The organism is Falsiruegeria mediterranea M17 (assembly GCF_900302455.1).
Taxonomy (GTDB): Bacteria; Pseudomonadota; Alphaproteobacteria; order Rhodobacterales; family Rhodobacteraceae; genus Falsiruegeria; species Falsiruegeria mediterranea.
In genome coordinates this window covers 171,722-285,274 of record NZ_ONZG01000007.1, presented here as the reverse complement: position 1 = coordinate 285,274, position 113,553 = coordinate 171,722, and the positions used below count along the sequence as shown (strand labels likewise).

The 113,553-nt window shown below is 59.0% G+C and carries 107 protein-coding genes and 1 tRNA gene (2 of these 108 only partly in view); 63 read left to right on the top strand and 45 right to left on the bottom strand.

All coding sequences use genetic code 11. From position 1 onward, the window contains the following. The 3 genes from TRM7615_RS15275 to TRM7615_RS15265 all read left to right on the top strand — a co-directional run. Positions 1–1,098, top strand: partial view of a LysM peptidoglycan-binding domain-containing protein gene (locus TRM7615_RS15275; RefSeq protein WP_235824104.1) — the 3' portion only. It extends 639 nt beyond the left edge of the window; only the last 1,098 of its 1,737 coding nucleotides appear in the window; the start codon falls outside the window, past its left edge; its stop codon occupies positions 1,096–1,098. A gap of 59 nt (positions 1,099–1,157) precedes the next feature. After that, complete coding sequence (locus TRM7615_RS15270) at positions 1,158–2,981, top strand: ABCB family ABC transporter ATP-binding protein/permease (protein WP_108789030.1); 1,824 nt, start codon at positions 1,158–1,160, stop codon at positions 2,979–2,981. A 70-nt stretch (positions 2,982–3,051) separates the two neighbouring features. After that, on the top strand, positions 3,052–4,608 hold the full coding sequence (locus TRM7615_RS15265) for a phospholipase D family protein (RefSeq protein WP_235824103.1): 1,557 nt from the start codon (positions 3,052–3,054) through the stop codon (positions 4,606–4,608). 100 nt (positions 4,609–4,708) lie between these two features. Here the strand turns inward: TRM7615_RS15265 and TRM7615_RS15260 are convergent, their stop codons facing one another. Beyond that, positions 4,709–8,485, bottom strand: a complete 3,777-nt coding sequence (locus tag TRM7615_RS15260) for an efflux RND transporter permease subunit (RefSeq protein ID WP_108789028.1) — start codon at positions 8,483–8,485, stop codon at positions 4,709–4,711. After that, positions 8,482–9,729 (bottom strand): efflux RND transporter periplasmic adaptor subunit, encoded by a 1,248-nt coding sequence (locus TRM7615_RS15255; RefSeq protein WP_108789026.1) that lies wholly within the window; start codon positions 9,727–9,729, stop codon positions 8,482–8,484. The genes TRM7615_RS15260 and TRM7615_RS15255 overlap by 4 nt, the downstream gene beginning before the upstream one ends. A 225-nt stretch (positions 9,730–9,954) precedes the next feature. On the opposite strand from TRM7615_RS15255, the gene TRM7615_RS15250 reads away from it, so the two are divergent. From TRM7615_RS15250 to TRM7615_RS15230, 5 genes are all read left to right on the top strand, one after another. Then, positions 9,955–10,626, top strand: a complete 672-nt coding sequence (locus TRM7615_RS15250; RefSeq protein ID WP_108789123.1) for a tetratricopeptide repeat protein — start codon at positions 9,955–9,957, stop codon at positions 10,624–10,626. Positions 10,627–10,685: 59 nt separating this feature from the next. Further along, on the top strand, positions 10,686–12,008 hold the full coding sequence (locus TRM7615_RS15245; RefSeq protein WP_108789024.1) for a PQQ-like beta-propeller repeat protein: 1,323 nt from the start codon (positions 10,686–10,688) through the stop codon (positions 12,006–12,008). 52 nt (positions 12,009–12,060) lie between these two features. Then, positions 12,061–13,524, top strand: a complete 1,464-nt coding sequence (gene der / locus TRM7615_RS15240) for a ribosome biogenesis GTPase Der (RefSeq protein WP_108789022.1) — start codon at positions 12,061–12,063, stop codon at positions 13,522–13,524. A 339-nt stretch (positions 13,525–13,863) separates the two neighbouring features. Continuing rightward, positions 13,864–14,856, top strand: coding sequence for a fatty acid desaturase (locus TRM7615_RS15235; protein WP_108789020.1), 993 nt, complete (start codon positions 13,864–13,866; stop codon positions 14,854–14,856). Positions 14,857–14,947: 91 nt separating this feature from the next. Beyond that, a complete protein-coding gene (locus TRM7615_RS15230) occupies positions 14,948–15,598 on the top strand; it encodes a helix-hairpin-helix domain-containing protein (RefSeq protein WP_108789018.1) in 651 nt (216 codons plus the stop codon). 37 nt (positions 15,599–15,635) lie between these two features. Here the strand turns inward: TRM7615_RS15230 and serS are convergent, their stop codons facing one another. The 3 genes from serS to TRM7615_RS15215 form a co-directional block, all read right to left on the bottom strand. Next, positions 15,636–16,928: a serine--tRNA ligase gene (gene serS / locus TRM7615_RS15225; protein WP_108789016.1), complete on the bottom strand. Its 1,293-nt coding sequence runs from the start codon at positions 16,926–16,928 to the stop codon at positions 15,636–15,638. A 207-nt stretch (positions 16,929–17,135) separates the two neighbouring features. After that, positions 17,136–17,876, bottom strand: coding sequence for an FkbM family methyltransferase (locus TRM7615_RS15220; protein WP_108789014.1), 741 nt, complete (start codon positions 17,874–17,876; stop codon positions 17,136–17,138). Between the two features lie 283 nt (positions 17,877–18,159). Further along, on the bottom strand, positions 18,160–19,815 hold the full coding sequence (locus TRM7615_RS15215; RefSeq protein ID WP_235824102.1) for a mechanosensitive ion channel domain-containing protein: 1,656 nt from the start codon (positions 19,813–19,815) through the stop codon (positions 18,160–18,162). 207 nt (positions 19,816–20,022) lie between these two features. Between TRM7615_RS15215 and yajC the strand changes: the two genes are divergently transcribed. The 10 genes from yajC (at position 20,023) to TRM7615_RS15165 (ending at position 26,937) form a co-directional block, all read left to right on the top strand. Then, on the top strand, positions 20,023–20,307 hold the full coding sequence (gene yajC / locus TRM7615_RS15210; protein WP_085796411.1) for a preprotein translocase subunit YajC: 285 nt from the start codon (positions 20,023–20,025) through the stop codon (positions 20,305–20,307). 33 nt (positions 20,308–20,340) lie between these two features. After that, positions 20,341–22,002, top strand: coding sequence for a protein translocase subunit SecD (gene secD / locus TRM7615_RS15205; RefSeq protein ID WP_108789010.1), 1,662 nt, complete (start codon positions 20,341–20,343; stop codon positions 22,000–22,002). Between the two features lies 1 nt (position 22,003). Then, entirely contained in the window at positions 22,004–22,972 is a 969-nt protein-coding gene (gene secF / locus TRM7615_RS15200) for a protein translocase subunit SecF (RefSeq protein ID WP_108789008.1), read from the top strand. Beyond that, a complete protein-coding gene (locus TRM7615_RS15195) occupies positions 22,972–23,736 on the top strand; it encodes a TSUP family transporter (protein WP_108789006.1) in 765 nt (254 codons plus the stop codon). The genes secF and TRM7615_RS15195 overlap by 1 nt, the downstream gene beginning before the upstream one ends. Beyond that, positions 23,736–24,089, top strand: coding sequence for an Mth938-like domain-containing protein (locus TRM7615_RS15190; protein ID WP_108789004.1), 354 nt, complete (start codon positions 23,736–23,738; stop codon positions 24,087–24,089). Before TRM7615_RS15195 ends, TRM7615_RS15190 begins: the two co-directional genes overlap by 1 nt. Before the next feature lie 63 nt (positions 24,090–24,152). Then, positions 24,153–24,767 (top strand): heme ABC exporter ATP-binding protein CcmA, encoded by a 615-nt coding sequence (gene ccmA, locus TRM7615_RS15185; protein ID WP_108789002.1) that lies wholly within the window; start codon positions 24,153–24,155, stop codon positions 24,765–24,767. Further along, positions 24,764–25,420 (top strand): heme exporter protein CcmB, encoded by a 657-nt coding sequence (ccmB, locus tag TRM7615_RS15180; protein ID WP_108789000.1) that lies wholly within the window; start codon positions 24,764–24,766, stop codon positions 25,418–25,420. The genes ccmA and ccmB overlap by 4 nt, the downstream gene beginning before the upstream one ends. 56 nt (positions 25,421–25,476) lie before the next feature. Next, complete coding sequence (locus TRM7615_RS15175; protein ID WP_108788998.1) at positions 25,477–26,250, top strand: heme ABC transporter permease; 774 nt, start codon at positions 25,477–25,479, stop codon at positions 26,248–26,250. After that, the gene (ccmD, locus tag TRM7615_RS15170) at positions 26,247–26,405 is read left to right on the top strand and encodes a heme exporter protein CcmD (protein ID WP_181893146.1); all 159 of its coding nucleotides are present in this window, start codon (positions 26,247–26,249) and stop codon (positions 26,403–26,405) included. Before TRM7615_RS15175 ends, ccmD begins: the two co-directional genes overlap by 4 nt. Continuing rightward, positions 26,398–26,937: a DsbE family thiol:disulfide interchange protein gene (locus TRM7615_RS15165; RefSeq protein WP_085795926.1), complete on the top strand. Its 540-nt coding sequence runs from the start codon at positions 26,398–26,400 to the stop codon at positions 26,935–26,937. The genes ccmD and TRM7615_RS15165 overlap by 8 nt, the downstream gene beginning before the upstream one ends. A gap of 93 nt (positions 26,938–27,030) precedes the next feature. Here TRM7615_RS15165 and TRM7615_RS15160 read toward each other — a convergent pair whose 3' ends face one another. The 3 genes from TRM7615_RS15160 to acnA all read right to left on the bottom strand — a co-directional run bounded on the left by TRM7615_RS15160 (position 27,031) and on the right by acnA (position 32,269). Continuing rightward, on the bottom strand, positions 27,031–28,515 hold the full coding sequence (locus tag TRM7615_RS15160; RefSeq protein ID WP_108788994.1) for a BCCT family transporter: 1,485 nt from the start codon (positions 28,513–28,515) through the stop codon (positions 27,031–27,033). Between the two features lie 198 nt (positions 28,516–28,713). Continuing rightward, complete coding sequence (locus TRM7615_RS15155; protein WP_235824110.1) at positions 28,714–29,373, bottom strand: SGNH/GDSL hydrolase family protein; 660 nt, start codon at positions 29,371–29,373, stop codon at positions 28,714–28,716. Between the two features lie 208 nt (positions 29,374–29,581). Then, positions 29,582–32,269 carry an aconitate hydratase AcnA gene (gene acnA / locus TRM7615_RS15150; protein ID WP_108788990.1) on the bottom strand — a complete coding sequence of 896 codons (2,688 nt, stop codon included), beginning with the start codon at positions 32,267–32,269 and terminating at the stop codon, positions 29,582–29,584. A 234-nt stretch (positions 32,270–32,503) separates the two neighbouring features. Here acnA and TRM7615_RS15145 point away from each other — a divergent pair, with 234 nt between their 5' ends. Then, positions 32,504–33,205 carry a DUF1223 domain-containing protein gene (locus TRM7615_RS15145; protein WP_108788988.1) on the top strand — a complete coding sequence of 234 codons (702 nt, stop codon included), beginning with the start codon at positions 32,504–32,506 and terminating at the stop codon, positions 33,203–33,205. On the opposite strand, the gene TRM7615_RS15140 is transcribed toward TRM7615_RS15145, so the two are convergent. The 6 genes from TRM7615_RS15140 to purB all read right to left on the bottom strand — a co-directional run bounded on the left by TRM7615_RS15140 (position 33,202) and on the right by purB (position 38,727). Continuing rightward, entirely contained in the window at positions 33,202–34,116 is a 915-nt protein-coding gene (locus TRM7615_RS15140) for a lysophospholipid acyltransferase family protein (RefSeq protein ID WP_108788986.1), read from the bottom strand. The genes TRM7615_RS15145 and TRM7615_RS15140 overlap by 4 nt on opposite strands. 9 nt (positions 34,117–34,125) lie before the next feature. Further along, on the bottom strand, positions 34,126–34,989 hold the full coding sequence (locus tag TRM7615_RS15135) for a DMT family transporter (protein ID WP_165821446.1): 864 nt from the start codon (positions 34,987–34,989) through the stop codon (positions 34,126–34,128). 310 nt (positions 34,990–35,299) lie between these two features. Further along, positions 35,300–36,412, bottom strand: a complete 1,113-nt coding sequence (locus tag TRM7615_RS15130) for a flagellar motor switch protein FliG (protein ID WP_235824101.1) — start codon at positions 36,410–36,412, stop codon at positions 35,300–35,302. A gap of 68 nt (positions 36,413–36,480) precedes the next feature. Beyond that, entirely contained in the window at positions 36,481–37,029 is a 549-nt protein-coding gene (locus TRM7615_RS15125) for a tetratricopeptide repeat protein (protein WP_181893147.1), read from the bottom strand. A gap of 101 nt (positions 37,030–37,130) precedes the next feature. Continuing rightward, on the bottom strand, positions 37,131–37,289 hold the full coding sequence (locus tag TRM7615_RS25575) for a hypothetical protein (protein ID WP_165821445.1): 159 nt from the start codon (positions 37,287–37,289) through the stop codon (positions 37,131–37,133). Between the two features lie 133 nt (positions 37,290–37,422). Continuing rightward, a complete protein-coding gene (gene purB, locus TRM7615_RS15120) occupies positions 37,423–38,727 on the bottom strand; it encodes an adenylosuccinate lyase (RefSeq protein WP_108788980.1) in 1,305 nt (434 codons plus the stop codon). Positions 38,728–38,814: 87 nt separating this feature from the next. On the opposite strand from purB, the gene TRM7615_RS15115 reads away from it, so the two are divergent. Next, a complete protein-coding gene (locus TRM7615_RS15115) occupies positions 38,815–39,147 on the top strand; it encodes a hypothetical protein (protein ID WP_108788978.1) in 333 nt (110 codons plus the stop codon). 161 nt (positions 39,148–39,308) lie between these two features. Here the strand turns inward: TRM7615_RS15115 and TRM7615_RS15110 are convergent, their stop codons facing one another. From TRM7615_RS15110 to aptA, 7 genes are all read right to left on the bottom strand, one after another. Then, positions 39,309–39,719, bottom strand: a complete 411-nt coding sequence (locus tag TRM7615_RS15110; protein ID WP_108788976.1) for a universal stress protein — start codon at positions 39,717–39,719, stop codon at positions 39,309–39,311. 85 nt (positions 39,720–39,804) lie between these two features. After that, positions 39,805–41,097, bottom strand: a complete 1,293-nt coding sequence (locus tag TRM7615_RS15105) for a TRAP transporter large permease (protein WP_108788974.1) — start codon at positions 41,095–41,097, stop codon at positions 39,805–39,807. Then, positions 41,094–41,708 carry a TRAP transporter small permease subunit gene (locus TRM7615_RS15100; protein WP_108788972.1) on the bottom strand — a complete coding sequence of 205 codons (615 nt, stop codon included), beginning with the start codon at positions 41,706–41,708 and terminating at the stop codon, positions 41,094–41,096. The genes TRM7615_RS15105 and TRM7615_RS15100 overlap by 4 nt, the downstream gene beginning before the upstream one ends. Before the next feature lie 64 nt (positions 41,709–41,772). Further along, positions 41,773–42,780, bottom strand: a complete 1,008-nt coding sequence (dctP, locus tag TRM7615_RS15095; RefSeq protein WP_108788970.1) for a TRAP transporter substrate-binding protein DctP — start codon at positions 42,778–42,780, stop codon at positions 41,773–41,775. Between the two features lie 67 nt (positions 42,781–42,847). Next, a complete protein-coding gene (gene ald / locus TRM7615_RS15090) occupies positions 42,848–43,963 on the bottom strand; it encodes an alanine dehydrogenase (RefSeq protein WP_108788968.1) in 1,116 nt (371 codons plus the stop codon). Between the two features lie 25 nt (positions 43,964–43,988). Beyond that, on the bottom strand, positions 43,989–45,500 hold the full coding sequence (locus TRM7615_RS15085) for a CoA-acylating methylmalonate-semialdehyde dehydrogenase (RefSeq protein ID WP_108788966.1): 1,512 nt from the start codon (positions 45,498–45,500) through the stop codon (positions 43,989–43,991). A 32-nt stretch (positions 45,501–45,532) separates the two neighbouring features. Beyond that, complete coding sequence (gene aptA, locus TRM7615_RS15080; protein ID WP_108789119.1) at positions 45,533–46,828, bottom strand: omega-aminotransferase AptA; 1,296 nt, start codon at positions 46,826–46,828, stop codon at positions 45,533–45,535. A 171-nt stretch (positions 46,829–46,999) separates the two neighbouring features. Between aptA and TRM7615_RS15075 the strand changes: the two genes are divergently transcribed. The 4 genes from TRM7615_RS15075 (at position 47,000) to TRM7615_RS15065 (ending at position 49,200) form a co-directional block, all read left to right on the top strand. Continuing rightward, positions 47,000–47,566, top strand: a complete 567-nt coding sequence (locus TRM7615_RS15075; RefSeq protein WP_108788964.1) for a cupin domain-containing protein — start codon at positions 47,000–47,002, stop codon at positions 47,564–47,566. Between the two features lie 174 nt (positions 47,567–47,740). Further along, complete coding sequence (locus tag TRM7615_RS15070) at positions 47,741–48,307, top strand: hypothetical protein (RefSeq protein ID WP_108788962.1); 567 nt, start codon at positions 47,741–47,743, stop codon at positions 48,305–48,307. An 11-nt stretch (positions 48,308–48,318) separates the two neighbouring features. Continuing rightward, complete coding sequence (locus tag TRM7615_RS25345; protein ID WP_125133695.1) at positions 48,319–48,594, top strand: hypothetical protein; 276 nt, start codon at positions 48,319–48,321, stop codon at positions 48,592–48,594. A gap of 18 nt (positions 48,595–48,612) precedes the next feature. After that, entirely contained in the window at positions 48,613–49,200 is a 588-nt protein-coding gene (locus TRM7615_RS15065; protein ID WP_108788960.1) for a DUF502 domain-containing protein, read from the top strand. An 8-nt stretch (positions 49,201–49,208) separates the two neighbouring features. Here the strand turns inward: TRM7615_RS15065 and TRM7615_RS15060 are convergent, their stop codons facing one another. Continuing rightward, the gene (locus TRM7615_RS15060; RefSeq protein ID WP_108788958.1) at positions 49,209–50,438 is read right to left on the bottom strand and encodes a bifunctional alpha/beta hydrolase/OsmC family protein; all 1,230 of its coding nucleotides are present in this window, start codon (positions 50,436–50,438) and stop codon (positions 49,209–49,211) included. A 283-nt stretch (positions 50,439–50,721) separates the two neighbouring features. Between TRM7615_RS15060 and TRM7615_RS15055 the strand changes: the two genes are divergently transcribed. Next, on the top strand, positions 50,722–51,591 hold the full coding sequence (locus TRM7615_RS15055) for a phosphotransferase (RefSeq protein ID WP_108788956.1): 870 nt from the start codon (positions 50,722–50,724) through the stop codon (positions 51,589–51,591). Next, positions 51,582–52,586 (top strand): Hint domain-containing protein, encoded by a 1,005-nt coding sequence (locus TRM7615_RS15050; protein ID WP_108788954.1) that lies wholly within the window; start codon positions 51,582–51,584, stop codon positions 52,584–52,586. Before TRM7615_RS15055 ends, TRM7615_RS15050 begins: the two co-directional genes overlap by 10 nt. A gap of 4 nt (positions 52,587–52,590) precedes the next feature. On the opposite strand, the gene dddP is transcribed toward TRM7615_RS15050, so the two are convergent. Further along, complete coding sequence (dddP, locus tag TRM7615_RS15045) at positions 52,591–53,931, bottom strand: dimethylsulfonioproprionate lyase DddP (RefSeq protein WP_108788952.1); 1,341 nt, start codon at positions 53,929–53,931, stop codon at positions 52,591–52,593. Between the two features lie 114 nt (positions 53,932–54,045). Between dddP and TRM7615_RS15040 the strand changes: the two genes are divergently transcribed. Continuing rightward, positions 54,046–54,795, top strand: coding sequence for a heme-dependent oxidative N-demethylase family protein (locus tag TRM7615_RS15040; RefSeq protein WP_108788950.1), 750 nt, complete (start codon positions 54,046–54,048; stop codon positions 54,793–54,795). A 31-nt stretch (positions 54,796–54,826) separates the two neighbouring features. On the opposite strand, the gene TRM7615_RS15035 is transcribed toward TRM7615_RS15040, so the two are convergent. The 5 genes from TRM7615_RS15035 to TRM7615_RS15015 all read right to left on the bottom strand — a co-directional run bounded on the left by TRM7615_RS15035 (position 54,827) and on the right by TRM7615_RS15015 (position 59,742). Then, complete coding sequence (locus TRM7615_RS15035; RefSeq protein WP_108788948.1) at positions 54,827–55,738, bottom strand: hypothetical protein; 912 nt, start codon at positions 55,736–55,738, stop codon at positions 54,827–54,829. Positions 55,739–55,948: 210 nt separating this feature from the next. Beyond that, positions 55,949–56,749, bottom strand: a complete 801-nt coding sequence (locus tag TRM7615_RS15030; RefSeq protein ID WP_108788946.1) for a lytic murein transglycosylase — start codon at positions 56,747–56,749, stop codon at positions 55,949–55,951. Between the two features lie 57 nt (positions 56,750–56,806). Continuing rightward, on the bottom strand, positions 56,807–57,646 hold the full coding sequence (locus TRM7615_RS15025) for an amino acid ABC transporter substrate-binding protein (protein WP_108788944.1): 840 nt from the start codon (positions 57,644–57,646) through the stop codon (positions 56,807–56,809). A gap of 307 nt (positions 57,647–57,953) precedes the next feature. Beyond that, the gene (gene glnA / locus TRM7615_RS15020) at positions 57,954–59,360 is read right to left on the bottom strand and encodes a type I glutamate--ammonia ligase (protein ID WP_108788942.1); all 1,407 of its coding nucleotides are present in this window, start codon (positions 59,358–59,360) and stop codon (positions 57,954–57,956) included. A gap of 43 nt (positions 59,361–59,403) precedes the next feature. Next, on the bottom strand, positions 59,404–59,742 hold the full coding sequence (locus TRM7615_RS15015) for a P-II family nitrogen regulator (RefSeq protein ID WP_108789117.1): 339 nt from the start codon (positions 59,740–59,742) through the stop codon (positions 59,404–59,406). A gap of 168 nt (positions 59,743–59,910) precedes the next feature. Between TRM7615_RS15015 and TRM7615_RS15010 the strand changes: the two genes are divergently transcribed. Then, positions 59,911–61,584 (top strand): NAD(P)H-hydrate dehydratase, encoded by a 1,674-nt coding sequence (locus TRM7615_RS15010; RefSeq protein WP_108788940.1) that lies wholly within the window; start codon positions 59,911–59,913, stop codon positions 61,582–61,584. On the opposite strand, the gene TRM7615_RS15005 is transcribed toward TRM7615_RS15010, so the two are convergent. Next, positions 61,581–62,090 (bottom strand): Hint domain-containing protein, encoded by a 510-nt coding sequence (locus TRM7615_RS15005; protein ID WP_108788938.1) that lies wholly within the window; start codon positions 62,088–62,090, stop codon positions 61,581–61,583. The genes TRM7615_RS15010 and TRM7615_RS15005 overlap by 4 nt on opposite strands. 234 nt (positions 62,091–62,324) lie before the next feature. Here TRM7615_RS15005 and TRM7615_RS15000 point away from each other — a divergent pair. Continuing rightward, a tRNA-Leu gene (locus tag TRM7615_RS15000) sits at positions 62,325–62,409 on the top strand. Between the two features lie 76 nt (positions 62,410–62,485). On the opposite strand, the gene TRM7615_RS14995 is transcribed toward TRM7615_RS15000, so the two are convergent. Then, a complete protein-coding gene (locus tag TRM7615_RS14995) occupies positions 62,486–62,743 on the bottom strand; it encodes a site-specific integrase (RefSeq protein ID WP_235824100.1) in 258 nt (85 codons plus the stop codon). 399 nt (positions 62,744–63,142) lie between these two features. On the opposite strand from TRM7615_RS14995, the gene TRM7615_RS14990 reads away from it, so the two are divergent. From TRM7615_RS14990 to tig, 5 genes are all read left to right on the top strand, one after another. Beyond that, complete coding sequence (locus TRM7615_RS14990; RefSeq protein WP_108788936.1) at positions 63,143–65,428, top strand: calcium-binding protein; 2,286 nt, start codon at positions 63,143–63,145, stop codon at positions 65,426–65,428. Positions 65,429–66,359: 931 nt separating this feature from the next. Next, positions 66,360–73,418: a beta strand repeat-containing protein gene (locus TRM7615_RS14985; RefSeq protein WP_108788934.1), complete on the top strand. Its 7,059-nt coding sequence runs from the start codon at positions 66,360–66,362 to the stop codon at positions 73,416–73,418. 989 nt (positions 73,419–74,407) lie between these two features. After that, complete coding sequence (locus TRM7615_RS14980; RefSeq protein ID WP_108788932.1) at positions 74,408–75,511, top strand: porin; 1,104 nt, start codon at positions 74,408–74,410, stop codon at positions 75,509–75,511. Positions 75,512–75,943: 432 nt separating this feature from the next. Then, on the top strand, positions 75,944–77,065 hold the full coding sequence (locus tag TRM7615_RS14975) for a porin (protein WP_108788930.1): 1,122 nt from the start codon (positions 75,944–75,946) through the stop codon (positions 77,063–77,065). 188 nt (positions 77,066–77,253) lie between these two features. After that, positions 77,254–78,579 carry a trigger factor gene (gene tig, locus TRM7615_RS14970; RefSeq protein WP_108788928.1) on the top strand — a complete coding sequence of 442 codons (1,326 nt, stop codon included), beginning with the start codon at positions 77,254–77,256 and terminating at the stop codon, positions 78,577–78,579. A 101-nt stretch (positions 78,580–78,680) separates the two neighbouring features. On the opposite strand, the gene TRM7615_RS14965 is transcribed toward tig, so the two are convergent. The 3 genes from TRM7615_RS14965 to TRM7615_RS14955 all read right to left on the bottom strand — a co-directional run bounded on the left by TRM7615_RS14965 (position 78,681) and on the right by TRM7615_RS14955 (position 80,808). After that, entirely contained in the window at positions 78,681–79,562 is an 882-nt protein-coding gene (locus TRM7615_RS14965) for an acyl-homoserine-lactone synthase (RefSeq protein WP_108788926.1), read from the bottom strand. A 97-nt stretch (positions 79,563–79,659) separates the two neighbouring features. Beyond that, on the bottom strand, positions 79,660–80,361 hold the full coding sequence (locus tag TRM7615_RS14960; protein WP_108788924.1) for a LuxR family transcriptional regulator: 702 nt from the start codon (positions 80,359–80,361) through the stop codon (positions 79,660–79,662). Positions 80,362–80,397: 36 nt separating this feature from the next. Further along, positions 80,398–80,808 carry a helix-turn-helix domain-containing protein gene (locus TRM7615_RS14955; protein ID WP_108788922.1) on the bottom strand — a complete coding sequence of 137 codons (411 nt, stop codon included), beginning with the start codon at positions 80,806–80,808 and terminating at the stop codon, positions 80,398–80,400. Between the two features lie 365 nt (positions 80,809–81,173). Here TRM7615_RS14955 and aqpZ point away from each other — a divergent pair, with 365 nt between their 5' ends. After that, positions 81,174–81,863: an aquaporin Z gene (gene aqpZ, locus TRM7615_RS14950; protein ID WP_108789115.1), complete on the top strand. Its 690-nt coding sequence runs from the start codon at positions 81,174–81,176 to the stop codon at positions 81,861–81,863. A 50-nt stretch (positions 81,864–81,913) separates the two neighbouring features. Here the strand turns inward: aqpZ and TRM7615_RS14945 are convergent, their stop codons facing one another. The 9 genes from TRM7615_RS14945 to TRM7615_RS14905 form a co-directional block, all read right to left on the bottom strand. Continuing rightward, the gene (locus tag TRM7615_RS14945) at positions 81,914–82,393 is read right to left on the bottom strand and encodes a lytic transglycosylase domain-containing protein (RefSeq protein ID WP_108788920.1); all 480 of its coding nucleotides are present in this window, start codon (positions 82,391–82,393) and stop codon (positions 81,914–81,916) included. A gap of 96 nt (positions 82,394–82,489) precedes the next feature. Next, complete coding sequence (locus TRM7615_RS14940; protein WP_235824099.1) at positions 82,490–83,041, bottom strand: CIA30 family protein; 552 nt, start codon at positions 83,039–83,041, stop codon at positions 82,490–82,492. Between the two features lie 8 nt (positions 83,042–83,049). Further along, on the bottom strand, positions 83,050–83,532 hold the full coding sequence (locus TRM7615_RS14935; RefSeq protein ID WP_108788916.1) for a TspO/MBR family protein: 483 nt from the start codon (positions 83,530–83,532) through the stop codon (positions 83,050–83,052). Positions 83,533–83,547: 15 nt separating this feature from the next. Beyond that, a complete protein-coding gene (locus TRM7615_RS14930) occupies positions 83,548–84,066 on the bottom strand; it encodes an aggregation factor core (RefSeq protein ID WP_108788914.1) in 519 nt (172 codons plus the stop codon). Between the two features lie 147 nt (positions 84,067–84,213). Further along, entirely contained in the window at positions 84,214–84,834 is a 621-nt protein-coding gene (gene rplI / locus TRM7615_RS14925; RefSeq protein WP_108788912.1) for a 50S ribosomal protein L9, read from the bottom strand. Positions 84,835–84,846: 12 nt separating this feature from the next. Further along, on the bottom strand, positions 84,847–85,074 hold the full coding sequence (rpsR, locus tag TRM7615_RS14920) for a 30S ribosomal protein S18 (protein ID WP_005852865.1): 228 nt from the start codon (positions 85,072–85,074) through the stop codon (positions 84,847–84,849). Positions 85,075–85,102: 28 nt separating this feature from the next. Beyond that, positions 85,103–85,456 (bottom strand): 30S ribosomal protein S6, encoded by a 354-nt coding sequence (gene rpsF / locus TRM7615_RS14915; protein WP_108788910.1) that lies wholly within the window; start codon positions 85,454–85,456, stop codon positions 85,103–85,105. A 218-nt stretch (positions 85,457–85,674) separates the two neighbouring features. Continuing rightward, the gene (locus tag TRM7615_RS25940) at positions 85,675–85,893 is read right to left on the bottom strand and encodes a GDCCVxC domain-containing (seleno)protein (protein WP_108789112.1); all 219 of its coding nucleotides are present in this window, start codon (positions 85,891–85,893) and stop codon (positions 85,675–85,677) included. Between the two features lie 4 nt (positions 85,894–85,897). After that, positions 85,898–86,221, bottom strand: coding sequence for a hypothetical protein (locus TRM7615_RS14905; protein WP_108788908.1), 324 nt, complete (start codon positions 86,219–86,221; stop codon positions 85,898–85,900). A gap of 89 nt (positions 86,222–86,310) precedes the next feature. Here TRM7615_RS14905 and TRM7615_RS14900 point away from each other — a divergent pair, with 89 nt between their 5' ends. The 3 genes from TRM7615_RS14900 (at position 86,311) to TRM7615_RS14890 (ending at position 88,174) form a co-directional block, all read left to right on the top strand. After that, entirely contained in the window at positions 86,311–86,700 is a 390-nt protein-coding gene (locus TRM7615_RS14900; protein ID WP_108788906.1) for a MerR family transcriptional regulator, read from the top strand. Between the two features lie 233 nt (positions 86,701–86,933). Next, positions 86,934–87,452 (top strand): hypothetical protein, encoded by a 519-nt coding sequence (locus tag TRM7615_RS14895; protein ID WP_108788904.1) that lies wholly within the window; start codon positions 86,934–86,936, stop codon positions 87,450–87,452. Between the two features lie 149 nt (positions 87,453–87,601). Continuing rightward, positions 87,602–88,174 carry a YceI family protein gene (locus TRM7615_RS14890; protein WP_108788902.1) on the top strand — a complete coding sequence of 191 codons (573 nt, stop codon included), beginning with the start codon at positions 87,602–87,604 and terminating at the stop codon, positions 88,172–88,174. Positions 88,175–88,244: 70 nt separating this feature from the next. On the opposite strand, the gene TRM7615_RS14885 is transcribed toward TRM7615_RS14890, so the two are convergent. Next, positions 88,245–89,468: a cytochrome b/b6 domain-containing protein gene (locus TRM7615_RS14885; RefSeq protein ID WP_108788900.1), complete on the bottom strand. Its 1,224-nt coding sequence runs from the start codon at positions 89,466–89,468 to the stop codon at positions 88,245–88,247. A gap of 185 nt (positions 89,469–89,653) precedes the next feature. On the opposite strand from TRM7615_RS14885, the gene fabD reads away from it, so the two are divergent. The 25 genes from fabD to cysE all read left to right on the top strand — a co-directional run bounded on the left by fabD (position 89,654) and on the right by cysE (position 111,301). Then, positions 89,654–90,592: an ACP S-malonyltransferase gene (gene fabD, locus TRM7615_RS14880; protein WP_108788898.1), complete on the top strand. Its 939-nt coding sequence runs from the start codon at positions 89,654–89,656 to the stop codon at positions 90,590–90,592. 64 nt (positions 90,593–90,656) lie between these two features. Continuing rightward, a complete protein-coding gene (fabG, locus tag TRM7615_RS14875; protein WP_108788896.1) occupies positions 90,657–91,394 on the top strand; it encodes a 3-oxoacyl-[acyl-carrier-protein] reductase in 738 nt (245 codons plus the stop codon). 212 nt (positions 91,395–91,606) lie between these two features. Continuing rightward, positions 91,607–91,840, top strand: a complete 234-nt coding sequence (locus TRM7615_RS14870) for an acyl carrier protein (RefSeq protein ID WP_108788894.1) — start codon at positions 91,607–91,609, stop codon at positions 91,838–91,840. 140 nt (positions 91,841–91,980) lie between these two features. Beyond that, a complete protein-coding gene (locus TRM7615_RS14865; protein ID WP_108788892.1) occupies positions 91,981–92,520 on the top strand; it encodes a GNAT family N-acetyltransferase in 540 nt (179 codons plus the stop codon). Positions 92,521–92,646: 126 nt separating this feature from the next. Further along, positions 92,647–93,390, top strand: coding sequence for a 1-(5-phosphoribosyl)-5-[(5-phosphoribosylamino)methylideneamino]imidazole-4-carboxamide isomerase (locus TRM7615_RS14860; protein WP_108788890.1), 744 nt, complete (start codon positions 92,647–92,649; stop codon positions 93,388–93,390). Positions 93,391–93,552: 162 nt separating this feature from the next. Beyond that, positions 93,553–94,818 (top strand): beta-ketoacyl-ACP synthase II, encoded by a 1,266-nt coding sequence (gene fabF / locus TRM7615_RS14855; protein ID WP_108788888.1) that lies wholly within the window; start codon positions 93,553–93,555, stop codon positions 94,816–94,818. Then, positions 94,818–95,972 carry an endolytic transglycosylase MltG gene (mltG, locus tag TRM7615_RS14850; protein WP_108788886.1) on the top strand — a complete coding sequence of 385 codons (1,155 nt, stop codon included), beginning with the start codon at positions 94,818–94,820 and terminating at the stop codon, positions 95,970–95,972. Before fabF ends, mltG begins: the two co-directional genes overlap by 1 nt. Before the next feature lie 226 nt (positions 95,973–96,198). Continuing rightward, positions 96,199–96,543 (top strand): hypothetical protein, encoded by a 345-nt coding sequence (locus TRM7615_RS14845; RefSeq protein ID WP_108789110.1) that lies wholly within the window; start codon positions 96,199–96,201, stop codon positions 96,541–96,543. After that, entirely contained in the window at positions 96,452–97,822 is a 1,371-nt protein-coding gene (locus TRM7615_RS14840) for a DNA-packaging protein (protein WP_108788884.1), read from the top strand. Before TRM7615_RS14845 ends, TRM7615_RS14840 begins: the two co-directional genes overlap by 92 nt. 240 nt (positions 97,823–98,062) lie before the next feature. Beyond that, positions 98,063–99,247 carry a phage portal protein gene (locus TRM7615_RS14835; RefSeq protein WP_108788883.1) on the top strand — a complete coding sequence of 395 codons (1,185 nt, stop codon included), beginning with the start codon at positions 98,063–98,065 and terminating at the stop codon, positions 99,245–99,247. Continuing rightward, positions 99,240–99,461: a GTA head formation protein, RCAP_rcc01685 family gene (locus tag TRM7615_RS14830; protein ID WP_108788881.1), complete on the top strand. Its 222-nt coding sequence runs from the start codon at positions 99,240–99,242 to the stop codon at positions 99,459–99,461. Before TRM7615_RS14835 ends, TRM7615_RS14830 begins: the two co-directional genes overlap by 8 nt. Before the next feature lie 28 nt (positions 99,462–99,489). Next, a complete protein-coding gene (locus TRM7615_RS14825; protein ID WP_108789108.1) occupies positions 99,490–100,047 on the top strand; it encodes an HK97 family phage prohead protease in 558 nt (185 codons plus the stop codon). A gap of 36 nt (positions 100,048–100,083) precedes the next feature. Further along, on the top strand, positions 100,084–101,262 hold the full coding sequence (locus TRM7615_RS14820) for a phage major capsid protein (protein ID WP_108788879.1): 1,179 nt from the start codon (positions 100,084–100,086) through the stop codon (positions 101,260–101,262). Positions 101,263–101,432: 170 nt separating this feature from the next. After that, positions 101,433–102,032, top strand: coding sequence for a head-tail connector protein (locus TRM7615_RS14815; protein ID WP_108788877.1), 600 nt, complete (start codon positions 101,433–101,435; stop codon positions 102,030–102,032). Continuing rightward, a complete protein-coding gene (locus TRM7615_RS14810; RefSeq protein ID WP_108788874.1) occupies positions 102,029–102,367 on the top strand; it encodes a phage head closure protein in 339 nt (112 codons plus the stop codon). The genes TRM7615_RS14815 and TRM7615_RS14810 overlap by 4 nt, the downstream gene beginning before the upstream one ends. Continuing rightward, entirely contained in the window at positions 102,364–102,777 is a 414-nt protein-coding gene (locus TRM7615_RS14805) for a DUF3168 domain-containing protein (protein WP_108788872.1), read from the top strand. Before TRM7615_RS14810 ends, TRM7615_RS14805 begins: the two co-directional genes overlap by 4 nt. 24 nt (positions 102,778–102,801) lie before the next feature. After that, positions 102,802–103,215, top strand: coding sequence for a phage major tail protein, TP901-1 family (locus TRM7615_RS14800; RefSeq protein WP_108788870.1), 414 nt, complete (start codon positions 102,802–102,804; stop codon positions 103,213–103,215). A gap of 4 nt (positions 103,216–103,219) precedes the next feature. After that, positions 103,220–103,540: a gene transfer agent family protein gene (locus tag TRM7615_RS14795; RefSeq protein WP_108788868.1), complete on the top strand. Its 321-nt coding sequence runs from the start codon at positions 103,220–103,222 to the stop codon at positions 103,538–103,540. After that, positions 103,537–103,758: a rcc01693 family protein gene (locus tag TRM7615_RS14790; RefSeq protein ID WP_108788866.1), complete on the top strand. Its 222-nt coding sequence runs from the start codon at positions 103,537–103,539 to the stop codon at positions 103,756–103,758. Before TRM7615_RS14795 ends, TRM7615_RS14790 begins: the two co-directional genes overlap by 4 nt. Further along, complete coding sequence (locus tag TRM7615_RS14785; protein WP_108788864.1) at positions 103,745–104,407, top strand: RcGTA-type gene transfer agent tail tape measure protein; 663 nt, start codon at positions 103,745–103,747, stop codon at positions 104,405–104,407. The genes TRM7615_RS14790 and TRM7615_RS14785 overlap by 14 nt, the downstream gene beginning before the upstream one ends. Before the next feature lie 15 nt (positions 104,408–104,422). Beyond that, positions 104,423–105,055, top strand: a complete 633-nt coding sequence (locus TRM7615_RS14780) for a DUF2460 domain-containing protein (protein WP_108788862.1) — start codon at positions 104,423–104,425, stop codon at positions 105,053–105,055. Positions 105,056–105,063: 8 nt separating this feature from the next. Further along, on the top strand, positions 105,064–105,942 hold the full coding sequence (locus tag TRM7615_RS14775) for a phage/gene transfer agent baseplate hub protein (RefSeq protein WP_108788860.1): 879 nt from the start codon (positions 105,064–105,066) through the stop codon (positions 105,940–105,942). Then, complete coding sequence (locus tag TRM7615_RS14770; protein WP_108788858.1) at positions 105,939–106,382, top strand: NlpC/P60 family protein; 444 nt, start codon at positions 105,939–105,941, stop codon at positions 106,380–106,382. Before TRM7615_RS14775 ends, TRM7615_RS14770 begins: the two co-directional genes overlap by 4 nt. After that, entirely contained in the window at positions 106,382–110,314 is a 3,933-nt protein-coding gene (locus TRM7615_RS14765) for a baseplate multidomain protein megatron (protein ID WP_108788856.1), read from the top strand. Before TRM7615_RS14770 ends, TRM7615_RS14765 begins: the two co-directional genes overlap by 1 nt. A 174-nt stretch (positions 110,315–110,488) precedes the next feature. After that, positions 110,489–111,301: a serine O-acetyltransferase gene (cysE, locus tag TRM7615_RS14760; protein ID WP_108788854.1), complete on the top strand. Its 813-nt coding sequence runs from the start codon at positions 110,489–110,491 to the stop codon at positions 111,299–111,301. Between the two features lie 394 nt (positions 111,302–111,695). On the opposite strand, the gene TRM7615_RS14755 is transcribed toward cysE, so the two are convergent. After that, positions 111,696–113,003: a pyruvate dehydrogenase complex dihydrolipoamide acetyltransferase gene (locus tag TRM7615_RS14755; protein ID WP_108788852.1), complete on the bottom strand. Its 1,308-nt coding sequence runs from the start codon at positions 113,001–113,003 to the stop codon at positions 111,696–111,698. A gap of 266 nt (positions 113,004–113,269) precedes the next feature. After that, on the bottom strand, positions 113,270–113,553 hold the end of the coding sequence (locus TRM7615_RS14745) for a pyruvate dehydrogenase complex E1 component subunit beta (RefSeq protein WP_108788848.1). The gene runs 1,099 nt beyond the window's last position; only the last 284 of its 1,383 coding nucleotides appear in the window; the start codon falls outside the window, past its right edge — the gene reads right to left on this strand; its stop codon occupies positions 113,270–113,272.

Sequence of the window (113,553 nt, the reverse complement as noted above, 5' to 3'; positions counted from 1 at the left end):
CCGCGTGGCCTGAGCCTCATCGCCGAATTGGACGGTCAGACCGCACAGTCCGACGATTACCTGTTGGCGGCTTTGCCGAAGCCGCAACCGGTGCAAGTGGCCGAAGCCGTGGTCGAGCCAGAGGAAGAGGCCCCTGCATCCGAGGCACCGCAGGCTGACCCTCAGCCCGAGGCTGAAACAACATCGCAAGAGCCTCAGCCGACACCGACCAAGGACACGGTCGAACCCGAAGCCCCGCAAGTGGCGGAAACTGAGGCGCCCGCCGATCCGGCACCTGTTGCCGAAGAGGTGGAGACAACGGTTGCCGACGCGCAAGAGACTGCGCCTGAACCGGTTCAGGTGACAGAGGCCGAACCGGCGGCTGTCCCTGAGCCCGTGCAACAGACAGAACAGGTGGCCAGCACAGAGGCGCCGACCGAGGAGGCGGCGGAAGAAGCTGTTGCACAGGCCGCACCCGATGCGCCTGCAAAAGCGCCGGACACTACGGAAACTGCGGCGAATGAAAAGACCCCCGAGCCTGAAGAGCCAGTCCAGGAAGAGCCGCGTGCGGTGGCCATCCTGAAGTCGGACGAAAAGGGTGTGGAACTGGTTCAGGCCCCAACGCCTTCTGAACCAGATGTCGAAACGCAGGTCGCTTTGGATACGATCGGCTATTCCGATGCAGGTGACGTGCAACTGACGGGCCGAGCCACTCAAGGCGCGCTTGTACGGGTCTATCTGAACAATTTGGCGGTCTCGGACGTTGTCACCGACACCGAGGGCCGTTGGCGCGGAGAGCTGGATGACGTGACCCCCGGTATTTATACGCTGCGCGTCGATGAGCTGGGGCCTGGTGATGTGGTGCTCAGCCGCTTGGAAACCCCGTTCAAACGCGAGGCTCCCGAGGTATTGCAACCCAAAGAGCCGGAACCCGGGATTGCCCCGGAAACGCCCGCGATCCGGGCCGTCACGGTGCAAAAGGGCGACACCCTGTGGGCCATCTCGCGCGAGCGCTATGGTGACGGTGTGCTCTATGTCAAAGTGTTCGAGGCCAACCGGCGCGCCATTCGCAACCCGGATCTGATTTATCCCGGACAGGTGTTCAATATCCCGGAATAGCGTTGCATTCCGGCCCCATAGAACCATCATGTCAGGCGTGAACAAAACAAAGGCAGGCCATGCGACGCAGCGCGCCCACCCATTCTGACGACACCGTATCGGACACCGAGCGCCGCTCGGGCTGGCGCACGCTACGCAAGGTGGCACCGTATCTCTGGCCTGACGGAGAAGCCTGGGTAAAGCGCCGGGTCGTCTTTGCGATGGTGATGCTGATTTTCGCAAAGATCATCGCCGTTTACACGCCGATCCTCTACAAAGGCGCGGTCGACGGTCTGGCTGGTGAAGGTGTGCCGCCTTTGGCCTTGGGGGCTGTTGGACTGACCGTTGCCTATGGCGTGGCGCGGATGATGACGGTGGGCTTTCAGCAGCTGCGCGATGCGATTTTCGCCCCCGTGGGCCAGCGCGCGCTCAGGGCTTTGGCCTTGGAAACCTTCCGCCACATTCACCGCTTGTCGATGCGCTATCACATCACGCGCAAGACCGGGGGCCTCAGCCGCATCATCGAGCGGGGGGTCAAGGGCGTCGAGTTTCTGCTGCGGTTCATGCTCTTTTCCATCGGGCCACTGATCCTGGAATTGATGATGATCGCCGTGGTTCTGCTGTGGTTGTTTGACGTCTGGTATCTGGTGATCGTTGCCGTCACCATTGCGTTCTACATCTGGTTCACCTTTGCCGTCACCGAATGGCGGGTAAAGCTGCGGCGCGAGATGAATGATCAGGACACCGATGCCAACCAAAAGGCGATCGACAGCCTGCTGAATTTTGAAACGGTCAAATACTTTGGCGCCGAAGAGCGCGAGGCGCTGCGGTATGACGCTTCGATGCGGGCCTATGCGCGGGCCGCGCTCAAGACGTCGTATTCGCTGGCGTTCCTGAACTTTGGCCAGTCGCTGCTGATCACCGCCGGTCTGGTGGGCGTCATGGTGTTGGCTGCGGTTGGCGTGCAAAACGGCAGCCTGACGGTGGGCGATTTCGTCATGGTCAACGCCTATATGATCCAGATTACAGTGCCGTTGAATTTCCTGGGCACCGTCTATCGCGAAATTCGGCAGTCGCTGGTGGATATGGGCGAGATGTTCGACCTGCTCGAACAACCGTCCGAGGTGTCCAACAAAACCAATGCCAAGGCCCTGCAGGTCAACGGCGGAGAGATCACGCTGGATAACGTGCAGTTTGGCTATGACGCAGACCGCGAGATCCTGAAGGGTGTGTCGTTGACCGTGCCTGCGGGCAAGACCGTGGCGGTTGTGGGCTCTACCGGGTCTGGCAAGTCCACCATCGGGCGGCTGTTGTTCCGGTTCTATGACGTGACCGGCGGCGCGCTGAAGATCGACGGGCAGGATGTGCGCGACGTGACACTTTCCAGCCTGCATGACGCCATCGGCGTGGTGCCGCAGGACACGGTGCTGTTCAATGACACGATCCGCTACAACATCGCCTATGGCCGGGAAAATGCCACGCAGGACGAGGTCGAAGAGGCCGCGCGCGCGGCGCAGATCCACGACTTCATCGAAGGTTTGCCCGAAGGGTACGACACCAAGGTGGGCGAGCGGGGGCTCAAGCTGTCGGGCGGCGAAAAACAGCGGGTAGGCATTGCGCGCACCTTGCTCAAGAACCCGCCGATCCTGCTGTTGGACGAGGCGACCAGTGCGCTTGACACCGAGACTGAACAAGAGATCAAAGAGGCGCTTGCGCGCGCAGGTAAGGGGCGTTCGGTGATCACCATCGCTCACCGCCTGAGCACCATCGCCGAGGCCGATCTGATCGTGGTTTTGGACCAGGGCAAGATCGCTGAACAGGGCACCCATGACGCGCTGCTGACGGCCAGGGGCCGCTATGCGCAGTTGTGGAACCGGCAACAGGCCGACGCTGACGTGGCCTGAGGCCTGTTGCGCGGTAGGGGTCCGCACGGCTAGGCTGGTTCGGATTGCACCGTGCAGCCCGGAGGCCTGAATGCTGAAAACCCTGCGATTTCTGATCATTGCGGCGCTCTGCTACGTCGTTGCCAGCTTTGGCTTTCAATGGCTGTTCCCGGTGCCCCATGATCCGGATCGTGCGAATTCAACCGCTTTGCCTGCCAGTGAACAGACGACTCTGGGCGCGGTTGTGCTGCCGTTGATGGGACAACATCCGGGCACTTCGGGCGTGGCGGGGTTGCAGGATGGGGCCGCTGCTTTTGCCGCGCGGCTCTTGTTGATCGATGCCGCCGAGCAGAGCCTCGATGTGCGGTATTACATCTGGCAAAAGGACATCACCGGTCTGCTGCTGCTGGACGCGGTTCAGCGCGCGGCAGAGCGCGGCGTGCGGGTGCGATTGCTGCTGGATGACAATGGGACGCCCGATCTGGACCCCGAACTGGCCGAGATGGACGCGCATGACAACATCGAGGTGCGCCTGTTCAACCCCTTCATGCTACGCAGCCCGCGCATGGTGTCATACCTGCTGGATTTCGGTCGCATCAACCGCCGGATGCACAACAAAAGCTTGACCGTGGACGGGGTGGCAACCGTGGTCGGTGGGCGCAATGTCGGGGACATCTATTTTTCGCGCAGCGAAGGGGTGAACTATTTCGACATGGATGTCGTGGCCATTGGGGATGCGGCGGCGGATGTGTCGGAAGACTTCGATCTATACTGGACCAGCCCTTCGGCGGTTCCGGTTGGCGATGTGCTGACGCCCAGACCTGCGGGGGGCGGTATCCTTGAGGCCTCGGTCGCGCAGATCAAGGCGCGGCCCGGCGGCGCAACCTATGCCGATAGCGTGCGCGCCTCACATCTGATGGAGGAGTTGCTGGACGATGCGCGCGGCTTTGACTGGGTGCCGATGCAGATGGTCAGCGACAGCCCGGTCAAGGGGCAGGGGGCGGCGCAGGATGACGACCTGATGATGACGCGGCTGATCAAGCTGCTGCCAAAACCGCAAGTCGAGGTGAGCGTGATCTCGGCCTATTTTGTGCCCGGCAACCGGTTTACCGAGGTGCTGACCACCTGGGCGGGCGAAGGGATCCGCGTGCGCACGCTGACCAACGCGCAAGAGGCCACCGATGTGCTGCCGGTGCATTCGGGCTATGTGCCCTATCGCGACCGGCTGATTGACGGTGGGGTCGAGGTCTATGAGCTGAAATCAGATCAGGTCAAACCGGACCTGCTGGAGCAATTCGGGCTGGTCGGTTCATCGAACACCAGCCTGCACGCCAAGACGTTCGAAATCGACGGCAGGCTCATCTTTGTGGGCTCGTTCAACTTTGACCCCCGTTCGGCACGTTTGAACACCGAAATGGGGTTCCTGATCGACAGCGCCGACCTGGCCAGCGCAATGGCCCGCGGTCTCGACCGCCAACTGCCGGAGCGGGCATATCTGGTCGAGAGGGGCGCCAGTGGGGACCTGCACTGGATCGAGACGGACCGCGAGGGGGGCGAGCGCATCTATCCCCGGGAACCAAAAACCACCGCGCTGAGCCGCGCGGTGGTTTGGATCATGGGGCTGTTGCCCATTCAGTGGATGCTTTGAGCGTTTCGATAACAACCAAGCGATAAGAGGATCGCAAGTGTCCTGACAGGGCGAAGCGCGGCAAGGTATTTGCGATACCTCTTTTGTCGAAACGCTTTGATTATTCGGCGGCCTGCAAAGGCCCCCCAATCTTGGGCAGATCCTCTTCGGCCTCGGGCTTGGGCTTTGAGACCGGGGCATCTTCCCAGATGATCTCGGTTGCTTGCAGCTTTTTCGCCGACTTGTTCAGGCGCATGTCGCGGGCGATCCGGCTGGACCGGCCACGGGTGGCGCGGGCCAGCATGCGACCGATCCAGACCGCATAGGTCGTGAACCAGACCCGCAATGCCAGGAACGAGGGCGTCACGATCAGTGTCAGCACCGTTGCGATGCCCAGACCAAAGACCACCGCTGTTGCCAGCTGCTTCCACCACAATGCCGTGGGGCTGTCGATGGAATAGCCGCCACCGATGAAGTCCAGGCTGAGGCCGAACATCATCGGCGTCAGACCGGCCATCGTGGTGATGGTTGTCAGCAGAACCGGACGGATACGCGCCTCGGCGGTGCGAATGATCGCCTCGATCCGGGGCATATAGCGGCTGTATTCCTGATAGGTGTCGATCAGAACGATGTTGTTGTTCACCACGATCCCCGCCAAAGCCACGATACCGGTGCCGGTCATGATGATCGAGAACGGCTGTTGCATGACCATCATCCCGATCAGAACGCCGGTCGTGGACAGGATCACCGCCAGCAGAACCAGGACCGAGTTGTAGAAACTGTTGAACTGCGCCAACAGGATCACGAACATCAACCCGAGCGCGGCAAGGAAGGCGCTGGACAGGAATGCCTGGCTTTCGGCCTGTTCTTCCTGATCCCCGGTCCATTCCCATTCCAGACCCGCGGGCAGGGGGTTGGCCTCCAGCCACTCGGTCAGCACGCCGATGCGTTCGTTGGGGTTGATCGGCACAAACTGCGCGCCGTCGACGATGGCGGTCGTCAGCGTGTCGATATCTGCGTCGTCCAAGAACGTCACCACATCAAACTCTGCCCCTGCGGCATTGGTGACAGCGGGGCCTTGAGCTGATGCGCCTTCGGGTACTGCGCGCAGGACCGCAAGGCGAGTTTTACTGTCATCGCCAGCGGCCAATTCAAGGCTAACCAACCCAGGTTCCACATCCGATTTGACGTCAAAGTACCGTTTCTGATCGACGCGTTTGATTTCCGACAGTTTCGCCACCGGTTTGCGGGTGATGAAGTTTGCCAGCGGTACCAGCCCGTCCGGCGTGCGCACCCGCAGGGTGTCGAGCGTCGACAGAACCCGGTCGCTGTCGGGCAGGCGGACGCGGATCTCGATCTCTTCGTCGCTGTCGTTGGGGCGCATTTCACCCAGCAGGATGCCGCGTGTCACCAGCTGCACCATCGCGCCCACGGTGGCCACATCGGCGCCATAGCGACCGGCCTTGGCCACGTCGACCGAGATTTCCCAGTCGATGCCGGGCAGAGGCAGGGTGTCTTCGATCTTGATCAGACCGGGGACCGTATCGAAATGCGCGCGCGCCTCGGCGGTGCTTGCCACCAGTTGCTCCCAATCATCACCCTTGATGCGCAGGTGAATGGGCTTGGCTGATCCGGGGCCTTGCTCCAATGCCTCGATCTCGGCCACGATGCCGGGCAGTTTCGCCAGCTCGACGTTGATCTCGTCAATCACCGTGTTGCCGTCATAGTCGGTCGCGGTCACTTCGCGGGACAGTAGCCCGTAGAACCAGGTCTCGGTTTCGGTGGGGCGGTTTTCCCACGGAATCATCTCGAACTGAACCTGACCAACCGTATCGGCAGGCGATTGGCCGCCCCCTGGGCCGCCGGTGTCCAGACCACCTTCGCCCGCGAAGGAGAACACGTTGATGACCGCCGGATGCTCGGCGATGATGTCCTCGACCTGACGGACCATCTCGTCTTTCTCGGTCAGGGACAGGTTGCCCCGTGCACGGACATAGGTCGTGGCCTGTTCAGGTTCGTTTTCGACAAAGAACTCGACCCCGCGCGAATTGGCCGGGAAGAGGATTGCCACCACGTAGAAGACCGCGCCAAACACAACCGCGATAGACACAATCGGCATGATTGGGTTGCCAACGAGGAATTTTACCACATGGCCGAACGGGGTATGTCCGGTCTGGGTGCGAACTTCACGCGCTTCGAACGTTACCTTGGCCGCGCTCAGTGTGATCGACGCCGCAAAGGCCGACAGAACAAAGAACAGGGCACCCGCAATCGATCCTCCGGGCAGCAGATAGTCCGGGTTCAGCATCTGCATCGCGCCCAGGAACATCCCGTAAAGGGCAGGGGGAACAAGCACTGCGCGTACAATCCAAGGGGTGCGTGACCGCAGCCAGTTCGACGCAGTGGTAAAGGTCCGGCTGATGCGACCCGAGACACCGCCCACAACAGGCAGATAGACCAATGCAACCACCAGCGACGCCGACAGAACAAAGATCAGGGTCACGGGCAGCATGCCCATGAACTCACCCGGAACGCCTGGCCAGAACAGCATCGGAAGAAAGGCACAGAGTGTCGTCGCCGTGGACGAGATGACCGGCCAGAACATGCGCTTGGCGGCCTCGACGTAAGCATGCATCGGGCCGATGCCGTCCTTGATGCGTTTGTCAGCGTATTCCACCACAACGATGGCGCCATCGACCAGCATCCCCACGGCGAGGATCAGACCAAACATCACGATGTTTGAAATGCTGACACCCATGAGTGCGAGAAAGGCAAAACAGAGCAGGAAAGAGGTCGGGATGGCAAAACCGACGAGCAGCGCGGCACGGCTGCCAAGGCTGGCCAGAACCACGATCATCACCAGTGCCACAGCCGTCAGAACCGAGCCCTCAAGCTGGCTCACCATCGAGCCGACAACGCGGCTCTGGTCGTTCGAGGTGTCAACACGGATCGCGGTTTTCAGCTCTTCGGGCCATTCCGAGCGGGATTGTGCCAGAACCACTTTGACCTGCTCGACCGTGTCGATCAGGTTATACCCCTTGCGCTTGACCACCTGCAGGGCGACGGTGGATTCCCCATCGAACCGCGCGGTGCCTGCGCGATCCTCAAACGTGTAATTGATCTGCGCCAGCTCACCCAAGGTTACGACACGGTCGCCGTTGACCTTGACGGGCAGGTCATAGACATCCTCGGCCGTCTTGAACGACGACGGGATCTTGACCGAAAACGTGCCCTGATCGCTTTCGACTTCACCAGCGGCGATCAGCTGGTTGTTGTTGTTCACCACATTGATCAGCTCGGCAGCAGTGACATTGTACGCCTCAAGCCGCAGGGGATCGATGACCACTTCGAGCATCTCGTCACGGTTGCCTGCAATCCCGGCCTCGAGAACGGAATCCAATGTTTCAATGTCATCCTGAAGGTCCTTGGCGATGCGCGCCATGGTCCGTTCCGGGACATCGCCGGTCAGGCTGATGATGACGATCGGGAATTCCGAGAAGTTGATCTCGGTGATCGAGTATTGTTCGGCGCCATCGGGAAAGTTTGCCTGCGCGGTGTTCATCGCGTCGCGCACATCGGCAATGGTCGCGGATTTGTCCCAGCCGAATTCGAACTCCAGCAGCACACCGGCATAGTTTTCAGCCGCCGTGGCGGTCATCTTGTCCAGGCCGTCGATGTCCACCATCTCGGTTTCCATCGGCTTGATCAGCAGGTTTTCACTGTCCTCTGCCGAAATGCCCGGAAACTGGGTCGAGATGAAGAGCATCGGGATATCGATGTCCGGCTCGCCTTCTTTGGGCAGGTTCACATAGGAATAGCCTCCGATCACCAGCGAGATGATGATGAAGGCGATGACCATCCGCGCCCGGGACGCGGCCCAGTCGACGATGCCGGTCATTGCGCGGCCTCCTCATAGGTGGGCGCAACACGGACGCCTTGGGTCACGAACTCCTGGCCCACGACGATCACGTCAGCCCGTTCGGCCAAACCGCTTACCCATACACCATCGGACTGGTCCTTGATCAGGCCGACTGGGTGGAATTGAACGATGTTGTCTGCGCCTACGACGCGGACGCCCAGTTGGCCATCATTGTTCAACGTCAGCGACGATTGCGGCAGCAGATGTGCCAACGTGCCGTCCGAGGCGATGCCGATGGTGGCGGTCTGGCCATCACGGATCAACAATTCGTCGTTTGGAACGGTGATCTCGACCTCGAATGTGCGGGTGGTGGGGTCGGCGGAGCGGCTGAGGAAGGTCACGCGACCCCGGACCTCAAGCCCGGTGGCCAGACGGGCGCCGGCAGGCGATCCCACGGTCACACGGTTCACTTCGGTTTCGGGAACAAAACCCACCAGTTTGATGGGGTTCAACTGGATCACGGTCGCGCACAGGGTACCGGGCTGCATCAGGCTGCCGATCTCGGCTGTGTCGCTTTCCAGCAGGCCACGGAAGGGGGCAGTGATGGACAGACGTGCGATCTCGCGCTCGGCGGCGGCCACGGCGGCGGTGGCGGCCTCGATACCCGCTTTGGTTGCCTCAAGCCCGGATTTCGCGCTTTCGATCCCGGCTTCGGCCGAGCTGACGGCGGCTTCGGTCGCAACGCGGCGGGTTTCCGAGGCGTAGCCACCTTCGGACAGTTTCTGCGCCGCGTTGTTGTTGATTTCTGCTTCCAGCAGGCGGGCTTTGGCCTCTTCCAGGCGAGCTTCGGCCTCTGGGACACGGCTTTCCGCTTCAAGCTTGCGGGCGTTCATTTCGGCCAGCACGGCGTCACGGGTGCCGGTGTCCAACTGACAGAGCAAATCGCCTGCCTCGACAAAGGCCCCTTTGCGTTTGGGTTCGGAAACCACGACGGCGGATGTCTCGGCGCGCACCTCGACCTGGCGGATGGCGCGGGTCTGGCCACGCAGGACCACGGCGCTGTCGATCTGACGGGCTACAGATTTCAGCGCGACCACGCCAACGGCGCTTTCGGTGGCCTGTGCAACCGCTTCGACGGTCTCGTCCGGCATATCCGACGCTGTGGCCTCTTGCGCCTGGGCCGCGTTGCCTTTTGCGAATGCGAGCAGCTTCTCACGCTCGAACACCGCCAGATAAAGCCCGGCCGTAACCAGAATTGCAGTGATGAAAGGGATCAATCGCATATCGCGCTTTCCTAGTTTTACTTGGTTCTGTCCTTCGCGCCTCAGTCGACACTTGGAGACCACATGGGGTCTCGAATTTGTATTGTCTACACTAAACCGAACAGTTCAGATCACTTTTTTTAACTTTGGCACACTTGAGGCAGGCAAATGACGCATTTCCAACACTTGGCTTGATGCAAACGGCACGGTATGAGGGGCATCAACAACATGCACCAGGGGGCAGGGATGAGCGATACCGACAGTTTCATTGACGAGGTAACCGAAGAGGTTCGCCGCGACCGCATGTATCTGTTGCTGCGCCGCTATGGCTGGATCGCCGCTGTGGTTGTCATCGGCGTGGTTGGTGGTGCTGCGTACAACGAAATCCGCAAATCGCAGGCCACGGCCAGCGCGCAGGAGTTGGGCGACGACATCATTGCGGCATTGGCCGTCAATGACGCTGCGGACCGCGCCACCAATCTGGCCGCGATCGAAGCGGGGTCCCCAAGCGGGCAGGCCGTGGTTGAGATGTTGGCGTCTGCCGCGCAGGCCAACTCGGATCAGGTTGCTGCTGCAGTCGATGGGTTGAACAAGGTCGCCACCAATAGGGATCTGCCCGAAATCTACCGCCACATCGCCACGTTCAAGGCGCTGACCCTGCAAACCGACACTTTGCCCGTGGCCGACCGGCGCCAGCAGTTCAGCGCCTTGGCCGCTCCGGGTGCCCCATTGCGTTTGCTGGCTGAAGAACAGCTTGCCTTGATTGACGTGTCCGAGGGCGATGCGCAGGCGGGCATTGACCGTTTGCAGGCGATCTTGCAGGACTCCGAAGCAACCACAGACTTGCAACAGCGTGCAAGCCAGTTGATTGTGGCCTTGGGCGCAACACCCGAGCTCCTGCCGGGACAGCAAGGCTGAGCCGGGCCGCTTCAGAGCCCGGGAACAACAGGAATTGAACAGGACAACAGGCCAGAGCGATGATTGCAAAGTTTTCCGTTTCCCGTGCCGGGGCCGCGTTTTTGGGCGGGTCATTGCTGCTTTTGTCGGCCTGTGCCGAGCCTGAGCTTATTCTGCCTGGCGAGCGCGAGGATATTCGCGGTGCCGATGAAACCGTCGCGGTCGAGAACCAGTCCACCCCCATCAGCCTGCCGAAACAGGTCAGCAATGCCAGCTGGGCACAGAACTATGGCACACCGGCCTTTCGCATCAACAATGCCGCGATGCGAGCCACGCCTCAGCTGATCTGGTCTACGCCGATCGGGGATGGGGATGAACGGCGCCGCCGGATCACCGCCGATCCTGTTGTCGCGGGGGGGCTGATCTATACGTTGGATTCCGGTGCCACCGTGACCGGTGTTGCGCCCAACGGGGGCGTGGTCTGGTCGACAGATCTGGTGCCTGACGGTGACGACGCCGGGCAAGCCACCGGTGGTGGTATGGCCTATGACGGAGGCATTCTCTATGTCTCCTCCGGGTTTGGCCGCCTGACGGCTCTGGACGCCAAAACGGGCGCCGTGCGCTGGCGTCAAAAGTTGAGTGCCACCGGCAGCGGGACACCGACGATCCGCGACGGGTTGTTGTATCTGGTGGCGGGCGATGAAACCGCTTGGGCCATCAATACCAAAGACGGCCGCATTGCCTGGCAGCTGAGTGGAACGCCGAGCGTCGGCAATGTTCTGGGTGCGCCCGCTCCGGCACTGACGTCGGATCTGGTCATCTTTGCCTTCGGGTCGGGCGACCTCATCGCCTCGTTCCGCAAGGGCGGCATTCGACGCTGGTTCGCCTCGGTCACCGGCGAGCGCAAGGGCCGCGCTGCTTCACGCATCGGCGATGTGACCGGTAGCCCGGTCATCTCGGGCAGTACCATCTACGCGGGCAACCATTCGGGTCGCACGGTGGCCTTTTCCGCCGAAACAGGTGAACGCAAGTGGACCGCGACCGAAGGCGCAGTTGGCCCGGTCTGGCCAGTGGGCGATAGCGTGTTCCTGGTCAGCGACCGAAGCCAGCTGATGCGCCTGAGCGCGTCGGACGGTTCCGTGATCTGGGCACGTGATCTGCCCGGATTCGTCAAGGACAAGCCTCGCAAGCGCGGCGCGGTCTTTGCTCATTATGGTCCGATCCTGGCCGGAGGGCGCATTGTTTTGGCCTCGAACGATGGCTATTTGCGCCTGTATAACCCCACTGATGGCGCCCTGTTGGGGCAGGTTGAGGTCCCTGGTGGCGCCACCACAGGGCCCGTGGTGGCCGGCAATACGCTTTACGTTGTCGGTGCCAAAGGGCAATTGCACGCTTTCCGTTGACGATCAGATGCGCTAAAGGGCGCATCTTGAGTCCTTTGCAAAGTTTGAAACCATGTCGATGACCCTCGCCATCGTGGGGCGCCCCAATGTGGGCAAATCCACTCTGTTCAACCGCCTTGTGGGCAAACGCCTGGCCCTGGTCGACGACCAGCCGGGGGTGACGCGTGACCTGCGCGAAGGCGAAGCACGCCTGGGCGATCTGCGCTTTACCGTGATCGACACCGCCGGTCTGGAGGACGCAAACGACGACAGCCTGCAGGGTCGTATGCGGCGCCTGACCGAACGCGCGGTGGACATGGCGGACGTGTGCCTGTTCATGATCGACGCCCGGGTTGGCGTGACGCCGACCGACGAGATTTTTGCCGATATCCTGCGCAAACGCGCCGATCATGTGATCTTGGCCGCGAACAAGGGCGAAGGCTCTGCTGCCGATGCGGGCGTGCTCGAGGCGTTTGCCCTGGGTCTGGGTGAACCCATTCGCCTTTCGGCCGAGCACGGCGAGGGGATGAACGACCTCTACACCCATTTGATGCCGCTGGCGGACAAGATGGCCAAACAGGCTGAGGAACACGCGCCTGTTACCGACATCGAATTGTCAGACGATGATGACGAAGACGACCTCAAGGCGCCCGCCATCACCGCCGACAAACCGTTGCAGGTCGCGGTTGTGGGTCGTCCCAACGCGGGCAAGTCGACGCTGATCAACAAGATCCTGGGTGACGACCGCCTGCTGACGGGCCCCGAGGCCGGGATCACCCGCGATGCCATCTCGCTGCGCACCGAATGGTCTGGTACGCCGATGCGGATCTTTGACACCGCAGGCATGCGCAAAAAGGCCAAGGTCCAGGAAAAGCTTGAAAAGCTGTCCGTATCGGACGGGCTGCGCGCGGTGAAATTCGCCGAAGTTGTTGTGGTGCTGTTGGATGCGGAAATTCCTTTTGAACAGCAAGATCTACGGATCGCCGATCTGGCGGAACGCGAAGGGCGTGCGGTTGTTGTGGCGGTCAACAAATGGGACGTCGAAGAGAACAAGCAAGAAAAACTGCGCGATCTGAAGGAGGCGTTCAACCGGCTGCTGCCGCAGCTGCGTGGGGCGCCGCTGATTACGGTTTCGGCCAAAACAGGACGAGGTCTGGAACGTCTGCATGATGCGATCTTGCGCGCCCATGATGTGTGGAACCGTCGGGTGCCGACAGCAGCGTTGAACCGCTGGTTGATTGGCATGCTTGAGCAACACCCCCCGCCAGCCCCACAAGGCAAGCGGATCAAACTGCGCTACATGACGCAGGCCAAGACGCGTCCACCGCATTTCGTGGTGATGTGCTCGCATCCCGACAAGACACCAGACAGCTACTCGCGCTATCTGGTGAACGGACTGCGCGAAGATTTCGACATGCCGGGCACGCCGATTCGCCTGGTGTTGCGCGGGCAGGGGGACAAGAACCCCTACAAGGGCAAGCGCAAGAAACAGCCCAGCAAGCTGAGCAAACACCTCAAGGGACGTCCCAGTTCCTGAACCAGGGCGCTGCGTCATCTGCGCGGCCTATCGGCCTTGCGTCCTGCGGACGGCACGAAGAGGGGGAAGGCCAGGCTCAGGCGGGCAAAGCCCACCTGAGCCTGGCCCAACGGGAGGAGACGTCCCGCAAGGGGCGTCGACGACGGGCGGGAGCACCCCCGGATTGCGTGCATTCGTCAGCAAGATTTCACCCAAGTTGCCATCAATACGGGTGACGCGCGAAAGAAATCCCGCTAAGCATGTTGTTAACGCACAAGTTTTTACCCAATCGCGCGGGTTGGGGCATGTTGTAGACTTATCAAGTTGAAATGAACCGGGCCATCCAGGGAGAGGAAGGGCATGGATCTAAGGGAACACACGCGGGCCTATTGCAAGAAAGACAACCGCTTGGCGGGGCTCAGCTATTTTGGCACCTTCGCGATCTATTTCTTGTCGCTGTATCTTGCCGTTGCGCATATGAGCTTATGGTATGTGATGCTGCCTGCGGGCATCGTGCACGCTTTTTCGGCCGTGCGCCTTTACGTGCTGCAACACGATTGCGGCCACCATTCTCTGTTCGAAACCCGCCATCAGAATGAATTGGCAGGCCATGGCCTGTCGCCTTTCACCTTTGCCCCGTTCGAGGTGATGAAGCAGAATCACAACCTTCACCACGGCGGCATCGGCAACCTGGAACACCGCGAAACCGGCGAGATCCACACCATGACCCTGCGCGAATGGACCGAGGCTGGTTTCTGGCAGCGTCTGGTCTATCGCCTTTACCGCAACCCCTTTGTTCTCGTGCCCTTGGGCTCCGCCTTTACTTACTTTATCCGGTATCGCTGGCCCAAAAATACCATGCGCTTCGGCGTGATGGGCGTCTTGCTCCACAATCTCTCGATCCTGGTCTATCTCGGGATCCTTTACGCCCTTGCAGGCACCACCGGCGTTCTGGTCTGGCTGGCATTTTCTTTCCTGGGCGGCATGATCGGCGTCTTTCTCGTCTACCTGCAGCACAATTTCGAAGACACCTATTGGGACCGCCGCCCCGACCTCGATCCACAGGTCGCAGCGCTGCAAGGATCTTCTGCGCTGGATTTCGGTTGGTTTTTCGACCTGATTGTGGCTTGCATCACGTTGCACGACATCCACCACTTCAACGCGCGCATCCCCTCGTATCGCCTGCGGGCCTGCCACTACAGCCTGCCGCCCGAGTTTGCGCCTCGCCGCATCAAGTTCCCCGAGGCGGTGGCCGCGCTCAATCTCAAGCTCTGGGACGAGGACAACAAGCGCCTCGTTCCTTTCCCAAAGGAAAAAGCGGCAGATCGAGATGAAAGGGCACTTGCACAGTAACAGGCCCCAGGTTTCACGCCATTTGCAATTTGTATATCCCGTGTATATACATTTTGTGATTGATTGACGATAACAACAGAAAGGACCTGCAATGACATCTATTTCCTCTTTGCGAGGTGTTGGTAAAGCACTGGAACTAGCGTTGACGGCGGCCGGTTTCAAAACGGTTGAAGATATCGCTGGCGCGACTGAGGAACAGTTGAGGCAGGTCCCGCGCGTCGGTGCCGCACGGGCCAAGACGCTTTTGGCTGCGGCCAAATCAGGGGCGACCGGTGGGACGCCACCTGCGGCAAAGCGCGTCCGCAAACCTGCGACCCGCAAACCCGCGGCCCGCAAGCCTGCAGCCCCTGCCACCGCTGCGCGCAAGGCTCCCGCCAAGGCGACCAAACCGGCAGTCTCATCCGACGACACCAAGGCTGCAGCGGCGAAGGCCAAGGCGCAAGCCGCTGAAAAGGCGCGCAAAGAGGCAGAGAAAGCGCGCAAGGACGAAAAGGCTCGCAAGGAAGCGGAAAAGGCCAAGAAGAAAGCCAAAACCAAGGCCAAGGCGGAAAAAGCTGCCAAGAAGATCGAAGAGCTTGAGGCCAAGATCCAGAAGGCCAAGGAAAAGGCGAAATCGAACGCTTGGGCCAAAAAGGACAAAAAGGCCAAGTCCAAAGACAAAGACAAAGACAAAGACAAATCCAAGGGCAAGCCAAAGGACAAAAAGTCCAAGAAGAAGGACAAGAAAAAGGCGAAGAAGTAACCTTCCTCGCCTTATCTGTTTTGTTTTTGGTGTGCGGTCAGCCCAGGGTGCCGTCCAGCTGCAATGTGGTTTTGCCGCCCGTATAGGGCACCAGAACCTCTGGCAGGGTCACGGTACCGTCTTCGTTCTGACCGTTCTCCAGCACCGCGATCAGGCAGCGCCCCACGGCCAGTCCCGAGCCGTTCAGCGTGTGCACAAACTGTGGCTTGCCGCCATCGGCAGGTTTGAACCGCGCGTTCATGCGGCGAGCCTGGAAGTCACCGGTGGTCGAAACCGACGAGATCTCGCGATAGGTGTCCTGACCGGGCAACCAGGCCTCGATGTCGAACGTGCGGCGCGCACCAAAGCCCATGTCGCCGGTGCAGAGCACCACGGTGCGATAGGGGATGCCCAGCTGTTCCAACAAATCCTCGGCGCAGCGCAGCATGCGCTTTTGCTCGTCGTCCGAATTGTCGGGGTGGGTCACCGACACCATCTCGACCTTTTCGAACTGGTGCTGACGCAGCATACCGGATGTGTCCTTGCCGGCACTTCCCGCTTCCGAGCGAAAACAGGCGGTGTGTGCAGTCATGCGGCGGGGCAGCTCGCCCTCGTCCAGAATGTCGCCCGCAACCGAATAGGTCAGCGTGACCTCGGATGTGGGGATCAGCCACCAGCCATTGGTGGTCTGATAGCTGTCATCGCCGAACTTGGGCAGTTTATCCGTGCCATACATCGCCTCGTCACGCACCAGAACCGGGGTCTGCGTCTCGGTCAGCCCGTTCTTGTCGACGTGCGTGTCCAACATAAACTGTGCCAAGGCACGGTGAATGCGCGCGACGCCCTTGGTCAGGTTAACAAATCGGCTGCCGGATGTCTTGACGGCGGTTTCAAAGTCCATCGCAGCTGCCACAGCGGGGATCTCGAAATGCTCTTTCGGCGCAAAGGCAAACGCACGCGGGGTGCCCCAGCGGTTCACCTCGACATTGTCGTCCTCATCTGCGCCCTGCGGCACGTCGTCTGCGGGCAGGTTGGCGATGCGGGCCAGTTGATCGGTTAGCTTGGCGTCAAGTTCTTTAGCCTCGGTCTGCATCGCGGCCACTTCGGCCTTTTTGGCCGAAACTTCGGCGCGCAGCCGCTCAAACTCGGCCTCGTCACCCTTGGCCTTTGCCGCACCAATGGCCTTGGCGGCCTTGTTCTGCTCGGCCTGAGCGGTCTCGGCGGCCAGTATCTTGGCCCGGCGCGCCTCGTCGAGTTCCAGGAGCGACGACGACATCGCATCATCCCCACGGCGAGCCAGAGCGGCATCAAAAGCGGCGGGATTTTCGCGAATAGCGCGGATGTCGTGCATGGGTCTGTTTCCCTTGAGAAGTAATGTGAGTCGATATCAGCCTTATGCCTGATGTGCAGGGCAGGGGGTAGAGGGCAGCGTTCTTATTGTTTGCACTAGGAAATGAACCTTGGTCGAAGGTGGGATGAAACCTGTTGAGACTGTCCAGACAACGGAATGCTTCAGGAGTGATGCTGCTGATGTCCGGTTCTCTACTGGATTGCAGGATTAACCTGCTTCCGATTTGGCGATCGCGATATAGTTGGTAGTTGTAAAGACCTCGTCACGTTCAGAATATCGTTTGATTTCCAGTGAACCGAACGGTGTTATGCGGTGCAAGCTAAACTCGCGCTCCGTGAAGAAGGACCAGAAATCCTTGAAATAGGTTCGGGAGTCTATGTTCGTTCCACCAAATTCGAACTGCACTGCGCGGGTGTTTCTCAGGGCTTTTTCAGCTCCCTTCAATGCCGAAAGTTCCATGCCTTCGATATCCAGCTTCAGGATGTCAATTGCCCGCCCGCCCATTTCGTTGGTCCAAAAATCGTCAAATCGTATGGTGCGGACCATTTCTGTCTGATCAAAAGAAATGTTCAAGTAGTCCAGATCCCGTTGCAGCAAGCTCCCAAGTCCTGAGCCGGGCGCATTCGAATAGAGGTTGGCTTCGCCTTCGCAATCGCTGACGGCGAACGGTATGATGTGCACTCGGGTGTCACCTTCAAAGCGCGCTTTCAATTTTTCGACGTTGAATTGTGACGGTTCAAAGGAGTAGACGGTTGCGTCTGGAAATTGACGTAGAAGTGCAGAGGTGTAGAGCCCGACATTGGCGCCGATATCAACACAGGTGCCAACCCTATCCTTGCCCAGAAGTTTTCGAATGCAATTCACCTCGGTCGAGATGGATTTGGTTCCATGACCTTTGCCAAGACCGCGTAAAACCTGCTTTTCCAAAGCTCTGAGAAATGCATGCATATGTTGTTCCTAATCAGTTGGTTCGTCGTACCAGCAGCGCGACCTTAGAAGCATTGATTGGTGCACCCAGTTTTAAATCTGATCATTTATGATGATCAACCGAGGGTATCATAGTCGAAAGGGTACTGTGATTGGAACACATCGTTCAGGCAGTGCATCCTATCGGTGGCTGGCCAGGGATGTAGAGGACAATCCGGCGGCATGAGCCGGTATCTGGCGAGCGTCGCAGGCACATCGGCTGGAACAATGATCTTTTCAAACCGGGCAGCATCTAGGTCGTTGTTCAGGTGTCGTCCATATGGGCCAGTTGGCCGTCCCAGGCTTTGGGGGGGATTTTGGCTTCGGGCGGGTCGGCAATGTAGCTGGGCGTCATGATCTGGACGTCGTTTTCGGTGAACACGGCCATGATGTTGCGGTGCAGGTCGGATTTGATGCGGGGGATCGAGGCGCCTCGGGTGGTGTAGGCGTTGATCTGATAGTTGATCGCGTAATCGGCCAACGCGGTCCACAACACAAACGGGACAGGACGCGCCTTGAGGTCCTTGGTGCGGTGCGCAGCCTCGATCAGCATCGCCTCGACCTTTTCGGGCGGTTCCTCATACCCGATGCCGACGGTGGTGTGCAGCAACAGCCCCGAGCCGTCGATCTTTTTGGAGTAGTTGATCACCTCGGAGTTCATCAGCTGCGCGTTGGGGATCGAGATGAGCTCATTCTTGATCGACTTGATGTGCGTCTCCATCAGCTTGATCTGCACCACGTCGCCGATGTGTTCCCCCACCTGGATACGATCGCCCATGGACGTCGAGCGGCGGTAGATCACGAAGAGCCCCGCCAGGACATTGCCCACGACCGAATTCGATCCCAACGACAGCATCGCCCCGATCAGGATGGTCAGCCCCTGGAACGCCGCCGAATCCGAGCCCGGGATGTAAGGAAAAGAGAAGACAAGCGCGATCAGGATGATGATGGTGCGGGCGATGTTGAAGGTCGGGTTGATCCAGTGTTTTTCAAAATCACGCAGCCGGAAAGTTTCGGCTTCGACCGCGTCAAAGAACACGCGCATCCCCTTGATGACATATTGGGTCAGCAGACCAATTATGAGGAGAGTGATCAGGTTGGGCAGGTAGGCGACAAAGCCCAGAATGATGTTGAGCACGGGTTCCGTGACATAAGTCAACAGGATCTGCGCCACATAGCGGGTCTCGGCAAAGGCGAGCAGGATGAACGACAAGTAGTAGTAGGCGCCCAGGAAAAAGAGCACCAAGAGGATGAAATTTACCCCGAACCGGATCAATGCGGCGATGGCGTCCGCCTGCACCTGGGCGTTGGTCGCGGTTTCGACTTCGGCAAAGTTGCGGCGTACGATGGCATTGATGCCCAGCTTGAACCGGCGACGCAGCCAGATGATCAGGACAGAGAATACGGCAAAGCCAATGGTCCACATACCGGCTTCGATCGCGCCGGTGACACGGGCCTCGTCCGTGCGTTCGCTGCGATAGGCCAGAACTGCGTCCCGAATGGCGTCTCCTTGCAGCGCGGCAAGCACGGAAATGTCCATCTGATCCAGTTCGGCATCCGCCTGGGTCACAAGGCTGATCTCTGTCCCGTCGGCCAGGATCTTGATGCCCAGATCGGTATCTTCGTAAGTGATTTCGACTGTCTTGCTTTTTGAACCGGCTGCGATTTCGATGATACGGTCCTGAACGTGCGTCACGCGTTCGATGGCGGGCAGGGCGCTGGAGCCGCGCAACACGAACAGCTCATGCCCATCCACGATAACGGGGGCCTGAAACGTGTCATCCTGCGCATCCTGGTCGATCGGCAGGGAAACGGCCGGGTCTTCGGTTTGGGCAAGGGTTGGTAGGGTAAGCAACGCCAGGCTACACATCAGGAGCAACGTCCTAAGGCCTGTTCTAACCACGCCGATAATCGATGTCATGATGCTTTCCCCATGCCTTGACTATATCCGCGAGAGCGGGCCTGCCTAGGACTTATCTGCAACGGTGCGTGACAAAGAGCGGCGCGCGGGCAACCGGGATGAGATGCGCGGCGTCAGGTTCTCTTGCAAACCCCCCAGCCAACGCATAGGTTCCGGCCAAATTTGCGAGGGGAGCAACCCCTTGCCCCTGACACAAAGGAATATCCCATGGACGCTGGTGCACTCGGTCAGTTTCTGCCGCTCATCCTGATCTTTGCCATCATGTACTTCTTGCTGATCCGCCCGCAGCAGAAGAAGGTCAAGGAACATCAGGCGATGGTCGACGCTGTGCGTCGTGGCGATCAGGTGATCACCCAAGGCGGCCTGATCGGCAAGGTTGTTAAGGTCAAGGACGACGGCGAGATCGAGGTTGAGCTGGCCGAGAACGTCAAGGTGCGCGTGGTCAAGGCCACCATTGCTCAGGTTCTGAACAAGACCGAACCGGCAAAGTAACCGCGACCTCTAACACATTCAAAAGGCAGGGTAATGCTGCAAATTGATACCTGGAAGCGGGTTCTGATCTGGCTGGTCTGTGTGACCGGCTTGCTCATGGCCCTGCCGAATGCGTTCTACACACGCGTCGAGCAAAGCAACGACGCAATTGCCGAGATCGAGCTGAAGGGCGAGACGCCTGAACGGCTGATCCTGGCCGAACAATGGCCCGCTTGGATGCCGTCCTCTCTGGTGAACCTTGGCCTGGATCTGCGCGGCGGTGCGCATCTGCTGGCCGAGGTCAAGGTCGAGGATGTCTATGCCAGCCGGATGGAGGCCATGTGGCCGGAAATCCGCGATGCGCTGCGTCCCGAACGGGCCACCGTCGGCACCATTCGCTTGCAACAGTCGCCTGCGGATGAGATTCGCGTTCGTATCTCGCAACCCGAGGGCATGTCTCGCGCGGTCGAGGTTGTGCGCGGACTGGCCCGCCCGATCCAGACACTGACCGGTGCCGGTTCCACCGATATCGAGGTCAGCGGGCAGGGTGATATCCTGACGGTGCGTCTGTCTGATGCAGAAAAACTGGCAAGCGATGACCGGACCGTGCGTCAGGCACTGGAGATCATCCGTCGCCGGATCGACGAGGTCGGCACCCGTGAACCCACGATCCAACGACAGGGTGCAGACCGCATTCTGATCCAAGTACCGGGCATAGGCAGCGCGTCCGAGCTGAAAGCTATCATTGGTACGACCGCTCAGCTGACGTTCAACCCGGTTGTGTCGCGTGGCACTGATGCCAATGCCGTTGCAGGTGTTGGAAACGAACTCATCCCGTCGATTGATGAAACCGGCGTTTTCTATGTCATCGAAGCGGCTCCGGTCGTCACCGGCGAAGAGCTGGTCGATGCGCAGCCCAGCTTTGACCAGAACGGCCGCCCCGCAGTCAGCTTCCGGTTCAACACCTCCGGTGCGCGCAAGTTCGGCGACTATACTCGTGACAACATCGGTTCGCCCTTTGCCATCGTTCTGGACAACGAGGTGATCAGCGCCCCGGTGATCCAGAGCCACATCCCGGGCGGTTCGGGCATCATCACCGGAAACTTCACCGTCGAGGAAAGCACCAATTTGGCCGTGCTGCTGCGCGCGGGTGCTCTGCCAGCAGGGCTCGAATTCCTGGAAGAGCGTACCATCGGCCCCGAGTTGGGGCAGGACAGCATCGACGCCGGTAAGGTTGCAACCATCGTGGCCTTTGTTGCCGTACTAGTATTCATGGCGCTCAGCTATGGTCTATTCGGGCTATTCGCAAACGTGGCCCTGATCATCAACGTCGGCCTGATCTTTGGACTGTTGTCCACAATCGGTGCCACACTGACCCTTCCGGGCATTGCGGGCATCGTCCTGACGGTTGGTATGGCGGTAGACGCCAACGTGCTGATCTTTGAGCGTATCCGTGAAGAGTTGAAAACGGCCAAGGGTCCGGCGCGTGCCATCGAGCTGGGCTATGAAAAGGCGCTGTCGGCCATTCTGGACGCCAACATCACCACCTTCATCACCGCTGTAATCCTGTTTGCCATGGGCTCGGGCCCTGTGCGCGGCTTTGCCATCACTCTTGGGCTGGGTATTCTAACCTCGGTCTTTACCGCCATCTTCGTGACGCGCCTGATGATTGTCATCTGGTTCGAACGCCGCCGCCCAAAGACGATCGAGGTTTGATATGCGACTGAAACTTGTCCCCCAAAATACCTCGTTCGACTTCTTCAGCCGCTGGAAACTGTGGCTGGGCCTTTCAGCGCTGATGATCATCGTTGGTATGGCATCCTTTGCCTATCAGGGTCTGAACTTTGGCATCGACTTTCGTGGAGGCACGACCGTCCGAACCGAGAGCCCTCAGCCCGTTGACGTTGCGGCCTATCGCGCCGCTATGGACCCCCTGGGCTTGGGCGACGTGTCGATCACCGAAGTCTTTGATCCGACCTTTGGGGACGACGAAAACGTCGCCATGATCCGCATTCAGGCCCAAGAGGGCGCTGAATCTGTCACGGCTCAGGTGGTCAACGATGTGCAAGCCGCCCTTCAGGGGCACGACCCCGAGATCAAGTTCATCTCGGTTGAATCCGTGGGCCCCAAAGTCTCGGGTGAGCTGGTGCAGACGGCGGTTTTGGCCGTGGTGTTGGCCATCGGCGCGGTGCTTGTCTACATCTGGCTGCGGTTCGAATGGCAATTTGCGCTTGGTGCTGTGGCCGCGCTGGTCCACGACGTGGCGCTGACCATCGGCATCTTCTCGGAACTTCAGATCAAGTTCGACCTGGCGATCATCGCGGCGCTTCTGACTATCGTGGGCTATTCGCTGAACGATACCGTGGTTGTGTTCGACCGCGTTCGCGAGAACCTGCGCAAGTACAAGAAGAAAGACCTCAAGGACGTTCTCAACATCTCGATCAACGAGACGCTGAGCCGGACGGTCATGACCTCGGTCACGACCCTGTTGGCGCTGATCTCGCTCTACGTGTTGGGTGGGGACGTGATCCGCGGGTTCGTCTTTGCGATGATCTGGGGTGTGATTGTGGGCACCTATTCGTCGGTCTTTGTGGCCTCGGCGATCCTGCTCTACCTGGGGGTCAAGCGCGACTGGTCCAAGCCGTCGAACACAGCTGGCAACCAATACGCCGACATTGATGCCTGATGCCTGAAACCCTTCTGGCGGCACTTGAGACGCCGGGTCTCTGGTGGCTGGCGGCGGCCTCTTTTGTGGCCGCCGTTGTGCGTGGATTTTCCGGCTTTGGCACGGCCCTGGTGTTCCTTCCGGCCGCAGCCCAAGTGCTGCCGCCGGTTTGGGCCGTGATCGTGCTGACGGTGATGGACGCCTTCGGCCCGCTGCCGATCCTTCCACGCGCCTGGCGCGCTTGCCACCGCAATGACCTGCGTCGCCTGCTCATTGGTACCGTGATTACCGTGCCCATCGGTGTACTTATCCTGCGCCACACCGATCCGGACATCTATCGTTATGGCATTTCGACCCTGGCACTTTTGATGCTGGCCATCCTGCTGTCGGGGTTCCGTTATTCAGGCGATGTCTCGCGCCCGATGGTTTACGGAATCGGCGGCGGTGCCGGCTTCATGGGCGGCGTCGCGGGCCTGCCCGGACCGGTGGTGATCCTGTTCTACATGGCCAGCCGTCACGGCCCCGAGGTGATCCGCGCCAACACGCTGCTCTACCTCTGGGCTTTTGACATCCTTTTCTTCACCGCCCTGATCCTGCAGGGGGGCTTTGTCGGCATTGCCGCGTGGATCGGCCTGTTCATGGTTGTGCCAACTTTCATTGGCAATCTCATAGGAACTGCTATTTTCAATCCAGACCGCGAACGGCTTTATCGCACTGCGGCCTATATCATCATCGCGGCCTCGGCGATCTCGGGGCTGCCATTCTGGAACACCGGAGCGCATTGATGCAGTTGAACGAAATCTCATTCGCGGGTTCGGTTCCCGTGGACGGCTATGGCCCCGGTTTCTTTCGCATCGGGGGTGAGGTGATTGAGGGCGCGGTTCTGACAGGTGCAACGGGCACGACAACATGGGGCGGCTATGAAGACGCGCAGGCCCTGTTGGCGTTGGCCGGTGAGGTCGACGTGCTCTTTGTCGGCACCGGGGCCGAAATCGCCCATATTCCCGGCGTTCTCCGACAGAGCCTTGAAGCTGCGGGTCTGGGCGTCGAGGTGATGAACTCTCCCGCCGCCTGCCGCACCTATAACGTGCTCCTGTCCGAGGGGCGCCGCATTGCACTGGCGGCTCTTCCTGTCTGAGCGCCCACCTTTGCGGCAACAACGCCCCTTTTGCGTGATGCATCAATCGGCTAAGCGGGTTTCATGACACTGACCGTCTCAGACCTGACCATTGCCCGCGGTGGCGTGCCCGTGCTCGAAGGGCTGAACCTGACGCTTGCGCCAGGGCAGGCGCTGGTGATCCGTGGCCCCAACGGGATTGGCAAAACCACGCTTTTGCGCACCATTGCGGGGTTGCAACCTGCGGTCAGCGGCTCCGTTCAGGGTGCCGAAGAGACCATCGCTTATGCTGGACATTCCGACGGGTTGAAACCCACGCTGACAGTGACCGAGAACCTGACTTTCTGGGCCTCGGTTTTTGGCTTGGGCTCCATCCAACCCGCTTTGGACGCCTTTGATCTGAATGAGCTTGCCGCGCGTCACGCCGGCAACCTGTCGGCGGGACAAAAGCGTCGCCTGGGCCTTGCGCGCTTGTTGGTGACAGGGCGCCCGATCTGGGTCTTGGATGAACCGACCGTATCGCTCGATACTCGCGCGGTGCAGATGTTTGCCGATGCGGTGCGTGCGCATCTGGGTCAGGGCGGGTCGGCGATGATCGCCACCCACATCGACCTGGGGCTCGAGGCGCAAGTGCTGGATGTGGGGCCGTTTCGCGCCAAGCTGCCTGCGCTCGATGACTTTGACGGGGGCTTTCTGTGATTGCGCTGCTGACACGCGATCTGCGCCTTGCCTTACGTGCCGGGGGTGGTTTTGGTCTGGGCCTCGCGTTCTTTCTGATCCTGACAGTGTTGGTGCCGTTCTCGGTCGGCCCGCAATCGGCCCTGCTGGCCGTGATCGCCCCGGGCGTCTTGTGGCTGGGGGCTTTGCTGGCCTGCCTGTTGTCCCTGGATCGCCTGCTGGCATTGGATTGGGAGGACGGGACGCTTGATTTGTTGGCCACCGCGCCCTTGCCGCTGGAATCCGTCGTGACCATCAAGGCGCTGGCCCATTGGCTGACCACGGGCCTGCCGCTGGTGCTGGTTGCGCCCGTCCTGGGTATCCTGTTGAACCTACCCACGCCGGGCTATGTCTGGCTGGTGGTGTCGCTGCTGGTGGGCACGCCTGCGCTGTCGGTCATCGGCACTTTTGGTGCGGCGCTGACCGTTGGCCTCAAACGCGGCGGCTTGCTGCTGTCGCTGTTGGTTCTGCCGATGTATGTGCCCACGCTGATCTTTGGGGCCGAGGTCGCGCGACGTGGGGCCGAGGGGATGGCGACATCAACGCCGCTGTTGCTGCTGGCCGGGATCACGGCGGCGGTCATCGCGCTTCTACCCTTTGCCAGTGCTGCTGTGCTGCGCGTCAATCTGCGCTAGCACGAAAGCAGGGATGTGAATTGAGGCCGCATGAAATCCGGGCTAGATACCAAGACATGACACAGACGTCCAAGCTCAATTCCCTGTGGGAATACGCCAACCCGAAGAAGTTCCTTTCCACGACCGAGCGGTTTCTGCCCGGCCTGTGGATCGTCACGGCCCTTTGCCTGGCAGTTGGGCTGATCTGGGGGTTCTTTTTCACGGGCGATGACTACAAACAGGGCTCAACCGTCAAGATCATCTATCTGCATGTGCCTGCTGCCCTGATGGCAATCAATGCCTGGCTGATGATGCTTGTAACCTCGCTGATCTGGGTGGTGCGCCGCCACCATGTGAGCGCGTTGGCAGCACGCGCCGCGGCACCGGTGGGCGCAGTATTTACCCTGATCGCGCTGGTAACTGGGGCGATCTGGGGTCAACCGATGTGGGGCACCTGGTGGGAATGGGACCCGCGACTGACGTCGTTCCTGATCCTGTTCCTGTTCTATCTTGGCTACATTGCCTTGTGGGAGGCCATCGAAGACCCCGACACCGCCGCTGATCTGACGTCGGTCTTGTGTCTGGTGGGGTCGGTGTTTGCGATCCTCAGCCGCTATGCCGTGAACTTCTGGAACCAGGGGCTGCATCAAGGGGCGTCCGTGTTCCGTGCTGGTGCCGTGACCGGGACCGACACGGCCGAGAAGGTGAGCAACATCTATTTCTATCCACTGCTGATCTGCATGATCGGCTTTGTTCTGCTCTTTGTTGCGCTGGTGTTCTACCGCACGGGGACCGAGATCCGGGCCCGCCGCATCAAGGCCCTGCAAGCCCGCGAAAGGATGAGCGCATGATGCCCGATCTGGGAAAATACGCTGACACCGTTCTGTCGGCGTATGCGGCCTCTCTGGTGCTGCTGGTGGCCTTGGTGGTGATGTCCGTCCTGCGCGGCCGCAAGGTGCGGGCCGAGATGGAAGAGATCGAAAAAAGGGTGCGCCGGGATGGCTAAGTTTTCGCCTTTGATGATTGCCCCGCCGATGATTTTTGCCGGCTTCGTCCTGCTGGCTGCCGTCGGCATGTTCCGCGAAGATCCTGACAGCCTGCCATCCGCGCGCGAGGGGCAACCGGCCCCACCCGTGGTGATGACCGAGTTTCCGGGCAAGACCGGGTTTGACGACGCCACGCTGCGCGATGGTCAGGTCAAACTGGTCAACTACTGGGCCAGCTGGTGCGCACCCTGCCGGGCCGAACACCCAAGCCTTGAGGCATTGTCAGAACAGGGCATTCCGGTCTACGGCGTAAACTACAAGGACAGCCAAAACAACGCCTCGGCCTTTCTGGAAGAACTGGGTGATCCCTACGCCGGGATTGGTCGCGACGAACAGGGGCGCATGGCGCTGGATTGGGGCGTCTACGGCGTGCCCGAGACCTATGTGATCGCGGGTGACGGCACCATCGTGTTGCGTTTTGCCGGGCCGATCACACAGCGGGTGATCGACAGTACGATCCGCCCGGCGCTTGAAAAAGCGGCTGGCAACTAGCTATTTCCGCACAAGAATCCAGACCATCGCGCCGATAAAGGCAAAGGTGGTCAGGTTCATGAGCGTGTCTGTCAGATCTCCGATCAGCATCGCTTACACCTCCTCGTCCCGCAGGCCGCGGAACAGACAGACCAGCAGCAGGACCGAAATAAAGACAAACGGCAGGGCCCCGACCGAGATCAATATCTTCACTGAATTGACCGAGCCGGACAGGATCATCGCCACACTCAGCAGTCCCAGCAGCACGCCCCAGATCAGGCGGATACGCGGGGCCGGGTTCGCGTCGCCCCCCGATGAGAAGGTCCCCAGCACAAAGGCCGCGCTAACCACGCTGGTGACGATGAACAAAAAGGCTGCCAGAACCGTGGCCAGCGTTGTTACGCGGGTCAAGGGCAGGCGATCCAACAGGCCAAAGGTCACACGCTCGACATTTGTTTCAGTCATCGACAGCAACTCTCCGGCGCCGTTCAATGCCTCGTAAAGGCCGATGCCGCCAAAGGCGCTGAACCAGAAGATCGAAAACAGCGTCGGAGCAAAGAGCACGCCCAGAACGAATTCGCGAATTGTGCGGCCACGCGAAATGCGGGCGACAAAGACGCCGACGAACGGCCCCCAGGCGATCCACCAGACCATATAGGTCAGGGTCCAGTCGCTGAACCATTGGCTTACCGAGTCACCATAAAAGGTGAAGGTTTGGAACCCGCGTGGAATGACGTGTGAGACATAATCGCCAAAGCTCTGCACCACGGTGTTCAGGAGATATTCGGTCGGGCCTAGGATGATGGTGTAGAGCACCAGTGCGATTGCGATCAGCATGGCGGTGTTTGATAGCTTGGCCATGCCCTGACCCAGGTCGATCATCAGGGCAGGGATATAGGCGGCAACCATCGCCACCAGAACGCCCCCGATGAGGTAAGAGGTGACCGGCCAATCGGTGAGGACGGACACGCCATCAGCCACCTGAAACACGCCCATGGCCATCGACCCGCCAACCCCGATGGCAATGGCGATGATCGCAGAAAAATCGGAAAACCACCCCACGACTTTGGCCCATTTTTCGCCGGGAAACAGGGACATCAGCGGCGCGCCGACCATCATGCCGGTACCGCGCCGAAAGCTGAAATAGGCAATGGTCAACGCGGTCGAACCATAAATGGCCCAGGCGTGCAAACCCCAGTGGAAATTGGTCGCGAGCATGGCTTGGCGCGCGGCCTCGGGCGAGCCTTCGAACTCGTCGATGAAGTGGTAATGGGTCAGCGGTTCGGCCACGGCCCAGAACAACAGACCCACACCCATTCCAGCCGAAAACAGCATGGCGATCCATGAGGCGGTTGAAAACTCGGGTCGGTCGTCATCCTTGCCCAGTCGGATGTTGCCGTATCTGGAAAACGCCAGATACAGGCAACTGATCAACATGCCGCTGGCCGCAAGCATCACGAACCAGCCGCGGCTGTGAAAGGTCTGATGGACAACGCCGCTGGCCCATTCGACCAGTCCAGCGATGTCCACGATGCCCCATATGCCGACGGTGGCAATGACGATCAGCGAACACAACAGCAGTGCATTTGGTTTGCCCATTGGCAGGCTCCGGTCCCAGGGTGATGCAGTGCAGACTGCCGAAGCGATTGGCAAAGGTCCAGAAAATATGAAAAAAACCTCGGCACTCGGCACTCGGCGCGGCGCATGCCATGGGGTTTGCAACACCCTCATGTCGACGGTTTGGGGTGCCTGCCCGCGTTGTCTGTGTTGTTGACGCAATCTGCAGCAAAACACCTGTCAGCTTGCTCTTTCGATTACTCTGGCAATCTCTGTGCCTATCAACGCTGATCCTTTGGCCGAAGGGTGGGTTCTGTCTGTGTCAAACAGGTCCCTCACAGGTGGGTCAAACACATCTTCGGCATCGAGAAAATAGAGACCCGTGTTTGACCGGGCCAAGACTTCGATGCGTCGTTCGATCTCGACCAAGCCGGGACGGCACCCCGTGAATGAAGTTGTTTCCGGAGCTTTGTAATAGCCCAGCCACAAGACGCGCGCGCCCTGCGCCTGAGCCTTGGATACCAAGTCGGGAATGGCGCCGGACTGGCTGTCTGTCGAGATCAGTTGATCGATCACTTGGCCACAGCGGGTGCATCCGCACGTGAACCCCAAATCATTTGCTGCACCATTGGCGATGACCCAGTTCCATCGTCCCGGCGGCATCTGGCCGGGGATGCTCAAACCGACGATGCGAGCCAGATCAGTAGCTCCGATCTGGGCGCCAAAAGCGGCTCGGTTTACGACGTCACGGCCAAGTTCTGATGCCAAAGCGCTTCCAACGTCGCGGCCCTCGGTGCGGTTCCAGGCCAGCACCGAATCCCCAATGATAAGAATATCGCCGCGCTGCGAGGTTTGTTGCGCGCAAGATCCCAAAATCCAAACCAACAAAACTGCCACCACAAACCGCAAGACCAGTGCTCCTCAGTGCTTCGGTGCGTATTCACTCAGGATGTAAGGTGGGATTGCTTGTCGTCCAATTTGGTGAAGAGGGGAAGCTTGCACCGCATATGCGCTTTGCGAGCAAACCCCCGTTCTGTCCAGCCCGCCTTTCAAAGCTTGCAGCGCGGGCTGGGAACTGAGGCCGAGGCCGATTCTAGGCGCAATCCAATCAGGCCTTGGCAAGGTTGCGCAGCACAAAGTGCAGCACGCCGCCGTGTTCGATGTATTCGATCTCGGGCGCAGTATCGATCCGGCATTTCAGCATGATCTCCTTCACCGTGCCGTCCGCCATGGTGATCGAGCAGGGCACCTCTTGCAGCGGCTCGACGCTGTCCAGGCCGGTGATCGTGACGGTCTCTTCTCCGGTCAGACCCAGCGATTTGCGGGTGTCCCCACCGGTGAATTCCAGCGGGATGACCCCCATGCCAACCAGGTTCGATCGGTGGATGCGCTCAAAGCTTTCGGCGATCACGGCCTTGACGCCCAACAGCGCAGTGCCTTTGGCCGCCCAGTCCCGCGACGAGCCTGCACCATATTGCTCACCACCAAAGACCACCAGTGGCGTGCCATTGGCCTGATGCGCCATCGAGGCATCATAGACGCTGGTCTGTTCGCCGTCTGGCCCCGTGGTATAGCCGCCCTCGACCCCATCCAGCATCTCGTTCTTGATGCGGATGTTGGCGAAAGTGCCGCGCATCATGATCTCGTGGTTGCCCCGGCGCGAACCGTAAGAGTTGAATTCGCGCGGCTGAACCTGGCGCTCAATCAGATACTGACCGGCAGGTGACGAGGCGGCAAACGATCCGGCGGGCGAGATGTGGTCGGTGGTGATCATATCGCCCAACATCAACAGCACCTTGGCCCCTTTGATGTTCTCGATGGTGCCCGGCTCTGGCCCCATGCCCTGGAAATAGGGCGGGTTCTGGATGTAGGTCGAATTCGCAGGCCAGTCATAGGTCTCTTGCTGCGGCACGTCGACCCCGCGCCATTTCTCGTCCCCTTTGAAGACGTCGGCATATTTTGACTGGAACGCGTCACGCGTGACGGTCTTTTGTACCAGATCGGCGATCTCTTCAGTCGAGGGCCAGAGGTCTTTCAAATAGACGTCATTGCCGTTCTTGTCCTGCGCGATCACGTCCGAAGACAGGTCAATGTCCATGGTCCCGGCCAGTGCATAGGCCACCACCAGCGGCGGTGAGGCAAGGTAGTTTGCGCGCACGTCCGGGCTGATCCGCCCCTCAAAGTTGCGGTTGCCCGACAGGACGGATGTGGCCACCAGATCGCCCTCGGCGATGGCGTCGCTGATCTCTTTCTGAATCGGACCCGAGTTGCCGATGCAAGTTGTGCAGCCATAGCCAACCAGGTTGAACCCGATGGCGTCCAGATCATCCTGCAACCCGGCCGCCTCAAGGTAGGCGCTGACGACCTGAGACCCGGGCGCGAGCGAGGTCTTGACCCACGGCTTACGGTTCAGGCCCAGTTCGGCGGCCTTGCGGGCCACCAATCCGGCGCCGATCATGACGTAGGGGTTCGAGGTGTTGGTGCAGGACGTGATCGAGGCGATGACGACCTTGCCGCTTTCCATGGTGTAATCTTCGCCCGCAACGGCGACCTCTTTGCCCATGGGGCGTTTGAAGGTCTCTTCCATCTCACGAAGGAAGGCGGTTTTGCCGTCGCTCAGTGCCACATAATCCTGCGGGCGCTTGGGGCCGGAGATCGCGGGGACGATGGTGCCCATGTCCAGATGCAGGGTATCGGTGTAGATCGGCGCATAGTCCGCATCGCGCCACAGCCCGTTGGCCTTGGCATAGGCTTCGACCAATGCGATCCGGTCCTCATCACGGCCGGTGTTGGTCAGATAGCGGATGGTTTCGCCGTCGATCGGGAAAAAGCCACAGGTGGCGCCATATTCGGGGGCCATGTTGGCGATGGTGGCGCGATCCGCCAGCGGCAGGCGGTCCAGACCGTCGCCATAGAATTCGACAAATTTGCCCACGACACCTTTTTCGCGCAGCATTTCGACCACCTTGAGCACAAGGTCGGTGCCGGTGGTGCCTTCGACCATGGCGCCGGTCAGTTCGAACCCGATCACTTCGGGGATCAGCATCGAAATCGGCTGACCCAGCATCGCGGCCTCCGCCTCGATCCCGCCAACGCCCCAGCCCAGAACGGCCACGCCGTTGACCATGGTGGTGTGGCTGTCGGTGCCCACAAGGGTATCCGGGTAGGCAACGTCGACCCCGTTCTGGTCCGTGTCGGTCCAAATGGTTTGTGCCAGATATTCCAGGTTCACCTGATGGCAGATGCCGGTGCCGGGTGGGACCACGCGAAAGTTGTCAAACGCGTTCTGACCCCATTTGAGGAAGGTGTAGCGCTCCATGTTGCGTTCATACTCGCGGTCCACGTTCATCTGGAACGCGCGCGGATTTCCGAACTCATCAATCATGACTGAATGGTCGATGACCAGATCCACTGGCACCTGCGGGTTGATTTTCGATGCCGAGCCCTTGAGGCCAACAATGCCGTCGCGCATCGCCGCGAGGTCAACAACGGCCGGAACCCCGGTGAAATCCTGCATCAACACACGGGCAGGCCGGTAGGCAATCTCGCGCGGGTTCTGGCCACCGTTTGCGCCCCATTCGGCAAAAGCCTTGATGTCATCGACCGAGACAGAGAAATCGCCATCTTCGAACCGCAGCATGTTTTCCAACACGACCTTGAGCGCAGCGGGCAGTTTGGAAAAATCGCCGAGCCCAGCCTCGGTCGCGGCGGGGATCGAGAAATACGAGATGGTCTTGCCGTTGACGCTCAACTCGCGGCGTGTTCTGGCGGTGTCCTGTCCAACGGTGATGGGCATAAGATGGCTTCCCTCTAATGAGATGTGAGAATGAGGTTTTGCTGTTGGTTTTGTGCATGACCCGGTCCCCTGTTTCAAGGGGAATGGCCGCGCGTCAAGCGTCATGTATGCAATTGTATACATTTTTCAACGTCCGCGTTTCGGATAATTCACCAGCCTCTCAAGAAACCTTGATTGGCGTTTGAAAGCGCTGCGGCTTAGACCTGACTTAACCCAAGCAGGATAGTGCCCGCCATGAAACGCGCCCTTTTTTCAGTCGCTCTGACCGTGTTGTCGGCCAGCGTAACCATCGCCGAAGACAGCAATCCGGTCGTAGTCGAGCTGTATACGTCACAGGGGTGCTCATCCTGCCCGCCGGCTGATGCCTTGATGCAAAAACTGGCCGAGCGGGATGACGTGCTGGGGCTGGCGCTGCACGTGGATTATTGGGACTACATCGGGTGGAAGGACGAATACGCCAAACCGTCCCACACCACGCGCCAGCAGGGCTATGCGCATGCGGGCGGGCGCACGATGATCTACACGCCGCAGATGGTGATCAACGGCAACGAAAGCGTGGTTGGCGCGCGTGGCATGGAGCTGATGGAGCTGATCGCCCAGCACCGTGACCGCACGCCCCTTGCGACGGTCGAAACCACCAAATCCGGGGGTGAGGTCGAGGTCAGCATTGTGGCCTCGGAAAAACTGCCCAAGGGCAGCTATGGCGTGCAAGTGGTCCGCTATGCCCCGATGCGCCATGCCAGCATCAAGCGAGGAGAGCTGGCAGGTCATGATCTGGACTATGCCAATGTGGTCGACAGCTTGAACCTGTTGGGTCGCTGGGATGGGGCAGAGGACGCGAAGTTCACCGTGCACCTGGCGGACGGATTGAAAACCGCCGTGCTGGTGCAGGTGCCCGGCTATGGTCCGATCGTGGCAGCGGCCAAACTGGATTAACCGTTGGCCGATCCCAGACCGTTCCACATCTTCCAGCGGCGGTGAATCCAGAACCACTGATCCATGTGTTTGCGGACTATCACCTCTAGATCGTCGTTCATCTGTTGGGTCATGGTTATCGGATCGGTGTGCTCCAGCGGCTCGTGCAGCACGATCTCGAAGTCCAGGCCATTGGGCTCTCGCACTGCATAGCAGGGGATGGTTACAGCCTTGTATTTGATCGCCAATTCCGCGTTCAGTACGGATGTCACCGCTGGCTGACCAAAGAACTGCAGCTCTTCACCGCCATGGGCGTGCAGGTCGGACACGATCGCAATGATGCCGCCTTTTTTGAGCGAGCGCACCATTTCCATCATGCCGCGGCGGCCCTGTTCGAACATCGGCTCGCCGGTTTTGTGAAAGGCGTCGACGTAGATCTCGTTGAAATAGGGGTTTGCCATGCGGCGATAGAGACAGCCGATGGGCTTTTGAAACTGATGCTGCAGGGCCACGCGGGCAGCCAGATAGTGGCCGAAATGCGCGGTGATGAACATCACCGGGCGACCTTCGGCACAGGCCTGTTCAAAGGCTTCGATACCAGGGCCTGAGACCTTGGCGTTTTTCTGGCGCTCGGTGAAATCCTCGGGTGAAAAATGCTCCATCAAAGCGCGTCCCGCCGTATTGGGCACCGCTTTGGTCAGCCGCTTCGCCTCGGTCTCGGGCAGGTCTGGGCGCGCCAGTTTCAGGTTCCTGCGCACGCGTTTGCGGAAGCCCACAAGCGGCGAAATGGCGCTGACAATCGACCCCATGGCCGCGATCCGCGTGTCATACGGCAGCTTGCGCATGCCGCCGATAAAGGCGCGTAGAAAGAAAAAGGACGCACGGTATTTCGCCCGTTCAAACCGGGAGAGTTCTGACTTTTCAACGGGCATGACTGCGCCTCACGACGTTTTTGTTTCGCGATGCCACACATATAGGCCCGCCCCGGCGATCACAAGCGCGCCGCAGATGGTCCAGATGTCTGGAAGTTCGCCAAAGAACACCGCGCCCCAGACAGCGGCAAAGCCCAGACCGCAATAGGCGTATGGCGCCAGCATCGAAGCCTGGCCCATCGTAAACGCCCGGATCAGCAGCATTTGAGCGATGGTACCAAAACCCGCGACCATGGCGATCAGGCCCCAACTGATGGCATCCGGCATCTGCGCGTAGGGCGGCGCGACCAGGCTCATGATCACGGTGCCAACCAGACCGGTATAAAACAGCGAGGTCCAGACATCTTCGTCAGGGCCGACCTTGCGGGTGAGCAGCGCATACCCCGTGTAGCAGCAGGCCGCCGCCAGCGGGTAGAGCGAGGCCAGCGAAAAGACGCTGCTGCCAGGGCGGATGATGATCAACGCGCCGCACATCGCCACGACGATGCCAACGATCCGGCGCGGGCCAAGAGGTTCGTGCAGGAACAGGGCCGCACCCAAGGTGATCAGAACCGGGTTGACCGACATCAATGCCGTGGCATCGGTCAGGGGGATGAGGGACAGAGCCAGAAAGAAGAAGCCCGTAGCACCCATCAACAACAGAGAGCGCAGGAACTGCAGGACAGGGTATTTCGTGCGAACGACCCGATGCAGGCGCGGCAGAACCAGAACAAAGACAAGCAGCATTTGCCCGCCGTACCGTGCCCAAAGGCTGGGGATGACGCCAAAACGTGGGGTCAGAGCTTTGACCGAAGCGTCCATTAGCGTAAAGAACAGGATTGCGCTGACCATGAGCATGATGGCTTTGCCTTGGGTGTCTGGCCCGTCAGTCATGTGCTGGAACAGTTCAATGAAATCATCCTGGGGCCTGCGGCTTTGCATCGCTCGAAAATTGTGAGCATGCGAACGTCATAGGCGGGCCCCGTGGTGCTGTCCATGCGGGAAATTCAAGGTGGTCCCACCGCCGTTGCGTCCCTCGTCGTTCGGGACAGCGGTGAAGTGCGCCGCTCCAGAGCACGTGGGTTCCGGATGGGGGCGTGACGCGCAGCAGCGGGCATGGTCAGGGTACCCGCATGCGGCAACGGCGCGCGGACACACCGGCTCGTTGCATTTCCTGAGCATTCGAAGTCACGGTGAGCGAGGCTTACTCGTCCTCTTCTTCTTCGACAACCAGGGTTATGGTGCCTTCATCCTCGAGCCCCCGGATTGCGTTGACAACAGCGTTCATCGCCCTCTCGCCCTCGGCGCGCTTTATGGTGCCGCGTTCCTGTACTTCTTCGCGCAGGTTGTCGGCCATGCGGGCAGACATGTTGCCCAATAAAAACTCGACAACGGGGGCGTTCTTTTCGTCTGTGGCGGCGGCCAGGGCGATCACAAATTCGTCCTGATCCACGGCGCGCACCACTGCGGGCACGTCGCGTTCCGTCACCCGTTCGGGGATGTGGGCAAAGGTAAAGATCATCTTGCGGACGGAGGTGGCAAAGGCCTCATCCTCGGCATCAAGCGAGGTCAGCATGTCGTCGCGTGTGTTCGCGGCGGATTGGTTCAGGATGGCGCCGACCCGTTTTTCCGGGTCATCGTCAAAGGCCGAGATCGGGCGCTGATCCATCTGTGCAACAAGAGAAAAACCAATTCTATCAACAGCTTCGGGTGTGACTTTCCCGGTTTTTGATACCGCATAGGTGATCTGGCGCGCCATCGGTCCAGGCAGTTGCCCCAGCATTTCGGCGGCTTTTGGGGTGTCCAGTTTCGACAGTAGAACGGCGGCAACTTCGGTGCTTTCAGCCTCGGCCAGTTCCGCCAGTTCCGCGGCGGGCAGCGCCTTGAGCCTGACCCAAGGGTCGCCGGATTGTTTGACACCGGCCTGCTTGCGCAGCTTGGCAGCTGTGCGCGCCCCGATCTTGCCATCCAGCACATTCAACGCTCCGGCCAGGTCATGGGGCATCGACAGGCCGATCCCTTCGAGCGCTTCGACAAATTCATGCGCTACGGCACCCAAGGTTACACGGTCGACCAGACCAATCTCACCCATCTGTTCTGTCAACTTGGTTTGCAGCTCTTCCGGCAACTCTTCCAACGGGATGTCTGCGCCATCGTTCAGCAAAAGCCGCACAACTATCGCCGCTTTTGCCCGCCCGCTGAGATGCCGGGCAACGCGCACCTCCTCGACCGAGGGGGCCGTATTCACTGCGATCACGCTGTCGGTCATCGGCGTTGCCAATGGGGCCAATTGCATCAATGCTTTGTCGTCTTGCATCTGCCTGCCTGTGGGTCCGTCATCATCAAGGTGACGCTAGCCCACAGGCGGTAAAGAAAGACTGAAAATCAGTAGCTGTATGTGGTTCCTGTACGAATGGCTTCGCGCAGCGATGCTTCGGCCCAGGATCCTTCGCCACCGCGCGCCTTGATTTCTCGCCACTGTTCAATGGCCAGGTCAAGTTTGCCTTGCTCGACAAAGCCTTGGCCCATGTAGCTGCGCGCAAGGATGTTGTCGGGGTTGGTGCTGATGGCCTTGTCGTAATAGGCATTTGCCAATTCGATCTGGCCCAGTTTGCGGTGGGTAAAGCCCCAATAGGTCAACACGCGGTCGTCGTTTTGATCAGCCATTGCCGACAACACGCCCTGTGCGTCGTCATACCGCCCCGCATAGGCCAATTCGCGCACCGCACCATAAAGCGTATCGGTATCCAGCGACGACTTTTTGGGTTTCACACAACGTTTCTTTTTCTCGTCCCAGACGCGCACCCCTTTGCAGGTCTTGGTGGTCTCAGACGGCTCTGGCGGGTTGGTCCAAGTGGTGCCTCCGTCGCCATTGCCGCCAGCGGCAAAGGCATATCCGGGCAGGGCGATGGTCAAGGCAAGAAGAACACGCATTACAGTCACTCCGATTGATCACTTGAGCAGAGTTTAGTGCAAAAAAAGACGGACGCCCCTCAAATCGGAGCGCCCGCAATAAAAAACCTGTGAGATGTGTGTCAGCTGTTGACGATTTTGACGCAGCTTTGGCTGTTTGCATCCCAAGTGGTGCCTGTCGCACAGGATTGCGCCTGATGTTCGCGGCCCGAGCAGCCCATCGCCGCAGCAATGGAGGGCAGCAACAGCGCCGCGGTCAGCACAAGAGTTCCGACTTTCATGATCCGTCCTCCCATTTTGTGGCCACAGAATACGCCGAGACGGGTCATTTCCAAAGGGAAAGTTCCTGTTGAGCGTACAAACGAAAAAGACCGGCACAGGGGCCGGTCTTTGAGTTGCATGAGCTTGGGGCGTTTAGTCTTTGAAAACACGCTTGAAAATCGTGTCGACATGTTTGGTGTGATACCCCATGTCGAACTTTTCGTTGATGCCATCTTCGCCCAGGGCGACCACGACCTCGGCGTCGGCTAGCAGCTGTTCGCGGAAATCGACGCGGTGTTCCCAGACCTTCAGCGCGTTGCGCTGTACCATGGAATAGGCGTCCTCGCGGCTGACACCGGCTTGGGTCAGGGCCAGCAGCACGCGCTGCGACATCACCAGGCCAGGGAACTTGTTCATGTTGTCCAGCATGTTGTCGGGGAAGATCAGCATCTTTTCGACCACACCGGCCAGACGGTGCAGGGCAAAGTCCAGCGTGATGGTGGCGTCGGGACCAATCGCGCGCTCGACTGAGCTGTGCGAGATGTCGCGCTCGTGCCAGAGCGCCACGTTTTCCATCGCCGGAACAACGGCCATGCGCACCAGACGAGCGAGGCCGGTCAGGTTTTCGGTCAGAACCGGGTTCTTCTTATGCGGCATCGCGGACGAGCCTTTCTGGCCCATCGAGAAGAACTCGGCGCCTTCCAGCACTTCGGTGCGCTGCATGTGGCGGATTTCCACAGCGATGTTTTCGATCGACGAGGCGATGACGCCGAGGGTGGCAAAGAACATCGCGTGGCGGTCGCGCGGGATCACCTGGGTCGAGATCGGCTCGGGGCTCAGACCCAGCTTCTCGCAGACGTGTTCCTCGACTGCCGGGTCTATGTTGGCAAATGTTCCAACGGCGCCAGAAATGGCACCAGTGGCGATTTCCTCACGTGCCGCGATCAGGCGTGCCTTGTTGCGGTCCATCTCGGCGTAGAAACGCGCGAATGTCAGGCCCATGGTGGTGGGCTCGGCGTGGATGCCGTGGCTGCGGCCCACGCGGACGGTGTCCTTGTGCTCATGCGCACGGGTCTTCAGCGCGGCCAGCACCCGGTCCACCCCTTCGAGCAGAATGTCGGCGGCGCGCACGAGTTGTACGTTCAGGCAGGTGTCCAGCACGTCCGAGCTGGTCATGCCCTGGTGTACAAAACGGGCCTCTTCGGAGCCCACGTGTTCGGCCAGGTGCGTCAGAAACGCGATGACGTCGTGTTTGGTGACGGCTTCGATTTCGTCAATACGGGCGACGTCAAACTCGACGTCCTTGGCTTTCCACACCGCTTCGGCGTTCTCTTTCGGGATCACGCCCAGATCGGCCATGGCATCACAGGCGTGGGCCTCGATCTCGTACCAGATGCGGAATTTGGTCTGGGGCGACCAGATAGCGACCATGTCAGGGCGGGAATAGCGGGGAATCATTGGCAGCGGCACCTTATTGTGATTGGCACGGGGGATCGCGCGCGTCTTAAACTCGCGGCGACGAATGAACAAGGCAGGAGCGGGTACATGAGACGGTTTGCCCTGATTTTGGTGGCTTTGGCGGCTGCAGCGGCGGCAAATGCCGGCGAAAAGCCCGAAGACACGCGCGTGCTGGATGCGCTGATGGGCAAGAAACTCGATTACGGCGAGGGCGTCTGGCAGGATTTTCGCCCGTCAATGAAGACGCTTTATCACTCAGGGCGACCCAGCTGGGGATACTGGGCTGTGCGTGATGGCCAATATTGTTCCCAATGGCCACCGTCCAGCCTTTGGGCCTGCTATGACATCGAGCTGACCGAGAACGGTGTTCGGTTCGTGGGGGAGAAGGGTGACACCTCGACAGGCGTTTACGTTGACTAAGGTCTGACCGATTGGCTGTGTGGTTGCAAACAGCGTGGCCATGACCGTCACAGACTTAACTTCTGTTTGGCCTCCACAAATCAAGTGACGGGGAAACGCCCGGTGTGGCGACCAAAAGGAAGGTCCAACTCTGCTTGGTCAGCCCAAGGGTTTTGCTGCCATCACACCCGTAGCACATGAACCGAACAGAGCGCGTGGCGCACAACAAGTGCAGCGGTCGAACCCAAAAAGAACTCCTTCATACCGGGCTTGTGCGACGCGATGACGATGCAGTCGATCGCTTGCGTGTTGGCGTATTCCGTGATTGCGCGGCCCGCCGATTGGCTTTCCAGAATGACCGCACTGACGCCCGTTTCGGACTGGAGCCTATCGGCCAGGCCGGCCTCGGCCTTTTGATAGGATTTTTCGACCACGTTCTGCTCCATGTAATACATGATCTGCTTGTTGGGTGGTTCGTGAATATGGGCTGCGGTGATCTTGCCACCTTTGGACAAAAGTGCGCGTGCCGCGGACAGGGCCTGTTCGCTGATGCCATGTTCCAAAGAAAGCGCTACAAGTACGTTGTTATACATGTTGATTTTCTCGCGTTCTGATCTTGTGGTTGCCACGCACCCCCGGAAAGGGGATGCGCTCTTGTTAGGGCAAGTGGGCAGTTCTTCATTTGCCGAGCAGAAGATCCGGCAGAAACAGCGCCAACTCGGGCACAAATGTCGTCAGCATCAGTGTGGGCAACCAGGCGAAGACGATGAAGATCAGCGTCGGCCACAACATGCGCGACACCGGTTCATCACAGACCTGAGCACCCAGGTAGAGAAGCGGCGCGGTCGGCGGAGTGATGTTCGCCATGCCCAGGTTCACCCCGATCACGGCTGCGAAATGGATCGGGTCCATCCCGGTGCTTTGGGCGATGGGCAACAGGATCGGCGTCGCCAGAAGCAGTCCCGAAATATCATCCATTAACATCCCGATCAGGATCATCACGATGTTGATCATCAGCAAGATCACGATCGGGTTGTCCGAAACCGAATAAACCAGATTCTTGGCCAATTGCGGCGCGCCCTGAGAGATCAGATTGTCTGACACGATCAGCACCATGAAGATCATGACCATGACCACACCGACCGTCACGCCAGAGTTCTGGATCGTTTGCGCCAGGGTTTTCCAGGTCAGGCCCCGGTAGAAGTAGATCGCGATCGGGATCGAATAGACCACTGCAATTCCGGCAGCTTCGGTCGGGGTCATAATGCCCCCATAGATCCCGCCCAAGATGATGAGCGGCATCATCAATGCAGGTCCTGCCAGACGCGCTTGAACACCAAAGGTCGGGAGAAACGGTTTGGGTCGATCCGTCAGGTTGATGTCATCGTATTTGCGCAGCAGAAACTGGTTCACCACAATCAGCAGCGTAATCAGAATAAGTGCCGGAATGACGGTTGAAAGGAAGCACTTCAACACGTGCTGTTGTGCAACCCATCCGTACAGGATGTGCGACGAGCTTGGTGGGATCAGCAGGCCCAGTGGGCTTGCGGCGACGATCAGGGCGGCGGATTGCCCGCCCGGATAATTGGCGCGTTTCAGGTGCGGCATCATGATGCCACCGATGCAGGTCAGCGTTGCGTTGGCGCTCCCTGAAATCGAGCCGAAAACCCCGCATGCAATGACGCCAGCGGCGCTTAAACCACCTTTGATGTGCCCGACAAACATTTCTGCCAGCGCCACCAACGGAGCGGCGATTTTACCCTTTTCCATAATTGCGCCCGCAATCATGAACAGCGGAATTGCCAACAGGACCAAGGTTCGAATGCCAGTTGAACCGGTTGGAAGATACCCCGTGATGGATTGGTCGCCGACCATCGCAATGAAGATCAAAACGGCACCGAATGCGACGAAGACGCTCACACCCAGCAAGAGCATCAGGCAGACAATAAAGAGACTTCCCGCGATAATCACTTGGATGCTCCCTTCATGGTCTCTGAGCGCAGCGGCAAACCCAGGCCTTTGCGGATGTGGACGTACAGATAGGCGGCCGTGAACATGGCCATGAAACCGAACGCGCACATGATCGCGATGCGCCACGACACAAACGGAATGCGCAGAACCGGGGTCGCCCTGAGCCGGGGGAAGGAAAAATCGTCCAGCAGCGAGACGTAGCACGCATAGACAAGAAAGAGGATCACGAGCAGTTCGACCAAAAGAACCACAAAGCCGCGCCACCAGATCAGGCGGGGGTCCTGGATGACAATCCCCAGGATATCGGCATTGATATGAAGGTTCCGGGCAGAGGCCAGCACCGCGCCCGCGAAAAAGCCGACGATGCTGAAGCCCAAAAGCCACTCTTCATAGGCAAACAGATCGCCACCAAATCCATATCTGATGACCACAACCGCACCAAATGTGAATGCCATCAAGAACCCACAGAACATGGCGATCTGGCGCATGACAAAGGCGACGCCCTTGAGTGGATAGCCAAAGAGCGGCGGCAATTCATCCGTGATCTTCGGTCGTATCTTTGGGGTTTCATCTTCGATAGTCGGCGCATGCCCAGCTTCAGAATACGTCATCTTTCTCCCTCCCTTTCGTTTGGCGAAACGAAAAGGGCCGGTTCCGAACCGGCCCATTCCAAATTCACTGGCTCTTGGCGGCCAGAAGGCGGTCGATAACGTCCTGCCCGACTTTCTTGGCCATTTCGGGCCAAACGGTTTCCTGAACATGCTTGGCCATGGCTGCCTGCTCTTCATCCGACAGGCTCAGGATCGTGTAGCCCTTGTCGAGCAACTTCTGGCCAAAGACGTCGTCATTCTCGCGGTTGTAAGCAAAGAAATCTTCAGAGGCCTTGGTCAGTGCGGCCTGCAACGCGTCACGCTGTTCGTCGTTCAGTTTGTCCAATGTCCGCTGGGACGCGTAGAATGTCGTCAATTCGGAAATGGAGTTGTACTCGACGAAATGCGTGCCAACATCAGATTGCGCGAAGATCGAGTAGGTCGCCGTCTTGGTGCAGCAGATGGCTCCATCAACGATACCTGACTGCAGGGCCGGGAAGATGTCACCCCAAGCCATGGTCGTTGCCTGATAACCCAGCGTTTCAACCATGGATTTCACCACGCTTGAGGACCAGACACGAATGTTCATGCCTTTGTCGTCAAAGGTGTTCCAGTTCTCGGGTTCTTGCGAGGCGACTATGCCGATGAACCCTTCAGGGTTCTGCGCCATCACGCGAACACCGTATTCGTCGGTGATTTCCTGAAGGATAGTGTTGAATTCGGACTCTATGTTGAGAAGGGTGTTTTCCATGTCGTCCCAACCGCTCAGCAGGAACGGCATCGACAGGAATTCAAGGCGCGGATCGGTGTCTGCATAGATGAAGGCCGACGCAAGATCGATGTTGCCACGGGCCACGTCTTCGAACAGGGCCTCACCGGATCCCAACTGGTTGGCCGGGAACACTTCGATCTTGAGGCCCACATCTGCTGCTGCGACATCGGCTGCGACCTGCTGCATCATCTTGGTGCCCTGGTGGTCGATCGGGAACACACCTGCAAACCGCAGTTTCATGTCATCCGCGATCGCGGCCGTCGACATGAGCGCACCGATGGCGCCACACAGTATTCCTTTGGCAATCGTCTTGGTACTCATCGAGATTTTCCTCCTTGTTGACGAGTAACGCCCGCCTCGCAAATGCTTGGGCGGGCGTTGATTTGCTTCAGTCCAGCAAATCTTCCGGGGCCTGAAACTCGTATCCGAGATCATCGGCCACAGCCTTGTAGGTCACCTTGCCAAAGGCCACGTTCAGGCCATTCATCAGGTGACGGTTATCCGCAAGCGCCTGTTTCCAGCCGTTGTTCGCAATAGCCAGGGCATGGGGCAGGGTGACGTTGTTCAAGGCGTAGGTCGAAGTCCGCGCCACGGCGCCCGGCATATTGGCAACGCAATAATGAACGACCTCATCGACCGCGTAGGTGGGGTCGGCGTGGGTCGTCGCCTTGGACGTTTCAAAGCACCCGCCCTGATCGATCGCAACATCGACAACCACCGCGCCGGGCTTCATCCTTGCGATCAGATCACGGTTGACCAGTTTGGGCGCGGCAGCACCCGGGATCAGAACCGCACCAACAACCAGATCTGCGTTGATGACTTCTTCTTCCAGTGCAGCCTTGGTTGAATAGACAACCTTGGCCGACGCCTCGAAATGGTTTTCCAGCTTTTCCAGAACAGCGGGGCTGCGGTCCAGAATGGTCACGTCCGCGTGCAGGCCAACCGCCATCTGAGCGGCGTTGAAGCCCACGACGCCGCCGCCGATGACCACAACCTTGCCGGGCTTTACACCGGGCACACCGCCCAGCAATACGCCCAGACCACCCTTGGCCTTTTCCAACGCGCTTGCGCCGGCCTGGATCGACATGCGACCGGCAACCTGGCTCATCGGTTTGAGAAGGGGCAGGCCGCCGTTGTCGTCCGTTACCGTCTCATACGCGATGCAAACCGCGCCCGATCCGACCAGATCCCTGGTCTGTTCCGGATCAGAGGCCAGATGCAGATAGGTGTAAAGGATCTGACCCTCGCGCAGCATGGCGCGCTCAACGGCCTGAGGTTCCTTGACCTTCACGATCATCTCGGCGTTGGCAAAGATTTCTGGCGCGGTGGCGGCAATTTCCGCGCCAGCAGCACGATAGGCATCGTCATCGGCACCAATGCCGATACCGGCATTGGTGCCGATGACGACGCTGTGCCCGTGCGACACCAGTTCCGCGACGCTTTCAGGGGTCAGGCCGACCCGGTATTCGTGGTTCTTGATTTCCTTGGGAACACCAATGAACATGTTCTTCACTCCTTGGCTCGGATGATCATTTTGCGGTTGGCATGACGAACTCGGCACCGTCCGAGATGCTTTCGGGCCAGCGCTGCATGATGGATTTCTGCTTGGTGTAGAAACGAACGCCTTCTTCGCCATAGGCGTGCATGTCGCCGAAAAGGCTCTTCTTCCAGCCGCCAAAGCCATGCCAGGCCATGGGTACAGGGATCGGAACGTTGACGCCGACCATGCCGACCTGAACCTGCTTGCCGAATTCACGTGCGACGTTGCCGTCGCGGGTGAACAGCGACACACCGTTGCCGAATTCATGATCGTTGATCAGTTGCAGACCCTCGGCAAAGCTCGCCACGCGGACACAGGCCAGCACCGGGCCAAAGATCTCTTCGCGATAGATCTTCATGTCCGGGGTGACGTTGTCGAACAGGGTGCCGCCCAGGAAATAGCCGCCTTCGTGACCTTCGACGGTGTAGTCGCGGCCATCGACCAGCAGGTCGGCGCCCTCTTCGATGCCGCTGTCGATGTAGCCTTTGATCCGGTCCCGCGCGGCGGCAGTGACGATCGGGCCCATTTCAGCGTCGAGCTCAAGCCCGTTCTTGATTTTCAGCGTCTCGGCGCGTTCTTTCAGAACAGGCATCAGCTTGTCGGCGGCATCGCCCACCAAGAGCGCCACCGAGATTGCCATGCAGCGTTCGCCAGCCGATCCATAGGCGGCCCCGATCAGCGCGTCGGCTGTCTTGTTCATATCGGCGTCGGGCATCACCAGCATGTGGTTCTTGGCGCCGCCCAGGGCCTGAACCCGTTTACCGTGCCGCGCGCCGATCTCGTAGATGTAATTGGCGATGGGGGTCGAGCCGACAAAGGACACAGCCTTGACGTCGTCGTTTTCCAACAACTCATCCACGGCGACCTTGTCGCCTTGCACCACGTTGAAAACCCCGTCAGGGAACCCCGCCTGTTTCATCAGATCCGCATAGAGCAGCGAGGCCGAAGGGTCGGTCGGCGAGGGTTTCAGGATAAAGGTATTGCCTGCGGCGATGGCGATCGGGAACATCCACATCGGCACCATGACCGGGAAGTTGAAGGGAGTGATCCCAGCCACGACACCCAGAGCTTGACGCGTCGTCCAGTCGTCCATGCAGGTGGACACCTGTTCCGTGTAATCGCCTTTGAGGAGTTGCGGGATGCCGCAGGCAAACTCGATGATATCTATGCCGCGCTCGACCTCGCCCTGGGCGTCGGTGAACACCTTGCCATGTTCGACGGTGATGGCGCGGGCCAGATCATCCTTGTGCTGACGCACCAGCGCCAGGAAATTGTTCATCAGCCGCGCCCGGCGGATCGGTGGTGTGTTCGACCACTTGGGGAACGCCGCCTTGGCCGCAGCGACAGCCGCGTCCACGGTTTCGACCGTAGCGAGCGACACATTGCCGGTGTGCTCGCCGGTTGCGGGGTTATGGACGGCTTGGGTGACTTCGCCGTCTGGAGCTGTGATTTGGCCACAGATGTAGTGGCCGATCGAAACGATCGGGGCAGCATCTTTCATGATTGCAGTCCTTTGGATTTAGGAGAGAGGGGTCAGGGAAGCTCGGCCAGAACTTCTCCAAGTGTCTGAACAAGCTTAATTATTTCGGGCTCCGAGATGATCAGCGGCGGGGACAGTGCGATGATGTCGCCGGTCACTCGGATCATGATGCCCGCGTCCCAGGCGCGTTTCATCGCCTCATAGGCGCGTGCGCCGGGGGCGCCTTCACGCGGGGCTAGCTCAATGGCGCCGACCAGTCCGAGGTTGCGGATGTCGATGACATTGGGCAGGCCTTTGAGGCTATGGAGCTGATCCTCCCACGGTTGCGACAGCAGGGCGGCGCGGCGGAACAGGTCGTTCTGCTCATAGCTTTCCAGCGCCGCCAAGGCAGCCGCGCAGGACACCGGGTTGGCCGAATAGGTGTAGCCGTGGAATAGCTCGATCGGCGCGTCGGCGTTCTCCATGGCCGAGTTGTAGATGTCGTCAGACACGATCACCGCGCCCATGGGGATAACGCCGTTGGTCAGGCCCTTGGCGGTGGTGATGATGTCGGGTTTGACGCCGAAATACTCTGCCGCCGTCGCAGCACCCAGTCGTCCGAATGCGGTGATGACCTCGTCAAAGATCAGCAGGATGCCATGGTGGTCACAGATCTCGCGCAGGCGCTGCAGATAGCCATTGGGCGGCAGCAGCACGCCGGTGGATCCGGCCATAGGCTCGACGATGACGGCTGCAATGGTCGAGGCATCATGCAACGCGACGATGCGTTCCAGATCGTCCGCCAGTTCAGCGCCATGAGCGGGGCAACCGCGTGAAAAGGCGTTCCTGTCCAGGTCATGGGTATGGCGCATGTGATCGACGCCGGTAAGAAGCGTGCCGAAGTGCATGCGGTTCTTGACGATGCCCCCGACCGAAATGCCACCAAACCCGGTGCCGTGATAGCCGCGTTCCCGCCCGATCAAACGGGTGCGGGCACTGTCGCCGCGCATCCGGTGATAGTGCAGCGCGATTTTCAGCGCGGTGTCGACAGATTCCGAGCCTGAGTTGGTGAAGAATGCGTGGCTCATCCCCTCGGGCATCATCGCGGTCAGCTTGCCCGACAGCTCAAATGCCTGGGGGTGGGCGAACTGGAAGTTTGGAGCATAGTCCAGTTCGTGTACCTGTTTCTGTACCGCTTCAACGATCAGCGGATCACGGTGCCCTGCATTGACACACCACAGCCCGGCTGTCCCGTCCATGATCTGGCGACCATCCGAGCTGGTGTAATACATCCACTCGGCCGAGTGGATCATCCGGGGCTCGCGAAGGAAATCACGGTTGGCCGTGAAGGGCATCCAGAACGATGACATTGTGTTGGGTTTATCGAGCACGGCGATACCTCGTGATGGATATTTTCATTTGATGCCGGATACTTGCAGCAAAGGTTTGGCGCGCACAGTCGGTTTTGTGGAAATCTGTAAGTCATTGAAATACAGTCCCGCCGTGCCTAAAGTGCTTTCGATCAGAAGCAGGAAATCACAATGGGCCAATCTCAGACAACCGACTTGGAAACGGCACGGCGGTTGCGTTTGATTCGTACGTCAAAGGGGATTAGCCAACGCGATATGGCCAAGCGTGCAGGCGTTGGCAGCGGGACGATTTCCCAGATTGAAAGCGGTTCAACGCAACCCTCTGTCGCCTTGCTAAAAAAGATCCTGGCCGGCGTTGATGTTAATCTGGGGTTCTTCTTCAGCTTCGAACTGAAAAATGAGGACAGCTTTTATTTTCCGCGTAGCAGCATGAGGGATCTTGGGTCTTCAGGCGTCTCTTATTTGCTGGTTGCGGGTGAACGCAGGAACAGAAAGCTGCAGATGCTGATCGAAGAGTACGATGTGGGTGCAGACTCAGGCCGGTCTGCCCTGTCCCATGAAGGCGAAGAATGTGCGGTGGTGATCGAAGGTCGCCTTGAAGGGACCGTGGATGGGCAGTCCCGTGTCCTCAGCCCGGGCGACGCCTATTACTTTTCAAGCATGTTGCCGCACCGTTTCCGAAACGTCGGCGATATCCCCTGCAAAGTGATCAGCGCCTGCACACCGTCATCTTTTTGAGCAGCGCGGACTTTTGTCCGGACATGCATGATCTGAGCCAAAGGCTCGCTTGAGCCCGCCAATGGTCAGTCCCACTTGGTGGCCAAACGACCCCACGACCAGGTTACTTTCATTGTTTACATTTCGTGACCCGAACCCGACACTCGTTTTGATTGAACAGTGGGAGATTGTTTCATGCCCAAAGGAATTTTTGGCCGGTTGCGAGCTACGGGCCTGGTCCTTGCCACCGCCTTGTCCGCGACAGTGGCCAAGGCCGATATGCCGGTCACTTATGTCGAGGACAACCGCGCCCTGTTTCATGTCAACGCACCGGATTTCTGGCAGGTGCGCGCAGGGGGGCCGCGTGCCATCACGCCACCGGGTTCGGATGAGGCGCGTTTGATCAACCGGGTGATTGGGTTTGAACCCGTGTCGGAAAAGGGGGTCTGGGTGGGGTTCATGTCCCCCAATGGCGTTTCGACCTTTGAAGGCGCGGTCGAGTATTTGCGCAATATCGGCCAGTCGATCGTAGAAGATCCGATCCTGGACAACAGCAAACCAACCCGTATTGGCGGTCTGGCTGCCCAAAAATACGCCGGTCACGGGCGCAGGGGCGGAAAGTCCGTCAATTTCACGGCGGTTCTGATCGACCTTCCTGGCAATCGCGTGGCGATTTCTCTGGCCATCTCCGAAGCGGGAGCCAATGCCGAGCTGATCGGCGACGTCAATGCGATCTACGATTCATTTCGTGCGGCACGGTGAGGGAGAAGAAAATGACGATAAGAAAACTCTTCCTTGGAACGGCACTGACAGTGTCCGGGTTTCTGCTGGCTGCGTGCGATCCCAATGCGACCTCCGTGGGTGGCTCGGTCTACTACGACAGCATGATGTGGAACGACTACTACTACGGTCACCCGCGGCCGCCACGGCCCGAGCGTCCCAAACCCGAGCATCCGATTGCGCGCCCACCGGTGGCCCGTCCGCCTGTCGCGCGCCCACCGATCCACCGCCCGCCCGTGGCGCGGCCATTACCGGCGCGGCCCCGCTGATCCACGATTGAGGAACGCATGAAATCCACCCTGATGCGCCGTTTCGTTGCTGGCCTGTTGATTGCGTTCCCCATCGTGATCCTGGGGATCGCGCTCTACACGCTGTTCGAGGTCATCCAGATCATCGGTGACCCTCTGTTTGGTCTCATTGGGACCGGAACACCGATCGATTCCATAATCGAACATGTTTTGGCTGCCATCGCGGCCTTCTTCATCGTGTATCTGCTGGGCTATGCGGCTGAATTGCAATCTGTCCAAGACCGTGTCAGTCGCCTGGATCGGCTGTTGGTTCTGCTGGTGCCCGGCTACACAATGATCAAAGGGTTCATTGGTGGGGTGGTTGCCGAAGACAGCCTGACAGAGGGGTTTCGCCCGGTCTTGGTCGACACCGTGGACAGCACCCGGATCGGGTTCGAGATTGAGCGCTCTGACTCAGGCAAGGTCGTGGTTTTTCTGCCAAACGCCCCTGCCGCCAGCACGGGTATCGTTGCCGCATATGACATTGATCGCGTGACCCGGTTGGATGTCCCTCCGCACCAAGTCATGGAAATGCTCAGTTTCTATGGGGCGGGCCTCACCAACCTGGACAAACTGCAAATCAGGTAAGCGCGTGCTCAAGAGGGTTCTTTGACCCGATCCAGGATCGTTTCGACCTCGCTGCTTGCCTCAAGCGTGCGGTGCACCGGGCATTTGTCGGCGATCTCCAGCAACCGGGCCTGCTGATCTGCGCTCAAAGGTCCCTTCAGGTGAATGAGGCGGGTGAACCGATCGATTTTGCCCGCCGCAGCGGTGTCGGCGTCTTGGGCGTGCACCTTGTTGTGGCTGACGTCTACACTTACGCTGTCCAGTGGCCAGCCTTTGCGGCGGGCGTACATGCGGATGGTCATGGATGTACAGGCCCCCAGACCGGCCGAGACGAACCCGTACGGTGTCATGCCCTGATTGGTGCCGCCGTACGACAGCGGCTCGTCCGCCACCGTGTGGTGATCAGGGCCGGATTGTACGTCCTGGCGAAAACCGTTCGGGTCTGCCTCGGACACGCGAACGATGCCTTCGGGGGCACCGGGGGGCGGGGCAGGTGGCGTCAGATCAACATAGCGCGCCGCCCAGGCTGAAATGACATCGGCGGCATATTCGGCATCTGCGGCCCGCGTGATCAGGTGGTCGGCATCGTCAAGTGTGACAAAGCTTTTGGGGTGTTTGGCGGCCAGAAAGATCTCGGCCGCGTTGTCGATGCTGACGGTGTCATCAAGCGGGGCGTGCAGCACCAACAGGGCGGCATGCAACTCTGCAATGGCTGGTTTCAGCTCGGCGCCTGAAATGTCATGCACAAAGTCGCGCCCAATGCGGAACGGGCGACCGGCCAGGCACACCTCGGCCGATCCCTGCTCTTCGATCTCGGGCAGGGCGGCATCGAAATGATGCGAGACGTGGCCCGGATCTGAAGGTGCGCCCAGTGTGACCACACCTTTGATCGAAGGGATGCCCGCACGGGCCCGCAGTACCGCAGCCCCACCCAGGGAATGCCCGATGAGCAAGGCAGGCGCCATCCGGCGCGACGCCAGATATTGCGCCGCTGCAATCAGATCCTGCACGTTCGAGGTAAAGGTGGTGTTGGCAAATTCACCTTCGGAATGCCCCAGGCCGGTAAAGTCGAACCGCAACACTGCGATCCCCATGGCCGACAGGCGCGCAGCTATGCGGCGGGCGGCGGGAATGTCCTTGGAGCAGGTGAAGCAATGGGCAAACAGCGCCGTCGCCAGGACGGGCCCATCCGGCAGATCAAGCCGGGCGGCCAGTTGATTGCCATCGTGACCGGGAAAGTTGATACGTTCAGTTGGCATGTCAGGCTCTTTGTTTCATGCGGAAGGGTTGGCCACAAGATGGGCCAGCGTAGCCCCCCGCGACAAGGTCTGTGACAGCCCGGTCACGGCATGGTGAGGGAAGCGGAGCCACAGTTTCCTCACAATTGATCGCAAACAATCCGCAATCTGCTCAAATTCTCCTCAAACTGTTCTGACTATATCAAGTCTCAATCGAATACCTGAAATGTAGCAAATATCGACATGTAACCGACTGTGCGGCTTGGGGGCTGCGTGCTTGTCCTGACAAGCGGAGGTGCCAGCCATGCTGGACCTAGCGAATGAACATGTAATTGTGGCGCCTCCCTGGCGTGATCGGGTGAATTTGGGTCTAAAGGGGAAAACGGAATTGATTGCGCGGGCGATTGCCCGTGATACGGATGCGCGCGAGATGACCGTCTCGCTGATCAAACAGTCTGCCCGATCCGTCTGTGCACAGGTGGACGTTGGCGAACGAAGCGCGTTTCTCAAGCTGTTTGACGGAGCCGAGCAGGCGGATCAATTGGCCTACAAGCGCGAAAAGATCAGCTTGTTGACCTTGCGGGACAGTGCGTTGGTGCCGCGCCTGCTGGCGTTCAGCGATCCGGGGCAATTCATCATCACCGAATGGATCGGCAAGGGGCAGGTGCGGGATCGCCTGGAGCGGCTGAGCGCCGAAGACACGGGCGACAAGCTGGGCCGTTGGTTGGCGCGCTATGACGCCGTCAGCCCAGCGGAATCGGCCTGTGGTAACTGGTATTCCTATCTGAACCGTTTTGGTGCCGAGATCGATTTGCAGGCCGTTGAGACTGCGCAAGATCTGTTGTTGGAAATTCCGCTGTGCGGCCGTTCACTGGCACGCAACGATGCGGCGCTTGGCAATTTCATGCTGACCCACAAGGGCGACATCATCGCTTGTGATTTTGAGGCGGCAACCATGCGCCCGCGGGGCTGGGATTACCTGCAGCTTTATCGTGCGCTGATCTTGCGTTTTGCCGACCGCGCGGCTGATGCGGTTGAGGCCTTTGCCGACGGTTACGCCGCCGAGCACAAAGGTGCGTTGATCGCAGATGAGCTGAACGTTGTGGCGCGCATTCTGTTCTGTGCCGAGGCGGTGGCAGGTCGCAAGGATCGTGAGGCATTAGCATGGCTGTAGAGGTTCTGACGATTTCCCTGACCGAGGACCAGGAAAAGGTCAAAGGCGACGACTACATCACTGGGGATCGTGACGACAATCAGATCGTGACGGTTTTGGATGGCGGTGATCTGGACGATGACGATCCATATGTGTTCGAGTTCTGGGGCAAGGACACTCCGACGGAACCCGGAGCCGGGCCGGGTGGGGATGACCAATTTTCATTTGACCTTTCCGGGTTCGATGATGATTTCGATATAGAGATCAAGAGCTTTGACGAAGGCGATTGTTTCATCTTCACCAACTTTGACAGCTACAGTGTGGTCGGCAACGTCTGGACGTTCGACTATACCGGCTCTGATGGGCAACCACATACGGTTTCGATAGACGCGGAATCCACCAATGGCACCGGTGTGGCCTGTATTGTGGTCTGCTTTGCCAAGGGCACCAAGATCCGTGTGCCAGCGGGGCAAATGGCGATCGAGGATTTGCAGGTCGGCGACATGGTCCATTGCGGCGACGGAATGCAGCGGCCCATCCGCTGGATCGGCAGCCGTGCCATTGATCAGCAGACCTTGGACTTGCACCCCGAATTGCGCCCGGTGCAGATCAAGACGGGCGCGTTGGAACCGGGCTATCCCGCCCGTGATCTGTATCTGTCACCCCAGCATCGCGTGTTGTTGCGCGACTGGCGGGCCGAGCTGTTGTTTGGTGAGGATGAGGTGTTGGCAACCGCATCGTCTTTGATCAATGACAGCACCATCCGGCCGGATATGGAGTGTACGCAGGTTGAGTATTTTCATCTGCTGCTGGACGGACATCAGACCGTCTTTGCCAACGGGATCGAGTGTGAGACACTGATGCCGGCAGAAATGGCACAGAACGCCTTGCCTGCCGAAGCCCGGACCGAGATTTGTGCGATCTTCCCCGAACTGGCCACTGACCTTGGATCGTTTGGTCCGCTTTATCGCATGGCCCTGAAACCCACGGAAATCAGGGCCATGATGGCGCTTTGATCGCTTACTGGCCCATCAGAACCGGATCAAAGGGGTATTTGGTCAGGTTTTCATAGCCGTCTTCGGTGATGAGAACCTGATCCTCAAGCTTGATCGAGAAGGCGCCGCCAACGGCCCCCACACAGGCCTCGACGCACAGGACCATGCCGGGTTCCAGCGGGTAGTCATAGGCGCCTTCGACGGCCGCGTCGGGGTAGGCGACTAACGGCCATTCATCGCACAGACCCACGCCATGCATCAGGCAGCCATATTTCTGTGCCTGGAACTGGTCGTCCAGAACATGCGCATTTGCCGTGAGTTCAGGGATCATCACACCGGGTTTGAGCATTTCCATGTTGGTCATGATGTGCTCATGAGCGTGCTGCATTGCATAGACCATTTCGGCGGGCGGTTTTTCGTCGCCGATCCACCAGCTGCGCGAAATGTCGATGCAAATGCCGTAGGAACCAACAAGGTCTGTGTCGAACGATATGATCTCGTTCTGTTGCGTGATGCGGGGGCCGCATTCCTGGAACCACGGGTTGGTGCGCTGACCGGACGCCAGCAAGCGGGTTTCGATCCATTCGCCGCCGCGGCGAATGTTTTCGGCGTGCAACACAGCCCAAATGTCATCTTCGCTGGTCTTGCCGTCGCCCACATTGGCACGGGCAAAGTCTTCCATCGCGCGCACCGATGTCTCGCAGGCGTGGTTGGCGCAGCGCATGGCCAAGATCTCGTCCGGGCCTTTGACGGCGCGGGCCTTTTCGGTGAGCTCTTCGCCCTCCATGATCTCGAACCCTTGCGCCTCTAAAGCGCGCAGGCCGTGCAGCATGATCTTGTCCACGGCCAGCCGCATGTTGCCACCGCCGTGTTCCTGAATCAGTTCGCGCACTTCGTTCGACAGTTTGTCGGCGGCGACATCGACCTTGTCGCCACGGTCGAAATAAAACAGATCCGCGCCTGAGCGTTGTTCCCGAACAAGCGGGTTGAAGGTGCTCAGGAACGGCGACTGCTTGTAGTCCCAGATCACCATGTAACCATCGGCACAGAGCAGCAACGCGCGGAACGGGTTGTGCGTGTTCCACAGCTGCATGTTGGTGCTGTCGGTGGCATAGCGGATGTTGAGCGGGTCAAACAGCAGCACGCCGCCATAGCCCCGGTCGACCACATGCTGGGTCAGCCGCTTCCAGCGGTGTTCGCGCATCCGCTCGAGGTTGGGCAGGATCAGCCCGGCGGCCTCCCATTCACCAAAGGCCAATTGCGTCGGGCCAATCTCGACCCGGTCGTTGTCGTTGGGGGTTCCATCGCCCAGGGTCGTGCCCTTGTTGGGGTCGATCTTGCGTCGGTCTCGGTAATGCTGGTTCACTGACTGGCTCCCTGTCTCTTGGCGATCACTGTGCCATTCGGGGTGACGCCGTGTCCTATCGGAAAGCGACCGACACATGTGTCGTTTTTTGTCAGCAGGTGCTAGGGCAAAGGCATGAGAGAGATCCTGCAGACATCGATTCCTTACGATTTTCAAACCGCCAAACCCTTGCCGGGGATTGCACCCATCGGCCAGGAGGGGTGGTTGCATCAGGATGAGGCCTTTGCCGGGCAGATGGCTTGTCGCGATGAGCTTCTGACCCAAAAGCGGGGCAGGGTGCTTGCATTGGATGCCCAGGCGGTACCTGCCGCCCAAGAGTTGTTGGACGAGGTGCTGGCTCAAACCTATCCAGGGCAGGTGAGTCAGGTCGATCGCCCTGATGGCGTGACCGTACACATCGACCGCGATGATCCCTTGGGCACTTTGGGGCGTATCGTTCAGGAAGACTTTTGTATTTTGCAAAAAATCGGCGACGAACATGTCATGACTGGCGCCGTTTTGTGTTTTCCGGCTAGCTGGACCCTATCCGAGAAATTCATGCGTCCGTTGATCGGCATTCACGACACCGTCGATTCATACGACGCGGGTATCGCCAAACGAGTGCAGCGTCTGTTCGATGGCGTCAAGTCCGGCCGCCCGATGTGGCGGTTCAACGCGCTGTGGTATGTGGATCCCGATCTGCATCAGCCGCGGAGCATACACGACCGGCGGAACAAACCCGATCCGGCCAAAGCTGATTACTTTCGATCCGAGCGTCAGTGCATCCTGCGATTGCCGCAAAGCAACGCGGTGGTGTTTTCAATCCACACCTACATTCTGGCAAGGAGGGACGTGCCAAACGACGAAAACTCCGCGACCCCTTAGGGTGCGGAGTTTTGCAATTCCAGGGCTCTGGTCACATCGGCAAGATCGACATAACGCTTGCCATGGCGCCGGAGCTTTGCAGGAACACCAGTGCTCCGGTCAACGACAGCACCTGTGTGTTCAGGCGGAAGTCTTCGCCGCGGGCCAGATTGACCGCCGCCAGGGACAACGCCACCGGAGCCGAGACAAAAGCCAGCGTGCCGGTCATCGCCCAGCTGGTCAGACGGCGGATGTCGCTCTGTGCTCGTTCTTCGGGCGACATGCCGTCCAGCTCGTCTGGATGCGGGTCGCTGCGGAAAGCCAGGGCCAGGGCCTCTTCGTCCGTCAATTCGATCAAGCCGAATTCACCACCGTGGGGCGTTTGACCTGCAATCGTGTCGTAGCGCATTGCCAGATCAGGCGCCGTTTCATCGATTGGTGCAAAACGATCTCCGTTTTCATAGATGATTTCCTGACGTCCGCGAACGCGCCGGGGCGAGACATTTGCGAAGGCCCCCAAGAACTGCTCGATTGTAAGCGAGACGTTGGGGTCCAGCCATTCGATGTGCTCGGATGCATAAAGGTCAACCATGCGATAGAGCATGACGACCAGCATCAACTCGGTGACATCGCGGTCATCGTGCTGCTCGGACACGGGGGTGAGCGCGATCACCAAACGGTTGTGCACGCGTTGGCGGGTTTCTTTTTTGCCGCGGTTCAACCCGGCGGCATCGTCCAGACGCGCGGTATGATCGACGCACACGGGGTTTGGATCGAGCGACAGTTTTACGTGAAACTGGCTGGTGACGATCCGGGCCTCGTGCGGGCCAGAAAGAGTTTGACGTTCGACTGAGTGGCCGTAGTCCTCGAGCGTCGCCGTAACAATGCGACTGAACCGGTCCAAAGAGCCGTCTTGGTTACCCAGGAATACTAGTCCACCGTGATACTTGCCTGTCTGTGTCACAGTGAGAATCCTCCGTTGTGTGTGTTCTCGAGATCAAATCTACTCACCGATCAGGGAGAAATTTTGTCCCAAACAGACAGATCACGGGGCAATCTTGGATTTTGTCAAAGATTGATGACAGATCGGAAACCAGTGTTTTTATGGAAAATTCGTTGAAATTTGACGGAATTGAGGCGACCATAGGGCGAACGCTAGGCTGCGATGCGACCTCTAGTTGTCTATCCGGGCTCCCATGATCGCAATCGCCTTTTGGTACACAGTGGCAGCATTCCATTGCTTTATCACAGCAAAATTGGGCTCACCGGGCTGATACCCTTTGCCGGGCTTCCATCCCTTCTGACGCAGGAAGTTCGCCGTAGAGGCGAGTGCATCCGTCAGGTTGTAGAAATCGACCCTGCCATCTCCGGTTGCATCGACCCCATAGGTCAGAGCGTTGCCCGGCAGAAATTGCGTGTGCCCCAACTCGCCATGTTTGGCGCCTTTGGTTGCGCCCGTGATCGCTCCCTGGTCCACCAGCTTGAGCGCGCCGATGGCGTGCGGGACGAAGAAATCCGACCTGCGGCAGTCATAGGCCAGCGTGGTGATGGCCGAGACAACCTGACTGTCGCCCATGAAATTGCCAAATCCGGTTTCCATCCCGTGAATGGCAATCAGAACGCCGGCCGGGACACCGTACTGCCGTTCCAGCGTTGCGTAGAATTGTGCATTGCGGGCTTTGCGTTTGCGTCCCTGAGCCACGATCGTATCTGCACCGCGGATCTGCATGAACTTGTCCAACGAATAGCGAAAGCTCTTTTGATTGCGGTCGGCAGCGATGGTGCGTGTCGCATAGCGGGCTTGGCTTAGCGCCTGCAAGCCGCGCTTGCGCACGCCTGCCTTGCGCGCCTCTTTGGCAAAGTCTTTTTTCCAGGCCTCAAACCCTGAGCCCGTATTGCCGCAGGGCGCGGCCAGCAAGGGCTGCCCCAGAAATCCAAGGGCGACGAGGGCGGGGATCAAAATGGATCGTGGCATGGTGTAACTCTCAATTCTTCAGATAGGTGCGCCAGGGGGTGACCCCTGGCAGCGAAATCAAGGCAGCGTTGGCGCCACCATGTGCAAGGCATCCAGGGCAAAGCCGGGCTCGACCCCGGGCAGGGCGGTTTGGAAAATGTCCGCCATTGCGCCGGTGCCGTAAAGATCGGACAGGACGGAGTCGACCAGCAGGCGGAAATCCGCATCCCCGCGCGCCATGGCAAGCCCGTGTTTCTCGACGGTCATGATCTCGCCCGAGATCTTGAAGTCATTGCCCATTCCGGCAGCGATAAAGTTCACCAGCAAGATGGATTGATCCGCGAAATAAGCCGAAATCTCGCCGTTCTTCAGCGCGGTGATTCCAGCAGGATGCGTGTCAAAGCGGACCATCTGCGCCTCGACCCCGGCAGCGCTGAACGAATTTTTCACCGCCGTTTCGGTTGTGGTGGCGCTGCGCATGCCAATTTTTTTGCCTGCCAGCTGCCGCAGATCACCGCTTGCATCACGGGGCAGCAAAACGTCGGTGCCGTCGATGTAGGTTGGGATCGAAAAATCCACCTGCTCACGGCGGCTGAGCGTGATGGTGGCCGCACCACACAGCAGATCGATCTCACCACTGGCAACCTTGTCGAACCTGTTCTTGGAATCGACCGGGATGAAGGTGGCATTCATCTCATCCAGCTCCAGCTTGTCGGCGATGGCCTGGGCGATCTGATCACAGATGATTGGCGAATAGCCAGCAGGCTTGTCGTTGTTGTCCAGATAAGACAGCGGGGCGGCATCGGTGCGGAACCCGATGTTGAATTGTTTGGTTTCTTTGATGCGGTCCAACGTCTGGGCCGAGGCTGCCCCGGCGACCAATGTGGCGGTCGCCAAAGCGAGGGAAAACAGGCGCATGAAAAACTTCCTTTGCGTTCAAACTCATCCAAGCGTAGCGGGATAGACCGGGAACACAAAGGAGAATGTGAGGTACGGCCATGTCAATTCACGACGGGTTCACTTCGCCTCAAGGGGCGCCAACCTACGCCTCCTTTGCTCAACAGGAACCAGGGGCGCCCGGCAGGCGCGGGCGCAGCCCGCGCCTGCCGGGCCCAACGGGAGGAGGTGTCCCGCAAGGGGCATCGACGACGGGCGGGAGCATCTCGGAGATCAAAGAAAAAGGGCGCCCCAAAAGGCGCCCTTGATCGTGGTGATCCGGTAAGGATCAGCAGCTGTAGTACATGCCGTATTCAACGGGGTGCGGCGTGTGCTCGTAGGTTTCGACCTCTTCCATCTTCAGCTCGATGTAGCCTTCAATCTGGTCCTTGGTGAACACGTCGCCCTGCAGCAGGAAGTCGTGATCGGATGCCAGGGCTTCCAGTGCTTCACGCAAGCTGCCGCAGACGGTCGGGATGCCGGCCAGCTCTTCGGCGGGCAGGTCGTACAGGTTCTTGTCCATGGCTTCGCCCGGATCGATCTTGTTCTTGATCCCGTCCAGACCGGCCATCAGCAGAGCGGCAAACGCCAGATAGGGGTTTGCGGCCGGATCGGGGAAGCGGGCTTCGACGCGCTTGGCTTTGGGCGATTCAGTCCACGGAATACGCACACAACCCGAACGGTTGCGGGCCGAGTAGGCGCGCAGAACGGGGGCTTCGAAACCGGGGATCAGACGCTTGTAGCTGTTGGTCGACGGGTTGGTGAAGGCGTTCAGCGTTTTGGCGTGCTTCAGGATGCCGCCGATGAAATACAGCGCTTCGCTCGACAGATCCGCATACTTGTCGCCTGCAAAGAGCGGTTTGCCGTCTTTCCAGATCGACATGTTCACGTGCATGCCGGTGCCGTTGTCGCCGTAGATCGGCTTGGGCATGAAGGTTGCCGATTTGCCATAGGCGTGCGCCACGTTGTGGATCACGTATTTGTACTTCTGCAGCTCATCGGCCTGTTTGGTCAGGCTGTCAAAGATCAGACCCAGCTCGTGCTGACAGGACGCAACCTCGTGGTGGTGCTTGTCCACTTTCATGCCCAGACGCTTCATGGTCGACAGCATTTCCGAACGCAGGTCCTGGGCTTCGTCGATCGGGTTCACCGGGAAATAGCCGCCCTTGACGCCCGGACGGTGGCCCATGTTGCCCATTTCGTACTCGGTGTCGGTGTTCCAGGACGCGTCGGTTGCGTCCACTTCGAACGACACCTTGTTGATGGTGTTCGAAAAGCGCACATCGTCAAACAGGAAGAACTCTGCCTCAGGGCCCATATAGGCCACATCACCGATGCCCGATGCCTTCAGATAGGCTTCGGCTTTTTCGGCTGTGCCGCGCGGGTCACGCTCATAGGCTTCGCCGGTGTCGGGTTCTACGATCGAGCAGTGAATGCAGATGGTCTTTTCCGCATAGAACGGATCCACATAGGCCGACGTGGTGTCGGGGATCAGTTTCATGTCCGAGTTTTCGATCGACTTCCAGCCTGCGATGGACGATCCGTCGAACATGAAGCCTTCTTCGAGGAAGTCTTCGTCAACCAGATCAACGTCCACGGTGACGTGCTGCAGCTTGCCGCGCGTATCGGTGAAACGGATATCGACATAAGCCGCGTCTTCGTCGCGGATCATCTGGAGAACTGCGTCTACGCTCATTCCCTTTGTCCTTCTGATAAGTGTGTCTGTTTGCTTTGTTGAATTACAGCGCGTCCGAGCCGGTCTCGCCGGTGCGGATGCGGATTGTCTGTTCCACAGGGCTGACAAAGATCTTGCCGTCGCCGATCTTGTCAGTCTTGGCTGCGCCCACGATGGCGTCGATGGCGGCATCGACCTGATCGTCGTCCAGCACCACCTCGACCTTCACTTTGGGCAGAAAGTCGACGACATATTCGGCGCCACGATACAATTCCGTGTGCCCCTTCTGACGGCCAAATCCCTTGACCTCGATCACGCTGAGGCCCTGAACGCCAACGTCCTGCAGCGCTTCCTTCACCTCGTCCAGTTTGAACGGTTTGATGATGGCTTCGATCTTCTTCATGGCGGTACCTCGCATGCTTGTCATCGGCTCTCAGATCACGTCTAAGTTTTGCTCACAATCGGATTGCGCTTTGGCGGCTGTTGCGGTGCAGCAAATTTGCGGGGTGTGTCAAATTTTGAGCATGTTGCACAAAAAATGCGCAGAATTGAATCGGACGGGGTTTGAGCCATGACAGAATTGCTGACAGCGGCCCAGATGCGGGTCATCGAACAGGCCGCTATCGACTCGGGTGAGGTTACCGGCCTGGAACTGATGGAGCGGGCCGGACGCGGTGTGGTCGAGGCGATTTTTGAGGAATGGCCAGAGCTGGCAGAAGAACACCATGGGCTGACACCCGATTTGGCAACGGATTGGGGTCCAACACCCGAGCCGTTGGAGGCTTTTAATGCGGAGCCACGACCGTTGCGGGCTGTTGTACTCTGTGGCCCTGGCAACAATGGCGGCGACGGGTTTGTTGTGGCGCGTGTGTTGAAAGAGCGGGGGTGGGCGGTTGAGGTGTTTCTCTATGGAAACGCCGAGAAACTGCCGCCAGATGCGCGAGTGAACTATGAGCGGTGGTCGGGTCTGGGAGGGATTTGTCATCCTTGGCTCTCGACCATTTATGACAATGATGGAGATCTGCGTGGCAAGTTGTTCTCTGCTGACTTGACCATCGATGCGGTATTCGGAACCGGGTTGTCGCGCGACCTCGGCAGTGTTCACGCCGATGTCTGGTCCGCTTTCGACCTGGATACGGGGGCGATCTGTCGGCTTGTGGCCGTTGATGTGCCAAGTGGCGTGTGTTCCGACAGTGGAGAGACATTGGACATCGATTGTCGTGCCACTGGTGTCGATGAGGGCTTATTTGCATTCCAGGCGGAGCTGACCGTCACGTTTCATCGAGCAAAGCTTGGTCACCACATCGCCGTTGGTCCTGCCTTATGCGGAAAAGTGGTCGTCAAAGACATTGGGTTACCGCGGGTACCTGCAGCACCAGGTATCTGCCGCGCAATTGGCGAGCCGCTTGCACCATGGTTGCGGAAGTCGTCGACAGGACACAAATTCGCCAATGGTCATGCCTTGATCCTGACCGGTGGGTTCGGCAAAACCGGCGCGGCGCGTTTGTCGGCGCGCGGTGCGTTGCGGGTCGGGGCGGGGTTGGTGACCTTGGGTGTGCCGCCCTCTGCACAGATGGAGATGGCCAGCCATATCACAGCTCCGATGATGACGCGCGTCGAGGGGGCCGAAGGGCTGAAGGCCGTTCTGGAAGACGTGCGCCTTAATGCGCTTTGTCTTGGGCCGGGGATGGGACAGGAGCGGGCGCGAGAGTTGGTGCCAGTGGCACTGGCGGCCAAGCGGGCGACAGTATTAGATGCAGATGCTTTGTCGGCTTTTTCGGATGAGCCAGAGGCTTTGTTTGCGCAGTTGCATGAGCAGTGCGTTTTGACCCCGCACGGGGGCGAATTTGTGCGCCTGTTCCCGGATATTGCCGCCAAACTGAACGAAGTTCCAACCAAAGGCCCGGCTTATTCCAAAGTGGACGCCACACGCGAGGCCGCCAAGCGGGCAGGGTGTGTGGTGCTGTTCAAGGGGCCGGATACCGTGATCGCGGACCCTAAGGGGCGCTGTTCGGTCAACTCGGCGCATTATGACCGCGCGGCGCCTTGGCTGGCGACCGCTGGGTCAGGGGATGTGCTGGCGGGGTTCATCACCGGGCTGTTGGCGCGCGGGTTTGCGCCAATGCAAGCGGCCGAGACAGCCGCCTGGTTGCACGTGGAATGCGCATTGGAATTCGGTCCTGGCCTGATTGCCGAGGATCTGCCCGAGCAGCTTCCGGCGGTGTTCCGAAAGCTTGGGGTTTAAGCGGCGGGGCGAATTTCTGCGGCCAGCGTTTGTGCGCCCAACTCCAATCCTCCGGCATAGAGGATGTGAGAGCTGTCGAAATGTAGCTGGAACAGCTCCATCTCTTGCTCACCCAGATCGCGAATGAATTCGCCATCGAGCAGGGCGTCGGCCCGCACCATGGCTTGTGGCGCGCCGAACATGGCTTTCGCGCGCCAGTCGCGGATCAGAACGGGCTGGCCTGCGGGCAGGATCAGGTCCTGATCGGGGCGGGTGTCGCCCAGCGATCCTGCAGCAAAGGAAATGGCTCGCGTGGTTTGCCGACTGCGGGTGACGCCCAGAACTTTCACAAAGCCCGCGTCGCGGGTGATGATCTTGTCCCCCGCCGAGATGAACTCGACCGGCATCTCACCGTCCTGGGTCAACAGGATGGTTCCAGACAGAAATCCGATGTCATCCATCGGAGTGGAGAAGGGGTGCGATAGCGGGGTTTGCCCACCTGCACGCCCGACCGTATTCGGTTTCATGGCGTTTCTCGCTCGGTTGCCTCATTATTTTGCCACTCAGAATATGGCAAAATCGTGCACAAGTCGCGACTTTTTTTGACAAAGGCGCATGCAGACCGTGTCGAACACGCGGTTGGGGTTCCGGGAAAGGAACGAAAACTGTGATGGCGGCTCTTGCCCCTGGTTCTGCGGATGTGTATCAGTCGCCGAGTCTCGTCGAGGCGGCCCTGATGGGTGCTGCGATGAGCTTTGGATGCGGGTGTGGCGGAATTGGTAGACGCACCAGATTTAGGTTCTGGCGCCGCAAGGTGTGGGAGTTCGAGTCTCCCCACCCGCACCACATTGAAAATAAACGAAAAATTCTGATTGCTTGGCGTTCTGCTTTCTCTGACGAAGACAGAGTTTCACACAGAGTTTCACTGTTTCTCGTTTCGTTTTTGTTCTGTTCTTTTGGCCTGCGCCGACTTGCTCAAACGCTTTTGGTTTGCTTGAGCGCGATACTTCTGCGCCATCGCCAAGGTTTTGTGACCAGTGACCGACTGAATTTCAGTGTCGCTGCATCCTGCGTCCGCCAGCTCGACCGCAGCATTGTATCGCCAACCATAGATCACAAATTCGACTGCGCCGATTTCCGTTCGGATAAGTCCCTCCGGGGAAGGGGGAAGCTCGCACATCAGCCGATTTGTGCAACAAGGCCCTGCCTCAGCTGAAAATTGATCGCGACCTGCGCGTGCTTAGTGGTGGGAGCCATTCTGTTTTAAGGAAATCTTGTCTTAGCCTTCCGTTGAAACGCTCTTTGTAGCCGTTTCACGTGGACTGTCCGGATAGATTTGCATTGGCTGGATGCTGATCTTTCTTAACCAGCTCTGCAGATCCGCCGCAATGAACTCTGGTCCGTTGTCGGACCTGATGAACTCAGGTCTGCCGTGCTTCAACGGGAGCGGATTTTCGGTTGCAGACACCCGACCGAGTACAACCCTTGATCGGCATGCAGATTCAAGCGAAGCTGCGATCATACCGCCGTCCATATTGGGAATGTCGGGTCATCATATTATTTACAGAGAGGTTTCAGTATGAGCGTAGGTTTCCCCACGAATAGCAACGACTCCCTTGAAGGCAGCGACGCCCGCGATGACCTTTACGAAGGTCTGGGCGGCAACGACACACTGATTGCAACCCTTGGCAATGACACGATCAATGGCGGGCCGGGTTCAGACACACTCACCTACGCCGAAATATCAGGGCTGTCCCAAGGCATAGTGATGCGAGATGTCGATCTTGAGACCCGGCCTTATGTACAACAGGTCTCGCTTCGGGGGGATCTTCAGTACATTTACAACGTTGAAGGTGTGATCGGCACGGTATGGGAAGACACACTGCGTGGGACGGTCGGCAACGACATCCTGTCGGGCCTCAGCCGCAACGATACATTCTACGACAGCCCCGGAGCGGACAGATATTGGGGCGGGCAAGGTAGCGACACTGTGGTGATCACTCGGCATGCGGACGATCCGGTGATAATTGTCAACCTGCTGCTACAGCGCGGCTGGACCGGGGATGCGACGGGGGACCGGTACTTCGGGATTGAGAATATCAAGATGATCTCGGACGCGCCGGGCGCGTCGTTTGACGTTACGAACACACGCGACGATGTCGCGAACCGCTTTGACGGCAGCGCCGGAGACGACATCTTCCGGCTTTTGGGCGGCGCCGATCCGGTCAGCGCCATCGATACGGTGATCGGCGGGGACGGCCAAGACACAGTCGCCTTCGGCTTTTCGCTGCAAGAAGCAGAAATCACCCAGACGGATGCGGACACAGTTCAGGTACGCTATGTCGGTGGCGACCATCGTGACTTCAAAACGGCACTCCTACGCGATGTAGAGGTTGTACGCTTCGCCGATTTTCGCGACCGGGACCTCGCAACCCTGGTCCAGGAACCTGAGATCATTGGCACGAACGAGCCTGACCGGCTTTACGGCACAAATGCTGACGAGTTTTATCGCGGGCTTGCCGGGAACGATACGCTCTATGGCTCTGTGGGCAATGATAGGCTCGACGGCGGGTTGGGCTATGACCTTGTTACCTTCGCCATAAGCGGCGGCATCCAGGGTATCCTGATGCGCGAAGTTGACCTTGATGACACGCCATATCGAATGGAGCTAACGGCGTTCAACGCTGCGGATGGCGCGGACCAGACCCTGTTCGGGATCGAGGCGATCACCGGCACCAGTTTCGATGACCGCTTCTTTGGCACGGTCGGCCGCGACGTCCAAAGGGGCCTCGGCGGAAGGGATTCGTTCTACACGTCCCCCGGTGCCGACAAATATGATGGCGGAGCTGGGACGACGGATAGCGTTGTCGTCCGCCATGTCTCCGAAAACAGCTTCTTGTCTCTAGCGCTCGGGCGCGGCTATGGCGGCGAAGCAGAGGGGGACGTCTATACCGGCATAGAACACATCTATACCGATGATCCGTTCGGTACGACCGATATGCATTTCGAAGGCGACTCCGCCGCAAACCACCTGCAAGGTGGTGGAGGAGACGACACGCTGCGCGGATTGAATGGCGATGATACGCTGGTCGGCGATGGCGGCGTGGATACGGCCATCTTCGACTACGTCTATGATGACGCGATCATTACACCACGCTCTGTTGGCCAAGGGATCCTCAGCGAAAGCGACTACTTTGTCGAACACAGCGACTCCGGATTTGGCTTTGGCCGGGACCTGGTCACCGGGGTCGAGTATTTTCAGTTCCGAAACGGCACCTATGATGTTGCCGCGGACCAGTTCACCGAAACCGGCATCCTCATCAACGGCACGGCTGGTGACGATACGCTGGCGGCTACGCAATACCTTGATCTGATGTGGGGCTTCGCGGGCGACGACGTCATGATGGCCAGCGCCGGACCGGACAAGGTTGATGGCGGGGCAGGTCGCGATACGCTTCAGGCTGGCAATGACGGCGCTGCAGTGCACCTGTCGCTGCTGGCCGGGCGTGGCTGGGCCGGAGAGACGGATGGCGACCGCCTGATCGATATCGAGGATGTCTTTACCTTCGGCGGCAACGATACCATCGCCGGGGATCATGGCGACAATGTCATCGTCAGCCGCGGCGGGGATGATGTGGTCACTGGCCTTGCAGGCGATGACATCATCGACACCGGCTTTGGCTTTGATCGGGTGGTGTTTGGTTTTGACCGCAACCAGTACGCGATCACCTCGAGAGATGCCTTCACCACCGAGGCCGGGATTAGCTGGCAGGTGGACTACATCGGCCCCGGCACAGGCGATGGCACAAATATCGTCACCCATGCCGAGGTGCTGCAATTCGCGGACGGAGATTTTATTCTGTAACCCAAATTGTCGAGCCCCTTGTTTTGTTATGTTCGCAATGATCGCAACAGATCGCCGCGGGACAATCAGAGCTGTCTCTATCGACTCATTCGTCCGCTTTTTGTGGATGGTGACGACATCGTCATTTAACAAGGCGAGGCGGACGCGATCGATTGTGCGCGGCTTGCATCCATCCGTATTTTCGCGTTCGCGGCGCTGGCCTCAGCGGGATCACGCTGGTTGATCTCCAAACCCGACCTCGAGGTCACGGTAGCCTGGTAAGCCCCACTTGAGGGGCCCAAATTCATTGCGGGTTCGTGACTGGCCTTTGGCTTATCTGCACAAAGCTTTGCTGCTACCGGGTCCATTATTCGATCGCATCTCAGCGAACTTGACGCAGGTTTCTTTGGCGTGTCGGGTGAGAACCTAAGGTCCGCTTTCCAACAGTCAGCTCGCTTGCTTCGAACCCGCAGCGATTGTCCGCATCCGGCCCAAATTGACGCCGAAGCCCTGATCTAGCGATGGTGGTTGTTGTGTCCGCTTCGGGCTGAAACCGTTCGTTGGAAACTTGGATGTATCTTTGTTCACGTTGATGAACGACGGCAACGGCGGTTACACGTCTGCAAGTCTCGGCAAACGGTCTGCTTTGGCCTTTTCATGAGCATGCACGTGAGAGGTTTGGTGGGTTTGGCCGAAAGCAATCCAGAGGAATTCTCCGAGTTTCCCAAGTGAAGTGACATCCTTGCTTTCAAGGACTTCAACCCTCTGTAAAGAAACATTCTCGGCTCGCAGTGGCCAGCTTTTACCGGCCACCACAAAAAATGTTGCGTTGTTCAGGAAGCGATAAGTTGGACGGATGAGGCTGTTTCCGCTACTAGAGGCGTTAGGCTCTGAAACCAAAAGCGAATTATCGCGGGACAGAGACCTGAAATAATACTGGGGGGGCCACAGTATGCCGTTACGGACTGGAACACCTGCTGCAGAAACGCTGACAGGGACCGCGATTGAGGACACCATCAATGGCCTCGGGGGCGCTGACACGCTGATTGGGCTGGCTGGCGACGATGTTTATATCGTCGATGAGGCAGGCGTTACGATCATTGAGCAAAACAACGAAGGCGATGACCTCGTTATCTATTCCGTCGGCGATTACACGTTACCGGATTTTGTCGAGCGTTTGGAATATCGCGGATCCAATGGCGGCAACCTGACTGGCAATCAACTTGACAATGTCATTGATGGTGGGGCGTCCGTAACAGGCAATGCACTGACGTTCATTAGTGAAAGCATGTCTGTTCCCGGAACGACAAACACCATCATCTTTGACAGCAACGATTACATTTTCGACTCCAGCTTCATTTTTGCGGGCGGCGGCAATGACACGCTTGAAGCTGCGGCGGGTATGACCGGTCAAATGGATGGTGAAGCAGGGAATGACCTGATCACATTGGTCAGCGGGAACTACCGGGTTTGGGGCGGCACGGGGTCGGATACCGTGGTTGGCGGAAGCGGCAACGATACGATCGCAGGTGGTGACAGTGACCGTAACACCAACAATATCGATTTCGATGACAGCCTGTCGGGCGGTGGCGGGAATGACACAATTCGCGGCGGGTATTTTATCACCGACGGGCGTTTTGATCCGCTTGCCGACGATGGCGACAATACGCTGGACGGCGGTGCCGGAGACGACAGCCTGTTCGCAGGTGCAGGTAATGATACGCTGATCGGCGGGGATGGCGCAGACACCCTGACATCGACCGCAGGTAACAACCTGTTGCAGGGGGATGCCGGCAACGACAGCCTTGTGGGGGGCACCGGCGACGACACCCTGGATGGCGGACCAGGCGCCGACACGATGGAAGGTGGCGAAGGCAATGACGTCTACATCATCGACAGCACATCGGATGTCATTTCCGAAACCGGTTCGGGTATCGACGAGATCCGGACAACGCTGACCACGTTGAATCTGCAAGCAACGCCATACAGCGGTGGAGCATTGGGATCGCCTGTTGAAAACCTGACGTTGTTGACGGGTGCTGTCAGCGGTGTCGGCAGCAGTATTGACAATGTTTTGCGCGGCAACGCAGCTGCCAACGCGCTTTTCGGTCAGGCTGGGAATGACACCGTGATCGGTGGCGGTGGCGATGACAGCCTCAGTGGCGGTGTTGGCGACGACAGCTTGTCTGGATCGAACGGGAATGTCAGCCTGACTGGCGATGCTGGCGAGGACACCTTGGAAGGTGGTTCGGGCAATGACACGCTCGACGGGGGAGCTGATGCGGATTCCATGATCGGGGGCCTTGGGTCTGACCGGTATGTGGTCGACAACGCCGGGGACCAGATTGTCGAAACCGGTACCGATATCGATGAAATTCAGACAACGCTGGCGTCATTTTCCCTCGATCGGGTGGAATGGGAAGGTGCTGACGGCGGTATTGAGAACCTTACACTGCTGACAGGCTCGACCACGGGTGTCGGCAACGCCTTGAACAACGTCCTGCAAGGTTCAGCCACGGCAAGCGATTTGAGCGGTGCCGAAGGCGATGACACGCTAATTGGCGCAAACCAGAACGACACGCTGCGCGGCGGGATCGGAAATGACAGTCTCTTTGGCAGCCGCGGTAACGATCTGCTGGAAGGCGGAGAAGGCAACGACACGCTGAACGGTGGAATTGACGAAGATACTCTGGATGGCGGCGCCGGTGACGACAGCCTGATCGGCGGTGACCATGATGACAGCCTTGTCGGTGGCGAAGGCAACGACACGCTGGAAGCCAGTTTTGGCAACAACACGCTGGAAGGCGGCGGTGGGAACGACAGGCTGGTTTCGACGGGATCCGGCAGCCATGTGTTTTCCGGCGGAACTGGCAATGACAACGTAATCAGTGGAAGCGGTGATGACACCATAACCGGTGGTGCCGGAGCGGACACCCTCAGCGCAGGCGCGGGTGACAACACGATCGACGGCGACGCTGGAGACGACAGAATATTCGCAGGCGGCGGTAACGACACGATCAACGGCGGCGATGATAATGACAGCATCGACGCAGGTGAGGGGGATAACTCGATTGTCGGTGGCCTGGGGAACGATACGCTTCTATCGGGGAACGGGGCTGATACGCTCGAAGGCAATGAAGGCGACGATAGTCTTTCAGGTGGTGTTGGCGACGACGTCCTGGACGGCGGCACCGGCGTTGACACGATGGATGGCGGCTCGGGCAGCGACATCTTCTATGTCGACAATGTCAACGACGTTATCCAAAGCGAGGGCACATCTGGCGTAGACGAGATACGGACCAGCCTAGCCACCTTCAGCCTGGATGACAGCCGCTACAATCAATCTACGCGACCGATCGAAAACCTGACATTGCTGAGCGGCGCAACCAGCGGCACGGGCAACGCATACGACAACGTCATCACCGCCAATGATGATGGGAACGCCCTTTTTGGCCTGGGCGGCGACGACAGCCTGGTCGGTGGGTTCGGCAGTGACACTCTGGATGGGGGCACCGGTGCGGACACGTTGATCGGCAGAGGGTCCGGCGATGTGTTCATCGTCGATAACACGGGCGATGTCGTCCAGAATTCCGGATCAGGTATCGACGAAGTTCGCAGCAGTCTGGACACCTTTGACCTCAATCAGGGCACGCTTGGCAGTGTGGCGCCGAACAACGGAGGGGTCGAAAACCTAACCCTGTTGACGGGCGGACGATCCGGATCGGGCAACGGTCTGAACAATGTGATGATCGGGAACGAGCGCGACAACATTTTCAGAGGTGAAGGTGGATCAGACCGTCTTGAGGGGCGTGATGGGGATGATACGCTTCTTGGGGGAAGTGGTAACGACACGCTGATCGGCGGTGCCGGCGATGATCGGTTGGATGGGAACAGCGGCGAAGACAGTATGGAAGGCGGCGAAGGCAACGACACCTACGTTGTAGACGACGTACGGGATCGTGTGGTCGATACAGGCGGCGATCTCGACGTTGTTTCCACCACCGTGAGCTACACGCTCGCTGCTGGGATTGAGAGGCTCGAACTCGAGGGCGACCAGGAGATCGACGGTGTCGGCAACGACCTCGACAACAGAATCGAAGGCAACCTGCAGGACAATTCTATCGATGGTGGTGCAGGCGACGATTTCATAACAGGCAGCAATGGTGACGACACTCTAATCGGCGGCGACGGCAACGATGTGCTGTCAGGTAACAATGATAACGACCTGCTGAAATCCGGCGCAGGGCGGGACAGCCTGGAAGGCGGTGCCGGGAACGATACGCTCGAAGCGGGCGCAGGTGGCGGTGAGTTTCGCGGCGACAGTGACGACGATGAAATCAGGCTGCGGCCGGATTTCGACGGAAACGCCAGCATCCTCGGCGGCACTGGTATCGACAACCTGGTAACGGGTTCGCTTGCCAACCTGGTGGTGGAACTGTCGACGATCACCGGAACCGGGGCGAGCGCGACCGAAACTGCCGGTACCATCCGGTTTGATGGGATGGCCGGGCTGAGCACCATTGAAGGCGTTGAAAACGGGTATATTTTCCAGGCGGGCGGCATATTGCGCGGCTCTCTGGGCGGCAACTATTTGCTGGGGTCGAGTTCAGAACAGATCCTAGAAGGTCGCGGCGGCGATGACACCCTTGTTGGTCGCGGCGGCGATGACACGCTTGATGGCGGCGACGGCAACGACAGCATCGACGGGGGGGATGGCAATGACAGCCTTCTGGGCGGCGCCGGTGACGATACGCTTTCCGGTGGCGCAGGACGAGATACGCTGCTGGGTGAGGCTGGCAATGACCGGCTTATCGGTACGGGCATACTGAACGGCGGAACTGGTGACGACACCCTGATCAGCTCGGATGGCGACGACACGTTCTTTGTGGACAGCGTAAACGATGTCATTGAGAACAACGGGTCCGGCGTTGACCTGGTCGTTTCCAGGTTCAGCTTTGACCTCAGCCAGCCGAATGCTGGAACGGATGCGATCGAGAATTTGACCTTGATCGGTGGCTCTGCCGTGGCCACAGGCAATGCATTGAACAACTACATCACCGGCGGCGGCGGGGACGATACGCTGAACGGTGGCGACGGAAATGACACGCTGCTGGGGCAGGGTGGAAACGATGTCATCAATGACGGTGCTGGCGACGACTATTTGGATGGCGGCCTTGGCAATGACACCCTGAACGCGGGCGCCGGAAACAACACCATTTTCGGAAATGCCGGTGATGACTGGCTGGCGCTCAACGGTGCGTCGAACACCTTGTTCGCCGGATCATTCAATGGCGGGACCGGTTTTGATCTTGTTGATCTTATCGGCAACGCGGACTTCAGCCTTAATCTCACGACAGGTGACTACAGCATCGAACGCGATCTTGGCGGTGGTACGTTTTCACTAACGAACGGTTTGCTCAGCCTGACGAGTGTTGAAGGTGTCCGCGGAAACGCGGGCGACGACACCCTTGTGGGCGATGGTGCAGCAAACCAGCTCTTTGGCTTTACCGGCAATGACGATCTGGATGGACGTGGTGGTGCCGACACGCTTTTTGGCGGTGGCGGGAATGACACGCTGCGCGTAGATGATCTTCTGGATGTCATTGTTGAAGACGTCGGAGGTGGGATCGACCTGCTTGTGTCCTCTGTGTCTGCAAACCTGTCGACGTCGAACTATGCCAATGTTGAGAACCTGACGCTGATTGGCTCTGCCGTGGTTGGGGCAGGCAACAACGGCAACAACGTTTTGACCGGTAATGCGCAATCCAACACTCTGTTTGGCTTTGGTGGCAACGACAGCCTGATTGGTGGCAGCGGATTTGTCATCGACCGCCTTAACGGTGGCGCGGGCGCAGACACTATGGTCGGCGGGGACGGCAACGATATCTACTATGTGGACAACATCGGTGACGTGATCGTCGAAGGCGATACGATCGACCTGGATTCTGTCATAACAACAATCAACTACACTTTGGGTGATAACCTTGAGCACCTGACCCTGGGCAGCAGCACGCTCGCTGACCTCCGCGGAACCGGAAACGCGGACAACAACCGCATGAACGGGCGTGACGATGCCTCGGTACGGGATCGTCTCTTTGGCCTCGACGGTCAGGACACATTGTCCGGCTTTGCCGGAAACGATTTCCTTCATGGTGGCGACGGATTTGACATGCTGTTCGGCGGCAGTGGCAATGACACCCTTGTCGGATGGGGCGATACCGACACATTGGATGGGGGCGCGGGTAACGATGTCTTCCAGGACCTCTACGGTTCAAGAAACAGGATCGATGGTGGTGATGGGATCGACACCTATGTCCAGTCGTTTGCCAGTTTTGTTGAGGGCGAACTGATCATCGACATCGCGAATGGCGCAACTTACCAGGGGGCTGATTTCACCACGCTGGACAACATTGAAAATGTGTTCGGCTCCATCGGAACAGAAGTTATCAGCGGGTCGGAAGCCGACAATTCGCTCAGGGGCGAAGGCGGTGACGACATTTTGGTCGGGCGCGGCGGCGATGACACCCTGGATGGTGGTGACGGCAACGATGAAATGTACGGCGGCGCGGGCAACGACCGTCTGATCGGGGCGTCGGGCGACGACACGTTGGATGGCGGCGTTGGCGATGATTTTCTGGGCGGTGGCAACGGGTCGGACACGGCGCATTTCAACATCGCCAGCACCGATGTGACCGTGGCCAGTATCGAGTTGGTTTCACCAATCGACTCGAGCGTCCGGAACGGCCTGTTGATTACATCGGCAGAGGGCAACGACACCGTCGATACCGATGTTGAGTTCCTGCAATTCAACGATATCAGACTCAGCTTTGCCGATGCCTTTCGCCTGAACGCAATTACCGGAACTGCTGCGTCCGAGACGTTGGAAGGGACTGACGAGCCCCAGCAGTTCTTTGCAGAGGAAGGGTTTGACTGGATCATACCGGGCCGGGGAAATGACACGGTCGATGGGGGACCGGGCCGAGACATGATCTCTTACTCGGACCTCGTAGAGGTTCCTGGCCGCGGAACGAACTTTCTGCTGGATCTGGACCTGGGCGCAGGTCGGGCCCGGATCTTTGGTGGAGAGGTCGATACCCTCACTTCGATCGAACGGGGAACCGGCTCGATTTTCACAGATGTGCTGCGCGGATCAGACGGCGATGATGAGCTGCGCGGACTGGGGGACTATGACTGGTTCATAGCCACGCCCGGCAATGACACGCTCAACGGCGGGAACGGGCTCGACATGATCACCTTCCTCGAGGCCCAATCCTCGGGTGCGCCGGTTGTAGAGGATGTCTTTTTGTTCGATGGCGCGCCCCCGATGGGTGCAGCGGTGGGCGGCGTGACGCTCGACCTGTCCGATCCTTCGCAGAGCACAGGACTGGCCCAGGGGCTGACGCTGATCTCGGTTGAACGCGTCACGGGGTCGAGCCATCAAGATGTGTTCTATGGTGACGCGCAGCAGAACGATTTCCGCGGGCTGGGCGGCTATGACTGGTTCGTGGGCTCGACTGGCGGGCGTGAACGGTATTTCGGCGGTGATGGTCTGGACACGGTGACGTATTTCCAATCGACTTCCGGCGTGATCGCGTCCCTGCGCAACGGCGCGGGCGAATTCAACGGCCAGGAGACGGGCTTTGGCTCTGCCGGTGATGCAATCCGGGATCTCTATTTCGAAATTGAGAACCTTGTCGGCACGCACTTCGATGATCGCCTGGAAGGCAACCGCGAACGCAACCAGCTGTCCGGGCTTGATGGCGACGACTACTTGCTGGGCTATGGCGGCATTGACTACCTCAAAGGGGGGGCTGGCAATGACACGCTCGACGGTGGCGCGAGCTCGGACTTCGCTTTGTTCAATGGCAACCGCGCAGATTACACCCTGACGCGCACGTCTTCGACAGAAGTGATGATCACCGGCGCAGACGGCACCGACAGCCTTGTGAACGTGGAGTACTTCCAGTTCGACGATCAGACAGCCAACATCTGGGAGCTGAGCATCGCTTGATCAGGAACCGCTTGATGCGTCTCACCTGTCGCTCGCGCCAGGGGCGTTGGGATGCGTGCAAGAAGGCCTGTAAGGGGGCAGGCGGGACCAATCCAGTGTGTGTGCCATTTTCCGCGTGCACCCTTGCTGAATTTGGTTCGGCAAGTGGATCGCAACCGGCACGCTGAGTTGGTCTTGCGAGCCATGCAGTTTGTTTCAATACGGCGCAACCTGTCACGTCGGCGATTGATGACGTTGGTCCTTGAGGTTGGTAGACCGTTTCGGCTTGTCTGCGCGCCGCAGCCTTTAAGCACACTGTTACTGCTACCCTAAGGATACCCCCAAGCAGGCTTTCGCAATAGAAATGTGCGCCTCGACAGAAAGTGCCCATTCTGAAGAGGTTTACTCCTCTCGGTTTCGTTGCGCGCTCTTCGGAACCAAAAGCGGTTTTCCATCCAGTCAACCTGACGTTTTAAGTGCGATAATGGCACGTTCCATCTGTTGTCGGGCGAAGTCATCTGTCTATCTCGCAGAACTGGCAGAGGTACTCAGCTGCCGCTCTCTCTCCAAAGAAGCCACTTGGAACGCCGCTCTTGGCGGGCCGCGACGTCCTGGAATTGAGCTTGGGTGCAGAGGGTGCCTGCCTGTGTCCGCAACGAAATCCAGGAGCTTTACCCGGAGGATGGGTTCTTCGCCGAGATGGCTTGCCATCGCTATGTTGGGTTTCGCCGGTTTTTGCCCAAACCCAAGCCAAGGGTATGATATTCAACGCATGTCGGGTATGATGTGATCTCATGGGTCTCGGTTTGCATTTTGCTTGTCAGAATTTTCATCGATGACCGCCTGAGGTGCCAACCCCCTTTTTTGCTTGGGTTTTTTGCTTGGTGTCTCAAAATTACTGTTACATTAATGCAATATCAATCGGGTCAAATGGGACGGCCTCTTCAACATTCAAGATGGGGTGCCACATGTTTCATACCTCAAATTCAGAACTCCCAGTGGTGATGACTATGACACAGACGCTTAAACGAACCTCGGCAGCAGCGCTGCTGGTGGCAGGTATCGCGGCTCCTGCAGCTGCTGAACTCAAATGGGACAATGCCTCGGGCGGATATGTAAGGCTCTACGGCCAATTCTCTCCGGCCTTCCAATCCGTCGATGACGGGGTGCAAACAACCGACAACCTGGTGGACAACGCGCATTCCAACACCCGTGTCGGCATGTGGGTGCGCCAACCGATGTCGGGTGGCGAATTCAGTTTCAACCTTGAAACCGCGCTTGGTTTGCGCAGTTCGGGCGGTGTCAGCCAGACGACCACGCCCAAAGGCATTGATTGGGACCGAACCGACATTCGTAAGATCGATTTCGCCTATAAGGCGGATTGGGGTACGGTATATCTGGGGCAGGGTTCGATGGCGACGGACGGCGTCGCTGACAAGTCGCTCAACAACAATGCCATGACCACCTACAATGGCGTCGGCGACTTTGCGGGCAGCTTTCAGTTCCGCACTGCAGGTGGCGCATTGTCCGGCGTCAGCATCAGCAGCGTGACCCCAAGTCTGGATGGTGGACGTCAGGGTCGTATTCGCTACGACTCGCCTTCGTTCAACGGGTTCCAGATCGCGCTGTCCGCTGGCCAGGATGTTCTGACGCCCAACAACAACGACAAATACTATGACGTCGCCCTGAAATACGCGCGGGAGTTCGGCGGAACCAAGGTTGCAGGTGGCATTGGTTTCTCGCGCAGGGATCGCAATGGCGTCGACCGCGATGACACGTTTGGATCGCTTGCCGTCAAACTGCAGAACGGTCTGAACTTTGCCTTCTCGACTGGTAGCCGCAAGAACAGTGGCGACTATACGTATTTCCTGGCCGGGTACGAAGCGGACTGGTGGCAGGGTGGTACAACGTCGATCGCGGTGGACTATTACGACGGGAGCGACTTTGGGCTTGCCGGGCGCAAATCCAAGAGCATGGGTGTCGGTTTGAACCAGAACATCGATAGCATCAGCACGCAGGTCTACCTGGGCTACCGAAAGCATGAATTGTCGGATCCCGGTGTGGCCTATCAGGACGTGAATGCGGTCCTCTTTGGTGCGCGCTGGCGCTTCTGAACCAACATCAGATCAACAAGACTGTGGAACGCCGCGCGATTGCGCGGCGTTTTTTTCTTGTTCTTCCAGAATTGAATTTGAAAAGTTTTTTGCAGCTCTGTCAGGCACTTGCTGTAGTGAGCGGTTTTGAGCGGAATGCTGCAAGGGTGCAAGTCAGGATGAGCGGTTCGCCGCCGCTGTCATTGCTCGTCTGCAAGGCGGCTATGTGGTCAGGGCATGAGTGTTTGTCCGATTTTCTCTTGTGACAGTTTTTCTGAAACAGCCCCTTGTTCCGCAAATCCCTTGCTATGTTGGTGAAGTGGCATTTCCGACTCAAATTCACTGTGTCTCAATTGCAATAGAGGGTCGATCTGGGGGGGATATCCCTTCAAGTTCGTCGATCCGACGCCATGTTCCTGAGCGTTACTATCAGAAACACACCGTGGTGAAAAAATGTCACAAAAACTTAAACTTACATCTGCTGCCGCGCTGGTTGCGACAAGCATTACCGCTCCGGCTGCTGCCGAATTTCGCTATGAGAACGGCAGTGGCGGTTGGGTCCAGCTCTATGGTCAGTTCAACCCGGCGATCACGTCGGTCGACGACGGTCAGCAGAGCGAGACCAACGTCACGGACAGCTCGATTTCGAATAGCCGGATCGGTGTGCGCGGTGGTCAGGAGTTCGGCGCGAACACCTTCACCTTCCGTTTCGAAACCGGTCTGAGCCTGCCGGGTTCCGCTGACATCGACCAATTTGGCCGCAACACCAGCGGTTGGTCGCGCGAAGATATCCGTCACATCGATTTTGCGTTGAGCGGCAACTACGGCAAGTTTTCGGCGGGTCAGGGCAGCATGGCCTCTGACGGCGCGGCGGGTGTTGACCTGTCCTATGTCGGGACCGTTTTGAACTCGGCCACAACCGACTACAACGACAGCTTCCTGTTCCGGGACACTGCTGGTGCCCTGAGCGGCCCGACCGTTGGTGACACCGTCAGCGATCTGGACGGCCCGCGCCGGACCCGTCTGCGCTATGACACGCCCGAGTTCAACGGCTTCTCGGCGGCGATTGCCTATGGTCAGAACACGCTGTCGCGCACCGACGACGACGATTACTATGACATTGCCCTGAACTATGCCAACGACTTTGGCGCAGCCGAATTCCAAGCGACCATCGCGCACCTGGTACGTGACCGTGCAAACGGGGCCAAGCGTTCGGACACCGTTGGTTCGGCCTCGGTCAAGCTGCAGAACGGCCTGAGCTTCACCATGGCAGCCGGTAACCGCAGCGATGACGCAGCCGGTGCAACCGACCCCAGCTATGTCTACGGCAAAATCGCCTACGAGCAGGACTGGTTCTCGATCGGCACCACCGGTATCGGCATTCACTACAAAGACGGTAGTGACTTTGACACCAATGGTTCGAAAACCAAAGTGATCGGTATTGGTGTTGCGCAGCGTGTCGACCCGATCAACGCCGACGTGTACTTTGGCTACCAGCAGCATGAGCATGATGCGGTTGCAGCAAACTATCAGGACAACACGTCCATGATCCTGGGCGCCCGCTGGAAGTTCTGATCCTTCCATCAGACAGTCAAAGAGAACACGCCGCATTCCCTCGTGCGGCGTGTTTTTTTTTGGTTTGACGGCGAGTCCCGGCCTGTTCTTGTGCAAAGCCTCTTGCACCGGCGGGGCAGGGCAAATAGAAGGCGTCAAATTTCCCGGCGCGCCCGTTTTGCGCGCCCCAAATCCTATGGGGACTAAGAATGCAGGTTACCGAGACGCTGAACGAAGGTCTGAAGCGCGGCTACAACATCGTCGTGACTGCGGCCGAGCTGGACGAGAAGGTCAACGAAAAGCTGGTCGAGGCGCAGCCCGAGATCGAAATGAAGGGCTTTCGCAAGGGCAAGGTGCCCATGGCCCTGCTGAAAAAGCAGTTTGGTCAGCGTCTGCTGGGCGAAGCGATGCAGGAAAGCATCGATGGTGCCATGAACCAGCACTTTGAAGACAGCGGCGACCGTCCGGCGCTGCAGCCCGAAGTCAAGATGACCAACGAAGACTGGAAAGAGGGCGACGACGTCCACGTCGAGATGGCATACGAAGCGCTGCCCGAGATCCCCGAAGTTGACCTGAAGTCGATCTCGCTGGAGAAGATGGTCGTCAAGGCAGACGATGCCGCCGTGGAAGAGGCCCTGGGCAACCTGGCCGAGACCGCGCAGGACTTTAACACCAAAGACGGCGAAGCCGCTGATGGCGACCAGGTCGTGTTCGATTTCGTCGGCAAGGTTGACGGCGAAGCGTTCGAAGGTGGTTCGGCCGAAGATTATCCGCTGGTTCTGGGTTCCAACAGCTTCATCCCCGGTTTCGAGGATCAGCTGGTTGGCGTGAAAGGCGGCGAAGAAAAAGACGTCACCGTCACCTTCCCCGCAGATTATCAGGCCGAGCACCTGGCCGGCAAAGAAGCCGTCTTCTCGTGCAACGTCAAAGAGGTCAAAGAGCCGGTTGCGGCCGAGATCAACGACGAGTTGGCGCAGAAGTTCGGTGCCGAAGACCTGGCCGCTCTGAAAGGTCAGATCAGCGAGCGTCTGGAAGCCGAATATGCAGGCGCTGCCCGTGCCGTGCAGAAGCGCGCTCTGCTGGACGCGCTGGACGGCAAAGTGTCGTTCGACCTGCCGCCGTCGCTGCTGGACGCAGAGGCCAAGCAGATCGCACACCAGCTGTGGCACGAGGAAAATCCTGAGGTTGAAGGTCACGATCACGCCGAGATCGAAGCGACCGAAGAGCACACCAAGCTGGCGGCGCGTCGCGTGCGTCTTGGCCTGCTGCTGGCCGAGTTGGGCCAGAAAGCCGAGGTTGAAGTGACCGACGCCGAGATGACCCAAGCGATCATGGCGCAGGCGCGTCAGTATCCGGGTCAGGAACGTCAGTTCTTTGAATTCATCCAGCAGAACGCTCAGATGCAGCAGCAGCTGCGCGCGCCGATCTTTGAAGACAAAGTTGTCGACTATGTGTTCGAGCTGGCTGAAGTGACCGAGAAAGAGGTCTCGAAAGACGATCTGGAAAAAGCTGTTGAGGCGCTGGAGGACGAGTAATCTTCCCTGAGCCTTTCACAGGTCCAAATAGAAGGAGCCGCCCAATGGGCGGCTCTTTTCGTTTGAGGAGAGCATTATTGTCAGGCCCGTCTGGGCCAGGATCATGCTTCGTTTGCGAGGGCCCAGGGGGTCTGACGCAAGGTTCGACGCTGCTCGGGCGAAAAGCTGTCGCTGAGTGCCTCGATCAGTTCAAGGACCGATTTGACCTCATCTTCGGTCTTGGCCGCGCGCATCTGCTCGACAAAGTACTTTTCAAGCGAGCTGAGCGGCTTGTGGTCACGGTTGGCGGGAGTGCTGTTCGTCGCGGTATCCAATGGCATTTTTTCGGTGCTCTTTGAGTGGATTAAAAGTTTCAGTGCCTCTTCCTCAGTGAGGAAAACGTCATGTTCGATGCCTGCAAATTCACGAACATTGTTGATTCGCTCTTCGGTGCAGTCGAGCAGGGCGGCGAGCGCAGGTACCTTGCCCATTGGAACGGTCTTGCCAACATAGCCATAGGGCGCGTTGTTGGACCGTTTGAGGACGCGGTCCATGACCGGATCCATGACTGTGACGATGTCCTGGATGCCTGAACGCCGGGCGAACTCCAACGAGCCGATCATCAGTTCGCATGTGGCGTACGAAACCGAATTTCGGTCTTTGCCCCGCGTCAGGCGCTGCGTGTCGACACAAAAGCGGGTGGATTCCCACATGGTTGCGCTGCGCAACGGTGCCTCGCCGTCCAGAATGGCGTGAAACACATCCGACAGCATATGTGGCCCGGTCGTTTGCAGCGCCCGAACTGCCGAGATGACGTTGCCGTCATCATCCAAACCTACAACATAGGCCGGATCCAGTTTGTCGAAGTTGTCTATTTCCTTGCCGTCTTCGATCGTCACGTCCCATCCCAGACGTCCACCAAAGACCCTACCGCGAAGACGAAACATGTCCTCAAGAACAGAACTGAACAGGTGCTTGTTAAGAGCATCAATCACAACAATCATCTTTTCCCCCATCAAGTGGTTAACGGTAAACCAATCGTTACCTATCTGGTCCGGGGGGACCATTGGGGGATTCCCGTAGTCTGGCGGAGATGACGATTTAGCCGGGGAAGATGAGGCCCAGCCCAATGGCGCGTCCTACGGCTTGGGCTGTGGTCAGGGCATACAACTTTTCGCGGCTTGAACGCAAATGAACTTCGACGGTGCGATGGGAAATCGACAAAATATCGCCGATATCCTGTTGTGACTTGCCCGCAGCCACCCATTGCAGGATCTCAACCTCGCGTTTTGAAAGCGATGGATGCAGCAAAACACGGGTGAGGGCATCCGAGCTCATGACAGAATCATGAATGTGGACGGCCATGGATTGCAAATCGCTGATCACGTGGCTGACCAATTTGCTCCATTCGGTCTTGCTGCAATCGCGGGTGACGCTCAGCAAGCCGACATCGCCGTAAGGCCCACGTACAGGTATCGTCAGACCTTGATCACCAATGCCAAAATCATTGGCGTCGCGGAACACCTTGCGGAACTGGTCGCTGCGCTCGAGCCTGCTCCAATCCACGGGGGCGATGCTGCGCTGAGGCATATGCAAGGTCGGATCAATGAGCTGAAAATTATGCTCGGTGTAGTGCGCCTTCCAGGCATCATCATAGGTCACGTGACCGTGAATTGTTCCGCTGACCGGGTTGATTCCGGCATAGGCCACATTGTCCAGTTCAAATTTCTCGCGCACCTGATCGAGAAAGCCACTGTAGTGACTTTCTGTTTTTGGCAGCGCGCCAAGATCCACAATATCCATTTTAGACATCAGCCTGGACCGTTAAGGTGCCGGTACCTAACCTTCGACGTCTAATTTGGACAGAGACGGATGGGAGGGGGCCGACATGTTCTTGATTATGGTAAGAACAGCATGCTTTTGCTCGGCTGACAAGTCCGTAAAGAGGTCAACCAGCTCCTGTGTTGCCTGTTCGTCTCTGGGTTGATTGAGCCGCCTAGGGGGGGCGAATTGCTTGCAATGCGGCACTGAATCCAATGACTGTTCTTCGAAAAAATGGCTGATGTGAAGGTCGAGCGCTTCGGCGATCATCCACAGACGCGACGCGCTGACACGGTTCACACCGGATTCATATTTTTGAACCTGTTGAAAGCGCACCCCGATGGCGCGACCAAGTTCCACCTGGCTTTTTCCCAATGATATCCGCCGCGCGCGGATTTTTGAGCCGACTAGGCTGTCTATCGAATTCATGCGTTGATCACCCGTAACTCACCAGAGATCACACGCAGTAAGGTCGCCGCCTGAACCGGAGGCGTTGTTCCGTGATCACTGGATGCACATCTGTTCTGAAACAGTGCCCGACCTGAGTGTGTCAGGCAACACTAATTCCTCCCTGGGTTGAAAATTTCGTTGGGTAACAAACGGCTTTCTTGAAAAGATTGAAAAAAAGGTCCTAGATACATGTGTTTGACGTGAAAGTTAACGTGGGCATGCGACTTTGAGCTAGCCACGAAAGACGCTCTGCTCGCGAAGTTTTCGAGCCGAGCAACAAGACAAGAAGGACAACAGGGACAAGGGCAGCCGACAGGCGCCCGCAGTGAATTGGAGTGCGCGACATGATGAACAAACTTATGGCGGAATTCGTCGGAACCTTTTGGCTGGTGCTGGGCGGCTGTGGCAGCGCCGTTTTGGCCGCAGGCGTTGCAGACGTGGGGATCGGGTGGCTTGGGGTTTCCTTAGCCTTTGGTCTGACTGTTCTTACGATGGCCTTCGCGGTTGGACATATCTCGGGTGGACATTTCAACCCCGCGGTAACACTTGGCCTGGTCATCGGCGGGCGGCACGATGCCAAAGAGCTGTTGCCGTATTGGGTGGCTCAGGTCGTTGGTGCCATCGTCGCCGCAGTTGTTCTGTACATCATCGTTTCCGGGCAGAGCGGGTTCGAAGGCGTCGGGGGCTTTGCCTCGAACGGCTATGGCGAGGCGTCGCCGCAGGGCTATGCGATGGTCTCCGGCTTCGTGACCGAGGTGGTCATGACGGCGGTCTTCCTGATCATCATCCTGGGCGCCACGTCCAAGGGTGCGCCTGCGGGTTTCGCCCCGATCGCGATTGGTCTTGGCCTGACGCTGATCCACCTGATCTCGATCCCCGTCACAAACACATCCGTGAACCCTGCGCGATCGACCGGCGTGGCGCTCTTTGCCGACGGTCCGGCCATGGCGCAGCTTTGGATGTTCTGGGTTGCTCCGCTGATTGGTGCAGCCTTGGGCGCCATTATCTGGAAGGTCCTGTCGTCGGACGACTGAACCGCGATACAAACAGACTGCTCGCCCCCAGAAAAGGGGCGGGCAGGTGATCACCCCTTGGGCTTGACCAAGCCCGTTTCGACCAGCATCCCACGGCGCTTGGCCTCGTAGTAATAGCCGGTCGCATAAAGTCGGATGGCCCGCGATTGATCACCATCTGCCAGCAGCCAAGCGCCCCTGAGATATTTCAACGCAAACTCCAGATTGGTGTCCGCGTCCAGCAGATCCTTAGGCTGACCCTTGAAGCCCATGGACCGCGCCGTGGCAGGCAGGATCTGTAGCAGGCCGTAGTAGGGCCGGTTTACAGCCCACGGGCGGTGCGTGCTTTCCCGGATGGCCAGCTTGTGCACCATCTCGCGCGGCAAATCATAGTGATCTGCCCACTTGTTGATCGACGCGCGCAACTCAGGCGTTTCATTTGGGTAGAGCGGCGGGTCAAAAACGGGTGGCGTGGGCTCTTCCCGGCTGCAAGCAGCCGACGCGAACCCCAAGGCCAAAACAAGGGCAGATCGGCGTGTCAAGTGTCTCATGAATGTCTCCGCTCGGTCATGAGTTCACCCTATCCGACCTGAATGAAGGCGGAAACTTGAATGCAATCTATGTGCCAAAAGTCGCCGAGACGGGTGTCAGTAGAAGGCGATCTCGCTGACATCAACCTGCGCGCTGTGATCGCGCCCATAGGCGACGATGCCAACCGATGTGAGCGCCTCGGACCTGACGGTCTTGCGCAGCAGTCGGCCTGAGCGTTCAAACGCGGCAAACGGGATGCGGATTTCACGCCACTCGCCGGAGGTTTCAAAACGGGCTTGGTAGTATTGCCAGGGCAGGCGGGTTCCTGTGGTCCGTAGGTGCACGAAATAGGTCTGGCCATTACCTCGAACTCGCAAGCGCAGACCTTGCGCATCAGCGTCAGCCGCATCGGGTAGGGCGCGCCGGAATTGGATGAAGCCGCCGTTGTTTTCGGTGCTGACTGTGCCCTCAAGTCGGGCAAAGGTGGTTTGGCCCTCTCGTATGAACTGAACATTGCCGGTGGACACGCCACCCATCACCGTATCCGCCACATAGCTCCAGCGGGTTTCGGGTGCAGTTTCAAAGGTTTCAAACGGTTCGGCGGTGGCCATCACTCCTCCAAGCAACAGAGTTTGGGTCGCAGTCAGGATAAGTGCTTTGGTCCACATGGGTGCCCTCATGGGTTCAAGATGAAAATTGACAGGTTCAAGAGCGAGGCAAAGGACACCCAGGCAAGGTATGGGAGAAGTGCCAGTGCCGAGGGGCGGTCTTGGCTCCAGCAGGTGCGCAACAGCATCACAAGGGTCACCAGAAGGCCCAAGATAACCAGCAGCGCCAAGTCAGGACGTTGAAGCGAAAAGAACACCGGCGACCAGAAAAAGTTCAGCGCCAACTGCCCCCACCACAGGCGCATGCGCCGTGATGAAAGACCTGCCGCATAGGCGCGCCATCCCATCATGGCGATAAGAACGTACAGCACGGTCCAAACCGGAGCAAAGAGCCAGCCTGGTGGGTTGAACCAAGGCTTGTTGAGAGCCGCGTACCAATCCCCCGGAGCGGTGACCGCGCCGATGGTCAGACCGCCGCCGATAACAAGGGCAAGAAAGACGGCCCGCGCGGGCCAAGTTATGCGTGCAGGATCGAGTTTCGCAGTGGGCATGTTGACCAACCTGTGTCAGCAGCTGGATGTTGGCAACTCGGCTCGCGCCGAAACGTTGAACGTTGTCGCCCTTACCTCAGCGCCTTGGGTAATGGATACTGTTGCGCCTTCGATTTCTGATCCGGTCACAGTAATTTGTCGGGTGCCAATTGTGTCATCGACATCGATGGTGAACCCGATGGCCGCGCCCGGTTCTAGTCGGTCAACGGCCAGATCCAGAGTGTCTTGACCGTCTACGACCGCGGGCACGCTTGCCAAAGCCTCTTGTCCCTCGACCAGCACGAAGGGTTGAAACACCTCGACGCCCGCTCCAGTGCTTGTGACGTCAAAGATCAACGCCCCTTGGGACGATGACAAATCAAGGCGCAGCATGGCTCCGGTGATGTCGCAACCGCCTGTGTTTTCTATCTGGAACCGGTCTTTTGGCGCGCCTTCGATAAAGCGGATACTCAGACCCGCTTGGGCCGTTGGGGCTTGGAGTAGCGCGCAAACACTTGCGGCGAGGATAAGCGAAATGGAACGTGGTTCGGGCATTTAAACCTCCTTGGGTGATCTGGACCGGTCATTATTGGATACGGACCAAGACACGAGAAGGATCAGTTTTGCTTTTTGAACATGGCCACCACGAAAAAAGCCGCGCAGTGAGCTGCGCGGCTTTTATTGTTCATTGATGAAGACACCTTAGGCGGTGGTGTCGTCCTCGGCCGGTGCTTCTTCGGCGGGGGCCAGATCATCATCTTCGGAGGCAGCCGAACCGATATCGTCGAACAGCTCGGCGATTTCGAATTCTGCGGCTGCTTCTTCTTCAGCGGCCAGTTCCTGGATCGACTTGCCCGATGCCTGCAGTTCGGCTTCTTCTTCCGAACGAGCAACGTTCATGTTGATCGTAACTTCAACTTCGGGGTGCAGTTTCACGGCGACGGCGTGCAGACCCAGGTCCTTGATCGGAGCGATCAGGGCGATCTGTTTCTTGTCGACGGTGAAGCCTGCCTCGGTTGCGGCGTCTGCGGCGTCACGCGGGGTGACCGAACCGTAGAGGGCACCAGCGTCCGATGCCGAGCGAATCACGATGAACTGCTGGCCGTCCAGCTTTTCAGCCAGTGCTTCAGCTTCTTTCTTGGTTTCCAGGTTGCGTGCTTCCAGCTGCGCTTTCTGGGCCTCGAACGACGCGATGTTGGCGTCCGATGCGCTCAGGGCTTTGCCCTGGGGCAGCAGGAAGTTGCGGGCGTAACCAGGGCGGACGTCAACGACGTCGCCCATTTGACCCAGTTTCGCAACGCGTTCGAGAAGGATAACTTGCATGTCAGTCTCTCCTTACTTCACGGCGTAGGGCAGCAGGGCGAGGAAGCGGGCGCGCTTGATAGCACGGGCCAGTTCACGCTGCTTTTTCGCCGATACGGCGGTGATACGGCTGGGGACAATCTTGCCGCGCTCAGAGATGTAGCGCTGCAGCAGACGAGTGTCCTTGTAGTCGATTGCCGGTGCATTGTCGCCCGAGAAGGGGCAGACCTTACGACGGCGGAAAAATGGTTTTGCGGCCATGGTTTAGTGTCCTTTTCTCAAGCTAAGATCAGCGGCGCTCGCGGCGACCTTCGCGCTCGTCGCGCTTCTGCATCTGGACCGAGGGGCCCTCTTTGTGCTCGTCGACCTTGATGGTCAAAACGCGCATCACGTCGTCATGCAGGCGCATCAGGCGTTCCATTTCCTGAACGGCCGGAGCAGGTGCGTCCGAACGCAGGAAGGCATAGTGGCCCTTGCGGTTCTTGTTGATCTTGTAGGCCATCGTCTTGACGCCCCAGTACTCGCTGTCGACCAGGTTACCACCATTGTCGGACAGAACGGCACCAAAGTGTTCGATGAGACCTTCGGCTTGCGTGTTGGACAGGTCCTGACGCGCAATCATTACATGCTCATACAGCGGCATGTGAACTCCTGTTTCTATCAAGGCGCATTTCAAAGGCGGGGCCAGTTTCCTTTCACGACCCTGCCACGAGAGGCTGCGCGGTTATCCGTTTTGTGAAAGGATGGCCCCATATACACGGCTGTGCGCTGTGGGCAAGGGGGGATTGTAGCGGTTCATATGCTGAACAAAGAACCGCTTCTGTGGCCACGGCGGCTTGGCGGTCAAAGCCATCATTCTTTTCATCCGCAACAGCTATCGCCCAGCTGGATTGGTGGGCACGGAACGGTGGCATACGAGCAGTAGACGCAGCAGTCGCCTTGCAAGGGTTTCAGTACCGTTTTGCATGACTTGCATTCATAGAACCATTGGCACGCATCTGTCGGCATGGTTTCCGTTTCACTGTGACCGCATTTTGGGCAGGTCAATGTACTTTCAAGCACCACTGTTTGATCTGTCATCATCTCACATCTGCATAATCAAGTAATCGTTGATCCGAGCTTCGTTGAAAAAAACGATCCAAGCGAATCCGGTGATCGCGGTTGTTCCGCAAAGCCACCATTTCAACTTTAGCAGCGATCTGCGCCGATAGGATACCAGCCATGAGGCCATTACCAAAACCGTCGATATCGCCAGCACATAAAGGCTCGCTGACGCAATCTTTCCAAAGATTGCCAGCCAACTGCCGCCCAGTCCAAAGACCATCATCGTCATTGGCAGCACACAGCAAGTCGCAACACCAAACGCTGAAAGCGACGCAAGATAGCTGAGGTTAATATATTTCTGCATTGTGTTTCCCTGACCGAACGGAGTTGTCCCTGCAACGCCCCCTCGTATAACTTCTGTAGTGACTACAGGAGCAAGTCGGGAAAGTTCACATGATTGCGATTGGCGAAGCATCGCGCCGAAGCGGCGTCGGCATTGAAGCGATCCGCTACTACGAACGCGAAGGCATTGTGCCGAAACCTGAAAGGGCATCGAACAATCGACGACTGTATTCAGAACATGATGTTGGACGGCTTCGGTTCTTAAAGAAGTGCCGCGACCTAGGGTTTCCGCTTGCCGACGCAAAAACGCTCTTAAACCTGTCTGAGTGCGACAGAGAAGATTGCCGATCCGTCAAGGAACTTGCCGAAATTCATATCACCAATATCCGTGCAAAGATCGACGAACTGGGCCGCTTGGAAGCAGCGTTGAGCGAGCTTACGGTCAATTGTGACAGCGGAAATGTTTCCTGCCCATTGCTCTCCCAACTGCGCATTTCCTAGAAAAGCTTGGCCTCTGAACTGTGGTCGAATTTGGTTTGAACGCTGAGGGTCAATAAAATCCGTGCCGAACCACTCGCCACCAATCCCCTGGAAGACATGCCTATGTAATACCCCCGCATTGCCCCATTTGGCCGTGTATTTGCCCCAATCCCGTCATCTTGTTTACCCATGGTTAACCAAAGCAGGCGGGATTGGCCCGTCTCAGGAGCATAGTGCGACAGGACACGACAGACATGACTGCGGTTCAACAGCAAGTACTTCAACAGCCTTTGGCGATGCCCTCGTTTGAGGAAACCGTCCCCTTGATGATCACCTTTGCACCCAACTGGCCCATTCGGACCGTGATCTTCCGTATCTTCGGAACCGCGATGATCCTTGGGTCGGCAGGCATGTGGGTCATGCCCGGTACGTCCGTTGATCCAGACCTGATCGTGATGAAGCTGGGATTGTCGTTCTTTCTGCTGCTTTGTGGCATGGTTCTGCTGATGATGCATCATGTGGACAATCAGCCTGACGCCTATTTCGACCCGATCCGCCGCGAGGTGCGCGTTCTGCAAAAGAACAACCGTGGCCGTCCGCAAACAGTCCTGCGCCGCAGCTATGAAAGCCTGGGCAGCGTCAAGTTCCACGAGCGCCAGATGGACCTCTATGATGTCGATGGCTCTATCCTGATGAGATTGCCGCTGGCCTCGACAGAGGTGCGTCAGGCTCTGCGCACGCAACTGAGCGGTATGGTGAATATCGCCAGCTGAATTTGGCCCAGATCACGGGTTGTTCATCTGGGAACAGACTCTGTTGGATAATTGAGACTTGTATGCCGCCCTTGGGCGGCACATCTCTTTTCACGTGGTCGTGAAGCGGCCGCTTGATTTTTGCGTATTCAATGCATGGAGCCTTTCCAATGAAAACCACCCTGCTGGCCGCCGCCTTGGCAACTGCTGCAACCGCGGGCCTTGCGGCCCCTGAGAAGTATGTACTGGACTCCAGCCACAGCCAGATCCTGTTCGACTACAACCACCTTGGGTTCTCGACCACCTACGGCATGTTCTCGGGGTTCGAAGGCGAGATCATGTTCGATCAGGAAGATCCGGTAAACTCTTCAGTTTCGGTGTCGATGCCCGTGATGTCGATGTTCACCGGCTGGGAACAGCGTGACGGCCATTTCATGTCCGAAGATTTCTTTGGCGCCAAAGAGGGTGATCTGGTGACTTTCACGTCAACCGGTATCGAAGTAACCGGCGATGGCACGGCCAAGATCACCGGTGATCTGACCCTGAACGACGTGACCAAGCCGGTTGTTCTGGACGCGAAGCTGAACCAGGTTGGTGAGCACCCGATGGCAGGCAAGCCCTGGGCCGGTTTTGATGCCACCACCACGTTGGTTCGGTCCGACTTCAACTTGGGCAAATTCGCGCCCTTCGTCGGTGATGAAGTAAACCTGAAGATTTCGATCGAAGCGATGAAGGCTGACTAAGCGCCTCTCGTCAGAAACAAGAAAGGGCCGCCAGAGAGGATCTGGCGGCCCTTTTCTTTTGTGCCGGTGGTTACTGACCGCGTGTTGCGGTCAGGTTGATGTCCACGTCTACGCCAAATCCAAGCGATCCTTCGTCTGGCATGTGAGCGCCCACAGCAAAATCCAGGCGATTGAGCTGCAGCGTGCCCGTCATGGTGGCGGAGTTGTCCTGCAGGTCGAGCGCAAAGGGCAGGGTGATCGGCACCGATTGATCCCGGATGGTGAGCGGGCCGGTTGCCTCGTACCCGGTTTCGGTCTTGGTGATCTCACCTTTGAACGTTGCGGTGGGGAAGGCCTCGGCGTTGAAAAAGTCCGCGCCCATGGCCTGATCTGTGACCGACCCCAATGTCAGCGAACCGATCGCGATCGTGACATCGACCGTACCGGCCGGTCCTGGTGTGCTGGGTTCGTCAAAGGTGATGGCGGCGGTCCAGTCAGCGAAGGCACCCGACACGGGGCTGCCGAATTGTTGCACCGTGATGGCCAGAATTCCCTCAGTCACTTGCCAGTCGGATTGCACGGCCTCAAGCTCGGCCACTTCGGCCTGGTCTGTTGTATGGGAATAGGCACCGATCATGGACCCACCCAGCAAAGCACCGCCCCACAGGATCAGGGCGCATAGGAGCGGCAGGAGTGAGTGTTTCTGTGCGGGCGGCTGTGGCAGGTCTGCTGAACCGGGCAGCATCCGGCGCAGGGTCATGTCGCGGTCGATCACGTGGTGCTTGGCCGCGCCTGCGATATGCAGAACCAGGGCCACAATCAGAACCCATTGCAGGACATAGTGCAGCCCGGCAAACAGCTCGGCGACATGGCTGTCCTTGGGCACAAACGGCAGGTTCTGACCAAAGGGCCACCAGATCGGTGCAAAGCCTGTGGTGGCGGCATGGTGAATCCAGCCGGTGAGCGGAACGAGGACCAGCGAACCATAAAGCAGCCAGTGCACGGTTTCTGCAGCCAACGCCTCAAGTTTGTGGTCGGCGTTCAGAAGACCGGGTTTCGGCTGCGTCAGCGCCCAGAGGATGCGCAGGAGCGCCACGAAGAAGACAGTGACACCCACGGTCTTGTGTAGTGAGAAAAGAAGCGCTGCACGTGCCACATCCGCATCAGTGCTGGGGATGGCGGGATCAATGACTGCTTCGGCCAGGTTGTCGGCGATCAGGCCAAGGGGCAGGGCCGTCAGGATCAGCAGTGCGGTGAGCCAGTGAAACGTCTTGGCCACACCTCCGTAGCTTTGGAAGGAGTTGGAGAGGGACATGGGGGAGTGCTCCTGTGTAATCCTTGTGGCCACCCTACTTGTGATGACGCGGCGTACAATATGCAATGCTGCACAGATGCGGTGCTTGTGTGCAGGCCGCAGGCGTTCTTGTGCATTTGCTTGTGCGGCCGGGCTTGGCAGTCTAAACCGTGCGTCAACTTTGGACAGTTCAGGACAAGATCGCGATGACCACAGCTTTTGTTTTCCCCGGTCAGGGGGCCCAGACCACCGGCATGGGCAAGGCCCTGGCCGAGGCCTATCCTGCAGCGCAGGCCATCTTTGATGAGGTGGATGAGGCGCTTGGGGAAAAGCTGAGCGCGCTGATCTGGGAAGGCGACATTGCCGAACTGACGCTGACGCAGAACGCGCAGCCCGCGCTGATGGCCACATCCATGGCGGCAATGCGCGCGCTGGAGGCCGAGGGTGTCACAATAAGTGCCGCGTCCTTTGTGGCCGGTCACTCGCTGGGTGAATATTCGGCGCTGGCGGCGGCTGGTGCGATTTCGGTCGCGGACACCGCACGTTTGTTGCGCACCCGTGGACTGGCGATGCAAAGCGCTGTGCCAGTGGGTGAGGGTGCGATGGCTGCAATTCTGGGGCTCGACCTGGAAGCTGTGCGCGCTGTTGCAGAAGAAGCCGCACAGGGCGAGGTCTGTCAGGCCGCCAACGACAACGACCCGACGCAGGTTGTGGTTTCAGGCGCCAAGGCCGCGGTTGAACGCGCCGCTGAGATCGCCAAGGAAAAAGGTGCCAAGCGCGCCGTGATGCTGCCGGTGAGCGCGCCGTTCCATTGTGCCCTGATGCAGCCTGCGGCGGATGCGATGGCCGAAGCCTTGGCAGGTGTCACCATCAACGCGCCCGCCGTGCCGGTGATCGCCAACGTGCTGGCCGAGGCCGTGACTGACCCGGACACCATTCGTCAGTTGCTGGTCGAACAGGTCACAGGTTCGGTCCGCTGGCGCGAAAGCGTGCAGTACATGGCTACCCAAGGCGTGACCGAGGCGTGGGAGATTGGCGCAGGCAAGGCCTTGTCTGGCATGATCCGCAAAATTGACCGTTCGATCGCTTCGAAAGCGGTTGGAACACCCGAAGATGTGCAAAAGGTCGTTCAAAACGACTCTTGAATGTTTGCAATATTCACACCCCTGGGGGCATGGTTAACGCCGGGGGTGCAGGAAGGATATGACTATGTTTGATTTGACCGGAAAGAACGCCCTGATCACCGGGGCGTCTGGTGGCATTGGTGGCGAGATTGCCCGTGTCCTGCATGGCGCCGGCGCAACCGTGGGCCTGTCGGGCACACGGGTTGAGCCGCTGCAGGCACTGGCCGATGAGTTGGGCGAGCGCGCGCATGTGCTGCCATGCAACCTGAGCGATGCCGAAGCGGTTTCGGCGCTGCCGAAACAGGCGGTCGAGGCGATGGGTTCGGTTGATATTCTGGTGAACAATGCCGGCATCACGCGCGATAATCTGTTCATGCGGATGTCGGATGACGAATGGCAGAGCGTCATTGACGTCAACCTGAGCGCCACAATGCGTCTGTGCCGTGGCGTCATGCGTCCCATGATGAAGGCGCGTTGGGGACGGATCGTGAATATTTCTTCGGTTGTGGGAGCGATCGGCAACCCGGGCCAGGTGAACTATGCAGCGTCCAAGGCGGGCATGGTTGGTATGGCCAAATCCATCGCGCACGAAGTTGCCAGCCGGGGAATCACAGTTAACACCGTGGCACCTGGTTTCATCACCACCGCCATGACCGATAAGCTGACCGACGATCAAAAAGCGGGCCTTTTGACCAAGGTTCCGGCCGGTCGCATGGGTGAGGCAAGTGAAATTGCGGCTGCTGTTTTGTACCTTGCCAGCCCGGAAGCGGCTTATGTCACAGGCTCGACCTTGCATGTGAACGGCGGTATGGCCATGTTGTAAGCGCAACGCAGGGGCAAACGGCGAAATCGTTTGCCTCTGCGTCCGTCTATGCTATAGGCGGCGCATCTTTGATGGGGACGGGCGATGGGGTCTGTTTCCGCAGTTGCCCGGAACCCCGGGACCTTAACCGCCCGCACCGGGCAAAACCAAGCCACCCCGAGCGGGCAAGGGCAGAACCGGGCACATGTGCCCTGAATGAATGAGGAATTGACATGAGCGACGTCGCAGATCGCGTGAAGAAGATCGTTGTAGAGCACCTGGGTGTTGAAGAAGACAAAGTGACCGAGAGCGCCTCGTTCATCGACGATCTGGGCGCAGACAGCCTGGACACTGTCGAGCTGGTCATGGCGTTCGAAGAAGAGTTCGGCATCGAGATCCCCGATGACGCAGCCGAGACCATCCAGACCTTTGGCGACGCAGTCAAATTCATCACCGAAGCCTCCTAAGCTTCGTCGTGAGCAAAAAAAACGGCGCTTCCCCGGCGGGGAGGCGCCGTTTTTATTTGGGGTGGTTGAATTCGGCTTGCCCTGAGCCTGCGGGAAATGCACGGTGGTGGTGAGGCAGAACAACCAAGACCACACGCGCAATGAATCGCAATATTCCCATGATCAACACCGCCAGGGTGACCCTGAGCGGTATCAGGCCCGAGGATTTCGAACGGTTTGTCGAGATCTGGACCGATCCTGACGTCGTGCGCTTTATTGGTGGCGAGGCCAAGACGCGCGGCGAAGCCTGGGACGCATTCCTGCGAAATGCAGGACATTGGCAGATGACCGGGTTCGGGCAGTGGGCCATCGTCTTGCAAAGCACACGCAAGATGGTCGGACAGGCCGGTTTTTTCTTCAAGGATCGGGCCTTGGGCGAAGATTTTGACGTTTTCCCCGAGGCTGGATGGGTGCTGCTGCCCGAGGCACAAGGCCAGGGCATCGGCTATGAAGCGGTGCAGGCGGCGCATGATTGGTTCGACCGGGTGATTCCCGGTGTTCTGGTCGCAATGGTGGATACGCGCAACCAGCCGTCCGTGAAGCTGGCGCGCAAACTGGGGTATACCTCGTTGCGCACGGCCGAGTTCCTGGGGACCGAGGTTGAACTGTTTCGGCGAAACGGGCCCCCGTCGCGGTCTTGAAACTCCAATAGCTTCTGACGCCGCAAACAGAACGGACGATGCCGAAACTGGGGCATAGTCCGCAGTTTCTCCGCGGTATGGTACACTCGATTAGAGCGTGGCCACATTGAGCGGAGGAATAAGCTCATGATGATTTACCCAACCATGGAGCTCCAGCAGGGGAAATGCGTGACCCTGGACAAGGGGCGTTTGGATTCGGCTATGCTGTGGCATGTCGATCCGGTGGAAACTGCGCGTGCCTGGGCTGCGGCCGGGGCCGAATGGATGCACCTGACGGATTTTGATGCCATTGATGGCAGCGATGCCAATTCCGAGTTGGTCGAAGAGATCATTCGCTCGGCCGGCATCCCGGTTCAACTGGGCGGTGGCATGCGTACACGCGATTCCATCGAGCATTGGATCGACAAGGGCGCGGGGCGCATTGTTGTTGGTACCTTGGCTGCGCGGGACCCTGAATTGGTCAAGGAAATGGCCAAGCATCACCCGGACCAGATCGTGCTGGCGGTGGATGTTTGGCAAGGGCAGGTGATGACCGAAGGCTGGCGCAGTTCGAGCGCGTTTACGCCCGAGGGCTTTGTCGAAGCTTTTGGTGATACGCCTTTTGCGGGCATCGTGGTGACGGATATCGACAGCGACATGGAAGATGTCGAGGCACAGCTGGGTCTGATTGCCGGTCTGGCCGAGAAATCGCGGACTCCGGTGATTGCCAGCGGTGTCGTGCGCAGCGTCGATGATATCGCGCGGCTGACCTATCTGCCCAACATCTCGGGCACGTTGGTCGGGCGGGCGCTGTTCCGCAAGACCGTAGATTTGGCCGAGGCCCTGTCGGTGTCGCAACCGGGGCCAGAACCGGTGGCCGAGTTCCAATAACACGGCAAAAAATGCACCGCACCCCTTGAGGGCGCGAATTTTGGCCCAATTTGGGCGGTTGGGCCGAATTGCGCTTGTGTCAATTCGGCCCTTGCTCTTGCCCCCATACCCTTGGGCGGGGTATGAGCGGTTTTCAAAGGCAAGCAGGCAAGAGGGCAGTTCATGCGCAGAGTCGTTGTAACCGGTTTGGGGTTGGTCACACCGTTGGCCAGCGGAGTCGAGGAAACCTGGTCGCGATTGCTGGATGGGCAATCGGGCGCGGGTCCGATCACCTTGTTCGATGCAGAGGCATCGGGTGTGACCACAACCTATGCCTGCGAAGTGCCGCGTGGTGATGGCACCGACGGGACGTTCAACCCCAATGATTGGATGCCGCCGAAAGAACAGCGCAAGATTGAGGATTTTATCCTGTATTCCATCGCGGCTGCCGATATGGCCGTTCAGGATGCGGGCTGGACGCCTGAGGACGAAGAAGACAAGCTGCGCACCGGTGTTCTGATCGGCTCGGGCATCGGTGGTCTGGGATCGATCGCAAATACCGCGAACCTGATCCGCGACAAGGGCCCGCGTCGGGTGTCGCCGTTCTTTATTCCGGGTGCGCTGATCAACCTGGCCTCAGGCCAGGTGTCGATCCGTCACGGGTTCAAAGGTCCGAACCATTCGGTTGTGACCGCCTGTTCGACCGGTGCACATGCCATCGGGGATGCAAGCCGGATCATTCGCGCAGGTGATGCGGACGTGATGATTGCAGGTGGTGGCGAGGGCTGCATCTGCGAGATCGGGATCGCGGGTTTCAACGCGTGCAAGGCGTTGTCGACGAAATATGCGGACAACCCGCAAGCCGCGAGCCGCCCCTATGACAATGACCGTGATGGCTTCGTCATGGGTGAGGGCGCAGGCATCGTGGTTCTGGAAGATTATGAACACGCCAAGGCGCGTGGTGCCAAGATCTACGCCGAGGTGCTGGGCTATGGCATGTCGGGCGATGCCTATCACATCACCGCGCCGTCCGAGGATGGCGATGGAGCCGAGCGTTCGATGCGGGCAGCCTTGCGCAGCGCCGGTCTGGAGCCGTCGGATTTGGATTACATCAACGCGCACGGCACCTCGACCATGGCTGATACCATCGAGTTGGGCGCGGTAGAGCGGCTGTTGGGTGAGCATGCGGCCGAGGCCACCATGACCTCGACCAAATCCGCTACAGGGCACCTGTTGGGGGCAGCTGGCGCGATCGAGGCGATCTTCTCGATCCTCGCGATCCGTGATCAGGTGGCACCACCCACGATCAACCTGGACAATCCGGCCGTTGAAACGCCGCTGGATCTGGCGCCAAATGCAAAGCGTGAACGCAAGATTGATGTGGCCCTGTCGAACTCGTTCGGGTTTGGCGGCACCAACGCAAGCGTGATCTTCGGGAAACCTGACTAATGTGGCGGTCTCTTGCCTCGAACATGCTGACCATTCTGGTGGTTGGCATGTTTCTGGCTGCGGGTGTGATCCTGTGGGGACAGTCGCAGTATACGGCCCAGGGGCCGTTGGATCAGGCGATCTGTTTGCGGGTCAAGACGGGCTCGAACATGGGGCAGGTAAGCCGCGAGTTGGAGCGTACCGGTGCGGTGTCGAACGGTACGATTTTCCGTCTGGGCGCGGACTATGCTGACAAGGCCAGCCAGTTGAAAGCAGGAAGTTTCCTGATCAACGAAGGCTCCAGCATGGAGCAGATCGTGGAGGAGATTACCAAAGGCGGTGCGAGCACATGTGGCACCGAGATCGTCTATCGCATCGGTGTGACGCGCTTGCAAACCCAGATCCGTGAGCTGGACCCAGGCACGGAGCGCTTTGTTGAGTTGGCCTCTTTTGACCCCAAGGCCGAAGATATTCCTGCAGTCTATGGTGAGAAGCGCGCCGAGCGGGACACACGATACCGTATCGCTGTTGCCGAAGGGGTGACCAGTTGGCAGATCGTTGAGGGTCTGAAAGCGCTGGATCTGCTGGAAGGCAATGTGAGCGAAATTCCACGTGAAGGGTTGCTGGCGCCAGATAGCTATGAGGTGTCTCCCGGTACCCAACGGGGCGCAGTTCTGGCTCAAATGCAGGAAAAGCAGGAACTGCGCATCAATGCCGTGTGGGAAAGCCGCCAGGATGGGTTGCCGTTGGATAGCCCGGAAGAGATGTTGATCCTGGCCTCGATCATCGAGAAGGAAACCGGTGTTGCCGAGGAGCGTGGGCAGGTGGCAAGTGTGTTCACCAACCGTCTGAACCAGGGCATGAAGCTACAAACGGACCCGACGGTGATCTATGGCATCACCAAGGGGCAAGGCGTGTTGGGGCGCGGTCTGCGTCGCAGTGAGCTTCGCCGTATAACACCTTGGAATACCTATCTGATTGACGGTTTGCCGCCGACTCCGATTGCCAACCCGGGACTGGCAAGCCTGGAGGCTGCGGTTGCTCCGGATGAGACGGATTACATCTTCTTTGTCGCGGACGGTACTGGCGGTCATGCCTTTGCCGAAACGCTGCAAGAGCACAATCGGAACGTGGCCAAATGGCGCGAGATCGAAGCCGAAAGAAACAACAATTGAAACGGGCGGCTTAGGCCGCCCTTTTCCGTTAAACTTAAGAATTCATTAATGATATCGAACGCTTAGGTGTTGCGGCTGTTGCGTGAAACCTTGACAGAGCGCCCTGTATCAGCTATAGGTTGTGTCATGCTAGAAGAAGTGGGCAGACGGCCCCGGAGATGATCCGGAGGCCGTTTTTTCGTTTCTCTCGTGCGGAGATCACTCACGCATGAGGTCCAAAGCACACATGACTTTGATTACCCCGGAGGAGCGGATTTCGCAGACGGCTGAACTTTTGCAGTCCCTGGAGAGATCCATTCGCGATTTGCGGCAAGCGGCGGAAGACCTGCGCAAGCAGATCGAGACCGGGGAGGATGCAGATCTTGCTGGAACCAGCAAGCAGTTGGGATCGGTCAATACGCTGATCAACAATTGTCAGAAAGTGGAGACGAGTTTTGTCGAACAACACAACAGACAGGCCGGAATTGCTCAAGGAGGCTATGCGCTCGACCTTGACCGAGCTCGGTTTGAGGTCGGGTGCAGGTTGGCTCGCCTCCGCACCTGCTGCGACACGCGAGACATTTCTGAGTGAGATTGGGGAGGGAGGGCTTTGCGCCCTCCCTTTCCTTTTTGAGTTCTGGGCGATGCCGCATCAGCTGCCACCCGATGGAGATTGGCGATCCTGGGTGATCATGGGCGGACGCGGTGCGGGCAAGACGCGTGCGGGTGCGGAGTGGGTGCGTTCGATCATTGAGGGGAGCAAGCCGCTGGATAAGGGCCAGTGCAAACGCGTGGCGCTGATCGGTGAGACGTTCGATCAGGTGCGGGACGTGATGATCTTTGGCGACAGCGGGATATTGCAGTGTTCGCCCCCGGACCGCCGCCCGACATGGAAGGCAAGCGAGCGCAAATTGATCTGGCCCAACGGGGCCGAGGCGCAGGCGTTTTCGGCGCATGACCCCGAGGGGCTGCGGGGGCCGCAATTTGATGGGGCTTGGGTCGATGAGTTGGCGAAATGGAAAAAGGCGGGGGAAACTTGGGACATGTTGCAGTTTGCGCTGCGGTTGGGAGAGCGACCGCAGGTTTGCGTGACGACAACGCCGCGAAATGTTGGCGTTTTGAAGCAGCTGCTGGAGTCTCCGTCCACCGTGACGACTCATGCGCCGACTGAGGCGAACCGCGCCAATCTTGCGGCGTCGTTTCTGGAGGAGGTCCGCGCGCGCTATGCGGGGACGCGGTTGGGGCGGCAGGAACTGGACGGCGTTCTGTTGCAGGATGCTGAGGGTGCTTTGTGGTCATCGGAACAGTTGGAACGAGCGCGCAAGGCTGAAGCGCCGACGTTGGATCGGGTTGTGGTGGCGATTGACCCGTCTGTGACGTCCGGCGCGCAAGCGGATGAGTGCGGGATCGTGGTGGCTGGCGTGCAGATGAAGGGGCCACCGCAGGATTGGCGCGGTTATGTGCTGGCAGACCGAACAGTGCGCGGCAAGGGGCCGTCAGGGTGGGCCGCGGCGGCGATTGCGGCGATGGATGAGTTCGGGGCTGAGCGGTTGGTGGCCGAGGTTAACCAGGGCGGGCAATTGGTCGAGGAAGTTGTTCGCCAGATCGATCCTTTGGTGCCGTTCAAGGCAGTTCATGCGTCACGCGGCAAGGTGGCACGGGCAGAGCCGGTGGCGGCTTTGTACGAGCAGGGCAAGGTGCGGCATGTGGGGGATCTGTCCGAATTGGAGGAACAGATGTGCCAGATGACAGCGCATGGGTTTGAGGGACAAGGATCGCCGGACCGCGTGGATGCGTTGGTGTGGGCGATGCATGAGCTGATGATTGCACCGGCGGCGCAGTTTCGGCGGCCACGTGTGCGGGTGTTGTGAGCGGTTGAGGTTTGCGCGGTGGCTGTTTGCTTAGGCTGTGTCGCGCACCAACACGTTTGGAAACTAAGGTTGACCGTCGGGTATGACAGCCCTTTGTTTCCCTGCTGACATCGAAATCTAGCGTGTTGCGGCAGCAGCGTTCGCACTGTTTCCAAGCCTTCAACAATCTTCAGCGATAACTCTCCTCAACAGGCCGAGCGGCGCGTCCGGCGCAGCGGTGAGCAGATAGGAGCATCAGATATGGTTTTCGATTTCTTGCGACGTGGTGCCGGGAATGGGGCCGGGGGCAAAGCGCCTGAGAGCAAGGCAAGCGCGGCGGGTCCGATTGTGGCCTGGCAGACCGGTGGCCGCGTGGCGTGGAGCCCGCGGGACACGGCTTCGCTGACGCGGACCGGCTTTTCGGGCAACCCGGTTGGGTTCCGGTCGGTCAAGCTGATCGCCGAGGCGGCGGCGGCGCTGCCGTTGGTGTTGCAGGATCGCGAACAGCGTTATGACGTGCATCCGATGTTGTCGCTGATCAAGCGGCCCAACGGGGCACAGGGACGGGCCGAACTGATGGAGGCGCTGTTTGGGCAGTTGCTGCTCTCGGGCAATGCCTATGTCGAGGCGGTACAGGCCGAGGATGGTCTGCCGCTGGAGCTGCATGTGCTGCGTTCGGACCGGATGGCGGTTGTGCCGGGGGCCGATGGATGGCCGGTGGCATTTGACTACACCGTCGGTGCCAAGAAGCACCGGTTTGATGCGCAGGCCATTTGCCACATCAAGTCGTTCCATCCGCAAGATGATCATTACGGCTTTGCGCCAATGCAGGCGGCGGCGATGGCGGTGGATGTGCACAACAGCGCCTCGCGCTGGTCCAAGTCGCTGCTGGACAATGCTGCGCGGCCGTCTGGTGCGTTGGTTTGGAACGGTGGCGACGGGCAGGGTGTCATGGCCGAGGATCAGTTCCGTCGTTTGAGCGATGAGATTGAGGCCAACTATCAGGGCGCGCGCAATGCGGGACGTCCGATGGTGCTGGAGGGTGGCCTGGATTGGAAGCCGATGGGCTTTTCGCCCTCCGACATGGAGTTTCAGAAGACCAAGGAAGCCGCCGCCCGCGAGATCGCGCTGGCCTTTGGGGTGCCGCCTATGTTGCTGGGCATCCAGGGTGACGCGACCTATTCGAACTATCAGGAGGCCAATAGAGCGTTCTATCGCCTGACCGTTCTGCCTCTGGTGACGCGGGTGGCGGCGGCGCTGGCCGAGTGGCTTTCAGGGTTCAATGGCGAGGATCTGATGTTGAAACCGGATCTGGATCAAGTGCCAGCCCTGGCCTCCGAGCGCGACGCGCAATGGGCGCGGGTGACCGGTGCGGATTTCCTGACGAATGCCGAAAAGCGAGCCCTGTTGGGGTTGCCAGCGGTGACCGGTGACACGGATGGCTGATGGGCATCCACCGTTTGAATGTGCGCCGGGGCTGAAGCTGGCGGCGCATGAGCGGGTGGTGACGATCCAGCTTGAGCACATCAACCGTCGTTTGGATCAGTTGGAAGAGATGATGGAGCGGTTGGAAAAGCGGCTTTGGTTGACGGTTTACGGCGTTGTCGCGGTGATCCTGGCGCAGGCCTTTCAATCGGTTCTTACTGCTGCGGCGAACTGAAACATCAATGGGTTACGAGGAGTACCTCATGGAAATTGATACTGGACTTGAGCACAAATTCGCGCGGTTCGGCGACGGGTTGACCGTCACGGATGATGCTGTGATCGAAGGCTATGCGAGCCTCTTTGGGCAGACCGACCAGGGCGGCGACAACGTGCAAAAGGGCGCTTATCGCGCCTCTCTCAAGGCGCTGTTCGAGACAGGACAACGGGTCAAGATGCTGTGGCAGCATGATCCGGCACAACCCATCGGGGTCTGGGACGAGGTGCGCGAGGATGACAAGGGTCTGTGGGTCAAGGGGCGGCTGCTGGAGACTACGCAAAAGGGGCGTGAGGCGGCGGCGTTGATCCAGGCGGGTGCGATTGATGGGCTGTCGATTGGCTATCGCACCAAGCGGGCCAGCAAGAATGACAAGGGCCAGCGGCTCTTGACGGAACTGGAGCTGTGGGAAGTGTCATTGGTGACGTTCCCGATGCTTCCCAGTGCGCGGGTAGCGGCAAAGGGGACAACCCTGGATGCCGAAGACGCCTGGCGCAGCATTGCCGAGGTGTTTGACAGCGCCCGGCAGGAAATGGCGCGCAGGTAACGGCGCCGCAATCCCACCCAACAAAAGGACGTGCTGATGAGCAAGACCGATATCGCGGCCTTGGCCGGAGAGGGTGCGCCCCTGGTTCATGATGTGAAGCAGGCAGTGACCGGCTTCGTAAGTGAATTCAGGGGCTTTCAAGACGAAGTTCAAACCAAACTGAAACAGACAGAAGAGCGACTTACCATGCTGGATCGTAAATCTCAATTCGCGGCACGTCCGCATCTTGCCGCCTCGATCGACGAAGGTGCGCCCCATCAAAAAGCGTTCAACGCCTATGTGCGTTCGGGTGACGATGACGCCCTGCGCGGCCTGGACATGGAAGGCAAGTCGCTGTCGACTGCCGTCAACAGCGATGGTGGCTATCTGGTTGATCCGCAAACCGCGGACACCGTCAAATCGGTTCTGAAATCGACCGCGTCGATCCGTTCTATCGCCAATGTCGTGAACGTCGAGGCGAACTCTTTCGACGTTCTGATCGACCACACCGATGTGGGCGCAGGCTGGGCTGATGAGGCGACTGCGACTGTTGAGACTGGCACGCCGTCGATCGACCGCATCTCGATCCCGCTGCACGAGCTGTCGGCGTTGCCCAAGGCATCGCAGCGACTGCTGGATGACAGCGCATTCGACATCGAAGGCTGGCTGGCCGGTCGCATCGCGGACAAGTTCGCTCGGGCCGAGGCGGATGCATTTATTAATGGTGACGGCGCAGACAAACCGCGCGGCTTCCTGAACCACACCACAGTTGAAAACGACACCTGGAGCTGGGGCAATATCGGCTATGTCGCCTCGGGCGTTGCCGGTGGCGTGGATGCCGATGACATCGTTGACCTGGTCTATGCCCTGGGTGCGCAATACCGCGCCAACGGTGCCTTTGTGATGAACTCGAAGACTGCCGGTTTGATCCGCAAGCTGAAGGACGCTGACGGTCGTTTCCTGTGGTCGGATGGTCTGGCGGCGGGTGAGCCTGCACGTCTGATGGGCTATCCGGTGGTCATCGCCGAGGATATGCCAGATGCGGCGACTGACAGTTATTCCATTGCCTTTGGTGATTTTGCTGCGGGTTACACCGTCGCCGAGCGTCCGGATCTGCGTGTGCTGCGTGATCCGTTTAGCGCCAAGCCGCATGTCCTGTTCTATGCCACCAAGCGCGTGGGCGGCGACGTGAGCGACTTTGCTGCGATCAAGCTGCTGAAATTCGGCACTGCCTAAGCAGTGCTGATACCGGGGCCGGTTCGCCGGTCCCGGGGCGGGCATGCGCCGGGAATGGGTCCTTGCGTTGTCTAGCTGCTCCCCTCCGTCCGAGCAACGTGAGGTGGCGTGTGCCCGCAGATAGCCAAAGGATTTGGCCCGTTTGGGCCCCGAGCTTGCGGAGAGACGCGATGATGTTGATCGAAGAAACCACGATCCCGGTGGCGGCGTTGCCGGTGGAACAATTCAAGGCGCATATGCGGTTGGGCAGCGGCTTTGCCGATGACACGGTTCAGGATGCCGCGCTGCGTGGGTTTCTGGTGGCCGCGATTGCCGCCATCGAGGCCCGCATAGGCAAGGTGCTGATCACGCGGGATTTTTCCTGGAGTGTGAACAGCTGGCGCGACCGTGCGGGCGAAGTGCTACCGGTGTCACCAGTGCGCGAAATATCGGCCTTGTTGGTGTCAAATGCGGCGGGAGTGGAGGCGGTTGTTGCCCCCGAGGACTATCGCTTGGAGAAAGACAGCCAACACCCGCGCTTGCGCCCGGCTGGAGCCTTGTTGTCTGTGATTGCGACGGGTGGTTCGGCCAAGATCACATTCAGCGCCGGGATGGCTTCGGATTGGGGCGGGTTACCTGCGGATCTGGGCCACGCGGTGCTGCTGCTTGCGGCGCACTACTACGAATACCGTGATGAGACCGCGTTGAGCGACGGATGCATGCCCTTTGGCGTGACCAGCTTGATACAGCGATATCGCACGGTGCGCTTTGGCTTGGGAGCAGCGCAATGAAGCGGCCGCATCTGAACCGTCGTTTGACGTTGGAGCGCCCCGAGCGTGTGGCCGATGGCGCTGGAGGGTTCAACGAGACCTGGACTGCGGCCGGTCAGCTTTGGGCGGAAGTCTCGGCCCGAACAGGGTCCGAGCGCCGTGTTGGCGGTGCTGCCCGCTCGCAGATGCGGTTCAAGATCGTCGTGCGCAACACGCCGATGGGGGCCGACAGTCGGCCGTCGCCTGATCAGCGGTTTCGGGAAGGCGACCGAGTGTTTGTCATCCGCGCAGTAGCAGAGCGTGATCCCGCGCGGATGTACCTGACGTGTTTTGCAGATGAAGAGGTGGCGGTATGAGCTATGGAGCGGCGGCAGCGCTGCAAAGCGCGGTTTATGACCTTTTACAGGCCGATACGGCAATTGAAGCCCTGGTTGGGGACGCGATCTATGACGCGCTTCCTGCGGGAACCTTGCCGCAAACCTATGTGCTGCTGGGGCCGGAGGATGTGCGCGATGCCTCTGATCAGACCGGGCAAGGTGCGCGGCATCGGTTTACCGTCACGGTGATGTCCGAGGCATCCGGCTTTGCGTCCGCCAAGCAGTTGGCGGTGGCGATCGGGGATGCGCTGCGCAACGCCTCGCTGACGTTGACGAGGGGCCGTGTGGTTGGCCTGTGGTTCGAGCGGGCCACGGCCAAGAAAACCGGTTCGACCGGTCAGTTTCGCCAGATCGACCTGAGGTTCCACGCCCGCGTGGAAGACAACTAATCAACCTATCATTGGAGAAACGATATGGGTGCTCAAAACGGAAAAGACCTGCTGATCAAGGTGGACATGAACGGCGCAGGCCAGTTCGAGACAGTTGCCGGTCTGCGGGCCACGCGGGTGAGCTTCAATGCGGAAAGCGTGGATGTGACCAGCCTGGAGAGCCAGGGTGGTTGGCGCGAGCTTCTTTCTGGCGCGGGAGTGAAGTCGGCCTCGATCTCGGGCTCGGGGGTGTTCAAGGATGAAAGTACCGATGAACGCACGCGTCAGCTGTTCTTTGACGGTGTGACACCGGCCTTTCAGGTGATCATCCCGGACTTTGGCACCGTGGAGGGGCCGTTCCAGGTGACTGCGATCGAATACGCCGGTTCGCACAATGGCGAGGCGACGTATGAACTGAGCCTGGCAAGCGCAGGCGCGCTGAACTTTACGGCGCTTTGATCCGATGGCCAATCCGTGGACGGGAGAGGTGGCTTTGACCATCGATGGAGAGCGGCGGGTGCTCAAGCTGACGCTGGGCGCATTGGCCGAATTGGAAGACAGCCTGGAGTGCGGCTCGCTCATCGAGTTGGTGCAGCGGTTTGAAGAGGCAGAGTTTTCAAGCCGCGATGTGCTGGCGTTGATCCTGGCGGGATTGCGGGGCGGCGGCGCTGATCTTGAGCGCGCCGACCTGCTGCAGGCCGAGATCGAAGGTGGGCCGATGGCTGCCGCGCGTGCCGCGGGAACGCTGTTGGCGCGGTCTTTTGTTTTGCCGGACAAGGCATGAGCAAGTTCGATTGGCCCGCCCTTATGCGGGCCGGGCTGTACGGATTGAAACTGACGCCAGAGCAATTCTGGCGTCTGACACCTGCTGAACTGCGGTTGATGCTGGGCCAGGACGGGGCGAACGCCCCGCTGAACCGGGCCGGTCTGGATGCGCTGCTTGAGGCCTATCCCGACCAGAAGAACGGCCAGAGAGATGGAGAATGTGATGGCGGAGAGTGAGAGCTTTATCGAGCTGGAAGAAGCCAGCGAGAGCGCATCCCAGGCGGTGCGTGGCACCAATATGAGCTTGGCCGAACTGGGTCGCGCATCCGAGACGACCGACAAGGCGCTGGCCGGTTTGGTCAAGGACATGTCCGGGCTCGAGCGCGGCATGCGGTCGGGTCTTAAAGGCGCGTTTGAGGATTTGGTGTTCGAGGGCGGCAAGCTGTCGGATGTGCTGAAGGATGCAGCCAATTCTGTTGTGCGCTCGACTTACAATGCGGCGGTGAACCCGGTCATTGATGGCATCTCGGGCTCGATTTCCAGCGGCATTGGCGACTTTGTTGGCGGGCTGTTTGGGTTTGCCAAGGGTGGCAGCTTTTCTCAGGGTCGGGTCATGCCGTTTACCAACGGTGGCGTCGTCAATGGGCCAGTGACCTTTCCCATGCGCGGCGGTACTGGCCTGATGGGAGAAGCTGGGCCGGAAGCGATCATGCCACTAACCCGAGGTGCCGACGGCAAGCTGGGCGTGCGCAGCGCGGGCGGGGGGCGGCCTGTGAGCGTGGTCATGAACATTTCGACACCGGACGCGCAGAGCTTTCAGCGCTCGCAGGGGCAGATCGCCGCGCAGATGACGCGCGCGCTGAACCGCGGCAACCGCAACCGCTAAATCGGGGAGAGAGACATGAACTTTCATGAGGTGAGATTTCCCGCCAACCTGAGCTTTGGGTCGGTTGGTGGGCCGGAGCGTCGAACCGAGGTCGTGACCCTGGCCAACGGGTTCGAAGAGCGAAACACACCTTGGGCGCATTCGCGACGCCGTTATGACGCGGGCCTGGGAATGCGGTCATTGGATGATATCGAGACGCTGATTGCCTTCTATGAGGCGCGTCAGGGGCAGATGTTCGGGTTCCGTTGGAAGGATTGGTCCGACTACAAGACCTCGCGGGCGACAAGTGAGGTGGCGTTTGACGATCAAGTGATTGCCACAGGCGACGGTGAGACCACACGCTTTCAGCTGATCAAGAGCTATCGGTCGGGCGAATACATCTATCAGCGGCCGATTGCCAAACCGGTTCTGGGTTCCGTGAAGGTGGGCGTCGAACAGGATGAGTTGAAAGAGGCTGTGGATTACACCCTGGATCTGAACACGGGTGAGGTGATCTTTGTCCACCCGCCGGCCGAGGAACTGCCGATCGTGGCGGGCTTTGAATTTGACGTGCCCGTGCGGTTTGACACCGACCGTATCCAGACGAGCGTTGCGAGCTTTCAAGCCGGTGATGTGCCGAATGTGCCCGTCGTCGAAGTAAGGGTGTGAGCAGACCAATGGATGAACGTTTCAAATCACATCTGCAGACCGGGTTGACGACTCTGGCGCGATGCTGGGCCATTCGTCGGACGGATGGGCAGGAATACGGGTTCACAGATCACGACCGGACATTGAGTTTTGACGGTTTGGATTTCAAGGCTGATACGGGCCTGACCGCTCTGGCGGTCGAGCAAAGCACCGGCTTGTCGGTGGACAATACCGAAGCCTTGGGCGCGATCAGTGATATCTCGGTCAAGGCCGAGGATATCGAGGCGGGGCGTTTCGACGGGGCCGAGGTCAAGGCCTGGTTGGTCAACTGGGACGACACGGATATGCGCTGGCTGCAGTTTCGCGGCACGATTGGCGAGTTGCGGCGGTCGGGCAATGCATTTCAGGCCGAGTTGCGTGGCTTGACTGAGGCCTTGAACCAGCCAACGGGTCGGATCTTTCAGAAACCCTGTACTGCGGTTTTGGGCGATGGGTCTTGCCAGTTTGATACCAGCGCACCCGGTTACACGGTCGAACGTGAGGTTGAGGTCATCGAAAATGGTTTGGTTCTACGCTGGAATGAACTGCCTGGGTTCGAGCCTTGCTGGTTCGAGCGCGGCCGATTGAGTGTTCTGTCGGGCTCGGCCAAGGGGCTATGGGGTCTAATAAAACGCGATGTGACAGATGGGGCAACCCGTGTCATTCACCTGTGGGAGCCGATGCGTGGTGGCTTGCAAGCGGGCGATAGCGTCAAACTTTTAGCAGGCTGCGACAAGCGGATGGAAACTTGCCGGTTGAAATTCAACAACTTGCTGAACTTTCAGGGCTTTCCCGATATCCCGACCGAAGACTGGGTGATGGCTGTTCCCAAGCAAACCGGTCGCAACACCGGGGGGAGCCTGCGGTGACACCTGAGCAAAACAAGATCGTCTCGGTCGCCAGATCCTGGATCGGCACGCCGTATGTGCACCAGGCCTCGACCAAGGGGGCCGGCAGCGATTGCCTGGGGTTGGTGCGCGGGGTTTGGCGGGAACTGTTCGGGCAAGAGCCCGAGCAGGTTCCGGCCTATTCGATGGACTGGTCCGAGCCACAGGGCGAGGAACTGATGTGGGCCGCGGCCTGTAAGCATTTGACCGAGGTTCGCACGGGTGGGATCGAGGCGGGCGATGTCCTGCTTTTTCGCATGCGACAGGGATCGGTTGCCAAACATGTGGGCATCGTCACCGAGGCCGAGAACGCCCGATTTGTGCATGCCTATTCCGGCCACGGCGTGGTCGAAAGCCGCTTGAGCCTGCCGTGGTCCAAGCGGCTGGTCACGCGTTTCAAATTTCCACTGGAGGGTAACTGATGGCGACCATTCTTCTTTCTGCGGCAGGGGCCGCACTTGGCGGTTCGGTTGGCGGCACGGTCGCGGGCATTGCCACCGGCATTGTCGGGCGCGCCGTTGGTGCGACGGTTGGCCGTGTGATCGATCAGCGTTTGCTGGGGAGCGGCGGCGCGGCTGTTGAAACCGGTCGCGTCGATCGTTTTCGCCTGACGCAAACCGGCGAGGGGGCCTCGGTCGCGCGGGTTTTTGGGCGCGTGCGCGCCGGTGGTCAAGTGATCTGGGCCTCGGATTTCAAAGAGACTTCGACCACAACCGGTGGCGGGGGCAAAGGCTCGCGCCCGCAACCAAAGACGACCACCTTCAGCTATAGCGTTTCGCTGGCGGTTGCCATCTGCGAAGGCGAGATCGCGTCGATTGGTCGGGTCTGGGCGGATGGTGAAGAGGTGGCCGTCGACGATCTGAACATGCGGGTCTATCCCGGTTCGATGGATCAACTGCCAGACCCTGTGATCGAGGCCGTCGAGGGCGAGGGGCAGGTTCCGGCTTATCGCGGCACGGCTTATGTGGTCCTCGAAGATTTGCCGCTTGATCAGTTTGGCAACCGAGTGCCTCAGTTTTCCTTCGAGGTGGTCCGGCAAGAGCAGCGGGATGATCTGGCGTTTGCAGATGGGGTTGCGCGAGCAGTGCAGGGCGTTGCGATCATTCCGGGCACGGGTGAATATGCGTTGGCGACCTCGCAGGTGAATTATTCTGACGGTCCTGGCAGCACTTGGGCGGCCAATGTGAACTCCCCCTCGGGTAAAAGCGATTTTGTGACCTCGATGGATGCGCTGTCGGATGAACTGCCGGGATGTCAGGCGGCCTCTCTGGTCGTGTCCTGGTTCGGGGGCGACCTGCGGTGCGGGTCTTGTGAGCTGGAACCCAAGGTTGGGAAGAAGACCATCGAAGGGATCAACATGCCCTGGACGGTCGCCGGCCTGGCGCGAGGGAACGCCAAGGAAGTCGCGCGGGTCGACGACCGCCCGGTCTATGGTGCGACGCCTGCGGATGCCTCGGTGGTCGAGGCGATCCGTCACCTCAACGACGGTGGCAAGCGGGTGATGTTCTACCCGTTCATCCTGATGGATCAATTGGAAGACAACGGTCTGCCCGATCCCTGGAGCACGGCGGACAACCAAGCGAAATTGCCCTGGCGCGGCCGGATCACCCTGAGCAAGGCTCCGGGACAAGACGGCAGCCCCGACAAGACCGCTGATGCTGATGCGCAGGTCGCCGCCTTTGTGGGCACGGCCTCGGCGGCCGATTTCACCGTTGGCGATGGCGTTGTGAACTATGTCGGGCCGAACGAGTGGACCTTTAGCCGGTTCATCCTTCATTATGCCGCACTCTGCGCGGCGGCAGGCGGCGTTGCGTCCTTTTGCATCGGTTCCGAGCTGCGTGGACTGACCCAGATCCGGGGCGCGAGTGGCTTTCCAATGGTTGCGGCGTTGAAGAACCTGGCCGCGCAGGCCCGTGCCTTGCTGGGGGCTGAGACCAAAATCGGATACGCAGCGGATTGGTCCGAATACTTCGGCTATCAGCCCGCTTCAGAGCCGGGCAGCCGATACTTCAACCTGGACCCGCTGTGGGCCGATGACAACATCGATTTCATCGGCATCGACAACTACATGCCGCTGTCGGATTGGCGCGATGATGAGGATCATCGCGATGCTCAAGCAGGTTGGAAAAGCATCTATGACGAGGGCTATCTGGCCGCCAACATCGAAGGCGGCGAGGGGTTCGATTGGTACTATCACTCGCCCGAGGCACGTGCGGCCCAGATCCGCACCACGATCGAAGATCAGGCCCATCAGGAGCCCTGGATCTGGCGTTACAAGGACTTGCGCGGTTGGTGGTCGAATACCCACCACGAGCGTATAGACGGGGTGCGTCAGGCCCAAGCGACCGATTGGGTGCCGCAATCAAAACCGATCTGGTTCACAGAGTTGGGATGCGCGGCTGTGGACAAGGGCACCAACCAGCCCAACAAGTTCCTTGATCCGAAGTCGTCTGAATCGAGCTTGCCGCACTTCTCGAACGGCTTCCGCGACGATCTGATCCAACATCAATATCTGCGGGTCATGCTGAGGTATTGGTCCGACGCTGCCAACAATCCGTCGTCCAGCGCATACGATGGTTCGATGATCGACATGAGCAATGCCTTTGTTTGGTCTTGGGACGCGCGACCCTATCCGGCGTTTCCAAACAATGCCAAACTTTGGAGCGATGGGGAAAACTACTCGCGTGGGCATTGGCTCAACGGACGCAGCGGCAGCCGGACTTTGGCCTCGGTTGTGTCCGAGATTTGTCGCCGATCCGGGCTGACAGCCTTTGACGTCAGCGAGCTGCACGGCATCGTCATAGGCTATACCCTGGACGCGGTGGGGGATGCGCGGTCGGCGCTGCAACCTCTTATGCTGAAATACGGCTTTGATGCGATTGACCGGGACGGCAAATTGCAATTCGTGCCGCGTGGCTTGCGCCAATCAGTCAAGATCGCAGACGATGACTTTGCCGTCTCAGGTGATCTCTCGGCTTCGGTCGAACACAGCCGGGATGCAGAGGCCGAAATGAGTGGTCGCGTGCGTTTGCGCTTTGTGCAGGCCGGGGCGGATCACGATGTGGTCTCGGAAGAGGCGGTCTTGGCCGACGACGCGACACACGCTGTGTCGACCAGCGAGTTTCCCCTGGCCATGTCGCGCGCCGACGGGCGTCAGACTGTTGAGCGTTGGCTGGCCGAAGCGCGGGTATCGCGCGACAAGGTACGCTTTGCCTTGCCATTGTCGAAGCTGGATTTGGGCGCGGGCGATGTCGTCGAGTTGGATGGCACACAGGTTGTCGAACCTGGTCTGTACCGGATTGATCGGGTCGAGCAGTCGGACAGCCAGTTGATCGATGCGGTGCGCACCGAGTCCAAGCTTTATGAGCCGTTCGAAATGGCCGACGATCAACCCACCTTGCGTGAGTTTGTGCCGCCGTTGCCGGTTTTGCCGTACTTCCTGGATTTGCCCCTGCTCAGCGGCGATGAGGAACCTCACACCCCGCATATCGCAGTCACGGCAGATCCGTGGCCGGGGACGGCGGCAATTTATTCGTCAGGCAGCGATGCGGATTATGTGCTGGACGAGGTTGTTGCGGCGCGGGCCGTGGTCGGCACGACCCAGACGGCTTTACGCAAAGCCGCCCCAGGGCTTTGGGATCAGGGCGACGGGTTGCAGGTGAAACTTATCTCGGGTGATCTGGAAAGCAAAACGCTCGAGGCTGTTCTGGGTGGTGCCAACCTTTGTGCCATCGGTGATGGTTCGAGTGACAATTGGGAATTGTTTCAGTTCCAAACCGCTGAACTGGTCGGACCCAAGACCTATGTCCTGAAAGATAGGTTGCGGGGGCAGGCGGGCACAGATGCCCTGATGCCTGATGTGTGGCCGGAAGGATCGGTATTCGTACTGCTTGATGGGCGCGTGGACCAGATCCCGTTGAAAAGTGCACAGCGGCGTATCGCGCGGCACTATCGCATTGGTCCGGCCCGGCGCGGTTATGACGACCCGTCCTATCTGCATCGGATCGAGGCCTTTGACGGCAACGGATTGCGGCCCTATGCACCAACGCACCTGCGCGCGGTCAAGGACAGCTCGGGCGGTATTGGCGTCAGTTGGATTCGCCGCACCCGGATCGAAGGGGACGACTGGTCGGGGCTGGATGTTCCGTTGGGTGAGGAAAGCGAAAGCTATCTGGTGCGTGTGATGGAGGGCGCCACGGTGGTGCGCGAAACCACGGTCGGCTCATCAGAGTGGACCTATACCGCGGCGCAGCAAGCCTCGGATGCTTCTGGCGCGCCGCTGGCCATTGAGGTGGCGCAGGTTTCGTCGCGCTATGGGGCTGGGCCGATAACCCGGGTCGACTTGCCTGCATAGAGCTGGCGCAAATCCAAGGCGGGCGCCTTTTTCGCTTGGCGCCCGCCCTGTTGATTTTCGGAAACCTTTTCAAACTGTGATCGCTTGGGTCAATTTATTTCATGACCCATCCCTTTGCGGGGATGGTATTGTGCGTTACATAAGGTATCTCGCACAACTCTAGGACATCGAGCCATGGTAGAAACACGCGCTAAGATTTCGACGGTTGATCCGGTTTGGGATCAGATTACCACCGAAGCTCAGGAAGCAGTTCGTTCCGAGCCCCTGATGGGCGGGTTGGTCCATGCTTGTATCCTCCATCACAAATCGCTGGAAAAGGCACTGTCGTATCGTATTGCGGCCAAGCTGGCCTCGAACGAGATGTCGATGGTTGTCCTGCGCGAAATTGCGGATACAGCGTATCAAGAGAACCCTGATCTGGTCGAAGCGGCGCGCGCGGACCTGGTGGCGGTCTATGAACGCGATCCGGCCTGCTATCGTCTGTTGCAGCCAATTCTGTACTTCAAAGGGTACCAGGCGATGCAGGGGTATCGCGTTGGTCATTGGCTGTGGAGCCAGGGCAAACGAGATTTGGCCTACTTCTTCCAGATGCGGATTTCCGAGATTTTCGGCATCGACATTCACCCGGGCGCACGCATCGGGCGAGGGATCATGATCGACCATGCCCATTCCATCGTCATCGGTGAAACGGCGGTGGTGGGCGACAATGTCTCGATGTTGCATTCGGTGACGCTTGGCGGGACCGGCAAGGAAGAAGAAGACCGTCATCCCAAGATCGAGGACGGCGTGTTGATCGGGGCCGGAGCCAAGGTTCTGGGTAACATCCGCGTGGGGCATTGCAGCCGCATTGCCGCCGGTTCGGTGGTGCTTTCCGAAGTGCCGCCCTGCAAGACCGTGGCGGGCATTCCAGCCAAGATCGTGGGCGAAGCGGGTTGTGAACAACCGTCCGTGAGCATGGACCACATGTTGGGACCTGTTGCTGGCTGAAACTTCCGGTAGGTTCTATTTGGGTATGACCCGTCAAGGGAATGCTCCCGGCGTCGTTGTCTTTTCTGATGAAAAACCGCCACCCCGTTGGGTAATGCATCGCTGCGGTCGGCCGCTGGCGATCAGGTCCATCTGGTCAGCGCGGCAAAGACAATGGAAGCCTATCAGCTCAAGACGATGCGCGACATGGATCCCAAGCGCCCGCGCCGAGCCATAGGCACGGCGCTCGGCCCAAGGCCATAGTCGAGCTGACGCAGTCAGGTCGGCTCGGGCGCGGGAGCGCACCCCCGCTTTTGTTCTTTTTGGCGTTTCCTGGATGCCGCTGTGTGTTCCGGCACGAATAAAGGCGGCCTGTGGATTCAGACCGCCTTTGAGACGGGGACGCGAATGCAGTTCAGGCCAGCATCATCATCGGGTTTTCCAGGTTTTCGACGATGGCTTTGAGCAGGTTTGCCCCAAGCGCGCCGTCGATGACGCGGTGGTCAACTGACATGGTGACCGACATGACTGTTGCGACGGTCAGCTCGCCATCCGCGCCGACAACCGGCTTTTTGACGCCGGTGCCGACGGCCAGGATACCGGCGTGTGGCGGGTTCACGATGGCATCGAAATTGTCGATGCCGAACATGCCCAGGTTCGAGATCGCAAATGTGCCGCCTTGGTATTCATGCGGCGCCAATTTGCGGTCGCGGGCGCGTCCTGCCAGGTCTTTCATCTCGGTCGAAAGTGCTGACAAGGATTTGGTATCGGCATCTTGCAGGACTGGGGTAAAGAGGCCGCCTTCGATCGCAACGGCAACTGCCACGTCAGAGGGCTTCAGTTGCAACACGCGGTCACCAGCCCAAACGGCATTGCATTCGGGGACCTGCTGCAAAGCGTTGGCCACGGCCTTGATGATGAAGTCGTTGACGCTCAGTTTGACGCCGCGCCCTTCGAGCTGCTTGTTGAGCTGGCTGCGGAATTTGAGCAGTGCATCCAGCTGAATGTCGCGGCGCAGGTAGAAATGCGGGATGGTCTGCTTGGCTTCGGACAGGCGCGCTGCAATGGTCTTGCGCATGCCGTCGAGCGAGATTTCTTCGTACTCCCGACCTTCGTACATCCGGGCGACCATATCGGCCGAGGGGCCTGTTGCAGGAGCTGCGGCTGGAGCGGCCGAAGGCGCAGCAGCGGCTGGCGTCGGGGCGGGAGCCGTTGCGGTGGCGCCTTCGACGTCTGCCTTGACGATGCGACCATGCGGGCCGGAGCCGGTGATCTGTGTCAGATCGAGGCCCTTTTGACCTGCGATGCGGCGGGCAAGCGGTGAGGCGAAGATGCGGCCACCGTCAGCTTTGACCGGAGCGGCCGGGGCCGGACTGGCCACAGGGGCGGGCGCCTCGGAGCCCCCTGTGGGGGCCGCCTCGTTGCCCGCGGCGGCTGCGGGGGCAGCCGCTGGCGAGGCGCCGATGTCGTCAGAACTTTCGCCGTCTTCGAGCAGGATAGCGATAAGGGTGTTGACCTTGACGCCTTCGGTGCCTTCGGCGACCAGGATTTTGCCGACGGTGCCTTCGTCGACGGCTTCGAACTCCATCGTGGCCTTGTCGGTTTCAATCTCGGCCAGCAGGTCGCCCGAGGCAACGGTGTCGCCTTCCTTGACGAGCCATTTGGCCAGGGTGCCTTCCTCCATCGTGGGGGAGAGGGCAGGCATCAGGATTTCGGTGGGCATGTCAGCGCTCCTCAATCAATGTGATTTGGTCAAATGGGGGCCGGGGAGCCCCCTTGCCGCGCGCCAGTTTGGCGATTGCGGCTTCGATCTTGTCTTTGTTCTCGGTCATCCAGACGTATGCCATCTGATGTGAGGGCCTGGAGCCGAAAAGGCGAAGGTCGGCGGCCAGTCGTTCAGGAACCAGAGCTGTCACAGTGTGCCCATCCACATCATGGGTGACACGGTAACATTCGGTTCCTGGATCACGACCCCGAACCTCCATCCGATCAGCGGTAGGTCACTTGCTTGACCGCGGCGATCACCTCGTCCGTGGTCACCAGCGCCAGTTTTTCCAGGTTGGCGGCGTAGGGCATCGGGACATCCTTGCCGGTCAGGTTGATGACGGGCGCGTCGAGGTAATCGAAGGCTTCCTGCATCACGACCGAGCTGATGTAGCTGCCAACGGAGCCTTGCGGCCAGCCTTCTTCAACTGTCACCAAGCGGTTGGTTTTCATCACCGATTTGATGATCGAGCCGGTGTCCATCGGACGCAGCGTGCGCAAGTCGATGA

Excerpts from the sequence above, each read along its gene's own strand:
- TRM7615_RS15270 (WP_108789030.1), top strand. The coding sequence starts at position 1,158 with ATGCGACGCAGCGCGCCCACCCATTCTGACGACACCGTATCGGACACC.
- TRM7615_RS15265 (WP_235824103.1), top strand. The coding sequence starts at position 3,052 with ATGCTGAAAACCCTGCGATTTCTGATCATTGCGGCGCTCTGCTACGTC.
- TRM7615_RS15260 (WP_108789028.1), bottom strand. The coding sequence starts at position 8,485 with ATGACCGGCATCGTCGACTGGGCCGCGTCCCGGGCGCGGATGGTCATC.
- TRM7615_RS15255 (WP_108789026.1), bottom strand. The coding sequence starts at position 9,729 with ATGCGATTGATCCCTTTCATCACTGCAATTCTGGTTACGGCCGGGCTT.
- TRM7615_RS15250 (WP_108789123.1), top strand. The coding sequence starts at position 9,955 with ATGAGCGATACCGACAGTTTCATTGACGAGGTAACCGAAGAGGTTCGC.
- TRM7615_RS15245 (WP_108789024.1), top strand. The coding sequence starts at position 10,686 with ATGATTGCAAAGTTTTCCGTTTCCCGTGCCGGGGCCGCGTTTTTGGGC.
- der (WP_108789022.1), top strand. The coding sequence starts at position 12,061 with ATGTCGATGACCCTCGCCATCGTGGGGCGCCCCAATGTGGGCAAATCC.
- TRM7615_RS15235 (WP_108789020.1), top strand. The coding sequence starts at position 13,864 with ATGGATCTAAGGGAACACACGCGGGCCTATTGCAAGAAAGACAACCGC.
- TRM7615_RS15230 (WP_108789018.1), top strand. The coding sequence starts at position 14,948 with ATGACATCTATTTCCTCTTTGCGAGGTGTTGGTAAAGCACTGGAACTA.
- serS (WP_108789016.1), bottom strand. The coding sequence starts at position 16,928 with ATGCACGACATCCGCGCTATTCGCGAAAATCCCGCCGCTTTTGATGCC.
- TRM7615_RS15220 (WP_108789014.1), bottom strand. The coding sequence starts at position 17,876 with ATGCATGCATTTCTCAGAGCTTTGGAAAAGCAGGTTTTACGCGGTCTT.
- TRM7615_RS15215 (WP_235824102.1), bottom strand. The coding sequence starts at position 19,815 with ATGACATCGATTATCGGCGTGGTTAGAACAGGCCTTAGGACGTTGCTC.
- yajC (WP_085796411.1), top strand. The coding sequence starts at position 20,023 with ATGGACGCTGGTGCACTCGGTCAGTTTCTGCCGCTCATCCTGATCTTT.
- secD (WP_108789010.1), top strand. The coding sequence starts at position 20,341 with ATGCTGCAAATTGATACCTGGAAGCGGGTTCTGATCTGGCTGGTCTGT.
- secF (WP_108789008.1), top strand. The coding sequence starts at position 22,004 with ATGCGACTGAAACTTGTCCCCCAAAATACCTCGTTCGACTTCTTCAGC.
- TRM7615_RS15195 (WP_108789006.1), top strand. The coding sequence starts at position 22,972 with ATGCCTGAAACCCTTCTGGCGGCACTTGAGACGCCGGGTCTCTGGTGG.
- TRM7615_RS15190 (WP_108789004.1), top strand. The coding sequence starts at position 23,736 with ATGCAGTTGAACGAAATCTCATTCGCGGGTTCGGTTCCCGTGGACGGC.
- ccmA (WP_108789002.1), top strand. The coding sequence starts at position 24,153 with ATGACACTGACCGTCTCAGACCTGACCATTGCCCGCGGTGGCGTGCCC.
- TRM7615_RS15175 (WP_108788998.1), top strand. The coding sequence starts at position 25,477 with ATGACACAGACGTCCAAGCTCAATTCCCTGTGGGAATACGCCAACCCG.
- ccmD (WP_181893146.1), top strand. The coding sequence starts at position 26,247 with ATGATGCCCGATCTGGGAAAATACGCTGACACCGTTCTGTCGGCGTAT.
- TRM7615_RS15165 (WP_085795926.1), top strand. The coding sequence starts at position 26,398 with ATGGCTAAGTTTTCGCCTTTGATGATTGCCCCGCCGATGATTTTTGCC.
- TRM7615_RS15160 (WP_108788994.1), bottom strand. The coding sequence starts at position 28,515 with ATGGGCAAACCAAATGCACTGCTGTTGTGTTCGCTGATCGTCATTGCC.
- acnA (WP_108788990.1), bottom strand. The coding sequence starts at position 32,269 with ATGCCCATCACCGTTGGACAGGACACCGCCAGAACACGCCGCGAGTTG.
- TRM7615_RS15145 (WP_108788988.1), top strand. The coding sequence starts at position 32,504 with ATGAAACGCGCCCTTTTTTCAGTCGCTCTGACCGTGTTGTCGGCCAGC.
- TRM7615_RS15140 (WP_108788986.1), bottom strand. The coding sequence starts at position 34,116 with ATGCCCGTTGAAAAGTCAGAACTCTCCCGGTTTGAACGGGCGAAATAC.
- TRM7615_RS15135 (WP_165821446.1), bottom strand. The coding sequence starts at position 34,989 with ATGACTGACGGGCCAGACACCCAAGGCAAAGCCATCATGCTCATGGTC.
- TRM7615_RS15130 (WP_235824101.1), bottom strand. The coding sequence starts at position 36,412 with ATGCAAGACGACAAAGCATTGATGCAATTGGCCCCATTGGCAACGCCG.
- TRM7615_RS15125 (WP_181893147.1), bottom strand. The coding sequence starts at position 37,029 with ATGCGTGTTCTTCTTGCCTTGACCATCGCCCTGCCCGGATATGCCTTT.
- TRM7615_RS25575 (WP_165821445.1), bottom strand. The coding sequence starts at position 37,289 with ATGAAAGTCGGAACTCTTGTGCTGACCGCGGCGCTGTTGCTGCCCTCC.
- purB (WP_108788980.1), bottom strand. The coding sequence starts at position 38,727 with ATGATTCCCCGCTATTCCCGCCCTGACATGGTCGCTATCTGGTCGCCC.
- TRM7615_RS15115 (WP_108788978.1), top strand. The coding sequence starts at position 38,815 with ATGAGACGGTTTGCCCTGATTTTGGTGGCTTTGGCGGCTGCAGCGGCG.
- TRM7615_RS15110 (WP_108788976.1), bottom strand. The coding sequence starts at position 39,719 with ATGTATAACAACGTACTTGTAGCGCTTTCTTTGGAACATGGCATCAGC.
- TRM7615_RS15100 (WP_108788972.1), bottom strand. The coding sequence starts at position 41,708 with ATGACGTATTCTGAAGCTGGGCATGCGCCGACTATCGAAGATGAAACC.
- dctP (WP_108788970.1), bottom strand. The coding sequence starts at position 42,780 with ATGAGTACCAAGACGATTGCCAAAGGAATACTGTGTGGCGCCATCGGT.
- ald (WP_108788968.1), bottom strand. The coding sequence starts at position 43,963 with ATGTTCATTGGTGTTCCCAAGGAAATCAAGAACCACGAATACCGGGTC.
- TRM7615_RS15085 (WP_108788966.1), bottom strand. The coding sequence starts at position 45,500 with ATGAAAGATGCTGCCCCGATCGTTTCGATCGGCCACTACATCTGTGGC.
- aptA (WP_108789119.1), bottom strand. The coding sequence starts at position 46,828 with ATGTCATCGTTCTGGATGCCCTTCACGGCCAACCGTGATTTCCTTCGC.
- TRM7615_RS15075 (WP_108788964.1), top strand. The coding sequence starts at position 47,000 with ATGGGCCAATCTCAGACAACCGACTTGGAAACGGCACGGCGGTTGCGT.
- TRM7615_RS15070 (WP_108788962.1), top strand. The coding sequence starts at position 47,741 with ATGCCCAAAGGAATTTTTGGCCGGTTGCGAGCTACGGGCCTGGTCCTT.
- TRM7615_RS25345 (WP_125133695.1), top strand. The coding sequence starts at position 48,319 with ATGACGATAAGAAAACTCTTCCTTGGAACGGCACTGACAGTGTCCGGG.
- TRM7615_RS15065 (WP_108788960.1), top strand. The coding sequence starts at position 48,613 with ATGAAATCCACCCTGATGCGCCGTTTCGTTGCTGGCCTGTTGATTGCG.
- TRM7615_RS15060 (WP_108788958.1), bottom strand. The coding sequence starts at position 50,438 with ATGCCAACTGAACGTATCAACTTTCCCGGTCACGATGGCAATCAACTG.
- TRM7615_RS15055 (WP_108788956.1), top strand. The coding sequence starts at position 50,722 with ATGCTGGACCTAGCGAATGAACATGTAATTGTGGCGCCTCCCTGGCGT.
- TRM7615_RS15050 (WP_108788954.1), top strand. The coding sequence starts at position 51,582 with ATGGCTGTAGAGGTTCTGACGATTTCCCTGACCGAGGACCAGGAAAAG.
- TRM7615_RS15040 (WP_108788950.1), top strand. The coding sequence starts at position 54,046 with ATGAGAGAGATCCTGCAGACATCGATTCCTTACGATTTTCAAACCGCC.
- TRM7615_RS15030 (WP_108788946.1), bottom strand. The coding sequence starts at position 56,749 with ATGCCACGATCCATTTTGATCCCCGCCCTCGTCGCCCTTGGATTTCTG.
- TRM7615_RS15025 (WP_108788944.1), bottom strand. The coding sequence starts at position 57,646 with ATGCGCCTGTTTTCCCTCGCTTTGGCGACCGCCACATTGGTCGCCGGG.
- glnA (WP_108788942.1), bottom strand. The coding sequence starts at position 59,360 with ATGAGCGTAGACGCAGTTCTCCAGATGATCCGCGACGAAGACGCGGCT.
- TRM7615_RS15015 (WP_108789117.1), bottom strand. The coding sequence starts at position 59,742 with ATGAAGAAGATCGAAGCCATCATCAAACCGTTCAAACTGGACGAGGTG.
- TRM7615_RS15010 (WP_108788940.1), top strand. The coding sequence starts at position 59,911 with ATGACAGAATTGCTGACAGCGGCCCAGATGCGGGTCATCGAACAGGCC.
- TRM7615_RS15005 (WP_108788938.1), bottom strand. The coding sequence starts at position 62,090 with ATGAAACCGAATACGGTCGGGCGTGCAGGTGGGCAAACCCCGCTATCG.
- TRM7615_RS14995 (WP_235824100.1), bottom strand. The coding sequence starts at position 62,743 with ATGTGCGAGCTTCCCCCTTCCCCGGAGGGACTTATCCGAACGGAAATC.
- TRM7615_RS14990 (WP_108788936.1), top strand. The coding sequence starts at position 63,143 with ATGAGCGTAGGTTTCCCCACGAATAGCAACGACTCCCTTGAAGGCAGC.
- TRM7615_RS14985 (WP_108788934.1), top strand. The coding sequence starts at position 66,360 with ATGCCGTTACGGACTGGAACACCTGCTGCAGAAACGCTGACAGGGACC.
- TRM7615_RS14980 (WP_108788932.1), top strand. The coding sequence starts at position 74,408 with ATGACACAGACGCTTAAACGAACCTCGGCAGCAGCGCTGCTGGTGGCA.
- TRM7615_RS14975 (WP_108788930.1), top strand. The coding sequence starts at position 75,944 with ATGTCACAAAAACTTAAACTTACATCTGCTGCCGCGCTGGTTGCGACA.
- tig (WP_108788928.1), top strand. The coding sequence starts at position 77,254 with ATGCAGGTTACCGAGACGCTGAACGAAGGTCTGAAGCGCGGCTACAAC.
- TRM7615_RS14965 (WP_108788926.1), bottom strand. The coding sequence starts at position 79,562 with ATGATTGTTGTGATTGATGCTCTTAACAAGCACCTGTTCAGTTCTGTT.
- TRM7615_RS14960 (WP_108788924.1), bottom strand. The coding sequence starts at position 80,361 with ATGGATATTGTGGATCTTGGCGCGCTGCCAAAAACAGAAAGTCACTAC.
- TRM7615_RS14955 (WP_108788922.1), bottom strand. The coding sequence starts at position 80,808 with ATGAATTCGATAGACAGCCTAGTCGGCTCAAAAATCCGCGCGCGGCGG.
- aqpZ (WP_108789115.1), top strand. The coding sequence starts at position 81,174 with ATGATGAACAAACTTATGGCGGAATTCGTCGGAACCTTTTGGCTGGTG.
- TRM7615_RS14945 (WP_108788920.1), bottom strand. The coding sequence starts at position 82,393 with ATGAGACACTTGACACGCCGATCTGCCCTTGTTTTGGCCTTGGGGTTC.
- TRM7615_RS14940 (WP_235824099.1), bottom strand. The coding sequence starts at position 83,041 with ATGTGGACCAAAGCACTTATCCTGACTGCGACCCAAACTCTGTTGCTT.
- TRM7615_RS14935 (WP_108788916.1), bottom strand. The coding sequence starts at position 83,532 with ATGCCCACTGCGAAACTCGATCCTGCACGCATAACTTGGCCCGCGCGG.
- TRM7615_RS14930 (WP_108788914.1), bottom strand. The coding sequence starts at position 84,066 with ATGCCCGAACCACGTTCCATTTCGCTTATCCTCGCCGCAAGTGTTTGC.
- rplI (WP_108788912.1), bottom strand. The coding sequence starts at position 84,834 with ATGCAAGTTATCCTTCTCGAACGCGTTGCGAAACTGGGTCAAATGGGC.
- rpsR (WP_005852865.1), bottom strand. The coding sequence starts at position 85,074 with ATGGCCGCAAAACCATTTTTCCGCCGTCGTAAGGTCTGCCCCTTCTCG.
- rpsF (WP_108788910.1), bottom strand. The coding sequence starts at position 85,456 with ATGCCGCTGTATGAGCATGTAATGATTGCGCGTCAGGACCTGTCCAAC.
- TRM7615_RS25940 (WP_108789112.1), bottom strand. The coding sequence starts at position 85,893 with ATGACAGATCAAACAGTGGTGCTTGAAAGTACATTGACCTGCCCAAAA.
- TRM7615_RS14905 (WP_108788908.1), bottom strand. The coding sequence starts at position 86,221 with ATGCAGAAATATATTAACCTCAGCTATCTTGCGTCGCTTTCAGCGTTT.
- TRM7615_RS14900 (WP_108788906.1), top strand. The coding sequence starts at position 86,311 with ATGATTGCGATTGGCGAAGCATCGCGCCGAAGCGGCGTCGGCATTGAA.
- TRM7615_RS14895 (WP_108788904.1), top strand. The coding sequence starts at position 86,934 with ATGACTGCGGTTCAACAGCAAGTACTTCAACAGCCTTTGGCGATGCCC.
- TRM7615_RS14890 (WP_108788902.1), top strand. The coding sequence starts at position 87,602 with ATGAAAACCACCCTGCTGGCCGCCGCCTTGGCAACTGCTGCAACCGCG.
- TRM7615_RS14885 (WP_108788900.1), bottom strand. The coding sequence starts at position 89,468 with ATGTCCCTCTCCAACTCCTTCCAAAGCTACGGAGGTGTGGCCAAGACG.
- fabD (WP_108788898.1), top strand. The coding sequence starts at position 89,654 with ATGACCACAGCTTTTGTTTTCCCCGGTCAGGGGGCCCAGACCACCGGC.
- fabG (WP_108788896.1), top strand. The coding sequence starts at position 90,657 with ATGTTTGATTTGACCGGAAAGAACGCCCTGATCACCGGGGCGTCTGGT.
- TRM7615_RS14870 (WP_108788894.1), top strand. The coding sequence starts at position 91,607 with ATGAGCGACGTCGCAGATCGCGTGAAGAAGATCGTTGTAGAGCACCTG.
- TRM7615_RS14865 (WP_108788892.1), top strand. The coding sequence starts at position 91,981 with ATGAATCGCAATATTCCCATGATCAACACCGCCAGGGTGACCCTGAGC.
- TRM7615_RS14860 (WP_108788890.1), top strand. The coding sequence starts at position 92,647 with ATGATGATTTACCCAACCATGGAGCTCCAGCAGGGGAAATGCGTGACC.
- fabF (WP_108788888.1), top strand. The coding sequence starts at position 93,553 with ATGCGCAGAGTCGTTGTAACCGGTTTGGGGTTGGTCACACCGTTGGCC.
- mltG (WP_108788886.1), top strand. The coding sequence starts at position 94,818 with ATGTGGCGGTCTCTTGCCTCGAACATGCTGACCATTCTGGTGGTTGGC.
- TRM7615_RS14845 (WP_108789110.1), top strand. The coding sequence starts at position 96,199 with ATGACTTTGATTACCCCGGAGGAGCGGATTTCGCAGACGGCTGAACTT.
- TRM7615_RS14840 (WP_108788884.1), top strand. The coding sequence starts at position 96,452 with ATGCGCTCGACCTTGACCGAGCTCGGTTTGAGGTCGGGTGCAGGTTGG.
- TRM7615_RS14835 (WP_108788883.1), top strand. The coding sequence starts at position 98,063 with ATGGTTTTCGATTTCTTGCGACGTGGTGCCGGGAATGGGGCCGGGGGC.
- TRM7615_RS14830 (WP_108788881.1), top strand. The coding sequence starts at position 99,240 with ATGGCTGATGGGCATCCACCGTTTGAATGTGCGCCGGGGCTGAAGCTG.
- TRM7615_RS14825 (WP_108789108.1), top strand. The coding sequence starts at position 99,490 with ATGGAAATTGATACTGGACTTGAGCACAAATTCGCGCGGTTCGGCGAC.
- TRM7615_RS14820 (WP_108788879.1), top strand. The coding sequence starts at position 100,084 with ATGAGCAAGACCGATATCGCGGCCTTGGCCGGAGAGGGTGCGCCCCTG.
- TRM7615_RS14815 (WP_108788877.1), top strand. The coding sequence starts at position 101,433 with ATGATGTTGATCGAAGAAACCACGATCCCGGTGGCGGCGTTGCCGGTG.
- TRM7615_RS14810 (WP_108788874.1), top strand. The coding sequence starts at position 102,029 with ATGAAGCGGCCGCATCTGAACCGTCGTTTGACGTTGGAGCGCCCCGAG.
- TRM7615_RS14805 (WP_108788872.1), top strand. The coding sequence starts at position 102,364 with ATGAGCTATGGAGCGGCGGCAGCGCTGCAAAGCGCGGTTTATGACCTT.
- TRM7615_RS14800 (WP_108788870.1), top strand. The coding sequence starts at position 102,802 with ATGGGTGCTCAAAACGGAAAAGACCTGCTGATCAAGGTGGACATGAAC.
- TRM7615_RS14795 (WP_108788868.1), top strand. The coding sequence starts at position 103,220 with ATGGCCAATCCGTGGACGGGAGAGGTGGCTTTGACCATCGATGGAGAG.
- TRM7615_RS14790 (WP_108788866.1), top strand. The coding sequence starts at position 103,537 with ATGAGCAAGTTCGATTGGCCCGCCCTTATGCGGGCCGGGCTGTACGGA.
- TRM7615_RS14785 (WP_108788864.1), top strand. The coding sequence starts at position 103,745 with ATGGCGGAGAGTGAGAGCTTTATCGAGCTGGAAGAAGCCAGCGAGAGC.
- TRM7615_RS14780 (WP_108788862.1), top strand. The coding sequence starts at position 104,423 with ATGAACTTTCATGAGGTGAGATTTCCCGCCAACCTGAGCTTTGGGTCG.
- TRM7615_RS14775 (WP_108788860.1), top strand. The coding sequence starts at position 105,064 with ATGGATGAACGTTTCAAATCACATCTGCAGACCGGGTTGACGACTCTG.
- TRM7615_RS14765 (WP_108788856.1), top strand. The coding sequence starts at position 106,382 with ATGGCGACCATTCTTCTTTCTGCGGCAGGGGCCGCACTTGGCGGTTCG.
- cysE (WP_108788854.1), top strand. The coding sequence starts at position 110,489 with ATGGTAGAAACACGCGCTAAGATTTCGACGGTTGATCCGGTTTGGGAT.
- TRM7615_RS14755 (WP_108788852.1), bottom strand. The coding sequence starts at position 113,003 with ATGCCCACCGAAATCCTGATGCCTGCCCTCTCCCCCACGATGGAGGAA.